Here is a 115,343-nt window from a genome sequence, read left to right as displayed (position 1 = left end):
ACGCGCCGAGCTGGAACTGGGCGCTGCGGTTCGCGGCGATCAGCCCGCCGTCGGGGCCGAACGCGACGAGCCCCGCGAACAGCGAATCGACGCAATCCTCGTGTGCGTGAAAGCGCAGCCGCAGCGCTTCGCCGCACTGGTTCGCGAACAGGTGGTTCTCGATCAGTTGCGCGGACATCCGCACGAGCGCGAGCGTATGCGGGCTGGCGCCGCGCGGGTCGCCGCTGACGTCGAGCGTGCCGAGCGTGCGGCCGAACGGATCGGCGATCGGCGCGCACGCGCAGGTGAGGATGTGGTTCGCGCGCAGGAAATGTTCGGACCCGTGCACGACGACGGCCTGGCCCGACGCGAGCGCGGTGCCGATCGCGTTGGTGCCGCGCGCGCCTTCGGCCCACGACACGCCGTTGCACAGCGCGACGCGGTTGGCTTTCTCGATGAAGTCCGCGTCGCCGATGCTGTGCAGGATCACGCCGTCGGCGTCGGTCAGCAGCACCAGGCTTTGTGTCTCGGCGATCTGCGCGTGGAGATCCTCCATCACCGGGCGGGCATGCGAGAACAGCGTGTGGTTCGTGTCGAGCAGTTCGCGCAGCGCGACGCGCGACAGCGGCGAGAAATCGGGGCGTTCGTGCGCGCGCAGGCCGACCGCGGTCGAACGCGCATGCGCCTGCGCGAGCAGGTCGGTACGCCCCGCGGCGGCGGGCAGCACGAAGGGTTGCGGCATGGTTTGTCTCCTGTTCCCGGGGCCGTCGGGGCCGATCGGATCGGAATCGGCGGCGGAGTGCGGCTCCGCTCGCGGTGCACCATTCGGCGCGACAGTCGTCCGTCCGGGCACGCATCATCATACAAGCGCCACGTGCGATGTGCGACCGCGAACAAAATCCCCTTGCTTTTAAGCGCCCGCCTGCAATGATGGAAATGGAGCACGCACGCGCCGTGTTCTGCACTGCAACAAGCATGCGACGCGACATGCATCCGTTCGGGAGACGCATCATGGTTCGGGCGGAACTGAGAGTCGTGCTGGCGGCCATCGCCACCTTCATCATGCTGGGCGGCATTGCCGTGGCGATCCACGGATTGCTGTTCGACCTGACCGACGCGGTGAGATACGGAGCCGCCGCGATTGCGGTGGGCGTCACGACCGCCGCGATCGCGCTCAACGTCTGGCCGACCGATCCGCACTGACGGTCGGTTTGCGAAACGGTGCCGGATGCCGCGCAGATCAGACGAAATGCGCGTCGGAACGACGCACACCGAAATTTTTGTCTCCCGCGCGAAACCGTCTAAAGTGGAATTCAACCGGCATGCATCGACCGCGCCACACCCCGCGGTCGGGGCCTCCGCCGGCGAGCCCGTGTCCATTTCGTCCGGCCGGTGGCGGACGACGGACGCGGTCATTCGTTTTCTACCGGTCGAGGCGGCTTCCATGCAGATCCATTTCACGAACGAGAAGCCTGAGTATTCGGGGCGTGACCTGATGCTGGCGTTCACGGCTCTGGTCAATGGCGAGCGCGTCCAATGTCAGATCACCGCCGAAGCGCTGGAAGACCACTTCGGCGCGGCATCGCCGCGCTTCGAGGACATGGTCGGCGCATTCGACCAGCACCGCGAGCGCATCGAGGCGGCCGCGCGGCGCCTGCTGTCGGAAACGCGCGCGCAATGCGTGACGCTGCGCAGCGGCTACGTGCGTTTCTACGAGGCCAACTGGCGCTGACGACACGACGCACGTCCGGCGGCGCGCGCCTCCGGGCGGCGCACGCGAAGACGTTGCGTTCACGTGATGCCGTTCGGCGGGGCCGGGCGGCATTTTCGTATGCGGGCCGTGCGGGATGATGGAGCGTCGATAGGAGCGTGCGCGCGGGTTCGTCAGGATCGCAGACGAATCGTGCGAAAACGAAAAACGCCACCCGAAGGTGGCGTTCTTTCATTTCATCGCGCAGTGCAGCGATGCGCTTCGCTTACTCGCTGCCGAGATAGAAGAAGCGAAACAGGAACACGGCCGCGATGATCCACACGATCGGCTTGACCGTGCGGCCCTGGCCCGTCAGCAGCTTGAGGCCGCCGTACGCGATGAAGCCGAACGCGACACCGTTCGCGATCGAGTACGTGAACGGCATCAGCAGCGCGGTCAGCGCGGCCGGCACGGCTTCCGTCGCGTCGTCCCACGGCACCTCGACCATCTCGCGCAGCATCAGGCACGACACGTACAGCAGCGCGGGCGCGGTCGCGTAGGCCGGCACGACGCCGGCGAGCGGCGCGATGAACAGGCACGCGAGGAACAGCACCGCGACGGTGATGGCCGTCACGCCGGTGCGGCCGCCGGCCTGCACGCCCGACGCGCTTTCGATATACGCGGTGGTCGACGACGTGCCGAGCACCGAGCCCGCGACGATCGCCGTGCTGTCGGCGAGCAGCGCCTTGTTCAGGCGGTGCATCTTGCCTTCGACGAGCAGGCCCGCGCGATTCGCGACGCCCATCAGCGTGCCCGTCGCGTCGAACAGCTCGACGAGGAAGAACACGAGGATCACGTTGATGATGCCGGTCGACAGCGCGGCGCGGATGTCGAGCTTGAACAGCGTCGCATCGATCGACGGCGGCGCGGAGAACACGCCGTGGAACTGGTTGCCGCCGAAGAAGAACGACAGGACCGTCACGCCGATGATGCCGATCAGGATCGCGCCGCGCACGCGCAGGTGGTCGAGCGTGACGATCGTGAAGAAGCCGACGATCGCGAGGATCGTCGTGGGCTTGTGCAGATCGCCGAGCGTGACGAGCGTGGCCGGGTTGCCGACGATCACGCCCGACGTCTTCAGCGAGATGATGCCGAGGAACAGGCCGATGCCGGCGGTAATGGAAATCCGCAGCGATTTCGGAATGCCGTTGACGATCGCCTCGCGCACGCGGAACAGCGTGACGAGCAGGAACAGGCAGCCGGAAATGAACACGGCGCCGAGCGCGGCCTGCCACGTGAAGCCCATTCCCTTGACGACCGTGTACGCGAAATACGCGTTCAGGCCCATGCCGGGCGCGCAGGCGATCGGGTAGTTCGCGTACAGCCCCATGATGATCGACGCCAGCGCCGCGACGAGGCAGGTCGCGACGAACACGGATTCCTTCGGCATGCCGGCGTCGCCGAGGATCGCGGGGTTGACGAAGATGATGTAGGCCATCGTCAGGAACGTGGTGACGCCCGCGAGTATTTCGGTGCGGAAGTCGGTGCCGGCTTCAGCGAAGCCGAAATACCGCTTGATGGATTCCATGAAGGCGTTTCTCCGGTCGGGTTGTCGTGTTGATTGTTGTGCCGATTTGTTGTACAGGCAGCGCGGCCGGCTCACTGTAACCAGCCACTATTGTCCGGCTATCGGCGGATTGTAATAGCGCGGATAGCTCGGACGATATAGTTGGAGGGCACGATCGATTGCCTGCGCGCGAACGGTCGGGCAGCCCGCCCGCGCGACGAAGGCGCGCATTTTACCGGTTCGCGGGCCACGGGCCGGCAGAAATGGCTGAAACGGGGGAACGGGGGAAACGAGTGGAAGGGGCACGGGCCGGCGCACGACGCCAGCCGATGCGTGCGCAACGGCACGCCGGCAGCGCCGCACGCGGCCGGCGCGATGACATGCGACTGAAACGGGGCGCTCGCATGCTGCACGAACGCGGTGCATGCGGCGCGTGCACGCAAACGTGCGTGCGCGGCCGGTGCGTTCGCGCGGCGGCCGCGTGCGGCGGCCATTCGTCAGTCCAGGCGATTGAAGGTATCGGGCAATCGTGCGCCGAAGCCGTCCCGTCCGCAACTGTCATTTCGCGATGCGGGGGCGACTGTGGTTTCTGTGTAAAAGATTGCAAGACCCCATCGCGTAAACCGGCAAGTCTTTCTAGGATAGACACACCGCGCATGCACACGCGGCCGGTCATTGCCGACGCGGGGGAGTCGCAGTCCGTGCAGGCCAGGCGGTGAATGGCGGTCAAGGCCGTTGCGCGTTTGGGCAGGCACGGCCGGTTAGGCACGGCCGGTTGCGATTGCCCGATGCGGGTTCGTCCGTAATCACGGAGGTCAGCATGTTGAACTGGATCAGCCGCTGGGCGATGCGACACGCCCCCACGCCGGAAAAAACCGCCGCGTCGATGCTCGTGACGGCGCGCATGGAACTGTTCGCAGCCGAACAGCGCGTCATCGATGCGAAATTACAGGCGGATTACTGGCGCACACGTGTGTCATTCCTCGAAGAGGTGCAGAAGCAGGGCATCGATCCGTGGGTGACCTCGCAGGCCGCGCAACGTCCCGACGTCGATTCCACGCCCCGAAGCACGGGCCCGCGTCTCGCCGCCAGCACCTGATGCACCCGCTGCATCCCCTCGCTGCGCACGGCGCGCGATCGCGCGCGGCACGCACCGGCGTGCCGCGTCCTTCGATGCGCACCTGCGGCGCGTTGCGCCGCGGGTGCGTCCGTTTCCGGATACCGTGATTCCGCACGCCACGGTTTGCCGTTGCGCGCGCGCTCACGTCGTCAATCCCTTCTTCGCCATCGTCCGACGAGCAAACGTTGTAGTGGCGCGAGCGCGCGTCTCAGCCGCTCGCCGCGCCGCACGTAGGCCGTCGTGATCGACGCTTCGGCCGCCGCGTCATCGTCGGTGCCGAGCCAGATGCGATCGCCGCGTGCGATGCGCAGCACGTCGCCGGGGCGTACCCAGTAGTCGTCGATGCTCGGTGGGCGCGTGATCCACAGCGGCGCGCCGTGCGCACGAATTTCCGCATCGCTGGGCGCGCGCCAGGTCAGTGTCGTGCGCGGCGCGACCGCGAAGCGGATCACGACGGTCGGTAACGCGATCGTGCCGGCGTGGCGCCGATCGCGGCGTTCGAACAGCGGGCTTGCCTGGTCCATCGTCTTCTCCATTCAGTGAGCCGGACGGATGACGTGCACCAGAACAAAAAGGCCTCATCCGTTTCCGGTGAGGCCTTGTGTGACATGCGGTACTGCTCGATTGCTAACGCACAAGCGCCTCCCGTGATCCATTCTTTCGAATGTTCACCGGGCAATGATTCGCGATGGCGATGAGCTTGAACGTAGGCATGCGAACGATTCTGTTGTCGGCGCGCGGCGTTGTCAACGACTATTTTCGAGATGGGCGGCGATCACGCGTCGCGTTGCGCGAGCCCGTTCACGAGCAGTTCGGACAGCAGGCCCGTCATCCCGTTCGGGTGGTCGGCGGCGCGCGCCTTCAGCTGCTCGACGAGCTCGGCGTTGAGCTTGCACGCGAACGGCACGAGGCCCTGTTCCTGGTCGAGCTTGCGCTGTGCGCGGCGGTCCAGCTTCGCCGCTTCTTCGGCGCCCTTGCCGAAACGCGCGGAGCTCGACTGCTTCATCGCGTGCGTCAGCTTGAGCGCCTTGTTCTTTTCTAGATCGGTTTTCTTCATGGCCATCGCGGCACCTCCGGGAATTGAAGCCGCGATTGTACGCATTTCGGCGGACGCCGCCCGGCGGCGCCATCGCGCCCCCGCTTGCGACGCCGCCCGCGCATCCGCTCACGCGCCTTTCGTCGTGCCCCAGTTGCCGCCATGCGCGGCCGCCTGCGCGGCAGGGGAGCGCGCGAGGTAGGCGAGCGCCTGCTCGGTCGAGCCTTCGTGGTGCGGCGTATAGCCCGGCTTGAAATAGCGCAGCGCCGCGCCGATCACCTTCCAGAACGACGGCAGGTGCCCGCGCCGCGAACCCTGCCGCCACGCGAGCACGAAGCCCGGATAGCGGCCGGCGTCCGGATCGCGCCGGTACATGAACTTCGCGCCGGTCGTGATGTAGTAGAGCAGCAGCACGATCACGAACGCCATGTGCACGCAGCGCTCCGGATAGGTGCCGCCCATGTGCCGGTAGATGTCGAACGCGACGGTGCGGTGCTCGACTTCCTCGGCGCCGTGCCAGCGCAGCAGGTCGACCATCGTGGGGTCGGCGCGGCCTTCGTCGAGGCCGTGCGCGTTGAGCACCCAGTTGCCGAGATAGCCGAAGAAATGCTCGAGCGACGCGATCACGGCCAGTTGCTGCCGCAGCCAGAAGCGCGTATGGCCGATCTTCAGCCCCAGCGGCTGCTCGCCGAGCACGCGCGTGAACAACCGGTTGAGCCTCTGCGTGAACGGCTTCGTGTCGATGCCGTGGCGCTCGTAGTAGTGCTTCAGCACGCCGCCGTGCGAACGCGAATGCACGGCCTCCTGCCGCAGGAAGCCTTCGGCTTCGTCGCGCAGGCGTGCATCGGCGATCAGCGGCAGCGCCTTGTTGTACACGCGGCAGAACCACAGTTCGCCTTCCGGGAACAGCAGGTTCAGCGTGTTGATGATGTGCGTGCTGCCCGGATCGTTCGGCACCCAGGTGATCGGCGTATCGCTGAAGTCGAACTTCACGTGCCGGGCCTTGATCTTGTGGTAGTCGGCGGTATCGGTCATGTCGTCTCCCTGTCTCGGTGCGGCGTCGTGCGCCGTCAATGCGATGCCATGCTGACGCGGGCGATCATCCGGCCCAGCCACGGCATGAAGCGGCCGACGAAACGCATCGCGTGCGCTTCGCCGCCGACCGCCACGACGGGGCGGTTGCGCAGCACGCCGTCGACCATCGCCCGCGCGACGGTTTCGGGTTTCAGGCCGCGCATCTGGTACAGCCTGGTCGCGCGCTTGCGCAGCCGCGCTTCGTCCTGTGCGCTGGCGCCTGCGTAGTGCGTCGACGCCATGATCCCGGTCTCCGCGAAGCCGGGGCACACGGCCGTCACGCCGATGCCTTGCTCCGCGAGTTCCGCGCGCATGCATTCGCTGAGCATCAGCACCGCGGCCTTCGTCGTCGCATAGGCGGGCAGGTCGCGCGACGGGCCGAACGCGGCGGCCGACGCGGTATTGACGATGTGCCCGCCGGTGCCGCGCGCGGCCATCTGCCGAGCGAACAGCCGCGAGCCGTGGATCACGCCCCACAGGTTCACGTGCAGGATGCGCTCCCAGTCCCGCGTGCCCGTGTCGAGGATGCCGCCGGCCATGCCGATGCCCGCGTTGTTGATCACGATGTCCGCGCCGCCGAGTTCGCCGCCGACCCAGGTCGCGAGCGCTTCCATTTCGTCGGCGGACCCGACGTCGACACGTTTCGCCTGCGCGTGCGCGCCGGTCAGCCCGATGAGCAGCGCGGTGCGCTCGGCGCTCGCGAGATCGATGTCGCATGCGACGACGGTCGCGCCTTCGCGAGCGAAGGCCAGCGCCGCGCAGCGGCCGATCCCGCTGCCCGCGCCGGTGACGACCGCAACCTTGCCGTCGAAGCGCCCGCTGGTTGCGCGGCGGCGCGCGTTCGCGAGCGCTGGCGGCTCGTTGCCGGATTCGACCGCGTCGATCAATTGCCCGGCGAGATCCGCGAAGCGCGCGGGATCGGCGAGCGGCAGCCAGTGGCCGGCCGCGACTTCGCGGCGGTAGTACTGCGGCACCCAGCGCGACAGGTTTTCGGACAGCGCGGGGCTCACGTATTTGTCGCCGAGCGGCACGATCGTCTGCACCGGCGCGTGCGCATGGCGCTCGCGCGGCGCGAACAGGCAGCGGATGAAGTTCGCGCGATAGAGGCGTACGCCGCGCGCGCCGTCGTCGGCCTGGGTCGGGCGCGGCGCGGCGGGCGTTTTCTCGAGCCGGCGCAGCAGGCCCGGCCACGCGCGGCCGAGCCACAGCCGCCAGCCGAGCTCGGGGATGAACGGCAGGTGGAACAGATACACGTACCACGAGCGCACGAGCTGGCCGCCGAGCGTGGCCAGCGACGCGGGCGTCGGGCGCAGCACGCGTTCGCGCAGCCAATAGCCCACGTGGTCGAGGCATGGCCCCGAGCACGACGTGTACGATGCGATGCGGCCATCGAGGCGCGGATCGGTGACGAATTCCCAGCCCTGGATCGAGCCCCAGTCGTGGGCGACGAGGTGCACGGCGCGGCCCGGGCAGAGCGCATCGATCACCGCGACGAAATCGTCGGTCAGCTTCGCGAGATGGTAGTCGGCCGTGCGCCTCGGTGCGCCGGACAGGCCCGCGCCGCGCACGTCGTACGCGATCACGTAGTGCCGGCGCGCGAGCAGCGGCGCGACGTGCTGCCAGACGCTGCTGTCGTCGGGATAGCCGTGCACGAGCACGACCGGCGAGCGGGCCGGGTCGCCCCAGGTCCTGACCGCGAGCGTCAGGTCGCCGGAGGCGACCGCCGTTTCGCCGTGAACCGATTCGAACAGGGCCAGCGGCGCTTCGTCGGAAAGAGGTTGCATCGTGAGTCCGTCGTTCAGGGAGTCGGGAGGAGGGGCGGGTGGGTCAGGCGGCGGCCGGCACGTTCGCCGCGGCCTGCGCGCGCTCGGCCTGGCGGCGGCGCCAGCGGCGCACGTGCGGCAGATCGTCGTCGAGCCAGTACGCGTCGTCGTCGGTGATCACCAGCAGCTCCTCGAATTTCGCGCCGACGCCGGCGAAGCCGAGATGCGGCTCGACGGCCCACAGGCCCGGCACGGGCGCATGCTCGGAGCGGCGGTCGATCGACCACAGCGGCGACCAACCTTGCTGCTTCGCCGCGCGGCCCTGGTCGAGCAGCAGGTTGCGCGTCGCGTTCAGCCCGAAGCGGGCGACGAAGCGCGGCTTCGACAGCTTGTGGATCTTCGCGACACGATGCGCGAGCACCTTGAACGGGTAGGCCTTGTGGCGCGGCTCGACGCCCTGGCGGCGGCACAGCGCGTCGACTTCCTGCGCGACTTCCGCCATCGACCGGCGCGCCTTCACGAGCCGCACGATCATGTCGCGATGGTCCATCAGGTCGTCCTGCAACTGCTCGAGGATCGGGTTGCGGCCTAGGCAGTGCGCGTAGCCGACATCGGCGACGATGCCGTCGAGCACCGGCGCGACGTCGAGGATCACCGGCATGTCGGTTTCGAGCTGGCGGCTGCTCGGGAAGAACGCGAGATTGAAGCCGCCCATGTGCTTGAGGCCGGAGAAGCCCTCGAACGCGGTGCGGTCGCCGAACCACGCGAACGGCTTGTGCAGCCAGTCGTGCACGCCGTTGTCCTGCAGCCATTCGGTCAGGAGGCGCGCGGCTTCCTTCTCGGTGATGCCGGGGTACAGCATCGCGCCGACGGTTTCGACGCAGCGGTACGCCAGCTGCTGGACCGCGCGGAATTGCGGCAGTTCGTCGAGATGGACTTCCGGCAGCGGGTGGTGGGCGGTCATGATGCGTCTCCATGGGTCGACCGGAGTTGGCGCATCGGCGCTTACTCGAGTCCTGTTCTTCGCGGGGTGCCGATCCGGAATGCGCGCGCCGGCATCCGCCGTCACGCGTTATTCAGTCAGCATTTAATGTGCCATTGAGCAATGTAATTATCATAGACGGTTCCGGAAAACGCGCCAGCCCCGTGGGGTGAGGATTTGTCCTAATGGAGGGGGGAAATGGAGGAGAAGCTCTAGGTATTCAGGAAGATCGGGGCATGACTCGCGGAGTGAGGATCCGTTTCCGTCACTCGTCGGGTAATTCTGACCCCAATTCTGCTTCGATCTGATCGATCGATGGCAGACCGGATTCGAGCGATGCCGGCACATGCCGCAGGAGTTCATATTCAGCGACCCCCATCGGGTTGGTCATGCCGCGTAGCGCATACTCGGCGACGAGTCGGTTTTTCTCGCGACACAACAGCAAGCCGATCGTCGGTTGATCGTCCGGCGCTTTCAGTTCGGCGTCGACCGCAGATAAATAGAAATTGAGTTGCCCCGCGTATTCCGGGCGAAATGGCGTCGCTTTCAACTCGACCACGACGTAGCTGCGTAGTTTCAAGTGATAGAAGAGCAGATCGATGAAGAACTCGTCACCACCGACTACCAGCCGATACTGACGGCCGACAAATGCGAAACCCGCCCCGAGCTCCAGTAAAAAGCGCGTGATGTGGCGTGTGAGTGCCTGCTCGATGTCGCGTTCCTGCGCATCGTCGGTCAGCCCCAGAAAGTCGAATACGTAAGGATCCTTCAGCGCCTCGCGCGCTAGATCCGACTGAGGCGGTGGTAGCCGGACGTCGAAATTTGTTACTGCAGCTCCGGCGCGGAGATGCGCGTGCGTATCGATCTGCATTGCAAGCACGTTGCGCGACCACCCGTTTTCAAGTGACTTGCCTGCATACCAGTCGCGTGCCGCTGACTCCTTGACCTTGTCGAGAAGTGTCACGACATGGGACCAAGGCAATTGTGCAACGGCCTGTTGCACAATTGCCGGTGTCGGCCACGCCTGCGCCAATGCCCGCATATATTTGAGGTTTCGTGGAGAGAAGCCCTGCATGTCGGGGAACGCTGCTTTCAGATCCCGCGCGAGCCGGTCGATCACCTTTGCTCCCCACCCTTGGCGCTGTTGGCGCTCGAGGATGTCGTGGCCAATCTGCCAGTACAGCGAGACAAGTTCCCGATTCGCGCTGGCAACTGCTTGCTGGCGTGCGTGCGTCACCCGCTGCTTGAGCACCGCCAGCCAGTGTCGGTAGTCGTCGTCGCTCCAAGGGCCCGTTGGCAGGGAATCGATCATGCAATGATTGGCGTAGGTACGCGTTCCGGGGACATGGCCTCATTATCCCGGGCGAGCAGGGCCAAGAGCAATGCCTGCCGATCGGCAGGCTTCGATCGAGAAGCTTCCTTGTCGTCAGGACTGTTTTTTCTCTCTTACCCCTCCCGCTTCCCTCCCAACCGCTCCAGCAACGCCCCCAGCAGATCGATCGGCAGCGGGAACACGATCGTCGAATTCTTGTCCGCGGCGATCGTCGTCAACGTCTGCAGATAGCGCAACTGCATCGCCTGCGGCTGCTGCGCGAGCCGCTGCGCGGCCTGCAGCAGCTTCTCCGACGCCTGCAATTCGCCTTCCGCGTGAATCACTTTCGCGCGCCGCTCGCGCTCGGCTTCGGCCTGCCGCGCGATCGCGCGGATCATCGTCTCGTTCAGGTCGACGTGCTTGATCTCGACCGTCGACACCTTGATCCCCCACGCGTCCGTCTGCGCGTCGAGCGTCTTCTGGATGTCGGCGTTCAGTTGCTCGCGCTCGGCCAGCAGTGCGTCGAGGTCGTGCTTGCCGAGTACCGAACGCAACGTCGTCTGCGAGAGCTGGCTCGTCGCGTCGAAGAAGCGCGCGACCTGGATCACGGCCTTCTCCGGATCGACGACACGGAAATACACGACCGCGTTGACCTTCACCGACACGTTGTCGCGCGTGATCACGTCCTGCGGCGGCACGTCGAACACGACGGTGCGCAGGTCGATCCGCACGACCTGCTGGACGATCGGGATGATCAGCACGAGCCCCGGCCCCTTCACTTTCCAGAACCGGCCGAGCATGAACACGACGCCGCGCTCGTATTCGCGAAAGATGCGGATCGACGACGCGACGAGCACCACGACGAAGACGATCAGGACGCTGCTGAAGCCGAACGTGTAACCGATCATGAAGGTTCTCCCTGGGGATGGGCGGGGGCGGGCACGTCGTAGAGCGGCGCGACCGTCAGCGTCAGCCCGTGGCGGCCGGTGACGCGCACGCGGCAGCCGGCGGCCAGCGGCGTGCGGCTGGCCACGCGCCAGCGCTCGCCGTGCACGAGCGCCCAGCCGGCGGCCGACGGCGGGGCGCCGGCCGCGTCGTTCGGCTGGTCCGGATGCAGGCCGTCGTCGAGCACTTCGCCGATGCTGCCGAGCATGGCCTCGGCGCCCGTCACGACCGGGCGGCGCCGCGCGCGCAGCGCGACGCTCGACACGCCCGCGACGAGCAGCCCGCCGCCGAGCGCGAGGCTCGCGATCACGGGCCACGGAATTCCGTAGCCGGGCACGTCGGTGTCGATCAGCATCAGCGCGCCGATCGTGAACGCGACGATTCCGCCGAACCCGAGCACGCCGAAGGTCGGCAGGAATGCCTCGGCGACGAGGCAGCCGAGCCCGAGCAGCACGAGGCCGAGGCCCGCATAGCTGACCGGCAGCAACTGCATCGCGAACAGCCCGACCAGCAGGCAGATCGTGCCGGCGACGCCCGGCAGCACGAAGCCGGGGTTCGCGAATTCGAAGAAGAGGCCGTAGATGCCGATGGTCAGCAGGATCAGCGCGACGTTCGGATCGGCGATGATCGCCAGGAAGCGGCTGCGCCAGTCCGGCGCGAGCACGACGAGCGGGGCGTGCGCGGTCGCGAGATGCGGCGTGCCGGCGGTGGTCGTCGCGGCGCGGCCGTCGAGCTGGCGCGCGAGATCGGCCGGATCCTGCGCGATCAGGTCGACGACGTGCTGCATGCGCGCCTCGTTCGCCGACAGGCTCACGGCCTCGCGCACCGCGCGCTCGGCCCATTGCGCATTGCGCCCGCGCAACTGCGCGAGGCCGCGGATGTACGCGGACGCGTCCTGCATCGCCTTGCGGATCTCGGTCGATTGCGTGTCGGTCGGCAGCGCGGCGGCGGTGGCGGATGCGCCCGATGCGCCCGATGCACCGGGTGGCGCACCCGGCGGCGCGGCGCCGCCGATGCCGAACTGCACGGGCGACGCCGCGCCGAGATTGGTGCCGGGCGCCATCGCCGCGAAGTGGCTCGCATAGACGATGTAGGTGCCCGCGCTCGCCGCCCGCGCGCCGCCCGGCGCGACGAACGCGGCGACCGGCACCGGCGAGCCGAGGATGGCCTTGATGATCTGCCGCATCGACGTATCGAGGCCGCCGGGCGTGTCGAGCTGCAGGATCGCGAGCGGCGCGTGCTCGCGGGCCGCGCGCTCGAGCGAACGCACGATGAAATCGGCACTGGCCGGGCCGATCGCGCCATTGACGGGAATCACGACGACCGGACGCGCGGCCGGCGCGTCGGCCGATGGCGGTGCGGCGAGCGCGGCGCATACGACGAGCAGCGCCGCGAACAGCGCGGCGCGCGCGACCCGCGCGGACAGCGGGTGACGGGGGCGGCCGTCGGGCGCGGCAGAGGCCGGCGGCGGCCCATGACGGTGAAAGCGCATCGGGACGTCCGGGCGGCGCACGACCGCGTGCCGTCCGGCTTGCGGAAAGGGCGTGGGCCCGATACCTGAAGATTAGGCGGTTTCGGCGGAAAGCGCGAAGGTGCGGCCGCGCCGGCCGGATTCAGCTGGCGCCGCCGCCGCGCGCGAGCACTTCGTCGCGATAGTCGGCCGGACTGCGTCCGCTCCATTTGCGGAACGCGCGGTAGAACGCGCTCGGCTCCGCGAATCCGGTCGCGGCCGCGACGTCGGCGATCGTGCGTGCGGGGTCGGCCAGCGCCTCGAACGCGAGATCGCGCCGCAGCGTGTCCTTGATCGACTGGTACGCGTGGCCTTCCTGGTGCAGCTTGCGGCGCAGCGTGGCCTCGGCCACGTGCAGCCGCGCGGCCATCCCGCCCGCGCCCGGCCACGCGGCGGGCGGCATCCCGCGCAGCACCGCGCGCACGCGCTGCGCGAGCGCGTTCGGGTTGCGGTACTTGACGATGAAGCTGGCCGGCGCGTTGCGCAGAAACGTTTTCAGCGTCTTCGCGTTCTGCACGACCGGCAGCGTCGCGAATTCGGGATCGAAATCGACATACGAATCGGGCTCGTTGAAACGCATGTCGTCGCAGAACATCGACGGATATTCGTGATCGGCGGGCGGCGTGTCGCAACGGAAGCTCGCATGCAGCAGCGGAATGCGCCGGCCGATCAGCCAGCAGGTGAGGCCGTAGACGATGATGAAATAGGTCGCGTACGTGAACATCGCGGGCGTCGCGCCGTTGTTGCGGTGCACGAAACGCAGCCGCACGCGTTGCGGGTTTGCGTCGAGCTCCGCGTGCAAGTCGTCGAGCACGCAGTGCATGAAGTTCACCGCGCGCGCCATCGCGTGCAGCCCGTCGCGCGCGGACAGCGCGGCCTGGCTCATCGCGATGAAGCTGCCGCTGCGCATCGGGTGACGATCCTGCCCGAAAAACTCGTCGTCGAGCGTGCGCGCGATCGCGTTCCACAACGCGCCATATTGCTGCGCGGACACGCGTGCGCGCGGCTGCCCGAGCAGCGCGGGCGCGATGCCGGCCTGCGCGAGCAACGGCTCGGCCGCGACGCCGCGGCGCGTGGCCAGCGCGACGCTGTACGCGACGAGGCCGATCGCGACGGTTCCCTTGTCTTCCTGCTTCATCGGTGTCGCCGGTATGGCAAAAACGCTCAGTGTAAATGAGCGACGCGAGCATCGAACAGTCGCGCGTGCTTGCCTACACTTGTTGCATCGAAACGCAAGGACGGTCGCGCCCGGCGGCCGCGGGAGACTGCAGCACCATGGACGAGCTTTACACCGAAGACCAGCGGATGATCCGCGATGCCGCGCGCGCTTTTGCCACCGAGGTGCTGGCGCCGAACGCCGCGCAGTGGGACCGCGACGCGCACCTGCCCGACGCGATCGTCGCGCAGCTCGGCGAACTGGGCCTGCTCGGGATGATCGTGCCGCAGGAACTGGGCGGCTCGTATACGGATTACGTGGCCTATGCGCTGGCGATGGAGGAAGTGGCGGCCGGCGACGCCGCGTGCGCGACGATGATGAGCGTGCACAACTCGGTCGGCTGCGGGCCGATCCTCGGCTTCGGCACGCCCGCGCAGAAGGATCGCTGGCTGGCCGACATGGCGGCCGGCCGCGTGATCGGCGCATTCTGCCTGACCGAGCCGCATGCCGGCTCCGAGGCGAACAACCTGCGTACGCGCGCCGAGTTGCGCGACGGCAAGTGGGTGCTGAACGGCGCGAAGCAGTTCGTGACCAATGGCCAGCGCGCGGGCGTCGCGATCGTTTTTGCCATGACCGATCCGGAAGCCGGCAAGCGCGGCATTTCCGCGTTCCTGGTGCCGACCGACATGCCGGGTTTCATCGTGGGCAAGCCCGAGAGGAAAATGGGCATCCGCGCGTCCGACACCTGCCCGATCACGTTCGAGAACTGCGCGATTCCCGAGGAGAACCTGCTCGGCAATCGCGGCGAAGGGCTGAAGATCGCGTTGTCGAACCTCGAAGGCGGGCGCATCGGCATCGCCGCGCAGGCGCTCGGCATCGCGCGCGCCGCATTCGACAAGGCGCGCCGCTATGCGGGCGAGCGCGTGCAGTTCGGCAAGCCGATCGCCGAGCATCAGGCGATCCAGCAGAAGCTCGCCGACATGGCCGTGCAGATCAACGCCGCGCGCCTGCTCGTGCATCACGCGGCGAAGCTGCGCACGGCCGGGCTGCCGTGCCTGTCGGAAGCGTCGCAGGCGAAGCTGTTCGCGTCCGAGATGGCGGAGCGCGTGTGCTCGGACGCGATCCAGATTCACGGCGGCTACGGCTATCTGGTCGATTACGAAGTCGAGCGTCATTATCGCGACGCGCGCATCACGCAGATTTACGAAGGCACCAGCGAAGTGCAGCGGATGGTGATCGCGCGACAGCTTTGAGTCGCGGCGCGCGCTCATCCGGGGTGTCACGCAGTCGAACAAACGGTCGAACAAGCAGGCATACAACGCAAGCACGAGGGCAGCGCGGCGAACACGGCACGCAACGACGTGACCGTGCGCCGTGCAATACGGAGCCGGGCAGGTGCTGCAGCACGTGCGCCGGTTGACCGCTGGGCATGGAGACTGGACGGAGACGACACATGACGGTACAGGCATTCCTGGACGCACGCGATTTTCTGCTGCGCCATCGCACCGACTACGACACCGCGTACCGCGAGTTCGAATGGCCGGTGCTCGACGCGTTCAACTGGGCGCTCGATTACTTCGACCCGATGGCGCGCGGCAACGACGAGCCCGCGCTGTGGATCGTCGATGCGGCGACCGGCACGGGCGATCCGTATTCGTTCGCGCAGATGTCCGAGCGTTCGTCGCGGATCGCGAACTGGCTGCGCTCGATCGGCGTCGTGCGCGGCGACCGCATCCTGCTGATGCTGCCCAACCGCGTCGAGCTGTGGGACGCGATGCTGGCCGCGATGAAGCTCGGCGCGATCGTGCTGCCCGCCACCACACAACTGTCGCCCGACGACGTGCGCGACCGCGTGCGCATCGGCGGCGCGAAATACGCGATCGTCGACGAGAACGAAACCGCGAAGTTCGAGCAGCCCGATCTCGGCCTCGCGCAAAAGATCGTCGCCGGCGCGCCGCGCGCGGGCTGGCTCGCGATGAACGACGGCTATGCGGCGAGCGCCGCGTTCGAGCCGGACGCCGTCACGCACGCGAACGATCCGATGCTGCTGTACTTCACGTCGGGCACGACGTCCAAGCCGAAGCTCGTCGAGCATACGCACCGCACCTATCCGGTCGGCCATCTGTCGACGATGTACTGGGTCGGCCTGCAGCCGGGCGACATCCACTGGAACATCAGCTCGCCCGGCTGGGCGAAACACGCATGGAGCTGCTTCTTCGCGCCGTGGAATGCGCAGGCGTGCGTGTTCGCGTTCAACTATGCGCGCTTCGAGCCGAAGGTCGTGCTCGATGCGCTCGTCAAATACCGGGTGACCACGCTGTGCGCGCCGCCGACCGTGTGGCGCATGCTCGTGCAGCAGCCGCTCGCGTCGTTCGACGTGAAGCTGCGCGAGATCGTCGGCGCGGGCGAGCCGCTGAATCCCGAGATCATCGAGCGCGTGAAGAAGGCGTGGAACATCTCGATCCGCGACGGCTACGGCCAGACCGAGACGACCTGCCTGATCGGCAACTCGCCGGGTCAGCCGGTGGTCGCGGGCTCGATGGGCCGGCCGCTGCCCGGCTACCGGATCGCGCTGCTCGATCCGGACGGCGCGCCCGTCAGCGAAGGCGAGGTCGCGCTGCCGCTCGGCGATGGCGCCGCGCGCCCGGTCGGGCTGATGAACGGCTATGCGAACAATCCCGACGCGACGGCCCATGCGATGCGCGACGGCCACTACCGCACGTCGGACATCGCGATGCGTCGCGACGACGGCTACTACGTGTACGTCGGCCGCGCGGACGACGTGTTCAAGTCGTCCGACTACCGGCTGAGCCCGTTCGAACTGGAAAGCGTGCTGATCGAGCATCCGGCGATCGCGGAAGCGGCCGTCGTGCCGAGCCCGGACCCGGTGCGGCTGTCGGTGCCGAAGACGTTCGTCACGCTGCGCCAGGGCTACGAGGAAAGCCCCGCGCTCGCGCTGGAGATCTTCCGTTTCTCGCGCGAGAAGCTCGCGCCGTACAAGCGCATCCGCCGCCTGCAATTCGCGGAGCTGCCGAAGACGATCTCGGGGAAGATCCGCCGCGTCGAGCTGCGCCGCCGCGAGATCGAGCGCGGCGACGACGCGACCGCGCGCATGCCCGGCGAATACTGGGAAGAGGATTTCGCCGCCGAACTGGAATGACCGATCGCGGGCCGTGCGCGCCGCATGCCGCGGCCGCCGCCCGCACCGAATCGAACCGGTCGCGCGGCGGCATGCCGCCACGCCGCGACCCACTGCAAGGAGAAAACGCTGATGAACGCGAATCCGACGCCCCGTACGGGGCAAGACGTGCCGACGGTCAAGCTGCTGATCGACGGCGCTTTCGTCGAGTCCGCCACCGACGAGTGGCGCGACGTCGTCAACCCGGCGACGCAGCAGGTGCTCGCGCGCGTGCCGTTCGCGACCGTCGCGGAAGTCGACGCGGCCGTGCAGGCCGCGCACGCCGCGTATGCGACGTGGAAGAACACGCCGATCGCCGCGCGCATGCGCATCATGCTGAAGTTCCAGGATCTGGTGCGCGCGAACCAACAGCGCATCGCGAAGACGCTGACGGCCGAGCAGGGCAAGACGATTCCCGACGCCGAAGGCGACATCTTCCGCGGCCTCGAAGTGGTCGAGCACGCATGCTCGATCGGCACGCTGCAACTGGGCGAATTCGCGGAGAACGTCGCGGGCGGCGTCGACACCTACACGCTGCGCCAGCCGCTCGGCGTGTGCGCGGGCATCACGCCGTTCAATTTCCCCGCGATGATTCCGCTGTGGATGTTCCCGATGGCGATCGTGTGCGGCAACACGTTCGTGCTGAAGCCGTCGGAGCAGGACCCGATGTCGACGATGGAACTCGTCGAACTCGCGCTCGAGGCCGGCATACCGAAAGGCGTGCTGAACGTCGTGCACGGCGGCAAGGAAGTCGTCGACGCGATCTGCACGCATCCGCTCGTGAAGGCGATCTCGTTCGTCGGTTCGACGGCGGTCGGCACGCACGTCTACAACCTCGGCGGCCAGCACGGCAAGCGCGTGCAGTCGATGATGGGCGCGAAGAACCACGCGATCGTGCTGCCCGACGCGAACCGCGAGCAGGCGATCAACGCGCTCGTCGGCGCGGGCTTCGGCGCGGCCGGCCAGCGCTGCATGGCGACCTCCGTCGCGGTGCTGGTGGGCAAGGCGCGCGAGTGGCTGCCCGACATCGTCGCGAAGGCGAAGGCGCTGAAGGTCAATGCAGGTGCCGAAGCGGGCACCGACGTCGGCCCGGTCGTGTCGCGCGGCGCGAAGGCGCGGATCCTGACGCTGATCGACGCGGGCATCAAGGAAGGCGCGAAGCTCGAACTCGACGGTCGCGACGTGAAGGTGCCCGGCTACGAGGACGGCAACTTCATCGGCCCGACGATCTTCTCCGGCGTGACGACCGACATGTCGATCTACACGCATGAAATCTTCGGGCCGGTGCTGGTCGTGATGGCGGTCGACACGCTCGACGACGCGATCGCGCTCGTCAACGCGAACCCGATGGGCAACGGCGTGGGCATCTTCACGCAGAGCGGCGCGGCGGCGCGCAAGTTCCAGAGCGAGATCGACGTCGGCCAGGTCGGCATCAACATCCCGATTCCGGTGCCGGTGCCGTTCTTCAGCTTCACCGGTTCGCGCGGCTCGAAGCTCGGCGATCTCGGCCCGTACGGCAAGCAGGTCGTGCAGTTCTACACGCAGACCAAGACGGTCACCGCGCGCTGGTTCGACGACGACACGACGGCCGGCCCGGTGAATACGACGATCCGGCTGCATTGAGCGGTGGAGGAAACGAACATGAAAATCGGATTCATCGGCCTCGGCCACATGGGTGCGCCGATGGCGCTGAACCTGCTGAAAGCCGGCCATGACGTGCACGCGTTCGACCTGAGCGCCGACGCGTTGCGCGCGCTGCAGGACGCCGGCGCGCAGGCGGCCGCGTCGCCGCGCGATGCGGCGTCGGGCGCGACGTTCGTGATCACGATGCTGCCGGCCGCGCCGCACGTGCGCTCGGTGCTGTCCGGCGAGAACGGCGTGCTGGCCGGCCTCGGCGCGGGCGCGACGGTGATCGATTCGAGCACGATCGACCCGGCGAGCGCGCAGGCGTTCGGCGCACTGGTGCGCGAGCACGGCGGCGCGTTCGTCGATGCGCCGGTGTCGGGCGGCACCGGCGGCGCGGCGGCCGGCACGCTGACCTTCATGGTCGGCGGCAGCGATGCGGATTTCGAGCGCGTGAAGCCCGTGCTCGCCGGCATGGGCAAGAACATCGTCCACTGCGGCGCGACGGGCATGGGGCAGGTCGCGAAGGTCTGCAACAACCTCGTGCTCGGCATCTCGATGGCGGCGGTGTCGGAGGCGATGTCGCTCGGCGTCGCGCTCGGCATCGACCCGAAGGTGTTGGCCGGCATCGTCAACACGTCGACGGGCCGCTGCTGGAGTTCGGACACCTACAACCCGTATCCGGGCGTGATCGAGACCGCGCCGGCGTCGCGCGGCTACTCCGGCGGCTTCGGCACCGACCTGATGCTGAAGGATCTCGGCCTCGCGAACGATGCGGCGAAGCAGGCGCGCCAGCCCGTCTATCTCGGCGCGCTCGCGCAGCAGCTGTACCAGACGATGAGCAGCCGCGGCGACGGCCAGCTCGATTTCTCGGCGGTGATCCGCCTGTACCAACCGGCCACGAAGAAGGACGCGTGATGATCGAACTCGACTACGTCGACGACGGCGCGATCGCGTGCGCGACGCTCAAGCGTCCGCCCGCGAACGCCTTTACCGCCGACGGGCTGCAGCAGTTGCAGGCCACCGTCGCCGAACTGAATGCGAACCCGCGCGTGCGCGCGCTGGTGATTACCGGCGACGGCCCGAAGTTCTTCAGCGCGGGCGCCGATCTCAACACGTTCGCCGACGGCGACCGCGCGGTCGCGCGCGCGATGGCGTCGCGCTTCGGCGCGGCGTTCGAGGCGCTGCACGATGCGCGCGTCGTGACGATCGCGGCGATCAACGGCTATGCGATGGGCGGCGGCCTCGAATGCGCGCTCGCGTGCGACCTGCGGATCGCGGAGGCGCATGCGCAGATGGCGCTGCCCGAACCGTCGGTCGGCCTGCTGCCGTGCGGGCTCGGCACGCAGACGCTGCCCTGGCTCGTCGGCGAAGGCTGGGCGAAGAAGATCATCCTGACCGGCGCGCGCGTCGATGCGGCCACCGCGCTGCGGATCGGCCTCGTCGAGGACGTGGTGGAAAGCGGCGCCGCGCGCGACGCGGCGCTCGCGCTGGCGCGCAACGTCGCACGGCAAAGCCCGCATGCGGTCGGCTACAGCAAGGAGCTGATCGGCCTCGCCCGTCGCGGCGTGCCGCGCGGCGCGGCGCTCGCGGTCGAGCGCGAGCGCTTCGTCGACCTGTTCGACACGGCCGATCCGCGCGAAGGCGTGGCGGCGTTCCTCGGCAAGCGCGCGCCGCAGTGGCGCACCGATGGGGAGTCGCAACGATGAGCACGCCGGTGACGAATCACGACGCATTCGCGGAGCATGCGCCCGAGGTGCTGTTTCGCGTGGTGAACCGCGTAGCGCTGATCACGCTGAACCGGCCGGCCGCGCTCAACGCGCTGTCGTACGCAATGATCGGCGAGCTGAGCGCGCTGTTCGAGCGCTGCCGCCACGACGACCAGATCGTCGCGGTCGTGCTGCGCGGCGCGGGCGAGAAGGGCTTCTGCGCGGGCGGCGACGTGCGCGCGCTGTACAGGATGGTCGCGCAGCGCGAGACCTGGCTGCCGTTCTTCGTCGACGAATACCGGCTCGACTACGCGATCCACACGTTCCCGAAGCCGGTGGTCGCGCTGATGGACGGCGTGACGATGGGCGGCGGCATGGGGCTCGCGCAGGGCGCGGCGCTGCGTGTCGCGACCGAGCGCAGCAAGATCGCGATGCCGGAAACGCGCATCGGCCTCGTGCCCGACGTGGGGGCGACGCATTTCCTGTCGCGCATGCCGGCCGAACTCGAACTGTACGTGGGGCTGACCGGCGCGATGCTGTCGGGCGCCGACGCGCTGAGCGCGAAGCTCGCGGACCTGTGCGTGCCGTCCGCGTGGCTCGACACGTTCGAGACGCGCATCGAAAGCGTGAAATGGGATGGCGACGCGCTGCCGTTGTTGCGCAAGGTGTTCGAGCCGCCGTGCAACGTGGTGCCGCATGCGGCGCTCGACGGCCAGATGCCGTGGATCGTCCGCCACTTCGACAAGCGCTCGACCGTCGAGCGGATCGTCGCGACGCTCACGCAGGACCTGGCGCGCGACGAGCTGGCGCGCGAGCACCGTCAATGGTTGCAGGCGACGCTCGATGCGCTCGCGAGCCATTCGCCGACGATGCTCGCCGTGACGCGAGAGGCGCTGCTGCGCGGCCGGCAGATGACGCTCGCGGAATCGTTCCGGATGGAGCTCGGCATCGTGGCGCGCGCGATCGAGGAAGGCGACTTCTGCGAAGGCGTGCGCGCGCATCTCGTCGACAAGGATCGCAAGCCGCGCTGGGCGCCCGCGTCGCTCGTCGAGTTGCGCGCCGAGCGCGTGCGGCATTTCCTGACGTCGCCGTGGAAGCTGTTCGCGCATCCGCTCGCCGATCTCGGCGCGGCGTGATGCGCATGCGCCGACGCGCCGTGCGGCGCGTCGGCTTTCACGCGTCTCGTCGCGCTTCGTCCGCGCGCTCGATCATCGGCGGAATCGCCTGCGCGAGCGCATCGATCACGCAGCGCGTCTTGCGCGGCAGGTAGCGCGTCTTCGGCCAGATCGCGTGAATGTCCCCTTCGCAGACGAAGCAGCGATCCAGCACGACCGCCATCTCCCCGCGCTTCACGTAATGGTCGAGCAGCCAGCTCGGCAGCCACGCGATCCCGAACCCCGACGCACCGGCCGCAGCGATCGCCTGCACGTCGTCGAAACTCAGTTGATGCGGCATGTCGATCCGCACCGTCGAGCCGTCCGGCACGCGCAAGTCCCACGGCTGCACCACGCCCGACCGCGAATAGGCGATCGTCCGGTGGTGCTTCAGGCCGTCGAGCGTCTTCGGCGTCCCGTAGCGCGCGAGATACGACGGCGCCGCGCCGAGGCTGCCGTATTGCGTGCCGAGCCGCCGCACCGCGAGGCTCGTGCTGTCCGCGAGCGTACCGATCCGCACCGCGAGGTCGATCCCTTCCTCGACGAGATCGACGAAGCGGTCGGTGATCGACACGTCGATCCGCAGGTGCGGGTAAGTGCGCGCGAGGTCGAGCACGATCGGCGTCACGCAGTGGTGCCCGAACGCGAGCGGCACGCTCAGCCGCAGCTTGCCGCGCGCCTCGTGGCGGCCGCAGTCGAGATCGGCTTCCGCCGCTTCGAGTTCGGCCAGCGCGCGCACGCAGCGGTCGTAGTACGCCTGGCCGTCGTCGGTCAGGCTCTGGCTGCGCGTCGTGCGCTGCAGCAGCCGTGCGCCGAGCCGCTTCTCGAGCCGCGCGATCGCCTTGCCGACCGCGGAACGCGTCATGTCGAGCCGCTCCGCGGCCAGCGCGAAGCTGCCCGATTCCACGACCTGGACGAAGGTCGTTACGCCGTCGAGTCTGTCGGTCATGGCGGGTGTGAGTCGATTGGGTCCTGAGATTCCCCAGTGCATGGAAATGGACGCTTCAATGGGGAGGTGAATTCTCACTATAGTACCGATTCCCGTTCAGCGTGCGTCGCCGGCCGCACGCGGCGAATCCTACTGACCTGGAGGCGCGCGGCCCGTCGTCGGGCCGCCGCGCAATACGCATGACGCTATCCGACTCTCGCAGGAATGCGGTCGCGCTCGCGGCCGTCTGTCTCACGTCGCTGATGTTCGGCCTCGAAATCTCGAGCGTGCCGGTGATCCTGCCGACGCTCGAACACGTGCTGCATGGCGATTTCAACGGCATGCAGTGGATCATGAACGCGTACACGATCGCGTGTACGACGGTGCTGATGGCGGCCGGTACGCTCGCGGACCGGTTCGGCCGCAAGCGCGTGTACGTGGTCGGCACCGTGCTGTTCGGCGCGACGTCGTTGCTGTGCGGGCTCGCGCCGAACGTGCCGGTGCTCGTCGCGGGCCGGCTGCTGCAGGGCGCGAGCGGCGGCGCGATGCTGATCTGCCAGATCGCCGTGCTGTCGCACCAGTTCCGCGAAGGGCGTGAGCGCGGCCGCGCGTTCGGGATCTGGGGCATCGTGTTCGGCATCGGGCTCGGGTTCGGGCCGATCGTCGGCGGCGCGATCGTCGCGCTGGCGAGCTGGCCGTGGGTGTTCCTCGTGCATGCGCCGCTCGCGGCCGTCGCGCTCGTGCTGATCGGCGGCGCGGTGCGCGAATCGCGCGATCCGCATGCGGGCTCGCTCGACGTCGCGGGCATCGTCACGTTGTCGCTCGCGGTGCTCGGTCTCGCGTTCTACATCACCCAAAGCGCCGAACTCGGATTGACGAGCAGGGCCGGCCTCGGCGTGCTCGGCGCGACCGTGCTCGCGCTGGCCGGCTTCGTCGCCGCGGAGCGCGCCAGCGCGCGGCCGATGTTCGACTTCTCGGTGTTCCGGATTCGCGCGTTCACCGGCGCGATCTTCGGCTCGATGGGGATGAACTTCAGCTTCTGGCCGTTCATGATCTACCTGCCGATCTGGTTCCAGGTCGCGCTCGGCTACGACAGCGTGACGGCCGGCCTCGCGTTGCTCGCGTACACGCTGCCGACGCTGATCGCACCGCCGTTCGGCGAACGGCTCGCCCTGCGCTACGGCCCGGGCGTCGTGATTCCGGGCGGCCTGTTCACGATCGCGGCCGGTTTCGTGCTGATGCGGCTGGGCAGCGCGGCCGATCATGCGAGCTGGCTGACGATGCTGCCGGGCTGCGCGATCGCCGGCATCGGGCTCGGGCTGACCAATACGCCCGTCACCAACACGACGACGGGCGCGGTGCCGAGTGCGCGGGCCGGGATGGCGTCGGGCATCGACATGAGCGCGCGGATGATCTCGCTCGCGCTGAACATCGCGGCGATGGGCTTCGTGCTGGTGGCGGGGATCGTCGCGAGCCTGAAGCGCGGGCCCGCCGGCGCGATCGGCGATGCGGCGCTGCGCCGGCTCGCGCAGGAAATCGCGTCGGGTCGCACCGACGGGCTGCAGGCCGTCGCGCCGGCGCTCGCGCAGGCCGACCCGACCGGCGCGGCGCTGCACGCTGCGCTCGTGCATGGGTTCGGCTGGGTGATGGTGTACGGCGCGGCGGGCGTGGCCGTGCTCGCGACCGCGAGCATGGTGGCGTTCGCGCCGGCGCGGCGCGGGGCGGCCGTGTGCGAATGACGCGGCCGGCGGTCGGCACAGGACGGCCGGTCAGGACGTCCCGCCGCCGAGCGCGCGGTAGAGCTTCATCTGGTTGTTGAGCCGGTTCAGGCGCGTCAGTTCGTCGGCGCTCTGCGCGTTCCTCAGGACCTGCTGCTGGTCGAGCCACGGTTGCACGGCGGTCGCGCCGGCCGCGAAGCGCGCGGCGGCCAGCCGCTCGGCGCGCTGCGCCTGGGCGAGCGACAGCGCACGCTGTTCGGCCTCGCGTTCGAGCTGCACGCGTGCGGACAGCGCGTTCTCGACTTCCGCGAGCGCCGTATGGAGCCGCTGGCGGAACCTGACCACCGCTTCCTCGTACTGCGACTTCGACACCTTGATCTGCAACTGCATCGTGTTCCACTGGATGAACGGCAGCGCGAGGCCGAGCCCGAGCGTGCCGACCGGGTTCGTCAGCACGCGCTCGAGGCTCGTGCTCGTCGTGCCGGCGCTGCCGGTCAGCGTGAAGGTCGGGTAGAAGCTCGTGCGCGTCGCGTCGACCTGCGCGAGCGACTCGCGCAGCCGGAATTCCGCCGCACGCAGGTCGGGACGCCGGCCGAGCAGGCTCGCGGGCAGGCCGGCCGCCACGTCGGGCGGCGGGGCGTCGGGCAGCGCGGCCGGCTCGGCGGCGAGTTGCTGCGGCGGCCGGTCGAACAGGATCGCGAGCGCGTGCCGGTTCTCGGTGCGCTGCTGGATCAGTTGCGTTTGCGCCGCGCGTTGCGCGGCGAGGCTCTGCTCGGCCTGCGCGAGATCGAGCCCCGACACGGCGCCGGCCGTGTGCCGCGACCGGACGAGCGCGAGCGTGCGCACCGCATACGCGATGTTCGCGTCGCCGAGCGCGATCTGCCGGTTCAGATAGCCGATCTGCCAGTACAGCGCCGCGGTCGTGCCGATCAGCGACAGTCGCGCGGCTTCGAGATCGGCGGCCGTCGCGTCGGCTTCCCAGCGCGCGGCATCGCGCAGCGCGGCCAGCCGGCCCCACAGGTCGATTTCGTAGCTGAGCGAACCGGCGAGGCCGCTCGACCGGCTCGTTCGGTGGGTATCGAGCGTGCGCGACACGGCGCCGTTCGCGCCGAGCGTCACGTTGGGCGTCAGGTTCGTATCGACGAGCCCTGCCTGCAACCGTGCGCGATACACGCGGATCGCCGCGATCGCGAGATCGCCGTTGGCGCGCAGCGCGTCGTCGATCAGCGCATCGAGTTGCGGATCGCCGAAGCTGCGCCACCAGTCGCGCGTGGCGGCCGGCGCGTCGGCCGCGACCGGGGCGGCCCAGTTCGCGGGCATCGCGACGGCCGGCAGCGGATCGTGGCGCACGCCCGCGCAGCCGGCGAGCAGCGCGGCCGCGCACGCGAATGCGCCGAGACGGTGAAGCGGGGAGGAATGCGTGATGGCCATGTTGCGTCAGTCGCGCGCGAGCGCATCGATCGGATCGAGCCGCGACGCGTTGCGCGCGGGCATGAACCCGAAAATCACACCGGTGAGCGTCGAGCACACGAACGCGGTCGCGATCGCGCCGGCCGAGAACACCATCTTCCACTGCGCGACGAACATCGAGAACAGCGCGCCGAGCCCGAACGACAGCGCGATGCCGATCGTGCCGCCGAGCAGGCACACGAGCACGGCCTCGACCAGGAACTGCTGCAGGATGTCGGACTGGCGCGCGCCGACCGCCATCCGGATGCCGATCTCGCGCGTCCGCTCGGTGACCGACACCAGCATGATGTTCATCACGCCGATCCCGCCGACGACGAGCGAGATCACCGCGATCAGCGAGAGCAGCAGCGTCAGCGACTGGCCGGTCTTCTCGACGGTCTTGACCACGCTGTCCATGTTGTACGTGAAGAAGTCCTTGCGGCCGTGGCGCTGGATCATCAGTTTCTCGAGGCTTTTCTCGGCGGCGGCGCTCGGCTGCCCGTCGCGCACGCGCACGGTGATGCTGTCGAGATAGCGCTGGCCGAACAGGCGCCCGCTCGCGGTCGTGTACGGCACCCACACGTTCAGGCTCTTCACGCTGCCGAACGCGCTTTTCTTGTCGGCGGTCACGCCGATCACGACGCACGGCACGTTGTCGACGAGGATCACTTCGCCGACCGGATTGCGCGCCGCGCCGAACAGCTTGCGGCGCGTGTTCTGGTCGATCACGACCACCTGCGCCTGGCGGCGCACCGCGTCGTCGTCGAACGCGACGCCGAGCGCGAAGCGCATCCCGCGCGCCTGGAAGTAGCGCTCGCCGACGCCGCTGACGAGCGCATTCACGTTGATGTTGCGATAACGCAGCAGCAGCGTGCGCGACGTCTCGGGTGTCGCGCTGTCGACGTACGGCTGCTCCGCGAGCGCGGTGACGTCGTCGGGCACGAGCGTCTGGATCGCGTCCGCGCGGCTGTCGCCCCAGTCGGTGCCCGGATAAAGACTGATCGTATTGGTGCCGATGCTGCCGATCTCGTCGAGCATGTAACGCTTCGCGCCTTCGCCGACCGCGACGATCGACACGACCGACGTGATGCCGATGATGATGCCGAGCATCGTCAGCAGCGTGCGCAGCCGGTGCGACACGAGCGCGATCCAGGCCATCCGGCACGCCTCGCCGAAGCGGCCGGTGCCGGCGGCGAAGCGTCGGGTGCGCGGGGCGGGAGCGGCGTCGGTGTTGGTGCTGGCGGCCGGCGGGGCATCCGCGGAAGCCGGTGCGGACCGCCCGTCGGGTGCCGCTTCGGCCGTTGCGGCTGCTCCGACGCCGGATTCCGCGAGCGCTTCCGCGTAGTGGCGGTTCGGCCGGTCGGCGACGATCTCGCCGTCGCTGATTTCGATGATGCGCCGCGCATGGCGCGCCACGGCCTTGTCGTGCGTGACGATCACGATCGTATGACCGAGCGCGTTCAGTTCGTGCAGGATGCGGATCACGTCCTGGCCGCTTTTCGTGTCGAGCGCGCCGGTCGGTTCGTCCGCGAGGATCACCTGGCCGCCGTTCATCAGCGCGCGTGCAATGCTCACGCGCTGCTGCTGGCCGCCGGACAGTTGCCCGGGCCGGTGATGCGCGCGATCGGCGAGCCCGAGGCGCGCGAGCAACGCGCGGGCGCGGGCGTGCCGCTCGGCGCGCGGGGTGCCCGCGTAGATCGCCGGCATTTCGAGGTTCGCGACCGCGTCGACGTGCGGCAGCAGGTGATAGCGCTGAAACACGAAGCCGAAGTGCTCGCGGCGCAACTGCGCGAGCTCGTCGCTGTCGAGCATGTGCGTGTCGCGTCCGCCGACCATGTACGTGCCTTCGCTCGGATGATCGAGGCAGCCGAGGATGTTCATCAGCGTCGACTTGCCGGACCCCGACGCGCCGACGATCGCGACGATCTCGCCCGCGTCGATCGACAGGCTGACGTTGTTCAGGACGACGACGTCCTTGTCGCCGGCCGGAAAGCGTCGCGTGACGGCGGCGAGTTTCAGCAGAGGCTGGCTCATCGTTACACCACGTCCGACAATGGCGCGCGCTCGTCCGCCGACGCTTCGCCGATCACGACCCGCTCGCCGTCCTTCAGGCCGGCCAGCACCTCGACGCGCACGTTGTTGTTGATGCCGATGCGGACATGGCGCGTTTCCGTGCTGCCGTCGGCGCGCAGCACGCGTACCGCGACGGTGCCGTCCTTGCGCTTCTCGCCGAGCGCGGCGGCCGGAATGATCAGCGCGTTGCGGGCGTTGCCGAGCACGATGTTGACCTGCGCGGTCATCGCGATGCGCAGCCGGTGCTCGGGATTCGGCACGTCGAACAGCGCGTTGTAGAACACCGCGCTGTTCGGCTTCGCGCCGCCGCCCGCGCCGCCGCCGAGCGCGCTTTGCGCGTCGGCGTAGTTCTGCGGCGCCGGTTCGATCGCGCGCAGCTTGCCGTAGTGACGCTTGTCCGGTTCGCCGAGGATCGTGAAATAGGCGGTCTGGCCGGCGCTCACGCGAATCACGTCGGCTTCCGATACCTGCGCCTTCACGGTCATCGTGTCGAGATTCGCGAGCTTCAGGATCACCGGCGCCTGCTGTTGCGCGATCACGGTCTGGCCTTCCTGCGTGACGATCGCGACGACCTCGCCGTCGATCGGCGCGACGATGCGCGTGTAGCCGAGGTTGGCCTGCGCGGTCTCGATCTGGATGCGGGCCGAACGGATCTGCGCGGCGAGCGATGCGAGGGTGGCGCGCTGCACGTCGAGCGCCGCGCGCGCGGCCTCGAACGATTCGCGCGACGTCGCATCGTCGGGCAGCATCGCCTGCTGGCGACGGAACGCGAGCTCGGCCTGTGTCAGTTGCGCGGCGGTCGATTGCTGCTGCGCCCGCAGGCTTTCTTCGCTGGCGCGCGCCTGGCGCAGCGCGTTTTCCGAGATCACGGGATCGATTTCGGCGAGCCACTGGCCCTTCGTGACCTTGTCGCCGAGCTTGACCTTCAGCGTCTTCAACTGCCCCGACACCTGCGCGCCGACGTCCACCTGCTTGAACGCCTGCAGCGCGCCGGTCGCGAGCACCGCGTTCTCGAGATCGCCGCGCGTGACGGGCGCGGACAGGTACTGCGGATGTTTGTCGGGCGTGGCGATCGTTATTGCTACGACGGCAGTGGCAATGGCTGCACCGCTGATGACCAGTATGGTGAGCCGGCGGCGGATCTTCTTATTCATGAGAATACGGCGTTGATGAGTCGGGCGTCGGCGGCGTGGATGGCTAATCGGGATGGTCCTGCAATCGTGGCATGCAGTGCAGATCGATAGAGGAGTCGGATGGATACGGCGCGGCGATGCCTGGTTCGAGTCAGGCGGCCATGATAATCGAGGTAGTTTCGTGAATCCGTGTAGGAATTGTGCTGAATTGTGCCGGAAGTTCTGCGGCGTATCTGTCGACTTTGTCTGTGTTTCAATTCATGGAGTGACAGGTCAATACAAGGATGCGGAGAGGATCGTCACCCGGATTCGATCCGTGCTACCGTGATCGCGGAATGCCCCTTCAAACTTCAGGGGCGGGGTGGGGTTCTAAGCTCCACGCGGTTATTGCGATCAATCTTGTCAGCCAAATCTTTCCCGGAAATAAATCCCGCGACTCTTTCTCCGGAAGGCAGGAACGTGGTGGGCGTTCCCCTGATATTGAGCTTCTTTCCCAGCGAAAGGAGTTCTTTCGTGATGGTGAGCTGGCAACGCTTGCGGGGGGCGGTGGTTTTCCCTCTTTCGATCCATTGCTTCCATGCTTGGAGTCGATTGTCGGCGCACAGAATGATTTCAGATTTGGTGACGGAGTCGGTAGAAAGAACTGGGTACAGGAAAATGTATACGGTCACGTTGGGGATCTTGCCTAGCTCGGGACTCATTTTCTTGCAAAACGAGCAGTTCGGATCGAAGAATGTAGCGATCACGCGCTCTCCGGTTCCATTTTTATGTTTGATGGCATATTGGAATGGAAGGTCATTGATGTTTATGCTGTTAATCTTATTGAGTTGTGTTTCTGTTATGTTTTCCTGACTATTGGTGTCGAACAGGTTGCCGATGATAACGTGCGATGCCGATGAATTGCTGTAGAAAATTCGTGAATTTGCGGTGACCTCATATAGTCCGTCGATTTTTGACGGGATAACTTGCTCTATCTTCAGTTCGGGCAGTTTGGCTTGCAATTCCCGTTGCAAGTTCGCTTCTACATCGGCGGAAGCTGCTTCGGTGTGCGCTGTGGCGAGCGCAAGTGTAAAGAGTGATGTTGGAAGGAGCTTTATATTATTCGGCATGGCGTATGGAGTCTGAAATTTGCATGGCTGATGAACGGAGATGCCAGGAACTCGCAATCCGTATCTGTGTTTGTGTGATGCTGACTTCGGCTTGCTTCTCGATGATGCCACTCAAGAAGAATTTCTCGAGTCGATGATAGAGGAAAATGTCTCCCGGAAAATCATGTCTTTCCGATTGGATTGTTTCTATTATGCGCAATACTACTATCGGTGTGGGCTCCCACTTCCTGGCTATGGAGTTGATGATGTATGCGTCGAAATCCGTTGATCGGAATGATTGAATTTTTCCAATTCCGTTGACCATTCTGAAATCGGCGTTTTCCTCGACGAGGGAGCTCCATTCTGTGATATAGGGATTGACGTCGATCGATTTTATTTCAACTGCATTGTCGAGAAGCTTGGTGAGATCGAGGAAGTTCTCCGCAGCAGGGTGGACACTCTCTTTCGGGATCGAAATCAACAGGAAATCCCGTGGAGGATCATGGCTTATCCAGTGCATGAAATTCGCATATTCGATTGATGATAATGGATTTACCCATGCACACACTTTGATCAACTCGTTGGTGGGGATGATAGGGGTGTCGATGGTCAAGTCGCTTGGGATATATCCGAAATTATCGTAAAACCACGCCGACAGGGTCGAGACGTCGCGTTCTTTGAGAGGGCCGAGGTGCCAGTTTCCGCCAATAAGAACATGTGACCCCATCAACCTCCCTTCCGAAATTGCAGATGCGATGACATTGGACGTGATGTCCGAGAATGATGCATGGATCATATTTTGGTGATCTTTGTTTCGGAGCATTGGTACGCCTTGATCTTGGGTAGAAATTTCAACCTCGTCGCGAGCGAACGACGGATTTTTGTGCGGTTGAGCGCTATCGACACAACTCTCGCGACGAAGCACGTCACTGTCGTTATACGGCGCAACCGCTGATCATCGGCCACCATCCATTCGAGCGATTGCAGTTATTCAAGCAATCTGCGCATCGTGTCATGCCAGCCGTGCTGCCGGGTCTGCTACCGTATCGCTGAATGCACATTGTGTAGAAAACGGAGCAACTTGTGAATGCTCGTTGATTGGAAGTGTTCGGACCTTCGAGGATTTTGCTCGCAAGGCCGTCGGCTGCAGCACTGCCAGGATGAAGCAAGGCAATGACGATGCAAAAGGTGACTGCAGCCAATCTGGTGGCCTTCCGAGTGGAGAAACTTTGTTTGGAATGCATCGAAACCTCCTTTGTGACGGGTTGAGGAAAGATGGCGATTGTTTGATGTCGAGGATATAGCTTTGATATTTATTAACAAATTTCAATTTAGTATTCCTGTGTTTTTATAGGTTAATTTTTATGGTGTTGGTTTTTCAAGGATTTATTTTTTGGAGATAATCAAATTGTTGCCGATTGTCATTTTTGTTAAATTTGTCAAATCGGACTGGTCGACGTTTTCCGATTGCAATGAGGGTTGATTCGGAATCCTCGCGAGCGGCAGGGCCAAGGGTTTCGCTTACCCGGGCAGGAAATTGGAGCGCCGCTGGAGAATGGCGTGGATGGTGTGTCCAGTCCGGCAAAAGCAGCGGGCGGACTGCCCGGATGGAGGCGAAGGCATTGAACAGATGGCCTTCGCGTGGGGCGCACGGTAGAGAAGGCGGGCAGATATGTAGCCCGTCCGTGCCGGTACCGAATGCGACGCGCGGCGGCTTTGCCCGTCGTGTCAGTCGGAAATGGCTTCTGGGTGGAGAGGTTCGCGCGCCGCTAGTGACCAGGGACGCACCGAACAGTCGGCGACGGGTACGGCAACAGGGTGTCTTGTGCTACCGCCGTGCCGCGCGCTTACGCGCGGCATCCACCCGCGTCGATCCTGCGCTGCGTGTCGGCATCGACGATCTCGCGGATCGCGCGGAATAACGGCGCGGCGTCGGTGTAGCGACGCCCGTAGCCGAGATTGAACGCATAGTCGAAATCGGGCGGATTGCTGCCCTGGTTGTGCTGCAGGATCGTTTCGAGCTTGTCGAGCGCCTTCGCCGCGCGGGCTTCCGGCGAGGCGGCTGCCTCGTATTCATCCCATAGCGCGACGATCTCGTCGCGCACCGCGCGATCGAGCGGCGCGGTCAGCGTCAGCAGGTCGTCGCGTTCGTGCGCGCTCTTGTCGGGGTGTGCGTCCTGCTCGACCGCGGGGATGTCGCCGTGCAGCGCCTCGCCGAGGTCGTGGACGACGCACAGTTTCAGCAGCTTCAGCGTGTCGACGCCCGGCAGCGCGTCGGCGAACACGAGCGCCATCAGGCACAGCCGCCAACTGTGCTCGGCCGTGCTTTCGGGGCGCCCGGCCGACGTGTAGCCGCTGCGCAGCACGTCCTTCAGGCGTTCGGCTTCGCGCAGGAAAGCGAGCCGCGCGTGGATCGTCTCGGGATTCATGGTCGGCGTCCTTGCGATGAGCCGTCAAGCGTACGCCGGCCGGTCGCGCTTCGTCCACGCATGAAATATGCGTGGGCGTCAGTGCGCGTCGAGCGTTTCCACGAGCCGCACGGCCGAGCCGTCCGACAACGTCATCCGTGTCCACCGGCACCGGCTGCCGCGAATCGGCACGACGCGCGACGCGTTCGCGCCGGTGTCGAACTCGACGCTCGGCGGCCCCGCGCGGTCGTGCCAGCCGAGCGGGGCGAGCGCGGCTTCCATGCGAACGATTTCCGGCGTCGCGTAGCGCCACAGCGACGTGTCGAGCAGCGTCGAAAGCGGCTGCGAGAACTCGGCCGCGCGCGCCGGCGAGCTGGCAAGCAGACGGTGCGTGAGATCGCACACGAGATGCATGCGGCCCGCGCTGCCGGCGATCAGCCGCGCGAGTGCGTGGTCGCCGGCGGAATCGAGGCGCGCGGCGAGCAGCCGTTCGGCCGTCGCGCGCTCGTCGGGCGACATCTGCTGGAGGCCGGCCTCCCAGCGCGAGATCGTCGATTGCGCGACGCCGAACAGCTCGGCCGCATGGTTTTGCTTCACGCGGTGCAGCGCGCGCCAGCGTTTGAGTTGCGGGCCGAGCGAGGACGGATGAAGCGGTGAGGCATTCATGACGATGCTCCTGTGGCAGCGTTGCCGGGCGCGCCCCGTCGGAATCGTTTTCGCGAGGCTTTCAACCGGTGTCACCATATCTTATTATTCGGCCAGAGCGGCGCGTGCCGGCTGCCATCGATCGTGTGGACGACACGACGCGCCGGCAACGGTGACCGCCTTCCGGCCGGTGCGTCGCCCGACGCGCGGCCGCAACGACAGGGAGCGCGAGGCCGCGCGTTTCCCGAAAAAGATACGAGGGCGCAATGGTACGACTGGTGTTGCTGCTGCTGGGCATCGAATATCTGCGAACCCGCTGGCGCGGGTTGACCGTGCTCGGCTGGCTGTGGGTCGTCGCGGGCGTCGGCATTTTCGTCGATGCGCTCGACGGCGCGCTGCATTTTCCGATCGAACTGTTCGCATGGCTGTTCCTGATCGAGGGACTCGCGACGCTCGCGGTGGCCGGCAGCGGGGTCGGCGGGCAGCGCATCCTGCGCTACGTGAAGGGCATCGCGGTCGTGGTGGCCGCGGGGCTCGTGTTTGCCGGCCATCATCACGGCCATTTCCTGCTGTCGATGATCTTCGGCACGCTGTTTCTCGTCGACGGGCTGTTGCAATGCACGTCCGCATGGATGGTGCGCTATCGCCGCTGGCACGTCGCGTTCGCGTGGGGCGTCGTCGAGATCCTGCTGGCGATCTTCTTCTTCCAGCCGTACCCGACGCACTACGCGGGCACCGTGCCGTACTGCCTCGGCCTGTTGCTGACGTTCGGCGGGATGCACATGCTGAGCCTTGCCGCACGCGTGCGGCGGCTGACACGCAACCCGGCGTTCGCGACGTCGCCCGCGCCGGCGCTGGCGCCGGATCTCGACGATGCGCCGGACCTGCCGCAGTTCGCGCAATCCGAATGGGACGGCCCGCCGGCCGACGGCGAGCGGGCGCTCACCGTGCACGTGTGGACGCCGACCGGCACGTCGAAGGCCGAAGCGCAGCGTTATCCGGTGATCGACCGCTACATCGCGGCGGTGGATGTCAACGGCGTGATCTCGACCGGCCATGCGGCGCTGGAGTCGCCGGAGGGCATCTATATCAGCCTGTATCCGGCCGTCGAAATCGATCGTTCTCCGGACGAATTCACGCGCATCCTGCGTGCGACGCGCGAGAACGACGTGCCGGGCCTGTTCCAGCCCGACTATGCGACCGAGTCGAAAGCGTGGTGTCCGTCGACGGTGCGCGTGCGCATCCGCAACTACGATCCGGCCAAGCTCGATGCGTTCTGGTCGTCGTACCGGCAGAACACGACGTACAACCTCACGCACCGCAACTGCTCGAGCTCCGTGTCGAATGCGCTCGAAGCCGCGCTCGACGGCGCGGTGTGGCGGCTGAAGGGCGCGCGGGCCGGGTGGGGCGCGTTCGTGCGGCTGCTGCTCACGCCCGAGCTGTGGGTGGCCGCGCAGATCCGCAAGCGTGCGGTGACGATGGCGTGGACGCCCGGGCTCACGCTCGACTATGCGCGCGCGCTCAGCATGCTCGCCGATCCGCGTCCGTTCGCGTGGTGGAAGGTGGCGCGCTCGGCCGTGAGCGCGATCATGGCGTCGCGCCGCGCGTGGCGCGAGCAGGACAGCGCGGCACTGTCGCCCGGCGGATCGGAGGCGGCGTCGATGAAGTGAAACGCGTGGCGCCGGACGCAGGCCCGGCGTCACGAGGCGCGCCTTCGCGCGGCGCGGCGATATTGCCTGCCATCAGCCCCCACGGACGACGACAATGAACAACACGAGAGCGTTCCGCATCCTGATTCCCGCCGCGCTGACGCTGGCGAGCGCCGGCCTCGCGCAGGCGGACACGGACGAAGTGCCGCGCATGAGCAACGACGTGTACCGGACGTCGGTGTCGTTCTGCTCGCACGTCGCGGCCGCCGAGAAGATCGCGTGCCAGGGCGACATGATCGCCGCGGGCAGCCGGATCGTCGCGGCGCTCGGCGGCTTGCCGCCGGCGTCCGCCACGACGGTCGACGAAGGCGCGCGCAACAAGCTGCCGCCGGAAGAGCGCAAGGGGCTCGCGCCCGTCGAGCCGGCCGCGATCGACACGGACGACGATCTGGCCGGCCTCGCCGGCATGGTGCGCCTCTGCGACGTGTACGAGCCTGAACCGGCGTCGCGTGCGCGGCACCACGCGGCGCTGAAGCAGAAGGCGCCCGACGCCGCGCCGCGTGTCGAGGCGTTGCTGGCCGATGCGTCGACGGCGGCGCGCCAGCGCGTCAGCATCGGCGTGTGGCAGATTCTCGCGCTCGAGGGCCCCGAAGCGTCGGCGCGCGCGTGCACGCAGCTCGGCACGTGAGCGATCGCGCATTCTTTCGTCCACCTTCACATTCGTGCCATGTTGCTTCGGCAACAATCGCGGGCAGACATTCGACAACCTTGCGGCGCATCCCGCGACCGCACGCCCTTTCCGAGGAAACACGCCATGCTCAAGACGCTCGCCCGCGCCGCTGCCGCACTCGCCGTCGCTTCCGTTTCACTGCACGCCGCCGCGCAGACCAGCTACGACTACCTGTTGCTCGCCGCGTCGTGGGAGCCGGGTTTCTGCGCGTCGCACGACACACCGGAATGCACGAACCTCGCCGGCTCGTATGCGGCGACGAGCCTGTCGCTGCACGGGCTGTGGCCGAACCGCTACGACGGCAATCAGCCGTTCTATTGCGGCGTGCCGCAGAGCGACATCGACCTCGACAACGCGCACCAGTGGTGCAGCATGGACGCATACCCGATCAGCAGCGCGACCCGCAACACGCTGTCGACGTACATGCCGGGCGTCGCATCGTGTCTCGACAAGCACGAATGGTTCAAGCACGGCACGTGTTCGAATTCGGCGACGCCCGATGCTTACTGGAATCAGGCGTCGGGCATGATCAGCCGGTTGGGCAACACGTCGTTCAACGCGTTCCTGCAAGCGAACGCGGGCAAGACGGTCACGCGTAACCAGTTGCTGTCGGCGTTCGAAGGCGCGTTCGGCAGCAACACGCGCAGCGCGGTGTCGCTGAAGTGCACGAAGACGAACGGCGTGAGCTACTTCACCGAAGCCTGGATCGCGGTGAAGACGAATGCGACCGCGCAGTTTCCGAGCGCGGCATCGCTCGTGACGGACGGCAATACGCAGGGCACGTGCCCGACGTCGGGTGTGTTCATCGCGAAGTGACGGGGCGCGGCTGACGTGTGCGATATCGCGCACGTCGCGAGCGGTCGGGGCTGCAGCAGGACGGTGGTATGGGCATTCCGGCATGTCGGCGTGCCGTTGACGACGCGCGTGCGGGTTTGTCGGTCGGCAAGACACCACCGCTGCCTGCGTCGACCGACCGCGCTCAACGCGCCGCGGACGGCACGCCGAACCACCGCGTCGCCGTCGGCACGTCCGTCAGCGCAGCCTCGAGCCCGCCGTCGGATGCATGGTGTCGAACGGCGGTGCGACGAGTCCGTCGTCACGCCAGCAGCCGCAGCGCATCCGCGAGCGACAGCACCGTCGTGCGCGATTCGAACGCGGTGGCGAACAGATGCTCGTGGACGATCGGGTCCGGGTCGTAGCAGCAATCCTTGACCGTGTAGAGGCCGAAATCGGCGTCGCTCGCGTGGGCGATCGACGACAGCATCACGCCGGTCGATGCGATGCCGACCATGATCAGCGAATCGACGCCCTGTGCGACGAGCCGCGCCTGCAGATCGGTGCCGAAGAATACGCTCGCGCGATGGGCGACGATCAGCGGTTCGTCGGGCTGCCTGGCCAGTTCGGGACACGGGGCGTCGTCGATGAAGAGGCCGAGCTGCTTGATACCCTGGCCGTTCTTGTTGCGCGGGCTGACTTCCGGATAGCCGGGGCTGAAGCGCAGATTCGCGAACCAGACGCCGACGCCGGCGGCTCGCGCCGCGTCGCAGAGACGGCGCGTGTTGGCGAGCAGCTCGGGCGCGACCGACGGGAAGAGCCCGAGGATATCGGTCTGGTAATGCATGACCAGCAGCGCGGTTTTGGATGGCACGATGGGCGGGATCGGCGCGGAGGAGCTGCTGCCGGCGTCCGCGCGGGCAGGGGTTGCGATTGCTGATGCGTTGTCCGGATTCATGCGTGGGGTTCTCCAGTAATCGCTTCGGAATGTCGGAAAATCGGTGGTGCGGTATATGTCGCGAGTCACGTCGGCGCCAGCGTGCCCCGTACCGGCGGAAATATAAGTTCTGGTGTGATTCCTTCGGAATGAACCGTGCAGGCGCCGCGCAGCCGCCAACGGCCGGGATCGGCAAAACGGCCACGCGCGACGGTCGCAGCCCAACATCCGAAATGCCGCGCCACGAACGCATTTTTGTCGTTTCCGCAAGCCGCTATCATGGACGTTCCTCTTAAAGGAGAACACCCGATGAGCCGGCCGGATTTCATCAAGCACTGGACTGAACTCGAAGAACCGGATGCGCATTCCTATCGCGGCGATACCGAGCCAATGGCGCTCGATGCGCCGCTTTCGGCCGCACTCGGCATCACGCGTATCGGGATCCATCATGTCAGACTTCTGCCCGGACGGCGGACATCATATCCGCACGCCGAAAGTACCGAGCAGGAGTTCGTGTACGTGCTCGAAGGCAAGCCCGATGTATGGATCGACGGCGTGCTTCACCCCATTGCCGAGGGCGATTCCGTCGCGTTTCCGGCAGGTACCGGAATTTGTCACACCTTCATCAACAATACGAAGGATGAAGTCAGATTGATGGTGATCGGCGAACGTCCTCGCGACGACAACCGTATCCGGTACCCGCTCAACGAAGCGTACGAACTGACCCGCGCGGACCGATGGGTGGACTGGCCCACCCGGCCGCTCGGAGACCATAACGGGATGCCGGACTGATGCTCACGCGTGAGCGTCAGCCGACGACCTGTCAGCCACGATATCCCGGCGAGCGACCGCCGTACTGTGCGGGTTCGGCCCGTCGATGCAACGAATGGATGAATCGCTCGGCCGATCCATCTCGGGTCACCGCGCTATTTCTTTGAAATCAATTCAGTCATATATTGATTCAGATCGCGAAAATCTTTAACCGTCCATGAATGTGGGGGCAGCTTTGTGCCATTTTCACGCAAGGTTTTCGGAATCAGATCTCCGTTTGGGCGAAGTATGATGGATGAAACGATAACGCCCGGATAATCACTAAGCCGTTTTTTGAAAGCGGGTGTCGTAAGATCGGGCGTAGGCGGACTGCTTTTATTGGCCAACGGTCCCGTTCCTCGGGCGTCTGCTCCATGGCACATGGCGCATCTCGCCAGGAAGATCTTTTTCCCGTTGTCACTATCCGCAAAGGCTGCGGGTGTTTGAGAAAACAACGAAATTCCTAGTGAAGCGATGAGCAATATTTTCATTTTCTTAATTTCTTGTATGAGCCTTCGGAAGGGTATGCCGATATTTACCTGCCGCCATTGCGCCAAATGAGACGCGCTCAATTTCGCCGCCTCAAAAATCGACCTTCCCGTATAAGTCGTCAACCACTCCAGCGCCAGCGTCCCCGCATACCGGCAATATGAGCCGACGTACGGGTACCGCTCGCCGTCTCCTCAATGTCTCCCAAAGAGCTCGAGACTGCCGTCCTGTTTCCTCGATACCATAACCTCTTCCCCACGGCGTAGTTCGTGTTCACCCACACGTTGGTTCACGGCCAGAATGCAGGTGAATCGATCGAAAGTGTCGAATTCAAATGGCCCTGCGTCGCATTCAATACCGAAAATTTTCCGCGGGCGGGGCAGCTCTCCCGAAATCGGCGCTGCGACAGCGCCGTCGACAGCGACCGCCTTGACATGGGTTCCGGCAGGGAGATCGAGCTCATGATCTTGAAGCCCAGAGGCCAGCGTGCAGTCCACGGTGTCCACAAGGTTGACGTATTCGGAGGGAGTGCGCTCCTGATTGTGCGTAAATAGGCCGGGTGCGCACTCGATCCCGGCGAACGATGCCGGCTTCGCAAGCGTTCCCGATGCAAGGTAGCGCGTCTTGTTGTCGACACGAAACACGGCGAAGTCTCCACTCACGGTGAGCCCGAGAAGCGGCGTGTTCGGCGGGACGGTCCCGCTTCGGACCGAGTGTGGCGCGTAGTCGTCCAGGACAACCGTCGAGCCTGGCGGGAACGTCATTCCGTCGAATACCGTTGCCCGTGTGAGGTGGTGGGTGTACCAGGCGCTTATTGCATGGTCATAGCCGTCGGCAATTGCACGATTGTTGAAAAGCGCGACAACCTGCACGAACACCAGGCAACCGAGAAAGACCGCGCCGCATCTCCAGGCCTTATGCTTGCGAACGCGACCGTTCAACCCGAAGGCCACGACGATTAGCGTGATCGGTACGGTGACTGCAAGCGTCAAAAAAGCAGGATCGCCAATGCCGATATCCCGTACAACGCCATTATCGAGTCTCCGTTTGATCAGCTTCTGCCGCGAACCATGTTGACGTGCTGCCGATATCGCCCATTGCGCCGGGTGAGGCGAGGCTAACTTCGCCGCCTCAAAAAATCGACCTGCCCGTATAAGTCGTCAACCATTCCAAAGCTAGCGTCCCCGCCAACGAATTCCCGTTCGCATCCAGCCCCGGCGCCCACACGCACACCGCCATCTCCCCGGGCAGCACCGCGACGATCCCGCCGCCGACGCCGCTCTTCGCCGGCAGCCCGACGCGATACACGAAATCGCCGGCCGCATCATAGGTACCGCAGGTCAGCATCAGCGCCGACAGCCGCTTCGCGGAACTCGAATCGACGATTCGCTCGCCGGTCGCCGGCGCGACGCCGCCGTTCGCAAGAAACAGCGCGGCGCTGGCGAGCTCGACGCAGTTCATCGTGATCGCGCACTGGCGGCAATACGCATCGATCACCGTGTCGGGCGGCATCTGCATGTTGCCGAAGCTCGCCATGAAATGCGCCATCGCGCGGTTGCGCTCCGCGTGCTGCAATTCCGATGTCGCGACGCGCGAGTCGTAGTCGATGTCGTTCGCGCCGATCAGCCGCCGCACGAATTCGACGAGCGCCGTCTCGGCCTTCACGAAGCGGCGGCACAGCACGTCGGTGACGACCAGTGCGCCCGCGTTGATGAACGGGTTGCGCGGTTTGCCGCGCTCGCTTTCGAGCTGGACCAGCGAATTGAACGCGGTACCGGACGGCTCGCGGCCGACCCGTTCCCACAGCGCGTCGCCCAGCAACTGGAACGCGAGCGTGCACGCGAACAGTTTCGAGATGCTCTGGATCGAGAAGCGCTCGTGCGCATCGCCGACGGTGTAAACGTTTCCGTCCAGCGTCACGACGGCCATCCCGAACTTGTCGGCGGGCACTTTCGCGAGTTCGGGAATGTAGTCGGCCACCCGTCCCTGGCCAATCCAGGGGGCGAGTTTGGCGTGGATGCGTTCGAGGATCGTCTGGTAATTCATCGCGTCAGGCAGGGTAGAGGCAGGCCGGATTCCGGCGAGCCCGTATGGAACCGTCCCGGCGCCGATTCGTCAAGCGCGGCCGAAATCGCGCCCTTATTTTCAAGACCGGCAAACAGGCGAGCGGCGGGCGCAGTATCATGCGGTACGTTTCGGCCGCTGGCCGGCGTCCGGCACCGGCCGGCGCCGCCGCCGCGGCTTCTCCGATGATCCGAACGCCGCCCATGTCTTTTCGCATCCTGCTCGTCGAAGACGACACCCGCCTGTCCACGCTGATCGCCGGCTACCTGCGCAAGAACGACTACGAAGTCGATACTGTGCTGCATGGTGACGCCGCGGTGCCGGCGATCCTGTCCATTCGTCCCGATCTCGTCATCCTCGACGTGAACCTGCCGGGCAAGGACGGCTTCGAAATCTGCCGCGAGGCGCGCAAGCAGTACGACGGCGTGATCATCATGGTGACGGCGCGCGACGAGCCGTTCGACGAGCTGCTCGGCCTCGAATTCGGCGCGGACGACTACGTGCACAAGCCGGTGGAGCCGCGCATCCTGCTCGCGCGGATCAAGGCGCAACTGCGCCGCGCGCCCGTGCGCGCGGCCGAGAGCGCCGCGCCGCAACCGGAGCGCTACGCGTTCGGCAAGTTCTCGATCGACCGCACCGACCGCACCGTCGTGCTGCCCGACGGCAGCACGCCCGACCTGACGTCGGCCGAATTCGACCTGCTGTGGGCGCTCGTGTGTCATGCGGGCGAAGTCGTCAGCCGCGACGATCTGATGCTGCAGCTGCGCGGCGTCGAATTCGACGGTCTCGACCGCACGATCGACGGGCGCATCTCGAAGCTGCGCCGCAAGCTGCGCGACGACGCGAGTAACCCGCAGCGGATCAAGACGATCCGCAGCAAGGGTTATCAATTCAGCAAGCACGCGTGGGAATGACGCCGCCGTCGCGCGACGCCGTCACGTTCCGCGCGGACATTCCGCCCGCCGGCCGGGAGCCGCGATGATCCGACGAACCCGTTCTCGCCCCGATGCGCCGCCGCTGCCGACGCTGCGCTACGTCAAATGGCGCTGGCTGCATTTCCGTCGCGCGTGGACCGACACGCGCGCCGACCGTATTCCGAGCTGGTCGCGCCTGTACGTGCGCACCTACGTGCATCTGCTCGGCCTCGTCTTGCTGACCGCGCTGGTGCCCGCGCTCGCGTTGTCCGTCGAATTGTCGCCGCAGGTCGTGTGGCATGCGTTCGACTCGCTGCCGGGCGACATCTGGATCGTGCTGGCGTTCGTGTTCACGGCGCCCGCGCTCGCCGCGTACCGGTGGATGCGGCCGGTGTGGTCGGATCTGGTGATGGTGCGCGAGCGTGCGATCGACTTCACCGGCGGGCGCTTCAACACGCGCGCGCGCGAATCGCACAGCGTGATCATCGGCCCGCTCGCGCGCACGCTGAATGCGCTCGCGATGCGCATGGAGCGGCTGATCGCCGCGCAGCGCGATCTGACGAACGGGATTTCGCATGAGCTGCGCACGCCGCTCGCGCGCGTGCGCTTCGCGCTCGAAATGCTGCGCGAACCGGGTTCGGCGGCCGAATACCAGGGCGCGCTCGAGAGCATCGCGCAGGACGTGACCGAGCTCGAGGAGCTGATCGACATGAGCCTCACGTATGCCCGGCTCGAGTACAGCTCGTTGCAGTCGAACCTCGAGATGACCGCGCCGGTCGCGTGGTTCGAGCACCAGGTGAACGACGCGCAACTGCTGTATCCGGATCGCACGATCGAGTCGCGCATCGCGATCGGGCCGGATCTGCGCGTGAAGATGGATCGGCGGCTGATGTCGTATGCGATGCGCAACCTGTTGCGCAACGCGAGCAAGTACGCGAAATCGCGGATCGTCGTCGGGATCTCGCTCTTGCACGGCAACATCGGGATCTTCGTCGAGGACGACGGTCCAGGGGTGCCCGAGAGCGAGCGCGAACGGATCTTCGACGCGTTCGTGCGCCTCGACCGTCGCACCGGCGGCTACGGGCTCGGCCTGTCGATCACGCGACAGGTGCTCCACGCGCACAACGGCCGGATCGCTGTCGTCGATCCGGTCGAGCTCGGCGGCGCGCGGTTCGAGATCAGCTGGCCGGTCTAGCGCCACGCTGCGCGCGGGCCGACCGACGGCAATCGCGAAGACGCAGGCTACCGGCGGGCGCACGCGCGCCACGGACGCCGCCGAAGCGGCATCCGCGCAGACTCAGTAGGTGCGGCCGAGCTGCAGGTAGAAGTTGCGTCGGCCGCCGGGCGCGAGCGCCACGCCGATGTAGACGGGCCCGAACGCGGTCGACAGGCTCGTGAAGAACGTGTAGCTCTGCTTGAGCGAGCCGCCGCCGATCTGCTGGCCGCTGGACCAGACGTTGCCGACTTCCGCGCTGGCGCCCACCGACAGCGCCTTGATCGGCGATGCATTGAACGTCATCAGCTGGTTCATGTACGTGATCTGCCCGTACGCCAGCTCGTTGCCGTTCAACTGATCGGCCGCATAGGCGGACAGATGCTGGAAGCCGCCGAGCGTGAAGTTGAACGCGTTGATCAGGTTGGTGCCGCCGATGCTTTTGCCGCCTTCGATCGTCGCGCTGACGCTGTGTCGGCCGAACTGCTGCGCAATCATCGCCTTGCCGTAGATCTCGGTATAGGGCGCGTTGTTGATCCCGTCGTCGAATTCCTGCGCCGAGCCGCCGTTGCGCGACACGAGCGAGCGGTCGACCCGCAGTTCGCCGAAATAGCCCTTGCGCGGGAACATCGGATCGTCGAGCTGATCGATCACGAGCCGCGCCCGCGCGACCAGCGCCTGGGACGTGAAGCTCGGCCACAGCAGCGTCTGGCCGCTGCCGTCGTCGAACGGCACGTTGTAGGTCGGCGAGCCGTGCCCGGTCACGTAACCGACGCCGATCCGGAAATCGCCGAGCCGCGCGATCGGCAGGCCCAGATCGATTCCCGCGCGTGCCGTCTGCATCAGGTACTGCGTGATCTTCACGTCGCCGGAGTTGTCGTACAGGTTCGCATAGCGACGCTGGTATTCGGCGTACGGCGACAGGTACACGCCGTACGCGGTCGACAGCGGCTGGCGCAATTCGACGCGTGCCGACTGCAGGTCGCTGCCGATCGTCGTGTCCGCGCGGAATTCGAGCCCCGATTCGGTGAGCCACGGCCGCCGGTAGCCGACGTGCAGGCGGAAGCCGCCTTCGTCGGTCGAACTGCTCGACATGCCGAGCCCGAACAGCAGGAAGTTGGGCCCCCAGTACTTCTCGCGCGCGTTGATCTCGAGCACGTTGTCGTCGCCGCGGCTCACGATCTGCTGCGTGACGCTCTCGAAGTTGCCGCCGGTCGTGAGTCCGAGCAGATCCTGGCTGACGGTCTTCGGATCGTAGATGTCGCCGGGTTTCACGTGCAGCGCGTTGCTGACGACGCGCTTCGGCACGCCGCCGCTCGTCTTGATGTCGATGCGCGTGATCCGGATCGGCGGCGGCAGCGGCTGCGCGTGCGCGGACTGGTAGGCCGCGTACTGTTCCGGCGTGAGCGCGAAACGCCGCAGTTTCGGCAGCGCCGCGGTCGCGGCGGCTTCGCCGGCGGCAATCGCCTGCTTCGCGTTCTGGAAATCGGTGAACGCGAGCGAGCCGAGGTCCGGCGTGAGCAGCACGTCTTGCGCGTCGAGCTGCTTGCGCTGCGCGGTCACGTTCTGGCGGATCAGGATGCCGACCATTTGCTGCATCACGTCGGCAGGCGACGCGAGCGCGTCGAGCGGGCGCAGTTGCGAGCCGATGTCGACGGCGATCACGACGTTCGCGCCCATCTGGCGCGCGGTGTCGACGGGCAGGTTGCTGACGAGCCCGCCGTCCACCAGCGCGCGCCCGTTGATCTCGGCCGGTGCGAACAGGCCCGGCATCGCCATGCTCGCGCGAATCGCGAGCGGCAGCGAGCCGTGGTCGAGCACGACCATCTGGCCCGTCTGCAGGTCGGTCGCGACCGCGCGGTACGGGATCGGCAGGTGGTCGAACGGCTGGTTGGTCGGCACGGCGGCCGTCCAGTCCGCGAGCAGTGCCTGCAGCCGGTTGCCCTGTACGAGGCCGACCGGCGCCTTGACGCCTTTCTTGCCGAAGCCGAGCGTCAGCCCATTGATGTACAGGCGTTCGTCTTCCCGGCTGGTTTGCGGCAGGTCGGCACGGTCCGTCACGTCGAACGCGATATCCGCCAGATTGACCTCCGACAGCCGCTTCTGCATCTCGTCGGCCGCCATCCCGCTCGCGTACAGGCCGCCGACCACGGCGCCCATGCTGGTGCCCGCGATGCAGTCGATCGGAATCCGGTTGTCCGCCAGCACTTTCAGGACACCGAGGTGTGCGTAGCCGCGCGCGCCGCCGCCGGACAGCACGAGGCCGATCGACGGCCGGCCGGCCGGGCCGCCGTCGGCCGTGCAGCTGTGCGCCGACGCGGCGGGTGCGGCAGGTGCGGCAGGTGCGGCGGCCGGCGCGTCGGCGGCAGCGGCAGCGGTCCGGGCAGCGGCGGCTTCGGTGGCCGGCAGCGGTTGCGCGGCGACCGTGCAGCACCAGAAGGCAACGAGCGTCGTGCAGAGCGGGCGCACCGGCGCCCAGCGGAAGAAAACGGTCGCTGTCATGGCGAACATACCTGGCGTGATCGTGCGTCTGAGGCCTGCCGGGAGCAGGCAAGACCGAGAGATTACCGTGTTTTACAGGCCCGACGCGAGAGGCCGTTGCGTAGCCGGACGTACCCGAAACGCCACATTCGGCAATTTCGTCGCGAAAAAATCATGGGAATTGCCTAAAGTATCGGAACGATTTGCCGCTAAGCTCGTGATGGGACGGCATGGACGCGCGGCAAAACGTGCGGCGCGGCTGTCCCGGCCCGTTCCCTCACAAAGGTTTGAAATATGTCGACTCCGCTGTTCGGAAAGTTGTTTGCGCAACCCGTTGCGATCGACCTGGGAACGGCAAGTACGCGGATCTATACGCACGAACGCGGCGTGGTGCTGAACCAGCCGTCGGTCGTCTGCTTCCGCAAGGGCGGCGCAACCGACGCGCGGCCGACGCTCGAGGCCGTCGGCGAGCTCGCGAAGGCATTGCTCGGCCGCGAACCGGGGCATCTCGAATCCGTGCGGCCCATGCGGCACGGCGTGATCGCGGACGCACACGCGGCCGAACAGATGATCCGCAGCTTCATCGACATGTCGCGCACGCGCTCGCGCTTCGGCCGCCGCGTCGAGGTCACGTTGTGCGTGCCGTCCGACGCGACGGCCGTCGAGCGCCGCGCGATCCGCGAGGCCGCGTTCGCGGCCGGCGTATCGGAGGTCGAACTGATCGAGGAATCGCTCGCGGCCGGGCTCGGTGCGGGTTTGCCGGTGACCGAGGCGGTCGGCTCGATGGTCATCGACATCGGCGGCGGGACGACCGAAGTCGCCGTCATCGCGCTCGGCGGCATCGTGTACCGCGAGGCGATTCGCGTCGGCGGCAACCAGTTCGACGCGGCGATCGTCAACCATATCCGCAACCTGTATGGCGTGCTGCTCGGCGAGCAGACGGCGGAGCACGTGAAGAAGACGATCGGCTCGGCCACCAGCGCGGTGCCGCGCACGTCGACCCGCGCCGTTGGCCGCGGCATCGGCGACGGCCTGCCGCGTTCGGTCGAGCTGTCCAATCACGACGTCGCGGACGCGCTGGCCGCGCCGCTCAAGCAGGTGATCGGCGCGGTGAAGTCGGTGCTGGAAAACGCGCCGGCCGAACTCGTGACCGATATCGCGAATCGAGGCGTGGTGCTCACCGGCGGCGGCGCGCTGCTCGCCGGGCTCGAACGCCTGCTGTACGACGAGACCGGGCTGGTCGCGCGGATCGCCGACGAGCCGGCCACCTGTGCGGTGCGCGGCGCCGGCGAGGCGATGGGGCGGCTCGCGATGTGCCCGGTCGATTGAGCCGAGGCGGTGCCGGTCGGGCGCCGCGGTGCAGGCTTCACATTCTTTCGATCTCCCTGTTGCCGGCCCGCGTGGCCGGCATCGCCCATTGCACGGACGGGCGCGGGTGCTGCGCGCCGGCGGCGAGACGACCCGCGTCGGCGTCTCGACGCGCCGGCTGCGCGCGGCGTCGCCGCTCGGCGCGATCGCGAGCGGCATGTTCACCGCGCGCGGCACCGTCGGTTGGCGGCATGCGTGCGGCAACGTGCGGCCGTCGTCGGCGTTCACGTTCGCGGACGGCGGCACGTCGTTCCGGCTGTCGGGCGTGCCGATTGCTCGCGACGGCGCGGTGCTCGAAGCCGACATCGACGCGAACGTCACGCAGCGCCTGACGCTCGGCCTCGCGTTACGGCGGCCGGTATGACACTGGCGTGCGCAACAACGCGATCCTCGGCAAGATCCTGCGGCCATTCCGACCGGCAACCGATGTGCCTGTACGCGACGCCATGCGCCGTTGCTTCGTCGCATCCCGTCGCGGCCGTTTCGGCGCTGCGCACGTGCGCCGTTCTGGCCTATCCTGTGCGAAACACGCGACGCGCGCCGCGCGTTGCGCCTCGACACAGGAGCATCGATGCCGAATCACGCCGAAGCCACGACGACGCAGGCGCCGCAAGTCGCGCCGATTGCCCCGACCGCCGCGTCGGGTCCCGCTTTCATCGCGCCCGAAGCCGATCCGCAGGCGATCGCGCGCAACAACCAGTACGTGCTGAAATCCGGCGACGCGTTCGTGGTCAGCGACGCGCTCGGCGACATCGGCGGGCATGACGACGGCCTGTTCGTCGACGACATGCGCGTGCTGTCGACCTGGCGCCTGACGTTCGGCGGCCGTGCGCCGTCGCTGCTGTCGGGCGCGACGAGCGCCGACAACGCGTCGTTCACCGCGCACCTGACGAACCGCCCGCTGCCGCCGCTCGGCGGCCACGAGACACCCGAGGGCGTGATCCACATCGAGCGGATGCGCGTGCTCGCGGGCGACGTGCTGTACGAAGCGCTGACGCTGACGAACTACGGCGCGAGCGAAGCCGAGGTGCCGCTGTCGCTGTCGTTCGCGGCCGATTTCAAGGACATGTTCGAAGTGCGCGGCACGCAGCGGCCGAAGCGCGGCACGGTGGGCGCGCCGCGCGTCGACGCGGGCGCGGTGCGGCTGCGCTACGACGGCCTCGACCGCGTGGAGCGCAACGTGACCGTGCATTTCTCGCCGGCGCCCGACGCGCTGTCGGTCGATCGCGCCGACTACACGCTGACGATCGCCGCGCAGGCGTGCGTGTCGATCTACCTGACCGTCGACGCGACGCTCGGGCCCGCGCAGGGCGAAGGGCCCGGATGCGGCCGCGTCGCGCTGCGCACGGCGCTCGTCGGCGTGCATCGCGAGATGCGGGCACGGCGCGAGTCGATGGCGCGCGTCAACACCGGCAATCCGCTGTTCGACGCATGGCTCGATCGTTCGCTCGCGGATCTCGGGCTGCTCACCACGCAGCTCGACACGGGGCCGTACCCGTATGCGGGCATCCCGTGGTTCTCGACGCCGTTCGGTCGCGACGCGATCATCACGTCGCTGCAGATGCTGTGGCTGCAGCCGTCGCTCGCGCGCGGCGTGCTGCGTTTTCTCGCCGAGCATCAGGCGCGCGAGACCTCCGCGTTCCGCGACGCGGAGCCCGGCAAGATCATGCACGAGTTCCGCCGCAGCGAGATGGCCGCGACGGGCGAGGTGCCGTTCGCGCTGTACTACGGCGGCGTCGATACGACCCCGCTGTTCATCGTGCTCGCGGGCGCCTATGTCGAGCGCACCGGCGACGATGCGCTGATCGACGAGCTGTGGCCCGCGCTCGAGCGCGCTGCGCAATGGGTGATCGACAAGTGCGACCGCAATCCGTACGGACTGCTCGATTATCAGCGCACGTCGGAGCGCGGCCTCGCGAACCAGGGCTGGAAGGACAGCCACGATTCGGTGTTCCACGCGGACGGCCGTTTCCCGGACGGGCCGATCGCGCTCGTCGAAGTGCAGGCCTATGCATGCGCGGCGCTGGACGCGATGTCGGCGTGTTCGCACCGGCGCGGCCATGCGGCCGACGCGACGCGCTACGCGTTGCGCGCGAAGACGCTGCGCGAGCAGGTCGACGCGCTGTTCTGGATGCCGGAAGGCAATTTCTACGGGATCGCGCTCGACGGCCATGGCGACCTGTGCCGCGTGTTCGCGTCGAACGCGGGCCATCTGCTTGCGTTCGGGCTGCCCGACGCCGAGCGCGGCGCGGCGGTCGCCGGCGTGCTCGGCTCGGCGCTGTTCCAGACGGGGTGGGGCATCCGCACGCTCGCGGCCGGACAGCCGCGTTTCAACCCGATGGCCTATCACAACGGCTCGGTGTGGCCGCACGACAATGCGCTCATCGCGCGCGGCCTCGCGCGCTACGGCGACAAGACGGCGGCGGTGAATCTGCTGCGCGCGCTGTTCGAGGCGGCGGTGAGCTTCGAGATGCGCTTGCCGGAGCTGTTCTGCGGATTCCCGCGCCGGCGCGGCGAACCGCCGACCGCGTATCCGGTGGCCTGCCTGCCGCAGGCGTGGGCGGCCGGCGCGCCGTTCATGATGCTGCAGGCGTGCCTCGGCGTGAGCATCGACGCGGCGCGCCACGAGGTGCGCGTCGAGCGTCCGGCATTGCCCGAAGGCGTCGACTGGCTGCGGATCGATGCGCTGCGCGTCGGCGACGAAACCGTGTCGCTGACGTTCCGCCGCGTCGACGGCCAGGTCGTCGCCGCAGCCGAGCAGCCAGGCCGCGTGAAGGTGGTCGCGGTGCTGTAGCGGCGTGCCGCGCGAACGTTGCGCGATGTCGCGCCACGTTCGCGCGCGGCGGCATAGAATCGTGACATGACCCCTGAACGATGGCGGAGGTAGACGATGACGACCGACAATCGGCCCGACGACGGCGAGCACAAGCTCGAGAATCTGGAAGCGGCGGTCGACCACCTGCACAAGTCGATCGAATCGCAGAGCATCGCGGTCGGCGCGGCGAAGGGCATTCTGTTCAGCCTGATCGAAACGCTCGGCGCACTGATCGGCGATCCCGACCTGCCCGAGCATGCGCGTTCGGGCTACGAAGCGCTGCGCGACAAGGCGAGCGAATTGCGCGGCGGCCTCGACCGCCATTGACGCACGGGCGGCGCGGGGGCAGGCGCTGCCCGATTCGGCAGACGCAGCACAAAACCCCGTGCGCTCAATCAGTTAGGTGCCCGATACGCAGGATATCCACAAGCTTGCCAACACAATCTGTGGAGAACCGCCCGGCCATCGGCCGGGTGCGCCACGCGTGCGCGGCGTGCGGTTCGACAATCGTTGCGGTGCCACACCATTGACCGGCCAAGGTCCGTGAACTGAATCCCCTTCTGTATCAAGATGTTACGCGCCCGATCTGGCGGATATCCACAGGCTTGCCAACAAAATCTGTGGACAACTCGCAATCGATTGCGTCGCAGGCGTTGAGGATCCGGCCGGAATGCGACGGGTGCGCGAAGCCCGTGCGCAAAGGCTGCTCGCGCCGCGCATCGGCGCACGAATGCGTGCGCGATCAAAGGCTTAGGCCCCGGATACCCAGGATATCCACATCCTTGCCAACACATTCTGTGGACAAGCGCGGCCGCGTTATTCGATGGGTGCCGCGCCGGCCGCTTCCGCCACGATCCAGTCGCGAAAGAGCGTCATCGCGGGCGTCAGCGGTTTCGACTTCAGCGACGTGAGCCAGTAGCCGCCCGCGCGCACGTCGATGTCGAACGGCCGCGCGAGCTGGCCGAGTTGCAGTTCGCGCGCGAACATGCAGGCGGGCGCGAGCGCGACGCCCGCACCTCGTATCGCGGCCTCGACCATCAGCCGTGACGAGTCGAACACCGGCCCGTTGACGGCCCACGGCTCGAGCTGCGCGGCGTCGAACCAGCCGAGCCATTCGTCGGTGCGGTACGAGCGCAGCAGCGTTTCGTTCGCGAGGTCGGCCGGCTGCGCGAGACGCCGCGCAATGTCCGGCGTGCACAGCGCGGTGAGCGGCGCATCGAGCAGTTGCTCGTTGCGCGTCGCCGGCCAATTGCCGACGCCGAAGCGGATCGCGAAATCGAGGCCCTCGGCGGCGAGGTCGACGACGTTGTTGTTGGTCCGCAGCCGCAGCTCGACGAACGGGTGCGTGTCGCCGAACTGCTTCAGTCGCGGCATTAGCCAGCCTAGGGCAAAGGTGCCGACGACGCCGAGCGTCAGCACCTCGTGGAAGCGCCCGCCGTCGAACTGCTTGAGCACCGTCTCGATGCGGCTGAACGCGTCGCTCAGCACCGGCAGCAATGCGCGCCCTTCGTCGGTCAGCCCGAGACCGCGCGGCAGCCGCGTGAACAACGTGCAGCCGAGCCGCTCCTCCAGCGAGCGCACCTGCTGGCTGACCGCGGCCTGGGTCACGCTCAGCTCGAGGCCGGCGCGCGTGAAGTTCAGGTGGCGCGCCGACGATTCGAACGCGCGCAACGCATTGAGCGGGAGATGAGGGCGGAGTTTTGTCATAAGTATTTCTTTTGTCAGCGCTCAATTATCGTTGCTTGTCAGGCAACCGTAAAGTCTCGATAGTGCTGTCTCGGCGGCCGGCCGTTTTCGACACGCAACATCGTTTTGCCGCCATTCCACCACGAGACAACCGACATGACCTACTCAACGAAACGTCGAACCCTGTTGCTGGCCGCCGCGACGGCGCCGCTCGTTCTCACCGTCACCGCGTGCGCGTCGCGGCAGGCTGCGGCGCCGGACCCTGCCGCGGCGGCAGCGGCGGCGGCTGCGGACGCCATCGCGCCCGTCGCGGCGGCGACGACGCTCGCCGATCTCGAGCGCGACGCGGGCGGCCGTCTCGGCGTGTGTGCGATCGACACGGCGAGCGGCCGCGTCATCGAGCATCGCGCGGGCGAGCGCTTCCCGTTCTGCAGTACGTTCAAGGCGATGCTGAGTGCGGCGGTGCTCGCGCAGAGCGTCGAGCGGCCGGGCCTGCTGCAACAGCGCGTGACGTATACCAAGGCCGACCTCGTCAATTATTCGCCGGTGTCGGAGAAGCATGTCGGCGCGGGCATGACGGTCGCCGCGCTGTGCGAGGCCGCGATCCAGTACAGCGACAATTCGGCCGCGAACCTGCTGATGAAGCTGATCGGCGGCCCGTCGGCGGTCACGGCTTACGCGCGTTCGATCGGCGACGACATGTTCCGTCTCGATCGATGGGAGACCGAACTGAATACCGCGCTGCCGGGCGACCCGCGCGACACGACGACGCCCGCCGCGATGGCCGCCAGCATGCGCGTGCTGACGCTCGGCGACGCACTGCCGGCGGCGCAGCGTGCGCAGCTCGTCGCGTGGCTGCGCGGCAACAAGGTCGGCGACAAGCGAATTCGCGCGGGCGTGCCGGCCGGATGGACGGTCGGCGACAAGACCGGTACCGGCGATTACGGGACGACCAACGATGCGGGCGTCATCTGGCCGACGTCGCGCGCGCCGATCGTGCTGGCCGTGTACTACACGCAGACGCGAGCCGATGCACGGGCGAAGGACGACGTGATCGCGTCGGTCGCGCGCATCGTCGCGCGGACGTTCGGTTGAGCGGCGTGGCACGGCGCGCGTGGCGAGGGCCGCGGGCGCGCCGTGCCGCAGTCGTGACCCGCACGATCAAACGTTGTGCGATCAACGACTTAGGTCGCGCATGCTCAGGATATCCACATGCTTGCCAACAAAAATTGTGGACAAGCCCGCGCGCCGCGGCGCCCGGCGCGACGCGCGCCGTCGTGCCGCATTTGAAGCGACGCGAACAAAGTCTTTCGGATCAAGCGCTTGGTCGCGGTATGCGCAGGCTATCCACACGCTTGCCAACACAATCTGTGGACAAGCACGGCAGCCGGCGCGTCACGTGCCGGCGCGGCCTGCAACGAGCGATCGGGTGTCGTCGTGCCGTTTTCGAGGCGGCGCGGACAAAGTCTTTCGGATCAAGTGCTTGATCGCGGTATGCGCAGGCTATCCACATGCTTGCCAACACAATCTGTGGACAAGCTCGCGCGCGGCCGCGACCGCAACGCTCAGGGCTGCCGATCGTCGACGGCGGGCCAGCGCGCGAACGCGAACACCCACAACATGATGAAGTTCAGCACCGGGACGAACATCGTCAGGATCCACCAGCCCGAATGCCCGGTGCGTCGCACGATGCGGACGTACGGATAGACGACGATGGCGACGAGCACGAGCGAGACGAGCAATTGCCACGCGGTGAAGTGTTCCATGGTCTTCCTCGGAGTGAGGTGTCGCGATACGGTGCCGGCGGCACGACCGGCCCGGGGCGGCCACGCGCATGGCCGACGATGCGCGGCCTGCGTGCGGCTTGCGTGATCTTGATGCGCGGCGGGCACGGGCGTCAAGGCATCGGCAGGGCGCTGCGCGGGCGCCCGATCGTCCTTGTTCGCGCATGCCGATGCCGCGCGTTGCCGAAACCGTGACGCGCGGCACGAATCGCAGGCCGATCAACGGGTTAGCGCAGGCTTGCGCAGGATATCCACAAGCTTGCCAACAAAATTTGTGGGTAAGTGGCGCAGCGCCGGTCCGGTATGCGTGCGGGGGTGTCGACGCCCATCTGATGACGTACATTGGGACGGACATCGTCGTGGCATCGTGATGCGATGTGCGGCGAAGCGGTGAAGGCGATGGCCATTGTCCGGGCCTTGTCTGCATCACGCGTGCCAAAGTCCATCGGATCAAGGGTTTAGCGCCGCGGTGCGCAGGATATCCACAAGCTTGCCAACATTTTCTGTGGAGAAGTCCGCATTCGCGATTCGGCCGATGCCACGCGCTGCCACGCTTCGCACGCCGGCTCACGCCGTGCAGATACCGGCCACGCCGACCTTCTGGAACAGGTGCGGGCTGGCGACGGCGGACGACGGACAGGCCGACGGCTTCGCGTCGAATCCCGGACCGCGTAGTTCAGGTAGGTCGGGCTTTCGCCGAGCGCGCGATGAAGCTGCGTCGAGATGACGCTTCATGAATTCCGCGTCGGCTTGCCAGACGGCGACGACAACCAACGCGGGCGCGCGCTTGCCCCGGTCCGGCGCATTTGCCGCGCACGCACGACAAACCCTTACCGATCAAGGGCTTGTTGCCGTTGCTGAAAGGTTGTCCACACGCTTGCCAACATAATCTGTGGACAAGCCGCCCGCCGCCCGCACATCAGCTCGGCTGCGGGAAGCGCACCGTGACGGTCAGCCCGCGCCCGCCGTGCGTAGTCCCGAGCGCGACGGTCGCGCGATGCTGTTCGGCGATCCGCTTGACGATCGACAACCCGAGCCCGCTGCCCGACGACGTGGCGGCTTGCGCGCCTTCGCCGCGATAGAAGCGTTCCCACACGTCCGCGCGTTCGGCCTCCGGGATGCCGGGGCCGTCGTCGGCGACTTCGAGTATGGGCGTCGCGCCGTCCATGCGCGCCGACACGTCGACGCGCGCGCCTTCGCCCGCATAGCGGATCGCGTTGTCGACGAGATTGTTCAGCAGCACGCGCAACGTGTCGGCATTGCCCGCCGTCGTCACGGGTGCACCGACGATCGCACCGAGATCGATCCGGTGCGCGTCGGCGACGCGCGCGCGGTCCGACACCACCGAACGGCACAGCGCGGCGAGATCGACCGGCGCCGACGCGCCGGCGGCCGCCTGCGCATCGGGCTCGAGGCGTGCGAGCGTCAGCAACTGTTCGGCGAGGTGGCCGAGGCGCGTCGTGCCCGCATGGATCTGCGCGAGGATGTGCTCGCGTTCCTCGGCAGTCGCCGCACGTTGCAGCAATTGCGACTGGATCGACAGCCCCATGATCGGCGTGCGCAGCTCGTGCGCGGCATCGGCGATGAAGTGCCGCTGCAACGTGAACGAGCGGTCGAGACGGGCGAGCAGGTCGTTGATGGCCTCGGCAAGCGGGCGGACCTCGTTCGGCATCGATGCGACGTCGACCGGCTCGAGGTTGTTCGCATTCCTGCGTTTCAGGCCGGACGCGATTGCCCGCAACGGCCGCAACCCCGCGCCGATGCCGAACCACAGGCCGAGCGCGAGCAGCGGCAGCATCGAGAACACGGGCCACAGCAGGTGGACGGCGATGCCCGCGATCGCCTCCCAGCGCGCATGCCGCGCCTGCGCGAGCCGGATCGTCGTGCCGCCGCGCTCGGTCACATAGGTGCGCCACGGCTGGCCGCCGACGTCGACGCTCGCGATGCCTTGCTGCGCGGGCGGCGGCAGCTTCGAGTCGCGGTCGGTCGAATACACGAGCGCGCCGTTGCGCCATACCTGCAACAGCACCGCATCGGGGTCGCTCGCTTCGAAGCCGTGCTTGCCGGTGGCGTGGTTGCTGAACGACAGCTCGCCGTTCGGGCCGACGACGATCTGTTTCGACATGCTGCGCATCTGGTCGTCGAGCAGATCGTCGAGTTCGCGCAGCGCGCCCCAGTAAGTGCCGGCGCTCGCGACCAGGCCGATCACGCACGCGGCCGGCAGCAGCCACGTCAGCAGGCGCCGCCGCAACGACGCGTTGCGCCAGCGCGCGACCGCGCGTTGCATGCGTGTCACGTGCCGTCACCGATCCGGTAGCCGACGCCGCGCACCGTGCGGATCATGTCGTGGCCGAGTTTCTTGCGCAGGTTGTGGATATGCACCTGCACCGCGTTGCTCTCGATTTCCTCGCCCCAGCTGTACAGCCGTTCCTCGAACTGTTCGCGCGAAATCACCGCGCCCGGTTCGCGCATCAGCTCGTGCAGCAGCACGAATTCCTTCGGCGACAGCGGCACTTCGTCGTCGTCGAGCCAGACGAGGTGCTTGACGGGATCGAGCCGCAGCGGGCCGATCGCGAGCGTCGTCTGCGCGCGGCCTGCATGGCGGCGGCTGACCGCGCGAATGCGGGCGAGCAGCTCGTCGAGCGCGAACGGCTTGACGAGATAGTCGTCCGCGCCGCTGTCGAGGCCCGCGATGCGGTCGGGCACGCCGTCGCGCGCGGTGATGATGATCGCGGGCAGGTTTTCGTCGCGGCGGCGCAGCGCGGCGAGCACCGACAGGCCGTCGCGGTTCGGCAGCCCGAGATCGAGCAGCAGCAGCCCGTAGCCGGTCGCACGCAGCGCGAGCGACGCGGCGTCGCCGTCCTTCACCCAGTCGACCGCGAAGCCTTCCTGTTTGAGGCCCTGTTCGAGCCCGCTGCCGATCAGCGGATCGTCCTCGACGAGCAGTACGCGCATGGATTCGTGTCTCTCCAACGGGGGCGCCGCGGCGCCCGGGGTTCTCATGATAAGCGCACGCGTCTTAGGCCGAGCTTAAATGCGCGCGGTGCGCGGCCCGCGTTCGTACTGGTCCAAATGCGGCACCGTGTCGCTCCGGCATGCCCTTCAGGTTTGCTTAATCTTACGATCCGTAAGCTGGCGCCGTCGCGTTCAACGGAGCGCGGCGCCACATCGAAGAAGAGGACCGAGATCATGAAACACCTGGCCAGAATCCTGGCGGTCGCGCTCGTCGCGCTGCCTGCCGCCGTCTACGCGCAATACACGGGGCCGTCCGCGCTGACCACGACGACCGTGAAGGCGCTGCTCGCCAACGGCCGAGACGACCAGCACGTGCAGTTGCAGGGGCGCATCGTCAAGCACGTCGGCGGCGAGGATTACGAGTTCGCCGACGCGACCGGCACGATCCGCGTCGAGATCGACCCCAAGCTGTGGGCCGCGGGCCAGCCCGTCAGCGACAAGAACGAAGTGAAGCTGACCGGCGAATTCGAGCGCAAATGGTCGGGCCGCGTGAAGGTCGACGCCGATCACGTCGAAGTGCTGCGCTGACGGTGGGCGCGGGGCCGGTGATACCATGGGCGACCGGTTTCCGTTCCCACCAAGATGGCCGCCAATTTCGACGAACTCGCGTCCCGGATCCGGGCGCAATTTTCCGAGCTGAGCCCGCAATTCCAGGCGGGCGCCGCCTTCCTGCTCGATCATCCCGACGAAGTCGCCACGTCGTCGATGCGCAAGGTCGCGCAGCGCGCGCAGGTGCAGCCTGCGTCGCTCGTGCGGCTCGCGCAGCAATTCGGCTTTCCCGGCTGGAACGAGCTGCGCGACCTGTGCGTCGCGCGCGTGCGCACGCGTCCCGAACCGCTCACGCAGCGTGCGCGCTCGCTCGTGCGGCCCGACGCGAAGGCGTCGCTCGCGCACGATCTGCTCGCCGCGCAGCAGCACAACCTGTCGGCGACCGCCGCGCAGAACGAGCACGCGCTCGCGGATGCGGCGAGGCTGATCCGCAAGGCGTCGCACGTGCACGTGGCGGGTTTTCGCTCGTGCTACCCGGTCGCGTTCGGTTTCGTCTATGGCTACCGGCTGTTTCGTCCGACCGTGTCGTTGCTCAACGGCGTCGCCGGTTCCCTCGAAATGGAGTTGCGCACGATCGCGAAGCAGAACGTGACCGTGATCGTCAGCTTCGCACCGTATTCGGCCGAAGCGACGCGCGTCGCGCAGGCCGCGAAGGCGCAGGGCAGCCGGATCGTCGCGATCACCGACAGCGCGGTGTCGCCGATCGCGCTGCACGCGGACGCGCAACTGATCTTCACGCACGACAGCCCGTCGTTCTTTCCGTCGCTGGTGGCCGCGCATGCGATGGCCGAGGCGCTGGTCGCGCAGTTGCTGGCGCTCGAAGGCAGCGATGCGATCGCGGCGCTCGAGCGGACCGAAGCGGAACTGCACGCGAAGGGCGCATACGTCGTTTGACGGGCGCGGCATGCACGGTTTCCGCCCACTTTCATCCACGACCCCACGCAACCGATGACGTTGACCTATGCCGTGACCGATGCGGGCGACCCGGAGGTGCGCAAGCAGATCGTCGCGCCGCTCATCCGCTTCAACGAAAGCCAGGCCGGCCCGGTCGACTCCCGGCCGCTGGCCGTGATCGTGACCGACGAGACCGGCGCGGTGGTCGGCGGCCTGTGGGGCGGCACGGCGTTCGGCCGGCTGCATGTCGACCTGCTCGTGGTGCCCGAGGCCGCGCGCGGCCAAGGCGCCGGCACGCGCATCATGGATCTGGCCGAACAGGAGGCCGTCGCGCGCGGTTGCCACGGTGCGTGGCTCGACACGTTCGACTTTCAGGCGCGGCCGTTCTACGAGAAGCGCGGCTATGTCCGCTTCGGCGAGCTCCACGATTACCCGGTCGGGCACACCCGCATCTTTCTGACGAAGAAACTCGCGGGCTGAGCGGCGCCGCGCCGCACGATTGACGACGCCGGCGGCCGTCGCCTACGATACCGGCCAGCGATGCAGGTCGCTTCCGGGTCCGCGGAAAGGGTTCAACCCACCTGTCGCTGCAAATCCAGTCTTCCCCCATCCTTTGTGCTGGCGGTATTGCGGACCTTCGGCCATCCACGCACGAGGATCCGCATGAAAAAGCTGCCTTCCAACGCCCATCCCGATCATCTGAAAAAGCAGGCCAAGGCGTTGTTGCGCCTGTACCGGCAGAGCGACGCCGATGCCGTCGCGCGCTTCGTCCGGTCCCTGCCGGCGGCCGCGAATCGCACGCATGACCAAACGCTCGCGCTCGGGCTCCGCCTGCACGACGCGCAGTCCTGCATCGCGCGCGAGTACGGTTTTGCTTCATGGGCCGATCTCGGCGTGTTCGTCGAAACGCATGCGCTCGCGCGGCAACCGCGGTCGTCGTTGATTCGCCGCTGGCTCGACCTCGCGTACGGCGCCGACGTGACCGGCGGCTTCGACGCGGCCCGGCCGCGCGTCGCCGCGCAATTGCTGCGCGATCGTCCCGATCTCGTCTCGGCGGACCCGGCGATCGCGTGCGCGTCGGGCGATCTCGACGCGGTGAAGGCGGCGCTGGCCGCCGATCCCGGCTGGATCGCGCGCGCCGGCGGTGCGCTGAAGTTGCCGCCGCTCGTCGCCGTCACGCATTCGCGGCTCGGCCAGCTTCCCGAATTCGCGGCCCGGCTGCGTACGTGCGCGCGCTATCTGCTCGACGCGGGCGCCGATCCGAACCAGCGGATCGGCAACCGGACGGCGCCGGCCTCGCTCGCGGAGCCCGACGAGTCGGCGCCGCTGTCGGCGCTGTATGGCGCCGCCGGCGTCAATCGCGATCCGGCGCTCACCGCGATGCTGCTGGAAGCCGGCGCCGATCCGAACGACGGCGAATCGCTGTATCACTCGGTGGAGAACCCGGCATGCACGCGCCTGCTGCTCGAGCACGGCGCACAGGTGAGCGGGACGAATGCGTTGCGGCGGGCGCTCGACGTGCCGGACGCTGCCGCGCTCGAGTGCCTGCTCGCGCATGGCGGCGACCCGAACGAGCCGGCCGGCGACGGGCCGACGAAGATGTGGGGTGCGCCGTTGCTGCGCGCGATCGCCGTGCGTTGCACGGCGCGCCATGTCGCCGCGCTGCTGGCGGCCGGCGCCGATCCCCGCGCGCGGACTGCCGCGGGCGTGAGCGCGTACCGGCTCGCGATGCAGACCGGGTTGTCCGACGTCGCGGCGCTGTTGCGCGCGGCCGGCGCGGAGGAGGCGCTCGACGCACACGACGCGTTCGTGGCGGCCTGCGCGCGCGCCGATGCCGACGAAGCGCGGCGCATCCAGGCGCGTCATCGCGAGCTGCCCGGTGCGCTGTCCGAGGACCGGCTGCGGCTGCTGCCGGACGCCGCCGCGTGGGGTTCGCGCGATGCGGTGAAGGTGATGGTCGAACTGGGCTGGCCGATCGCCGCGCGCGGCGGCGACTGGGACGCGAGTGCGCTGAACCACGCGGTGTTCCGCGGCGATGCCGAACTGCTGGCGTTCCTGCTCGCGCACGGCGCAAGCTGGCGCGACCTGCACGGCTTCGGCAGCGATGCGCTCGGTACGTTGTCCTGGGCGTCCGTCAACGAGCCGGAGGGCGTCGGCGATCCCGACTGGGAAGCGTGCGCGCGCGTGCTGGTCGCGCACGGCGTGCCGCCGGCGGTGCGCGATCCGTCGAATCCGGATGGCGTGCTGATCGACGGTCGCGCGATGCGGTTCTCCGAGGCGGTCACCGACGTGTTGCTCGGCGTCGACGTCGGGCTGTCCGCATCGACGTGAACCGACGCGGGCGGCCGTGCGTGGCGGCCTGCATTCGGCATCGGCGCGTTTGTCCTGTTGCGCGACGACATTTCGGCGAACGCTGAAACGTCGCGTGCACGACCGGCGTATGCTCACTCGTCAATACCTTCCCCGGAGTTCGCGATGACCCGTTCCGACCTGCAAGCCCGCCACGCCGAAGCCTTCCGCGCGCTGCACACGCGCCCCGGCGCGTTCATCATCCCGAACCCGTGGGACGCCGGCACCGCGCGCCTGCTCGCGATGGCCGGTTTCGAGGCGCTCGCCACGACGAGCGCCGGCTACGCGTTTTCGAAAGGGCGACCCGACAACGCGATCGACCGCGACGCGATGCTCGCTCACATCGCCGATCTCGTCGCCGCGGGCGGCCTGCCCGTGAGCGCCGATCTCGAGAACGGCTTCGGCGACGCACCCGACACGGTGGCCGAAACGATCCGGCTGGCGGCCGAGGCAGGCGCGGTCGGCGGCTCGATCGAGGACGCGACCGGCCGCGCCGATACGCCGATCTACGCGCGCGACGCGTCGGTGGAGCGGATCGCGGCGGCCGTCGACGCGGCGCGTGCGCTGCCGTTTCCGTTCACGTTGACCGCGCGCTGCGAAAACTACCTGCACGGGCGGCGCGACCTCGACGACACGATCGCGCGGCTGGTCGCCTATCGCGACGCCGGCGCCGACGTGCTGTATGCGCCCGGCATCACCGACGCCGACGAGATCGCGGCGGTGACCCGGGCGGTCGGCGCGCCCGTCAATGTCGTCATGGGTCTGCAGGGCGGGTTGCTGAGCGTCGACGAGCTGGCGGCGCTCGGCGTGAAGCGCGTCAGCGTCGGCGGCGCGCTGGCGCGGGCCGCGCTCGGCGCATTCCTGCGCGCGGCGACGGAGATGAGGCGCGACGGCACGTTCACCTTTACCCGGACGGCCGTACCGGGGCGCGATATCAACCGCTGGTTTGCTGCACCGGATAATTCGCCGATTTCGTTCGACGAATGAGCCCCAATAAAAAATGGAATCGTTTACGGCGTGGCATTGATTGACAATAATCAACCGGTTTCGCGTCGGAATTAATCGTCGGTGACGGCGCAAAAATCGTCGTCTATTCTGCGCATTCCGCCCGATCGGTCGCAATCGGCGTGCAAGCCGCGCGGGCGCTGACGCTCGGCGGGTCGTCATGCGCGACGATCCCGCGCATTGTTGCAGGTTCCCGCTCAGCGCGTTGCCGTGCGCGGGAGTTGCCGGATGATTATTTGATTGATAATCTGCGGCACGTTCCAATGGCCGGTGAGTGGGCCGCCGGGAATATCAATATATTCAATATATAAAAAGCTGAGAGAGCGATGACGATCCGAGAAAATCACCGCGTCCGGTTTCGCGTGGGCGACGTCGTGACGCTGAAAACGGGCGGGCCGCGCATGACCGTCACGTATGCCGGGCCGGTCGTGTTCGACGACGGCGACTGGTTGATCTGCCAGTGGTTCGACGAAAGCGGCGAGTTCCGGCAGGAAATGTTCCATCACGACACGGTGGTGCCCGAGCCGCGTGCGATTTCGGCCGGGCGGGTACGACTGCGCATGCAGTCGCACCGCGACCGGTCGGCGGCCTGACGCCGGTCGGCCGCTGCGATGCCGCGGCGCGCGGCGTCCGTGCGACGACATTTCACGTCACCCCGAAACATGCGACGGCGCGCTGCGCCGATACTGGACGCATGAACCCGATCGATCCCATTGCAGCGGTCACGCACCGCGATCCCTATCCCTATTACGCAGCGCTCGTCGACGGCCCGCCGCTCGCGTTCGACGCCACGCTCGGCCTGTGGGTCGCGAGCCGCGCGGCGGCCGTGACGGCCGTGCTCGGCGATCCGGCCTGCCGGGTGCGCCCGCTGGACGCGCCGGTGCCGCCCGCGTTGCGCGGCACGACGGCCGGCGCGTTGTTCGGCGAGCTGGTGCGCATGAACGACGGCGCGTCGCGACACGATGTGCCGAAGCAGGCGTTGCGCGCGGCGTTCGCGCCGATCGACACGGATGCGCTGCGCGATCGCGCCGAGGCGCTTGCCGCGCGGCGACTGCCGGCGCCCGGCGATGCCGACGCGCTGAACGCATGGTGCATGACGGTGCCGGTGTGCGCGGTCGCCGATCTGCTCGGCTTCGACGAAACGCAGCTCGACGACATCGCGGCGCGGGTCGTCGAGTTCGTCGCCGCGCTGTCGCCGCTGTCGGATGCCGCGGCGCTGGCGCGCGCGAGCGACGCTGCGCGGCAACTGCTCGACCGGATGACGGAACGCGTCGCGCAGTCGCATGCGGAGGACGGCACGCTGGTCGCCGCCGTGCAGCAGGCGGCACGGGCGTCGGGCTGGCAGGCGAGCGGCGCGCGGGTCGCGAATCTCGTCGGATTGCTGTCGCAGACGTGCGAAGCGACCGCCGCATGGCTCGGCAATGCGCTCGTGGCATGGAACGGCGAAGCAGGCGCGATGCCGGACGCCGCCGCGCTCGACGCATTCGTCGCCGAGGTCGGGCGTTTCGATTCGCCGGTGCAGAACACGCGCCGCTTCGTCGCGGCACGCACGACGATCGAAGGCGTGAGCGTCGAGGCCGGCGATGCGATCCTCGTCGTGCTGGCGGCGGCGAACCGCGATCCAGCCGTGCATCGCGATCCGCACCGGCTGATGCCCGGCCGCACGACGGGGCCGAATTTCGGCTTCGGCACGGGGCCGCATGGGTGTCCGGGCGAGCGGATCGCACGGGCGGTGACGGCGGGGGCGTTCGCGGCGCGCTTGCGCGCGGGCGGCTGGCCGCCGCGCGATGCGCTGAAGTGGGATTACCGCGCGTCGACCAACGTCAGGATGCCGAAGTTCGACGCGATAACGTGAAGGGGAAAGAAGGGCTCAACGGCAACCTTGCTTTTCCGCCCATTGCTCCTGGGCGGCGACGCGGCGTTGCACGCGTTCGACGAGGCCGGTCGAGAAGGTCCGCATGCTGACGCCGCGGCGCTTCGCGAGGATCGTTTGCGCGACGTCGGTGCGCGGGTTCGGCTGGCACGCCCAGTACAGCGTCATCAGCCAGCCGATGCCCGTCCACCCGAACAGTGCGTTGAACATCGCGATCGTCAGCTTGTCGTGCCGGGCGCGCCGGTCCGCAATGACGGCCGGCAGGAAATAGAGCGCGATCGCTGCGACTGAACCGGCCACTTGAATCAGGACTGCATCATGCATGGTGCTGCTCCGTCCGAACTGCAATGAGGCTGATTGTCGCGCTTTTTCCGTTTATGTGCCGGCAATTGATTGTTGCGCTTTCGGTGACGATCAGGCGGCTTCGGCGTCCGCCGGCTGCACTTCGTTGCTCAGCGCGAAACCTTCGTCGAGCCAGCCCGTCACGCCGCCGATCATCAGCTTGACCGGGCGGCCGAGGCGCGCGAGCCGGATCGCCGCACGTGCGGCGCCGTTGCAGTGCGGCCCCGCGCAATAGACGACGAAAAGCGTGCCGGCCGGGTAACCGGCGAGCTTGCTTTCGACGATCTTGCGGTGCGGCAGGTTGCGCGCGCCGGGCACGTGGCCGGCGGCGAACTGCTCGGGGCCGCGCACGTCGAGCAGCACGAAATCGGGCGCGCCGGACGCCAGTGCGTCGTGCACGTCCCAGCAATCGGTCTCGAAGCGCAGCGATGCCTCGAAATGCGCGAGGGCGGCGACGCTGTCGGCGGCGGGGACGTCGGTGACGTAGGACATGGTGAGGCTCTCCTGGTTGAACGGGCACGGAATGCGCCGCAATGGAGGGCAGTATCGCGGTTCGGCGCACGTCGCGGCAGTGGCGCGATCGACAAGTTCCGGTAACATCGCGCCATGCACAATCATCTCGTCGTCGCACTCGCCTACGATCGCCTCTGCACGTTCGAATTCGGCTGCGTGGTCGAACTGTTCGCGCTCGAGCGCCCCGAGCTGGGCGTCGACTGGTATCGCTTCGCGGTATGCGCGAGCGAGCCGGGGCCCGTGCGCGCGGCGGGCGGCATTACCGTTGCCGCGCCTTACCGGCTCGCGACGCTCGATCGCGCGGATACGATCGTGATTCCGGGCTGGCGCGATCCGGACGAGCTGCCGCCCGAGCCGTTGCTGAAGAAGCTGCGGGCCGCGCACCGGCGCGGCGCCCGGCTCTGCTCGATCTGTTCGGGCGTATTCGTGCTGGCGGCGGCCGGCGTGCTCGACGGCCTCACCGTGACGACGCATTGGCGGTATGCGCAACGCCTGCAGGCGCGTTATCCGGCGCTGCGCGTGAATCCGGATGCGCTGTACGTCGACGAAGGGCAGATCGTCACGTCGGCCGGCTCGGCGGCGGGGCTCGACATGCTGCTGCATCTCGTGCGCCGCGATCATGGCGGTGCGATCGCGAACCGCGTCGCGCAGCGCCTTGTGCTGCCGCCGCATCGCGACGGCGGCCAGGCGCAGTTCGTGCCGCGTCCGGTCGCACCGGGCGGCACCGACCGGCTCGCGAAGCTGATCGACTGGATGCGCGCGCATGCGGCCGAGCCGCACACGCTGGCATCGCTCGCCGCGCAGGCCGCGATGAGCACGCGCACGTTGCAGCGTCGGTTCGCGGACGCGACGGGGATGTCGCCGCTCGCGTGGCTGATCCGCGAACGCGTGAACGTCGCGAAGGACATGCTCGAAGCGCAGCCCGCGTTGCCGCTTGCGCAGGTCGCGGCGCGCGCCGGGTTTGGATCCGAGGAATCGCTGCGCCGGCATTTCCGGCGCGTCGCGGCGACGAGCCCGGCCGCGTACCGGCGCGGGATGGACCGCGGCGGCACGTAGCAGGCGCCGGGCGGGCGCGCTTGCTGCGCGACGATGAAAAGCGCAACCGGTGGCGACGGACACGCATTCCGATAAAAGAGGCCGATGCCGCCTTCCCGTTCGTCGTCGATCCAGGCGCCGATGGTCGGCTCGCCGGGCCCGCTCGCGATTGCCGTGTGCGAAGCCGGCGGGCTCGGTTCGCTCGCCTGCGCGGCCGGCCTGCGCGACGCGTTTCCGAAGGCGGTCTGAACGGCGCGGAAGGGGGCGCCGGCAGGGGAGCATCGGCGTATGATCTGGATTTTCGTCAGCCCTATCCAGGCATCCCCACCATGACATCCGTCGACACCACCCCCGTCCTCGACCATGACAAGCTCGTGACCTTCATCGAGCGCAAGTGGAACGATGAAATCCTCCACGCCCTGACCGACTACATCGCGATTCCGGCGAAGAGCCCCGCATTCGACCCCGACTGGGCGAAGCGCGGTTATCTCGAGCGCGTCGTCACCGACGCCGCGCAGTGGGCCGAACGGCAGCCCGTGAAGGGCCTGAAGCTCGAGATCGTGCGCTTGCCCGGCCGCACGCCGGTGATTTTCTTCGAGACGCCCGCGACGCGTTCGGGCAGCACCGACACGATCCTGCTGTACGGCCACCTCGACAAGCAGCCCGAATTCGACGGCTGGCGCGCGGACCTCGGCCCGTGGACGCCGAAGTTCGAGAACGGCAAGCTGTACGGCCGCGGCGGCGCGGACGACGGCTATGCGATCTACGCGAGCCTCGCGGCGCTCGGCGCGCTCGACGAGCAGGGCATCGAGCGGCCGCGCTGCGTCGGTCTGATCGAGACCTGCGAGGAGTCGGGCAGCTACGACCTGCTGCCGTACGTCGACGCATTGCGCGACCGGCTCGGCCAGGTATCGCTCGTCGTGTGCCTCGATTCGGGCGCCGGCAACTACGACCAGATGTGGCTGACCACGTCGCTGCGCGGCCTCGTGTCCGGCGACCTGCAGGTCGAGGTGCTGGAAGAAGGCGTCCATTCGGGCGTCTACGGCGGCATCGCGCCGTCGAGCTTCCGCGTGATGCGCCAGTTGTTCGAACGTCTCGAAGACGCGAAGAACGGCAACCTGCTGCCGGGCGCGTTTCATTGCGAGATTCCGTCGAGCCGCGTGCGCGAAGCCGAAGCGGCCGCCGCGATTCTCGGCGATACGGTATGGAAGGGGCTGCCGTGGGCGTGCGGCGCGGACGGCAAACCCGTGCTGCCGACCACGACCGATCCGCGCGAGGCGCTGCTGAATTCGACGTGGCGCCCGTCGCTGTCGGTGACCGGGGCGGCCGGCATGCCGGCGCTCGCCGATGCGGGCAACGTGCTGCGCCCGCGCACCGCGTTCAAGCTGTCGCTGCGGCTGCCGCCGCTCGTCGACGCCGCGCAGGCCGTGCAGCAGCTGAAGGCATTGCTCGAACTCGATCCGCCGTACAACGCGAAGGTCACGTTCAAGCCGGACGCGGGCGCCGCGACCGGCTGGAGCGCGCCGGATCTCGCGCCGTGGCTCGCGTCGTCGCTCGACGCCGCGTCGCGCCGCCACTTCGGCGCCGACTGCGCGTACATGGGCCTGGGCGGCACGATCCCGCTGATGAACGTGCTGCAGGAGGGCTTCCCCGCAGCGCAATTCATGGTGTGCGGCGTGCTCGGCCCGAAGTCGAACGCGCACGGCCCGAACGAGTTCCTGCACGTGCCGTACGCGAAGAAGCTCACGGCGGCCGTGGCCGACGTGATCGCGACCGCGCGCTGATCGTCGCGATATCCGACGTGTCGATTGCCCGACCCGAACCGACTTGATGGAGTGTTGCCGATGACCGCACTGCCGACGCCCGATACCGAACCGCTGCGCATGCGCGCCGAACCGCTGCATGCGTTCGTCGCGGCACTCTGGGAACGGGCCGGCAGCCACCCGCGCGAGGCGACGCTCGTCGCCGATCACCTGGTCGGCGCGAATCTCGCGGGCCACGATTCGCACGGCGTCGGGATGATCCCGAACTACGTCGCGTCGTGGCGGGAAGGGCAGTTGCAACTGAACGGGCACGCGTCGATCGTCCGCGACGGCGGCGCGGTGCTGACGATCGACGGCGGCCGCGGCTTCGGCCAGGTGATCGCGTTCGAGGCGATGGTCGAAGGGATCGAGCGCGCACGGCGCATGGGCATATGCGCGATCGGGCTGCGCGACGTCCATCACCTCGGCCGCATCGGGCACTGGGCCGAGCAATGCGCGCGCTCGGGGCTCGTGTCGTTCCATTTCGTCAACGTGCCGGGCGACCTGCTGGTCGCGCCGCTGCACGGCACCGATCCGCGTTTCGGCACGAACCCGTTCTGCGCCGCGTATCCGCGGGCGGGCAAGCCGCCGCTGTTGCTCGATTTCGCGACGAGCGCGATCGCGTACGGCAAGACGCGCGTCGCTTACAACCAGGGTAAGCGCGTGCCGGCCGGCGCGCTGATCGACCATCGCGGCCAGCCGACCGACGACCCGGCCGTGATGCACGAGCAGCCGTTCGGCGCGTTGCTCCCGTTCGGGCTGCACAAGGGGTATGCGCTCGCGGCGATGTGCGAGATCTTCGGCGGCGCACTCGTGGGCGGGCATACGACGTACGGCGATACGCTGCAGAAGACGAGCGCGATCGTCAACGGGATGCTGTCGGTGCTGATCGATCCGCAAGCGTTCGACGCGGCCGACGCCGAACGCGAAGCCGATGCCTTCGTCGCATGGGCGAAGGCGTCACCGCGAGCCGGCGATGCACCGGTGCAGGTGCCCGGCGAGCCGGAAGAGGCGAGCCGCGCCGTACGCGGCACGGCCGGCATTCCGGTCGACCGCGCGACGTGGCGGCAGATTCGCGAGAGCGCGGCGGCCGTCGGTTTCGACGCGGCCGAGCTCGATGCATGGACGCAGCGCTGCGAGGCATCCGCATGAGCTGGCAGGCGGAGAAGGCGCACGGCGAGGAAATCGCGTATCAGCTTGCGCCGCTCGGTACGGTCGCCGTCGCACGCTTCTTCAGCGGTGCGGCCTTGCGGCTCGACGGCGTGATGTTCGGCTTCATGTCGCGCGGGTCGCTGTTCCTGCGCGTCGACGATGTGAACCGCCCGGCGTTCGTCGCGGCGGGGATGGGGCCGTTCTGGTATGCGCGGCCTACGCGCACCGTCTCGCTCGAGGGCTATTACGAAACGCCGGCCGACGTGCTCGAGGATGCGGGCGCGCTGTTCGACTGGTGCCGCAGCGCGTATCGCGCGGCGCTGCTGGCCGGGCCGCCGAAGCGCAAGGCGAGGGGGGCGTCGAAGACGGTATCCGCGGCAGGAGCGAAAGCCGCGCCGAAAGCTGCAGCGAAGCCCGCATCGAAACCGGCGTCGAAAAAGGTGTCCGGTCCAGCGGCGAAATCCGCATCGAAGCCGGCGTCGGCGCGGAAAGCGGAACCGGCCTTGAAATCGTCACGGGCGCAGGCCGCGAAGCCTGCGGCGAAGCGCAAGCAGACGTAGTACCGACCGCGCGGCGCGACAGCCTCGCGATTTTTCGTTTTCCTTTCTTTCAGGCATACCCGCACGACCCGGCGCACGCATGCATCGAGCTTGACGCACCGCACATCGTCCATGCTTCACAACGACGGCCCCGGCGTTTATGATCGGCGCGGGTTGCGCCCGTGCCTCGCGCGACCTGCGCCGGCCTCGCCGCCGGCCCCGCGAACGGCGCACCGGACGCCGCGCGGAACGCTTCCCCACTCATCATTCCAGACGGAGACAGCCGATGCTCGTCCTGATTCTCGGTTTAGCGATCTTCCTCGGTGTGCATTCGATCCGGATCGTCGCCGACGGCTGGCGGTCCGCGACGATCGAGCGGATCGGCGAGCGGGGCTGGAAGGGCGGTTACGCGATCGCGTCGATCGTCGGCTTCGCGTTGATCATCTGGGGGTACGGGATCGCCCGCACGAGCGCGACGTTGCTGTGGGTGTCGCCGCTCGGCGTGCGCCACCTGACGGGCATGCTGACCGCGGTCGCGTTCGTGCTCATCGCCGCGTCGTATGTGCCGCGCAACCGGATCAAAACGCTCGTCGGGCATCCGATGCTGGCAGGCGTGATGGTCTGGGCGGTGGCGCACCTGCTCGTGAACGGCACCGTGCACGCGGTCGTGCTGTTCGGTGCGTTCTTCGTGTGGTCGATCGTCGATTTTGTCGTGTCGCGTGCGCGGGATCGCCGCGACGGTGTCCGCTATCCGGCCGGCCGACTGGCCGGCGACGTCGCGGCCGTTGCTGCCGGGCTCGTCGCCTGGGCCGTGTTCGCGCTGTTCCTGCACGGCCCGCTGATCGGCGTGCGGCCGTTCGGCTGAACGGAACGCGCGCGCCGGTCGGCGTCCCGCTCGTCAGCGGCTCTTCGCGCCGGCTGCCTGCCCGAATGACGGCTGCTTGCGCCGCAAGAAGTACGCCGCGACGATCGCGAGCGCCGTCAGCACCGTGAACCAGAACTGGAAGCGCGAATCCGGATTGAACGCCTGCGACCCCAGCACGGCGACGAGCGCCAGCAGCGCGACCCAGTTCGACACCGGATAGAACCACGCGCGGAACGCCGTCGGGTCGCGTTGCTCGTGCCGCGTCTGCCGGCGCATCGCGAAGTGCGCGACGACAATGAAGATCCATACGATCATCACGAACGCGCCGCTGCTCTTCGCGAGCATCAGGAACAGATCGCCGCCGCTCACGAAGTGAATGCCGAGGATCGACACGCAGATGGCGAGGCACAGCACGAGCGCGTTCATCGGCACGCCCTTCGCGTTGGTGCGGCCGAACATCGCCGGCGCGTGGCCGCGCTGGCTCAGCGAGAACAGCATGCGCGAGTTCGAGAACAGGAACGAGTTCATCACGGACATGAACGACACGAACAGCACGATCTTCATCGCGACGGCCGCCGCCGTGAAGCCCGCCATGCCGAACAGCGACACGTACGGCGATTTCAGGTTGACCTTGTCGGTCCACGGCATGCACAGGATCAGGATCGACACCGAGCCGACGTAGAACACCATCACGCGCACGATCACGCTCTTGATCGCGCGGATCACGTTCCTGCGCGGGTTTTCCGATTCGCCCGCGGCTACGGCCGCGATCTCGCTGCCGCCGAGCGAGAAGATCACCACCATCACGCCGGCGAGCACGGGCGAGATGCCGTTCGGCATGAAGCCGCCGTGCTCGGTCAGGTTCACGAGCCCCGGTGCGGGAATGCGCGGCTGGAAGCCGAGCAGGATCGATGCGCCGAGCGCCATGAAGACGACGATCGTCGCGACCTTCGCGAACGACAGCCAGTATTCGGCTTCGCCGAACGAGCGCACCGAGTAGGCGTTGCTCGCGATCAGCGTGACGAGCATGAACAGCGCGCCGCCCCACACAGGCAGCCACGGCAGGAAATCGTGGAGGATCGCGCCGAGCAGGATCGCTTCGACGGTGATCGTCATCATCGATTTGAACCAGTACAGCCAGCCGACCGCGAAGCCGGCCCATTCGCCGAGATAGCTGCTCGCGTACGTGGAGAACGAGCCGCTGTCGGGATTGCGGGACGCCATTTCGCCGAGCATGAACATGACCAGCGTGACGATCACGCCGCCGATCAGGTACGACAGGATCGCCGCGGGGCCGGCCGTTGCGATGATCGCGCCGGAGCCGACGAACAGGCCCGCGCCGATCACGCCACCGAGCGCGATCATCGTGATGTGCCGTTGCTTGAGGCTTTGCCTCAACGAGTTGTGCTGCATCTCCTACCTCTAGTTATTGTTGGCCGGGAACGTATCGGACGGCGCGTCGGCAAGCGTTCTGCCGCACGGGCGCCGATGTCGAGGGAGCGTGGGGTGACGCGATGTGCCGGCCCGCCGGCGGTGAATCGAAATGGCGGCCGCGGTGTGCCGGTCGGCGCCCGCGAGAGGGCGACGATCGCGACAACCCGGATTGTGGTCGGGCACCGTCGCGACGGCAAACGAGATATGCGAAAGACGTCTTGCGGTTTGCTCATCAATTGCCGCGATCGCGGCAGGGACGAGCGTGGGCTCAGATCGGTTTGACGAACAACCCGACGGTCAGCAGCGCGCCGATGCAGACGATCGCGATCCGCAGCACGCGTTCGTTCACGCGATGCAGCGCCCACGCGCCGAGCAGGCCGCCGACGATCGCGCCGCCGCCGAGCGCGATCGCCGCGCGCCAGTGCAGGTGCGGCGAGGTGAGGAACAGCACGACCGCCGACGCGTTCATCACGCCCGCCAGCGCGTTCTTGGTCGACATCGCGCGGCGAGGCGGCAGGCCGGCCATCGTCAGCGCGGCCATCATCAGGAACCCGATGCCGCCGCCGAAGTAGCCGCCGTAGACCGCGATCAGGAACTGCGAGACCCCGGTCGCGACGGGGCCGAGATGTTGCGCGCCAGTGTCCGGTTTGCGGAAGAAACTGCCCCATGCGAACACGATCGTCGCGAACAGCACGAGCCACGGCACCAACTGCGAGAAGATCGACGACGGCGTTTTCAGCAGCAACAGGCCGCCGAGTGCGCCGCCGGCCACGCTGATCGCGAACAGTGCGCGAAACGGCAGCTTGCCCACGCCGCTCACCATGTTCCGGCTGGCCCAGCCCGTGGTGACCTGGCCGGGGAACAGTGCGACCGTCGACGTGATGTTGGCCGCGAGCGGCGACATTCCCGACACGATCAACGCGGGCAGCGTGACGAACGAACCGCCGCCCGCGAGCGCGTTCTGGAGGCCGGCCCACAGGCCGGCGACGATGACGAGAGCGAGCACGATCGATTGATCCGGGATATCGGGCTTGAACCGACGACGGCCAAGCCCGCCGCGTGAGGATGCACGATGGTAATTCAGGACCGCCGTCCACGCACGCGTGTCGGCGCGATGCCGGCGATGGCCGGTGCGCGGACCGCATGCGCGTCGATTATTTGCAGCGAGGATTCAATTCCGCCAAAACCTCGTTATTTATTTCCTTTTCGGATTCGCTGGGTTGGTTTGGGGAGGCTGGTTTTCGGTGTGAATGAATATCGTTACGGCGAAGGCTGAATTGGATGCCAGTGCTCGGCAGAAATAGGTGTCGGGTTCGGAGATGCCGGGGATGTCTCTGGGTTTTCCGGAAAATCCTTTTTGCCGACGAGGTTTATAGGTGGATGCGATGCGTCAGGATGCGCGATCTCAATACAGTTGCATACCGAAATCTGCTCTTGCTTTCCTTCCGCTGAAGTGGGCACGGGCCCAAGCGGGCCGGGCTTTTCGAGATAACCCTGTCGCGATGAATCATTGTCTTGGCAACGAATTCGTCGAATCAATCCTGCAAATTGTTCATCTTTTTATGATGAGAGAAAAATATATGCACGAAAGACTGAAAATATTTGTAAAAGCTCCAACGGAGTGCAATGATGTACGTGAAAGACCGGTGTAATCTAAATGCAGGCACGAGCAGTAACATAAAAGAGAGTAATGGTGCACCGCGACAATTCGCTCTGATCAAGCGAATCGTTGGTTATTCGCGATAAAAGGAAATAACTAATATGGCGAGGGCGGTAGAGATGCAGATCCAATATCAAACAAAAAATCGCCGTACGGAGAAAATCCGCGGCACGAGGGCCATCAGACACTTACGTCCGGCGGGGTGGCGCGCCGTGTCGGGCCATTGCCTGGCACGTAGGGCGAACGGCTGTTCCGGCCGTCTGGACTCGCCCCTGATTCCATAGCAGCCCCGGCTCCTTTCTTCCTTTTCCGTTATAGACCGCCTCGGGTGGGCTAGCGGCTCGTTGCGTCCCGCGCGAGCCGGATACCCGATTCGCAGCGGCGCGAAATCGCGTCGTGCCCCGTCGCGCCCGTTTGGTTGAACGTTTGCCCGTCGGCGACGGGCCAGGTTTGTCATCCCTATCTACAAGGAGTCGGGCAATGGTTTCCTCGTCGGTATTGAGCAATCACGTCGATGTTCCGGTCGCCAATGGTTCGCAGGTCGTCGCGTCGCCCGGTGGTCCAGCCAATTTCCTGCTGGCGGCTCACAAGGAGGACGTGGCCAACTACGCGCGTTCCGGGAACGACCTGATCGTCGAATTCAAGGACGGCCGAACGGTGCGCGTGCAGGCGTTCTTCGAAAACGGCGCGGATTATCACAATCTCGTCTTCGTCCAGGACGACGGGCGGTTTCTCGTGCAGTTCGGCCCCGGATTGCAGGCGACCGGCGACGGAATCGTCGATTCGGCGCTCGTCTATGCGCCGATCGGCGACGGGTTGTCGACCGGTGCCCTGCTCGGAATACTCGGCGGCGTCGCCGCGGCCGGCGGCATTGCGGCGGCCGCGGCCAGCGGCGGCGGCGGGGATGGTGGCAGTAGCGGTAGCGGCGGCGGAACGCCGACCGGACCGGCGCGACCGACGATCGACTCGATCGATGGGCAGTCGGTTGGCGGCAACGGCAATGTCGTCACGGGGCGCGCGTCGCCGACGATCGCGGGTTCGGGTGCTCAGCCGAACGCAACGGTGACGATCCAGATCGATGGTCAGACGGTCGGTACGGTGACCGCGGACGCGAACGGGCACTGGTCGTACACGCCCGGTACGTTGCCCGACGGCGCCCATCAGATCACCGTGACGCAGACCGACAGTAGCGGCAATACGAGCGAGCTGGGCACGGTCGGGATCGTGGTGGATACGGTCGTGCCGGAAGCGCCTGCGATTACGGCCGTCAACGACGATGCGCAACATCCGGTTGCGATCGGCGGTGCGACGAACGATACGACGCCGACGTTGAGCGGTACGGCGGAAGCGGGTAGCAGGGTGAGCGTCTATGACGGCACGACGCTGCTGGGGACGACGACGGCGGATTCGTCCGGGAAGTGGACGTTCACGCCGAGCACGGGTTTGGGAGAGGGCGCGCACTCGATCACGGTGACTGCAACGGATACGGCGGGCAACGTGAGCGCGCCGAGCGCGGCATTCGGCTTGACGATCGATACGACGGCGCCGGTGGCGCCGACGGTGAACGCGACGGACGGTACGTCGCTGTCGGGGACGGCGGAAGCGGGCGCGACGGTCAACATCGATACGAATGGCGACGGCACGCCGGATGCAACCGTGACGGCCGACCCGAGCGGCGCATGGACATATACGCCGTCGACCCCGCTGCCGGTCGGCACGGTGATCGGCGTGACGGTCACCGACGCAGCGGGCAATACGGGTCCGTCCGCATCGGTAACGGTGACGGGCGACACGACGGCGCCTGCGGCACCGATCATCGGTACCGTGACGGACGATGTGGGTTCCGTTCTTGGTGCGATCGTATCCGGCGCCAGTACTGATGACGCAACGCCTACGCTTGCTGGCACGGCGGAAGCGGGCAGCACGGTGAGTGTCTACGACGGCACGACGCTGCTGGGTACCACAACAGCGGACCCCTCCGGAAACTGGACCTTCACGCCGAGCACGGGTTTGGGAGAGGGTGCACATGCGATCACGGTGACTGCAACGGATACGGCAGGCAACGTGAGTGCTCCGAGCGCATCGTTCGCGATCACAGTCGATACGACAGCCCCGGCGATTCCGACGGTGAACGCAACGGACGGTACATCGCTGTCGGGCACGGCGGAAGCGGGCGCAACGGTCAACATCGACACGAACGGCGATGGCACACCGGATGCAACCGTGACGGCCGATCCGAGCGGTGCGTGGACGTACACCCCGTCGACCCCGCTGCCGGTTGGGACGGTGATTGGTGTGACGGTCACCGACGCAGCAGGCAATACGGGTCCGTCTGCATCGGTGACGGTGACGGGCGACACGACGGCGCCTGCGGCACCGGTCGTGGTTAGCATCACGGACGATGTGGGTTCCGTTGTTGGCGCGATCGTTTCAGGCGGTAGTACGGATGACGCAACGCCTACTCTTGCTGGCACGGCAGAAGCAGGTAGCACGGTGAGCGTCTATGACGGCACGACACTGCTAGGTACCACGACGGCAGACCCGTCGGGAAACTGGACGTTCACGCCGAGCTCGGGTTTGGGAGAGGGCGCACACTCGATCACGGTGACTGCAACGGACACTGCGGGCAACGTGAGCGCGCCGAGCACGGCATTCAACCTGACGATCGATACGACGGCGCCGGCGATTCCGACAGTGAACGCGACGGACGGTACGTCGCTGTCGGGCACTGCCGAGGCGGGCGCAACGGTCAACATCGACACGAACGGCGACGGTACACCGGATGCCACGGTGACGGCCGATCCGAGCGGCGCGTGGACGTATACGCCGTCGACCCCGCTGCCGGTCGGCACGGTGATTGGGGTGACGGTTACAGATGCGGCAGGCAACACGGGGCCGTCGGCTTCGGTAACGGTGTCGGGGGATACGACGGCGCCTGCGGCCCCGGTCATCGGCACTGTGACGGACGACGTAGGTTCCGTTGTTGGCGCGATCGCTTCTGGAAGCAGTACGGATGATGCGACACCGACATTGAGCGGTACCGCGGAAGCGGGTAGCACGATCAATGTGTATGACGGCACGACACTGCTGGGTACCACGACGGCAGATCCGTCCGGAAACTGGACGTTCACGCCGACCACTGGTTTGGGAGAGGGCGCACACGCAATCACGGTGACTGCAACGGACACGGCAGGCAACGTGAGCCCTCCGAGTGCGACCTTTGACCTGACGATCGATACGACGGCGCCGGCGATTCCGACGGTGAACGCGACGGACGGTACGTCGCTGTCGGGCACGGCGGAAGCGGGCGCAACGGTCAACATCGACACGAATGGCGACGGCACACCGGATGCCACCGTGACGGCCGATCCGAGCGGCGCATGGACGTACACGCCGTCGACCCCGCTGCCGGTCGGCACGGTGATTGGGGTGACGGCCACCGACGCGGCAGGCAATACGGGTCCGTCTGCATCGGTAACGGTGACGGGTGACGTGACGGCACCTGCGGCACCAGTCGTTGTTAGCGTCACGGACGACGTGGGTTCGGTTGCCGGCCTGCTGACGACTGGCGCAACGACGGACGACACGACGCCGACACTCGCTGGCACGGCAGAAGCGGGTAGCACGATCAATGTGTACGACGGCACGACATTGCTGGGCACCACGACGGCAGACCCATCCGGAAACTGGACGTTCACGCCGACCACGGCGCTGGGTGAAGGCGCGCACAGCCTGAGCGTCACCGCAACGGACACCGCAGGCAACGTCAGCGCGCCGAGCACGGCATTCAACCTGACGGTCGACACGACGGCGCCGGCGATTCCGACGGTGAACGCAACGGACGGTACGTCGCTGTCGGGCACGGCCGAGGCAGGCGCAACGGTCAACATCGACACGAATGGCGACGGCACGCCGGACGCGACGGTGACGGCCGATCCGAGCGGCGCGTGGACGTACACGCCGTCGACCCCGCTGCCGGTCGGCACGGTAATCGGCGTGACGGCCACCGACGCAGCAGGCAATACGGGTCCGTCTGCATCGGTGACGGTGACGGGCGACACGACGGCGCCTGCGGCACCGGTCGTCGTTAGTGTCACGGACGACGTGGGTTCCGTTGTTGGTGCGATTACTTCTGGTGGTGCTACTGATGATGCGACACCGACATTGAGCGGTACGGCAGAAGCCGGCAGCACGGTGAGCGTCTATGACGGCACGACGCTGCTGGGCACCACGACGGCAGACCCATCCGGAAACTGGACGTTCACGCCGACCACGGCGCTGGGTGAAGGCGCGCACAGCCTGAGCGTCACCGCAACGGACACCGCAGGCAACGTCAGCGCGCCGAGCACGGCATTCAACCTGACGGTCGACACGACGGCGCCGGCGATTCCGACGGTGAACGCAACAGATGGTACGTCGCTGTCGGGCACGGCCGAGGCAGGCGCAACGGTCAACATCGACACGAATGGCGACGGCACGCCGGACGCGACGGTGACGGCCGATCCGAGCGGCGCGTGGACGTACACGCCATCGACTCCGTTGCCGGTTGGCACGGTGATCGGCGTGACGGCCACTGACGCGGCAGGCAATACGGGTCCGTCTGCATCGGTGACGGTGACGGGCGACACGACGGCGCCTGCGGCACCGGTCGTTGTTAGCGTCACGGATGACGTGGGTTCCGTTGTTGGCGCGATCGTATCCGGCGCCAGTACTGATGACGCAACGCCTACTCTTGCTGGCACGGCGGAAGCAGGCAGCACGGTGAGCGTCTACGACGGCACGACGCTGCTGGGTACCACAACAGCGGACCCCTCCGGAAATTGGACCTTCACGCCGACGACGGCACTGGGTGAAGGCGTCCATAGCCTGACCGTCACCGCAACCGATACTGCAGGCAACGTCAGCGCGCCGAGCACGGCATTCACCCTGACGGTCGACACGACGGCTCCTGCACTGCCGACGGTGAACGCAACGGACGGTACGTCGCTGTCGGGCACGGCGGAAGCGGGCGCAACGGTCAACATCGATACGAATGGCGATGGCACTCCGGACGCCACTGTAACGGCTGACCCGAGCGGCGCATGGACGTATACGCCGTCGACCCCGCTGCCGGTCGGCACGGTGATCGGCGTGACGGCCACCGACGCAGCAGGCAATACGGGTCCGTCTGCATCAGTGACGGTGACGGGCGACACGACGGCGCCTGCGGCACCGATCATCGGTACCGTGACGGACGATGTGGGTTCCGTTCTTGGTGCGATCGTATCCGGCGCCAGTACTGATGACGCAACGCCTACGCTTGCTGGCACGGCGGAAGCGGGCAGCACGGTGAGTGTCTACGACGGCACGACGCTGCTGGGTACCACAACAGCGGACCCTTCCGGAAACTGGACCTTCACGCCGAGCACGGGTTTGGGAGAGGGTGCACACTCGATCACGGTGACTGCAACGGATACGGCAGGCAACGTGAGTGCTCCGAGCGCATCGTTCGCGATCACAGTCGATACGACAGCCCCGGCGATTCCGACGGTGAACGCGACGGACGGAACGTCGCTGTCGGGCACGGCCGAAGCAGGCGCAACGGTCAATATCGATACGAACGGCGACGGCACGCCGGATGCAACCGTGACGGCGGACCCGAGCGGCGCGTGGACGTACACCCCGTCAACCCCGCTGCCGGTCGGCACGGTGATTGGCGTGACGGCCACCGACGCGGCAGGCAATACGGGTCCGTCTGCATCGGTGACGGTGACGGGCGACACGACGGCGCCTGCGACACCGGTCGTGGTTAGCATCACGGACGATGTGGGTTCCGTTGTTGGCGCGATCGTTTCCGGCGGCAGTACGGATGACGCAACGCCTACTCTTGCTGGCACGGCAGAAGCGGGCAGCACGGTGAGCGTCTATGACGGCACGACGCTGCTGGGCACGACGACGGCGGATCCGTCTGGAAACTGGACGTTCACGCCGACCACGGCACTGGGTGAAGGTGCACACAGCCTGAGCGTCACCGCAACGGACACCGCAGGCAACGTCAGCGCACCGAGCACGGCATTCAACCTGACGGTGGACACGACGGCGCCGGCGATTCCGACGGTGAACGCGACGGACGGTACATCGCTGTCGGGCACGGCGGAAGCGGGCGCAACGGTCAACATCGACACGAACGGCGACGGCACGCCGGACGCCACCGTGACGGCCGATCCGAGCGGTGCATGGACGTACACGCCATCGACCCCGCTGCCGATTGGCACGGTGATCGGTGTGACGGCCACCGACGCGGCAGGCAACACCGGCCCGTCCGCATCGGTAACGGTTGCAGACCTGACGGCGCCGGCCGCACCGATCATCGCCACCGTCACGGACGACGTCGGTTCGATCACCGGCCTGCTGACGACTGGTGCTACGACGGACGACACGACCCCGACGCTTGCCGGCACGGCAGAAGCAGGCAGCACGGTGAACGTCTATGACGGCACGCTGCTGCTGGGCACGACGACGGCGGACCCGTCCGGAAACTGGACGTTCACGCCGACCACCGGCCTGGGTGAAGGCGCACACAGCCTGACCGTCACAGCAACGGACACGGCAGGCAACGTCAGCGCGCCGAGCGCGTCGTTCGCGGTCACGGTCGATACGACCGCCCCGACCGCGACGGCCACGCTCACGACCCTGACCGACAACACCGGCGTGCCCAACGACTGGATCACCGGCGACACGACCCCAACGTTGGGCGGCACGCTGAACGCGGCGCTCGGCGCGGGCGAAGTCGTCCAGGTCAGCCTCGACGGCGGCGCACACTGGACCAACGCGACCGTCAGCGGCACGAACTGGACCTGGTATACGCAGGGCGTGTTGTCCGCGGCCGACTACACGGCGACGGTGCGCGTCGTCGATGCGGCGGGCAACCTCGGCCCGACGACCTCGCAGCTCTTCACGATCGATCCGAACGTCGCACCGGTCGTATCGGCGCAGTCGTCGGGGAACCTGCTCGGGATCATCGGCGCGAATCTGCTCAACCTGATCGATTTCAGCACGCAGCAGGCGTTCTCCGCATCGGACTACAACAACAACCTCGATCACGTGACACTGCACTACGGCGGATTGATCGGCCTCGGCGCGCTGCAATTCAACGCGAACCAGGCGCTGGCGAACGAGTTGGGGCTGCACTTCAACGTCGTCAACAACCCCGGGATCCTCGGCTTGATCGGGCCGTCGTCCGACCTGACGATCACGGCGGCCGACGGCGGCACGATCGACAACCTGAAGCTCAACGAGTTTCTCGGTTCGATCACGCTGAACGGCGGGCTGATCAGTATCAGCGCGCTCGACAGCGTGACGATCTCCGCGACCGACAAGACGGGCCTGTCGGCGTCGGCCACGGCCGGTCAGTTGCTGAATGCGAACCTGCTCGGCTCGACGCAGTCGACGTCGATCATCGAGGGTACGTCGGGCAGCGACACCGTCACCGGCACGTCCGGCAACGACCGCCTGTACGGCTACGGCGGCGACGACGTGCTGAACGGCGGCGACGGCAACGACCTGCTGCGCGGCGGTGCCGGCAACGACACGCTCAACGGCGGCAACGGCAACGACATCCTGATCGGCGGCGCCGGTAACGACACGCTGACGGGCGGCGCCGGCACCGACGTGTTCCTGTGGGAAGTCGTCGGCGCGGACAACACCGGCGGCAACGGCCAGGACGTCATCACCGACTTCCAGCTGGCCAGCGGCCCGAACGATACGAGCGGCGACAAGATCGATCTGTCGAAGCTGCTGGTCGGTTACACGGCCGATGCGGACGGCCCCGCGCACTACGTGGACGGCGTGGCCACGATCGATGCGGGTGACACGATCGGGCAGTTCCTGTCGGTGACGAACGTCGGCGCCGATACGGTGATCAGTATCGACCGCGACGGCGCCGGGACGGCGTTCGGTTCCGAAACCCTCGTCACGCTGAACAACGTGACGACCAACCTGGAGACCCTGCTCGCGAACCAGCAGATCATCGTCTGACCGCAGCGCAACGGGGAGGCCGGCCTGCCTCTCCGACACGGCGAGCCCCGTCGCATCGCGACGCGGGCTTGCCCGACGCATATCCATCCCCGCGGCAAGCGGGGTCTGCTTTGCCGGACGGCTCGCCGCCGGCGTCCCGATGATGCTCAAGACAACCGCTCGTTTCAGCTACACCTTGCGTCGCGCCGTTTGCGCGGTGCGTGCCGTTTTCCATCCAGGCCATGTGTTGTTCGCGATCGCGTTGCTCGACACCGCAGCGGCGGCGTTCGCGTCGTCGTCGCCGCTGCCGAGCGGCCGGCTGACCGATTCGTTCGAGACCGCGGCGCGCGCACCGGCCGACACGGTCCATGCGGCCGCGGCGCCGTCAGCGCATTCATCGCCACCCGCGCCGCCCACTCCACCCAAGCCGGTCGCTGCGCCAGTGCAGACGGCGATGGCGACGGCGTCGTTCGTGCCGCTGCCGGCCGGCATGCCCGCTGCCGCACCGCGCCGGCACGTGGCGCCGCCGTTGCCGCCCGCGGACCCGGCGCGGCGCATCGTCCTCGCGAACCTGTCCCGCGCGATGGCGCCGATCGATCCGCAAGCGCCAGTTTCGCCGCTGCATGACGGGATGACGGCAGGGGTGACGACGATCACGCCGGACAGACCGGACGCGTTCGATGTCCCCGCTGCCGGCCGCGTCGAGGATGCCGAGGATGCCGCTGGCGCCTCGGACGAGACGCTGCGCATCGCGCTCGATCGTCTGACGCTGCGCGACGCGGTCGGCGTCGCGATCGCGCGCCATCCCGACATCGGCCGCGCGCATGCGGAAGTGGCGCAAAGCGTGTCGGAGGTCGAGGTCGCGAAGGCGGCCTGGTACCCGAAGATCGACTACGGCGTGCGTCCCGGCTATGGCGGCAGCTTCGGCAGCAACGGCAACCGTACCGGCACGCGCGCATCGATCGGCGTGTCGCAGTTGCTGTACGACTTCGGCCGCACGTCGGGCCGGATTTCCGCGGCGGACGCGACGCGCAGCCAGAAGCAGTATCAGCTGGCCGACACGATCGAGACGGTCGCGTACCAGACGGCGTCGACGTTCGTCGAACTGGCCGCCAGCCAGGACGTCGTCGCCGCCGCGCGGCGCCAGGTCGTCGCGCTGAGCGACACGCGCACGAAGATCCTCGATCGCGTGCGGGCCGGACTATCGGTTTCGTCGGACCGCAACCTGGTCGAACTGGCGATCCTGCATGCGCAGGCGGAAGTGCTGAAGGCCAACACGCGTTTCGACGTCGCCGCCGCGAAGCTCACCGAACTGATCGGCGCGCGCCCGCGGCGCGTGGCGAATCTCGGCGGCACGGTGGATTTCGTCGGCGATCTCGGCTATGCCGGCGGCGACATCGAGCGCACGCCGTCGGTGCTTGCCGCGGCGGCGGCCGTCGATGCGGCCGATGCGCGCGTGCGGGTCGCGCAGTCGGAGCGCTTCCCGTCGATCGGTATCGGCGCGAGCCGTTCGATATCGAGCGGCCGGCCGAACGCCACCAACGACACGTGGATCGGTTTCGCGGTGAGCGGCAATTACTCGCTGGGCGGCCTGGCGAAACACCAGATCGCGGCCGCCGAAGCCGAACTGCGCGCGAACCGCGAAAGCCTCGAGAACCGGCGGCTCGTCACGCGCAGCGCGCTCAAGTCGGCGGAGATCGAAGCGTCGGGCGCCGCGGCGCGCCTGAACAGCTACGAGAAGGTGACCGCGCTGTCGCGGGCGTCGCGCGACCTGTACTGGCAGGAATACATCCTGAACAAGCGTACGTTGACCGATGTCGTGAATCCGGAGCGCGACATCTTCGAATCGGAAGTCGAGTCGATCAACGCACTCGCCGACGGCGCGATTGCGCGCATCAAGGCATACGTGGCAGTCGGCAAGTTCGTCGAATTGCTGCGCGAACACGAGGGGAGTCGTCATGAATGATGCGTTTCGCGCCGGCCGCGATGCCGGCGCCGACGTCGCACGCTGGGCCGACCCGCTGATTTTCGCGGCGCGGCATCTCGGCCTGGCCGTTTCGCCGGAGCAGGTGCGCGGCGCGGCATCGTGGGCGAGCGTCGCGGACCCGGACGCGGCCGTCGTCGAAGTCGCCGCGTCCGCAGGCCTGGCCGCGCAGTTCGTCGCATTGCCGCCGGCACGGCTCACGCCGGCGATGCTGCCGGCGCTCGCCGTGTTCGACGATGCGCATGTCGGTGTGATCGTGTCGGTCGCGGCGGGGCGTGCGGTCGTTCAGTTCGTCTTCGACGGCAAGCCGCTCGAACGCGCGATCGAGCTGGACGCGCCGGCGCCGGCGTGGCCGGCCCGCGTGCTGATCGTCCATGAGCGGGTCGCGCGGCGCGACGAGCGCGTCGACGGCTATCTGTCCGTCAAACCCGACACCTGGCTGCACGATCTGTTCTCGGCGCAATGGAAGGTGTTGCTCGATCTCGGCGCCGGCTCGCTGTTCGGCAATCTGCTCGCGATCGCGACGTCGCTGTTCGCGATGCAGGTGTGGGACCGCGTGGTCCCGGCGCGGGCGACGCATACGCTGTGGGTGCTGGCGTCGGGTGTCGTGCTCGCGCTCGCGCTGGAACTGCTGCTGCGTACCGCGCGCGTGTCGATTGCCGATCATTTCGGCAAGCAGGCGGACCTCAAGCTGTCCGCGATGTTCTTCGCGCGCGTGCTCGACATCCGCAACGACGCGCGGCCGCGCTCGCCGGGCACGCTGGTCGCCCAGCTTCGGGACCTCGAACAGCTGCGCGAGCTGTTGACGTCGAGCACGATGGGCGTGCTGATCGACATCCCGTTCGTCGTCACGTTCCTGTTCATCATCTGGCTGCTCGGCGGGCCGCTCGCGTTCGTGCCGCTCGCGGCGATCCCGCTGCTGATCCTGCCGGGCGTGCTTGCACAGATCCCGCTGGCGAAGCTGTCGAACCGAGGGCTCGAGGAATCGGCGCTGCGCAACGCGATCCTGATGGAAGCGATCTATCGCGCCGAAGACATCAAGGCGTTGCAGGCGGAGCCGCGATTCCGGCAGCTGTGGGCGCATACGAATCGCGTGAATGCCGATATCGGCTTGCAGCAGCGCCGGCTGGCGGGCCTGCTGGTCAATCTCGCGCAGACGGTGCAGCAGCTCGCCTACGCCGGCGTGCTGGTCGCCGGCGTGTACGGCATCCTGGACTCGAGCCTGTCGTTCGGCGCCGTGCTCGCCTGTTCGATCCTGACGAGCCGTACGATCGCGCCGCTGGGGCAGATTCCTGCCGTGCTGTCGCGCATCCAGAACGTACGGGCGGGCAAGAAGGGGCTCGACAACCTGCTCGCGTTGCCGGTCGACCACGATCCGGCGGTCGATGCGTATCACAAGCCGGCGCTCGTCGGCCGATATCGCTTCGAGCAGGTCGGATACAGCTTCGATCCGCAGGAAAGACCCGTGCTCAGTATTCCGAATCTGTCGATCGAGCCCGGCGAGCGGGTCGCGATTCTCGGCCGGGTCGGCGCGGGAAAGTCGACGCTGCTGAGGCTGTTCGGCGGGCTCGCGACGCCGGTGCAGGGGCGCATCCTGTTCAACGACACGCCGATGCCCCTGATCGACGTCGCCGATGTCCGCCGCGACGTCGGGATGCTGCTGCAGGAATCGAGCCTCTTCTACGGCACGCTGCGAGAGAACCTGCTGATCGCGAATCCGCTCGCCAGCGACGACGCGATGCTCGCCGCGATGAAGGTCGCGTGCGCGGACCAGTTGCTGCTGCGGCAGCCGCACGGCCTCGACATGAAGCTGCGCGAAAGCGGCCTTGGCCTGTCCGGCGGCCAGAAGCAGGCGCTGATGCTGGCCCGCGTGATTCTGCGCTCGCCGAACGTGTTGCTGCTCGACGAGCCGACCGCCTCGCTCGACGAGGCGACCGAGCGGGCGATCGTCGAGCGCCTGCAGCAATGGCTGGGCAATCGCACGTTGATCGTGGCGACGCATCGTTATCCGGTGCTGTCGATCGTCGATCGCATCATCGTGCTCGATGGCGGACGCGTGGTGCGCGACGGTCCGAAAGACGAGGTGCTGGCCGCGCTGCGCGGCGCCGGCACGCCGGCGGCCGGCGGCTCGCGTCCGGTGGCGGCGCAGATGGCGGGAGAGGCGCAATGAGCGATTTTCCGTGGTCGGCGCACCGCGTGCGCGAAGCGGCACCCGCCCGGCGGATGCTGTGGCTGATCGTCGCCGCGCTGACGATCTTCCTCGTGTGGTCCGTGTTCGCGAACCTCGACGAAGTCGCGGTCGGCGAAGCCAAGGTCACGCCGGCATCGAAAGGGCAGGTCATCCAGAGTCTCGAAGGCGGCATCCTGCTGGAGCTGGCGGTGCGCGAGGGCGACGTCGTCGACGCGGGCCAGCGGCTCGCGACGCTCGATCCGGTGCTCGCGCGCGCGTCGATGGAGGAAACGCTCGAGCGGATCACCGCATTGCAGGGCCGCGCCGCGCGGCTGTATGCGGAGATGAACGACCTGCCCGGCATCGACTTCCCGGCGGAACTCGCGAACGAGAAGGCCGTGACCGCGCGCGAGCGTCAGTTGTTCGTCGCCAACCGGCGCGCGTTTCACGAAAACGTCGCCAACCTGCGCGAACAGTTGCGCCTCGCCGAGGACGAGCTCCGGATTGCGTTGCCGCTGCTGAAAACCGGCGCGACCAACGAGGTGGAAGTGCTCCGGCTGCGTCAGAAGGCCGCCGAATTCTCGACGAAGCTCGCGGCGGCGCAGAGCGAGTACTACGTCGCGCTGAAAGCCGACTACTCGAAGACGATGGCCGATCTCGAACCGTTGCTCAAGGTTCGCGAAGGCCGTGCCGATCAATTGCGACGAACCGTGATTCGCGCGCCGGCGCGCGGCATCGTGAAGGATATCCGCGTGTCGACGGTCGGCGGCGTGATTCCGCCGGGCGGCATGCTGATGGAAATCGTGCCGCTCGACGATCAGTTGCTGATCGAGGCGCGCCTCAGCCCTCGCGACATCGCGTTCGTTCATCCGGGGCAGGACGCGACCGTGAAGATCACGGCGTTCGAATCGTCGATCTACGGCTCGCTGCCAGCGAAGGTCGAGCGGATTTCGCCCGACACGATCGAAGACCAGGTCGACCGGCGTGTGTACTACTACCGCGTCTACGTGCTCACGCAGCATGCGTATCTGGAAACCCGCGACGGCAAGCGGCATCCAATCCTGCCGGGCATGGTCGCGACCGCCGAGATCCGCACCGGGCGCCGCACCGTGTTCGACTACCTCGTCAAGCCGCTGAACCGGGCCGCCGAGGCGTTGCGCGAACGCTAGTGCGCCGGGCGCGGCACGATCATGCGTGCGGCGCCGAATCGCTGCCAGCGGTGGGCGCAACCCGGGTCCCGTTAGCTTGCCCCAGCGCGTTGAACCCGAGCGATGCCACGCTGCCGCCGGTCAGTCATCGCGACCGGCGCCGTACCTGGGCGGTGTCGGCGCCGACACCGGCCGATTACCCAACCGGTCGAGCACCGCCTTCCAGTCGAACGGCAGCAGCGCGTGGTAGTCGAGGCCGCGGGCAGCCATCCTGTCGATGAATCCGTCCTGCACGCGAGCGCATGCCTCGCTCATCTCCGGCGCAACGCCGCCTTCGCGCAGCGTGTCGCACACTTCGCGCATCTCGGCCGCGCGCCGGCGGCCATGCTCGGCGACGCGGCCGATCAGGTAGCCGGGCAGGTCGGGCCGCGTCGCGAACGTGTCGAAGGTCTGCCGCAGCGACGCGAGCACCAGCGCGTCCGCACCATACGCGTGGGCCGCGCTCAGGCATTCGACGGTGAGCGCCTCGATTCCCTTGATCATCACGCTGCGGCACATTTTCGCGGCCGATGCGGCGCCCACGCGTGTCGACACGGCCTGTGCAGCGAAGCCGAGCGTGGTCAGCTCGCGTGCGACCGCATCGGCCGACGGACCGGCCAGCAGCATCGGCACTGCGAGGCCGTGCGGCGGCACGGGCGCCATCACCGCCGCTTCGACGTAATGGCCGCCGGCGGCTTCGATCAGCTGCTGGCCGTGCTGCTTCAGTGCCGGCGATACCGAGTTGAGGTCGATGAACGTCTGGTCCGCCCGGATGTGCGCGGCGACCGCGGCGGCGACTTCCGCGTCGGACGATGCCGTCACGGCCGACACGATCCATTGCGCGTCGCGGATCGCGGCGGCGACCGTCGACGCGGCTTCGACATGCACGCGCGTGGCCTTGTCGCGCATCGCGCTCGCCGTCCTTGCATCGTCGAGCTGCCGGTCGTACATCGTCACGCGGACGTTGCGCGCGGCGAGTGCGCCTCCGAGCAGGCTGCCCGCTTCGCCGAAACCGATGAACGCTATCGTCGGGTCGATCATGCGTGTCGCTCCTGATGAAGGTGAGGCGCGGGCTGGGCGTCCGGTATCGCGACGCGTGATGGCAGCGTCGCGCTTCGGCCGGCAGCCGCAGCGTATATCGACCGAATTGTGCGGCAACGCATGGGGTGGGTGCGATGCGAATCCGGCGCGGCAGCCATGCGCTTTCGTTATCGCGCAGCGGCCGTAGCGTGCGGCGTGCGCGCGACTTCGGTCGCGACCACACGGATCGCATCGATCAACGCGCGTGCCGCCGGCGACGGTGGGCTGCCGGTGCGTGTCATCAGGCCAATGTCGCGGGCCGTTTCGCGCATCGGCACGTCGAGCACGGCCAGCAACCCCGCGTCGCATTCGTAGCGCAGTTGCTGCGCGGACAGCACCGCGAGCATGTCGCTATGCAGCAGCAGGCCGCGAATCACCGCGAGATCGGCACTTTCGACCGTCGGCATCGGCGGCTTGAGTTTCATGCGCCGGAACAGCGATTCGAACAGCCCGCGCGCGGGCGAGTGGCTGCGCGGCAGGATCCATTGCGCGCCGGCGAGGCTCGCGAGCCCGAGGTTCCGGACGCCGGCGAGCGGATGATCGTGCCGCGCGAGCACGACGAGGTTCTCGGACATCAGCCGCTCGTTTTCGAGGTCGCTCGCCGGATCGCTCGTGCGCAACGCACCGAGGATGAAGTCGACGTCGCCCGCGCGCACGCCGGCAACGAGCGCCTCGTAGGCGCTTTCGTCGGTGATCACGCGCACCTTCGGAAACCGCGTGACGACGCGCGCGACCGCTTCGGGCAGTATCAGCGTGCGGCCGAGCGGCAGCGCACCGACGGTCACGATGCCCTGGATGCTGCCGTGCAGCGCGGCGACGTCGTCCGCGACGTGCCGCAGTTCGTTCAGCGCGCGCCGCACGTGCAGCAGGAACGTCTCGCCGTCGGCCGTCAGCAGCAGGCCGCGCGGATGTCGATGGAACAGCGCGAAACCCGCGCCGCTCTCGAGAATCCTGATCGCGCTGCTGACGGCCGGCTGCGTGACGCCGAGCGCACGCGCGGCGCTCGGCATGTGCCGGTGCCGTGCGAGCGTCGAGAACAGCTGGAGCCGCCGCGTGTTGAGCAGGTACGCGGGCAGGCCGCTGTCGGGTGACGCGCGGCGGCGCGACTGGCGCAGCGCACACCAGTTCGCGAGCGCGCCAAGTTCGGCGATCACGCGCTCGCCGCGCTTGAGCACCGCACGACCGACCGGCGTTGCGAGCATGCCGGACGGCTTGCGATCGAACAACGCCGCGCCGACGGCCGTTTCGAGTTCCTGCACCGCGCGCGTGACGGCCGACTGCGCGCGAAAGAGCGTCGCGGCGGCGCGGCTCACGCTGCCCGTCTCGGCAACGCGCCGCACCGCGTACAGGCAGGCAAGATTCGGAAGTTCGGTGTTGTCCATGGGCGTTCGGGCAGTGTGCGTCGCCGTACGGTCCGCGCAGGCGATGCAGCGGGTTGAACGACTTTACCGGAACGGTGGCCGCGCAGCTTGCGTCGTGCTTGTCGATCCATCTATTTTATTTATCGGCTGCGAATCGCCGGGCGACCGGTTGCGGCGCATGCGCCGCCGAACGCCGACGCGTGCGCGCCATATCCGGTGGGCTTCCGAGCCATCGGAGGCGCGATTCGCATGCAGGTTGAAAGCCTGCCGGATAGGCGGCCTCCCCAAAATATAAGGGTTTGCCCTGACTGTGTTGCATCGCCTGCGCCTGAGTAATTTCAATCCCGGGCGCCGCAAGCACGCGGTTGCCGGCACATCGGACCGCCATCTGATTCATTGTTCGTCCGATCACGAAAAGGGGCTGGCGTGCGGCGCGGCACCTGCAACTACGAGCGAGGCAGCGTAATGGGACGACAGCACATCATTGGAGCCGGCGCATCGGCGGGCGCATCGGCGCGCAGCACGCGGCTGTCGGACACGATCCGCGCGGGCATTCGCGGCGGCTTCGCGGGCGCGGTGCTGATCTGGGTTTACGAGGCGCTCGTGTGGGTCGGCGCGCAGCACCTGATGCCGCTCGCCGGCATCCCGCGCAACGCGACGGGGCTCGTGTTCGGCAAGGCCGCACAGGACGCGCTCGGCATCGGCGCATACTTCATCGGCACGGCGATCCATTTCGTGTTCGCGCTGTCGTGGGGCATCGTGTTCGCGGCGATCTGGCCGTGGTTCCGCCGGCGCGGCTTCGAGGCGACGTTCGTCGCGCTGTTCTTCGCGATCGTCGCATGGATCGTGATGCACGCGCTGATCATGATCGCGTCGAGCAATCATCCGGACTATTTCGACCCGAACGTGATCATCGGCGGGTTCATGTCGCATTTCGTATTCGCCGTTCCGCTCGCGCTGGTCGTCAAGCGCAGCCTTGCGCTGCAGCCGGACGGCCGCGCGTAGCGAGCGAACGCGCACGCATTCAATCGGCAACGGCCGGCACGGCCGGACCGCATCAGAGCATCACGAAGGAGCATTGGCATGGCACGGATTATCGGAGGCGTCGCGGCCTCCCACACGCCCACGATCGGGTTCGCGTTCGACAAGAACAAGCGCGACGATCCGGTCTGGGCGCCGATCTTCGAAAACTTCGCGCCGCTGGCCGCGTGGCTCGCCGACAAGCGTCCCGACGTGCTGCTGTTCATCTACAACGACCACGTGACGTCGTTCTTCTTCGATCACTACTCGGCGTTCTCGCTCGGCGTCGGGCCGCAGTGGCATCCGGCGGATGAAGGCGGCGGCGCGCGCGACCTGCCGCCGGTCGCCGGCCATCCTGCACTCGCCGCGCATATCGGCCAGTCGCTGATGGCCGACGAGTTCGACATGTCGTTCTTCCAGAACAAGCCGCTCGACCATGGCTGCTTTTCGCCGCTGTCGGTGCTGTGTCCGCACCGCCCCGACTGGCCGGTACAACTCGTGCCGCTGCAGATGGGCGTGCTGCAGTTGCCGGTGCCGTCCGCGCGCCGCTTCTACCGGCTCGGCCAGGCGCTGCGCCGTGCGATCGAAAGCTTTCCGGAGGACCTGCGCGTCGCGATCGTCGCGACCGGAGGACTGTCGCATCAGGTGCATGGCGAGCGTTCGGGCTTCAACAATCCCGAATGGGACGCGCGTTTCCTCGATCTGCTCGAGCGCGACCCCGAGCGCCTGGCTGGCATGCCGCTCGGCGAATACGCGGCGCTCGGCGGCTTCGAAGGCGCCGAGGTCGTGATGTGGCTCACGATGCGCGGCGCGTTGCCGGCGGGCGTCGTGTGCCGGCACCGCGGCTACTACCTGCCCTCGATGACGGGGATTGCGACGGCCGTCTACGAGCCGGCGGACACCGACGTCGACGAGGCAGCGGCCGAGCGCCACCGGCAGCGGATCGCGGCCGAACTCGCCGGCGTCGAGCAACTGCCCGGCACCTATCCGTTCACGATCGAGCGGGCCGTGCGTGCGTACCGGATCAACGACTATCTGCACCGGATGATCGAGCCCGCGCATCGCGCGCAGTTCGTGAGCGACCCCGAAGCGAGCTTTGCCGCGGCGGACCTCAGCACGGAGGAGCGCGACCTGATCCGCCGGCGCGACTGGCTCGGCCTGCTGCGCTACGGCGTGATCTTCTTCCTGCTCGAAAAGCTCGGCGCGGTGACGGGCGTATCGAACCTGCATATCTACGCGGCGATGCGCGGCGAATCGCTGGAGGATTTCCAGCGCACGCGCAACGCGCCGGGCGCGCTGTACTCGGTGGCTGGCAAGAGCGCCGGGCCGCTCGGCTGGGACGGCGCGGACACGCCGGGCAACACGTAACGCAGGACGAAGGCGCCCGGGATCGCGGCGCCTGCGGGACCGGGAGGCCGACACGCCGGAAGCGTGCCAAACCCTATAAATAGGATGACGAATCGATAGGTCGATCGTCGCCAAGGAGACAGGAGAGTCATGATGGCAAGTGGAAAGACAATCGACATCAAGTCGTTCATCGACGAGCGGCCGGTGTCGCGTTACCAGTGGCTGCTGGTCGTGCTGTGCTGCCTCGTCGTGATCGCCGACGGGATGGACGTCGCGATCATGGGATTCGTTGCGCCGTCGGTGATTCGCGACTGGGCGATCTCGCGGCCGGAGTTCGGCCTCGTGATGAGCGCGGCGCCGATCGGACTCGTGATCGGCGCGCTGCTGGCCGGCCCGAGCGCCGACCGGTTCGGGCGCAAGCGCGTGCTGATCGCGTCGGTGTTCCTGTTCGGCGTGTTCACGATCTTGACCGCGCACGCGCACTCGCCGTTCGAGATGGCGATGCTGCGGCTGCTGACCGGCATCGGTCTTGGCGCGGCGATGCCGAACACGACGACGCTGTTGTCGGAGTACGCCCCGCAGCGGATGCGCGCGCTGATGATCACCGTGATGTTTACCGGCTTCAACCTCGGCTCGGCGCTGATCGGTTTCGTTGCCGGCTGGCTGATTCCGCTGCACGGCTGGCGCGCCGTGCTGCTGTTCGGCGGCGCGCTGCCGCTGCTGCTGATTCCGCTTCAGCTTTGGCTGCTGCCCGAATCGGCGCGGCTGCTGGCCGTGCACGGCGCGCCGTCGCAGCGCATCGGCGCGCTGCTGAACCGCGTGTGTGGCGGTCGATTCAGCGGCGACGAGACGTTCGTGTCGAACGAGCCGCCGCTGCCGACGCGCAAGCCGATCGGCGTGCTGTTCTCGCAAGGCTATGGCCGCGTGACGCTGTCATTGTGGATCACCTATTTCATGGGGCTGCTGGTGATCTATCTGCTGACCGGCTGGCTGCCGACGCTGATCAAGGACGCGGGCCTGTCCGTCAGCACGGCCGCGAACGTGACGGCGATGTTCCAGATTGGCGGCACGATCGGCGCGATCGGGGTGGGCTGGCTGATGGATCGCGTACGGCCGGCGCCGGTGATCGGTATCGCGTATCTCGGCGGCGGGCTGTGCGTGGCCTTGCTCGCATGGGCCGGTGCGTTGTCGTCGTCGCTCGCGCTGCTCGTGTTCGCGGCCGGCTTCTGCATGAGCGGCGCGCAGACCGGGCTGAACGCGTATGCGCCCGGTCGCTATCCGACGGTTGCACGCGCAACTGGCGTGAGCTGGATGCTCGGAATGGGCCGCTTCGGCAGCATCTTCGGCTCGGCGATCGGCGGCGCGCTGCTCGGTTTCGGCTGGAAGTTCGACGCGATCCTGTCGATGCTCGCGGTGCCGGCGGTGCTGGCGGCCATCGCGATCATGACGACGCAGCGTGCGGCCGCACCCGAACCGCAGGAACTCGAAAACCCGGCGCACTGACGCACGTCGCACACCGCCGTCCGGCGCGGTCGTCGGCAGGGTGCCGGACACCTCATCAAACGCAGGAGCATCAATGATCATCGACATCCACGGCCACTACACCACCGCGCCGAAGGCGCTGGAAGCGTGGCGCAATCGCCAGATCGCGGCGCTCGGCAGTCCGTCGGAGCAACCGAAGGTGGCCGAGCTGAACATCGGCGACGACGAACTGCGCGAATCGATCGAGCACAACCAACTGCGGCTGATGCGCGAGCGCGGCCTCGACCTGACGATCTTCAGCCCGCGCGCGAGCTTCATGGCGCATCACATCGGCGACTTCGCGGTGTCGAGCACGTGGGCGGCCGTGTGCAACGAGCTGTGCCATCGCGTCCATCGCCTGTTTCCCGATCACTTCGTGCCGGCCGCGATGCTGCCGCAAAGCCCGGGCGTCGATATCGCGACCTGCATTCCGGAGCTCGTGCGCTGCGTCGAGGAATACGGCAACGTCGCGATCAACCTGAATCCGGATCCGTCCGGCGGCCACTGGACGAGCCCGCCGCTGTCGGATCGCTACTGGTATCCGATCTACGAGAAGATGGTCGAGTACGACATTCCCGCGATGATCCACGTGAGCACGAGCTGCAACGCGTGCTTCCACACGACCGGCGCGCACTACCTGAACGCCGACACTACCGCGTTCATGCAGTGCCTGACCTCCGACCTGTTCCGCGATTTCCCGACGCTGCGCTTCGTGATCCCGCATGGCGGCGGCGCGGTGCCGTATCACTGGGGACGGTTCCGCGGGCTCGCTCAGGAACTGAAGAAGCCGCTGCTGAAAGACCATCTGCTGAACAACGTGTTCTTCGATACGTGCGTGTATCACCAGCCCGGCATCGATCTGCTGACCGGCGTGATTCCGGTCGACAACATCCTGTTCGCGAGCGAGATGATCGGCGCGGTGCGCGGCATCGATCCGGAAACCGGTCACTACTACGACGACACGAAGCGCTACATCGACGCGTCGTCGCTCGATGCGCAAGCGCGTCACAAGATCTACGAAGGCAATGCGCGGCGCGTGTATCCGCGTCTCGATGCGCAACTGAAGGCGAAGGGGCTTTGATCATGACTGAACTAGGCGTGGTGTACCGCACGATCCAGCGTGCGGACCAGGATGCGGCGGCGCGGCTCGGCGCGTTCGGCTCGGCGACGGTGCACGAGGCGATGGGCCGCACGGGGCTGATGAAGCCCTACATGCGGCCGATCTATCCGCGTGCGCACGCGTCCGGTACGGCCGTCACGGTGCTGCTGCATCCGGGCGACAACTGGATGATGCACGTGGCAGCCGAACAGATCCGGCCCGGCGACGTGGTCGTCGCGGCAATCACCGAGGATTGCACGGACGGCTATTTCGGCGACTTGCTCGCCACGAGCTTCAAGGCACGCGGCGCGCACGCGCTGATCATCGATGCCGGCGTGCGCGACGTCGCGGTGCTCGAGGCGATGCAGTTCCCGGTCTGGAGCAAGGCGATTTCGGCGAAAGGCACGATCAAGGCGACGCTCGGTTCGGTGAACGTGCCCGTCGTTTGTGCGGGTGCGCTCGTTCACCCCGGCGACGTGATCGTCGCCGACGACGACGGCGTGGCCGTGGTGCCGGCCGCACGCGCGGCGCAGGTGCTCGAGAAGGCGGCGGCCCGCGAAGCGAACGAAGCGGCGAAGCGCGCGAAGCTCGCGTCCGGCGTGCTCGGCCTCGACATGTACGACATGCGCGAGCCGCTGCGGCAGGCCGGCCTGCGCTACATCGACTGATGCGGGCGGACGCGATGATGCAGACACCGGAAGCGGCTGTGGCCGTCACGGGCATTTCGTCGATGGCGACGCGGCCGGTGCTCGCGCGGCTCGCCGCCGCTTACGAGCGCGACACGGGCACGCGCGTCGCGATCACGTCGGTGGGCGGCGTCGACGCTGCCCGGCGAGTGCGCGACGGCGAGCCGTTCGATGTCGTCGTGCTCGCGTCCGATGCGATCGAGCGGCTCGCAGCGGATGGCCACGTCGAGCCGGGCAGCCGCGTGGACGTCGCGCGATCGGGCATCGCGGTCGCGGTCGCGAGCGGCGCGCCGCGGCCGGACATCGGTACCGAAGCTGCGTTGCGCGATGCGATCCTGAGCGCTGGCCGGATCGGCTATTCGACCGGACCGAGCGGTACGCACCTGACACGCCTGTTCGCCCGCTGGGGCATCGCCGACGCGATCGCGCCGCGCATCGTACAGGTCTCGCCCGGCGTGCCGGTCGGCGCGTTGATCGCATCCGGCGACGTCGAAATCGGCTTTCAGCAGATGAGCGAGCTGATGCACGTGCCGGGTGTCGAAATTGTCGGCGCGCTGCCCGCCGCGGCGCAGGCGGTGACGGTGTTCGCCGCCGCAGTCTTGGCCGTCGCGCACGATCGCGCGGCCGCGGCGCGGTTCGTCGCGTATCTGGCGTCGCCGCAAGCCGCACACATCAAGCGGGAATACGGGATGGAGCCTGCATGACGCCGATACGACCGGATCGATAAGCGAATCGGATGGGATTCGCCGTTCTTCGCAACGGATTCCCGCGATGAGTTAGTTATGCTGATGAAGTGGTGAGTGACGATCCGGATCGCGCGATCCATCGAAGAATCAATACAGCTCGCCGTGCCGCCCGGCCCGGGCGAGCGGCATATCCAGCAAAAGACAGGAGACAAGCATGCAGACGAAATGCAGGGCAGGGTGGATGGGGCGCGCATGGCGTCGCGCGGCACGCGTAAGGTGCGATGCGCTGACCAGGGTGCTGGCAATCGGCATCGTATGGCTGTGTGCTGCGTTGACGGGCTGGCCGAGTGCGGCGAATGCAGCAAGCGCCGCAGGACTCGCGAATCTTCCCGCGGTGATGCCCGCGATGTCGTGCCAGTCGGTCGCGGCGCTCGACCTAAGCGGCGCGACCGACGGCACCGTCACGATCACGTCGGCGGTGCTGCTGCCGGCTGGCACGGTCGTCGGTAACACTACATTGCCGGCGCCGGTGTGCGACGTGAAGGGTACGATCGGCCCGGGCGCGTCGCTGTTCGAACTGCAGCTGCCGACGCAGGGCTGGACGCAGCGTTACCTGCAGACCGGTTGCGGTGGTCTGTGCGGCAACCTGTCCGTCAACGCGCCGATGGCATCGACGTGCGTGCCGGTGACGAACGGGACGATCGCAATGGCCGCGACCGACATAGGCCACGAAGGCGGCAACGACGGCTCCTGGGCGCTCGACCCGAAGGCGAAGCTCGACTTCGCATACCGCGCCGAACACGCAACGGCTCAGGTCGCGAAGGCGATCATCGGCAAGTTCTATGCACGGCCCGCGCGCTATGCGTACTTCGACGGCTGCTCGGACGGTGGCCGCGAGGCGCTGATGGAGGCGCAGCGCTTCCCCGACGATTTCGATGGCATCGCCGCCGGTGCGCCGGCGAACGACCTGATCGTGCAGAACACGTTCCACCATGCATGGCCGAACGCGGTCAACACCGACCCGAAGACGGGCAACGCGATCCTGCTCGCCGGCAAGCTGCCGATGCTGCACGCGGCCGTGCTGAAGGCATGCGACGGGCTGGATGGCGTGGTCGACGGCGTGATCGACAACCCGCGCGCGTGTCGGTTCGATCCCGCGACGATCGTCTGCGCGCAAGGCCAGTCCACCGCGACCTGCCTGACGCCGCAGGAAGCCGACGTCGTCCGCCGGATTCACGACGGCGCGACGACCGCGGACGGTACGCGGCTCGAGCCGCTCGTCTCGCGCGAATGGGGCTCCGAGCTGAACTGGACGCTGTTCGTGCCGGCGACTGCCACCGCACAGAGTGGCACGATCGGCTTCGTGCTGCCGTTCCTGCGCTATCTCGACTACTACAACGCATCGTATCCGTCCGCCGCGATCGGCGATTTGAAGTTCACGCTCGACGGATTCGCGAAGACGGTACCGGTGTCGAACTACCTGGCCGCGACCGATCCTGACCTGAGCCGGTTCGCCGGGCGCGGCGGCAAGCTGCTGATGTGGCACGGTCTGGAAGACCAGCATATCTCGCCGCGATCGAGCATCGAGTACTACGAAGCAATGAAGCGCTACATGGGCGACGCAAGAGTCGACCGCTTCGCGCGCTTCTACCTGTTCCCGGGCGTTGCGCACTGCGGCGGCGGGCAGGGGCCGAACGTGTTCGACATCCTGTCGCCGCTGATGGCGTGGACCGAGACGGGGGCGACGCCAGGCCGGATCGTGGCATCGATCGTCGACGGAAACGGTAATACGACGCGCACGCGTCCGGTGTTCCCGTATCCGGCTACCGCGCGCTACACGGGCACGGGCAGCACCGACGACGCGGCGAACTTCGTCGCCGATACGCCGAAGGCCGACCCGTTCGTCGATCTGCACTGGGCCGGCGAATGGCTGTACTCGCCGGGTTACGAAGCGCAATGTCAGGCCCAGGGTTCGCAACTCGTTTGCAAGGGCGGAAACGGCTGGCACGCGTATCGTCCGTGACCCGACGGCGGTACGCGCCGATCACGACAACTCATACATTCAACAAGGCAAGGAAGGAGACGGATCGATGAAGAAGCAGGCATCACGGGTCGCGCTGACCGCCATCGCGATGGCGGCGGCTGCACCAGCGTTCGCGCAGAGCAGCGTCACGCTGTACGGGATCGTCGACAACGGGATCGGCTACCAGAGCAACGCGACGGTGCTCGGCTCGACGAGCGGTGGGAAGTCGGTGGTCAGGATGAACCAGGGCGTGTGGGCCGGCAGCCGTTTCGGCTTGAAGGGTGCGGAGGATCTCGGCGGCGGCACGAAGGCGATCTTCACGCTCGAATCGGGTTTCAACTCGAGCACCGGCGCGACGCAGTACACCGATGCGATGTTCGGGCGGCAGGCGTGGGTCGGCCTGACCCATGCGACCTACGGTACGCTGAGCGCGGGACGGCAGTACGCGTCGTACTACCAGACGATGTCGGCGTTCAGCCCGACGACGTGGATCACCGGCTACTACGGCGCGCACCCGGGCGACGTCGACGGGCTCGACACGATTTACCGCGCGAACAACACGCTCGAATACACGTCGCCGAAATGGTACGGGCTGACGCTGAGCGGCTCGTATTCGTTCGGCGGCGTGGCCGGCAGCACCAATGCTGGTTCGACATGGGCAACCGGCATCCAGTACGCGGCCGGCCCGCTCGGTGTCGGCGTCGCGTTCGAGCGCGTGAACAATTCGAATACGGCCGGCGGCACGTGGGGGGCGAATTCGACGACGTCGAACGGCGGCGCGCAGGTGGGCGTGTCGGCGCTCACGAACGGCTACCAGACCGCGAAGGCGCAGCAGCGGTTCGCGGTGGGCCTGAGCTACCGGTTCAGCGACGCGTGGGATGCGACGGCCACGTATACCAACACCCAATACATCCCGGGCACGGCGTCGAAGTTCGTCGACACCGCGATTTTCAACACGGCCGGTGCGGTGCTGCACTGGAAGCCGTCGGCTGTATGGGATTTCGGCGCAGGTTATGCGTACACGCGTGCGACCGAGGCGAACGGCATCACGGACAGCGCGCAGTATCACCAGTTCAACCTGTCGCAGTACTACTCGCTGTCGAAGCGCACGGGGCTGTACCTGCTTGAGGCGTATCAGCACGCGAAGGGCAAGACGCTCGGCACGAGCGGCGCGGGCAGCATCGTCGACGCGACCGCGACGCTGGGTGACGGGTTCAACTCCGCGCCGTCGTCGACCGGGAACCAGTTCGCGTTCGGTGCGGGCATCATTCACCGGTTTTAACCGCGCCGCGCGCGTTCCGGCGCCGGACAACGGCGGCGATACGTACGCGCGGCGTAGACACGCGCCTGGCCCTGCGAATTGTCGAATCGCGCCGAAACCGGATAAACAGCGCGCAACTGTAGTTCGTCGGACGATTTCCCTGACGACACGAACATCGGTCCCCCGCTTGCCCGCATGAAATTGTCATGCTAGTTTTTCATGAAATTTCAAGGCGAAATTTTCACGGGAGCCCGCATGTTCGTGCAGTCCGACCGTCACGTCGCAAGCTACTACGCCGGTACCTATCCGGCGCCGATCCCGCATCGGCCGGCGCTGGACGAACGCATCGACGCCGACGTGCTGGTCGTGGGCGCGGGCTTCAGCGGTCTGCATACGGCGCTGCGGCTCGCGCTTGCCGGCAAGCGCGTCGTCATGCTCGAAGCCAGCCGCGTCGCGTGGGCCGCATCGGGCCGCAACGGCGGACAGGCGCTGCTCGGCTGGTCGTGCGACATGCAGCCGCTCGAGGAGGCGCTCGGCCGCGACGGCGCGCGCCTGCTGTGGGACAGCATGCGGTGGGCGGCGGCCGAGGTGCGCGAACTGCCGGCGCGGCACGGTTTCGACATCGACTACCGGCCCGGTAGCCTGTGGGCCGCGGTGCGGCCGCGGCGCGTCGCGATGCTGGCGCAAGCGCGCGACGAGGCGGCCGAGCGGTGGGGCTACGACCGACTGCGCCTGATCGGGCGTGACGAGATACCTGAATGGATCGGCGGCACGCGCTATCTCGCCGCGCTCCACGATCCGGAGGCCGGCCACCTGAACCCGCTGAAGCTCGCGCTCGGCCTCGCGCGGACGATCGAGCGCGCGGGCGGCCGCATCTTCGAACGGAGCCGCGTGCTCGACTGTCGCGAGACGGCGGGCGGCCATGTCGCCCGCACGGCGTGCGGCGAAGTACGTGCGGACGTGCTGGTGCTCGCCTGCAATGCGTACGTCGACCGGCTCGACCGCGACCTCGCGCGCCGGCTGCTGCCGGTCGGCACGTACCAGGTCGCGACGGCGCCGCTCGCGACCGACGTCGCGCGTGCGCTGCTGCCGCGCAACAGCTGCGTGATCGACAACCAGTTCGTGCCCGACTATTTCCGCCTGAGCCCCGACAATCGGCTGCTGTTCGGCGGCGGCTGCACGTATCTCGGCGGCATCCCGGCCGATATCGCGGCGGCGACGCGCCCGCACCTCGAACGCGTGTTCCCGCAACTCGCCGGCGTGCCGCTCGACTACGCGTGGGGCGGTCACATCGACATCAGCATGCGCCGCACGCCGGACATCGGCCGCCACGGGCAGCGCTTCTGGCTGCAGGGTTTTTCGGGGCACGGCGTGCTGCCGACGCTCGCCGGTGCGCGCGCGGTGGCCGACGCCGTGCTCGGTGACGCCCGCCTGCTCGCGCAGTACCAGCGCATCCGCAACCCGCGCTTTCCGGGAGGCGACCGGCTGGCCGCACCGCTCGAAGCGATCGGCAAGGCCTGGTACCGTCTGCGCGATACCGTTTGATTGCACCGGAATCCATCATGAACGAACAGGAAGAGATAGAAAGTCTGGCGATCCTGATCCGCGACCTGCGCAAGCATCGCAAGGTCACGCTGAACGATCTCGCCGAACGGATCGGCCGCTCGGTCGGCTTTCTGTCGCAGGTCGAGCGCGGGCTGTCGCGTCCGACGGTCGCGGATCTCACCGCGATCGGCGAGGCGCTCGGTGTGCCGACCACGTATTTCTACAGCCTGAGCAAGCCGCGCAGCGTGCCGTGGGTCACGCGGCCCGACGAACGCCGCACCGTGTATTACGCGGCCGGCATTACCGACATCCTCGTGTCGCCGAACATGCGTTCGCGCTTCTCGATTCTCGAAAGCCATCTCGGGCCGGGCGCGAGCAGCGGCGAGCGGCCGGTCGACGACAGCGACGAGCAGGGCGGCTTCGTGCTCGAAGGAGAACTGACGATCTGGATCGACGGCGACGACACGCCGGTTACGCTCGGCCCGAACGATGCATTTCAGCTTCCCGCGCACAAGCGCTTCCGGTATGCGAACCTGACCGACGCGCCGACCCGCGTGATCTGGGTGTTCACCTGAGTGGCCAGCGCGGCCGGCAGTATCGGAGGCCGCTGCGCCACGCAGCCTGTTTGCAGTACTGATCGACATGCAGTGTGCGTTGCGCGCGCCGCATGAATCCGGTTCGCCGCGCTGCGGCGCCGCCATACGAGACATGGAAAGGATGAGACATGGCTGACGTCGTTCCCGCGCTGGTCGGTGAAGTCCGCGCATTCCGGCAGGCGCACCCCGAGATCCGTTATGTCGACCTGATTTGCCTCGATCTCCCCGGGCATTTCTACGGCAAGCGCTATCCGATCGATGCGCTCGAGAAAATCGCGGCGGGCGCGCTGCTGAAGCTGCCGCAGAACTGCGTGCTGCTCGGCACGCAGGGCGGCCTCTACAAGATCGGCGATTACTGCTTCAACGACGGCGATCCCGATGCGCCGCGCCGCCTGATTCCCGGCACGCTGAAGCCGGTGCGCTGGGAGCGGCAGCCGCTCGCGCAGATGCTGATCAGCTCCGACGGCACCGACTCCCCGATCGAATTCGAGCCGCGCGAGGTGCTCGCGCGCGTGCTGCGGCGGTTCGCGGCGCGCGGCATCCGGCCGGTCGTCGCATTCGAGCTCGAGTTCTACCTGTTCGCCGCGCAGCTCGAGCAAGGCATGCCGCAGTATCCGCGCGACCGCCTGAGCGACGATCGCGACGATCAGCCGAACATGCATATCGAACGCCTGTCGCGCTTTTCCGACGTGCTGCACGAGATGGTCGACGCCGCGCGCGAGCAGGGCGTCGATGCGACGGTGATCACCGCGGAGCTCGGCCCCGGTCAGTTCGAGATCAATTTCGGGCATACCGACGACGCGCTGCGCGCGGCCGACTGGTCGGCGCTGTTCTGCCGCAGCACGCGCGGCGTCGCGTTGCGTCATGGCTATCGCGCGAGCTTCATGGGCAAGCCGTACTTGCACGCGCCGGGCAGCGGGATGCACGTGCACGTGAGCCTGTACGACGAGGCGGGGCGCAACCTGCTTGCCGCGGACGGACAGCGGCCGTTGCGGCATGCGGTGGCCGGCTGCCTCGCGCTGCTGCCGCATTGCATGCCCGTGTTCGCGCCGAATCACAATGCGTTCCGGCGCTACGGGTCGATGGTGAACGCGGCGAGCCGCGCGAGCTGGGGTTTCGAGGATCGCGACGCGTGCATCCGGGTTCCCGAGTCGGATGCGGGCAATCTGCGGATCGAGCACCGGCTCGCGAGCGCGGATGCGAACCCGTACCTGGTGCTTGCGGCGATCCTCAGCGGGATGGAGTACGGGCTCGATGCGCGGCTCGAGCCGATCGCACCGCTCAACGAGGATCGCGGCAGCGGCATCGATTTTCCGAAGGAGATGCTGTCGTCGGTCGCCGCGATGCAGGATCATCCGGCCGTGAGCGACGGGCTCGGCAGCGAGTTCGTGATGGTGTACTGCGAGAACAAGCGGCAGGAGGAGCTGGATTTCCGCAACGAGATCGGGGCGCGGGAGTATCGGTGGTTTCTGTGAGTGCCGCGCATGGCGACGAAGCCGGTCAAGGCAGTGCGCGCCAGTAGCGCACTTCTTCGATCGGCGTACCGTCGATCTCGAAGGTCTTGATGTCGTCTTCGGAGACGAAGCCCTCGCGTTCATAGAATGCTCTCGCTCGACGGTTTTCGACGAGTACCCAGAGCGAGACCCATGCGTGGCCCACGGCGTGCAGCGATCGGCATGCGTGCTCGACGAGCGCGGCGCCGATGCCTCGCCCGCAATGCGCCGGATGCAGATAGATCGCTTCGATTTCACCCCACGCACGATCCTTGTCGGCGTCGCGCGTCGGACCATAGGCGATCCAGCCTGCCGCGTCGTCGCCTGTGAACGCGAGCGCGACACGCGGGCGACCGGCGTCGAGCGCGCCGCGCCACAAGGTCGTGCGTTTTTCGACCGAGAGACCGGCGAGGAACGGGGCCGGCATGATGCCCGTGTAGGTGGCCTGCCACGACGCGACGTGGATGTCGGCGATGGTCGGTGCGTCGGCGGATGTGGCCGCGCGGATGTCGATCGTCGTCGTGTTCGGTGTCATGCGTGCCCCGTGCGATCGGTTGCGGTATACCGTGTGATTGCCCAGCCTTACTCGCCGAGCTTCGACGTCACGCACCCGGTGCTCGAGCATTCGCGCTCACGCTCGCGCAGGAACGACAGCCGCGACTGCGTCATGTCGTTCGCGCACTGGATATCGACGAGGTAGCTGCTGCCGCGCGTCTCGCTGCACTGCGCGTCGCGCTGTTTCAGCCACGCGAGCTGGCCGGCCTTCAGCGTCGCCTGTTGATCGCCGCTCAGTTGCTTGCGCAGGCGGCCGTACTCGTCGTTGAGATCGCGGTCGGACTGCGCGAACTGCGTGCTCGTGCAATACACCTGGTCGAACGCGCTGCGCGGCTTCCCGCAGCCGGCCGCGTGCGCGGCGAACGGAACGGCGAGTGCGAGCAATGCGGAGGAGGCGAGCAGATTCTTCTTCTTCATGGTGATGCTCCTGGCTGGGTGAAAACCGTCGAATCCGACGGGCGATGATGTCGTTTATTCGGGTGTCGTACATGCGTCGATGCCGCCGGCGATCGCGGCGGACAGGCGCTGGATCGTCTCGCGCCGCGCGAGCCGCGCTTCTTCGTCCGGATTGACGATCACGCCGGCTTCGACGAGCACGGCTGGAATCGGCGCGGTACGCAGCACGACGAGATCGTCGAAGCGATGGATGCCGAGCGACGGATCGATCAGCGGGCGGTTCTCGCCGCGGATCGGCTGTGCGTGATAGAGCGAAGGCCGTTCGCCGGCCGCGACCAGCCGCTCGGCGATCGCCTTCGCGCAACGCAGGCTCTGCGCATAGTGCGGATTGCGCGCCGACACGAACACCGAGAAGCCGCGGAATTCGCGTTGCCGGCCCGCGTCGATGAACTGCTGCTGCATCGAGTCGTGATGGATCGACACGAACAGGTTCGCATCGGGCGCCTGCGTCGAGCGCTGATCGAGCGCGATCTCGCGGCCGTCCGCCGACGTGCGCAGCACGCGGTCGCCATGCGCGGCGAGTGTGTCGGCGACCGCGCCGGACAGCTCGAGGTTGTACAGGTATTCGACGCGGCCGCTCGCACCGGTGGAGCCCGGATGCGCCGGCGTATGACCGGTGTCGACGACGATATGGCGCCCGGTCGCGGGCTCGGTCACGGGCGTGCCGGCGGTATCGGCAGCGTGCAGCGCCGGCGGTGCGCCGAGCAGCGGGGCGCACGCGAGCACGCGCGCGGCGGCGCGCACGAGCGGGCGAAGGCGTCGGAGGGTTCGATGCGTCATTGTTGTTGTCGAGGCGGGCGTACGGCGCGTCGATCGGCGCGCCACCGTCGGCCTGCTCAATGCAGTCGGAATGTCGCGCGATTATAGCGGGTGGTGGGGGCGCTGCAATGACGAAACGACCGTTGTCGCACCGGCCGAAAGCGGAGGCTCAGCCAGCCGCGCCGGGGCTGCGGGCATGGCGTCAAGGGCGTCGCGCGCATGCCGGGATGGCTCGCGCGCAGCGTGAGGCCGGCGGCGCGCGCCGCTCAGTGCGGCAGCGCTTCAGCCTCGGCCCAGCGCTTGAACGAATCGAGACGCCGGCGCGTCTGCACGAGATAGAACGCGCCGATCAGCGGTTCGAGCAGCCAGCGCAGCCAGGACGGCTGCGCACGGAAGTGGTACGTGAACTTCACCTCGGTCGATCCGGGCGTGTGCTCGGTGAAGTTCCAACTGCCGCTGAAGCGTTCGAGCACCTTCGGCCCTTCGACCATTTCGACGGCGGCGACCTGCGGCGGACGGTACGAGATGTAGCGCGACACCATCGTCGCGCCCGACTGGCTGCGGCAGAACGCGTCGACGCCGACATCGGCGGTCGTTCCGTCGAGCAGATACGCATCGACGAGGAAGTTGTCCCACACGAGCCGCCGTCCGTAATCCTGCGACCACGTGAACAGGCGCCTGCGATCGACCCCGACGGTCCGGCTGACTGAGATCCTCATGAGGGCGGGCGCCAGCGGCGCGGATTGGGATGCGATCGAGTGTACCGCGCCAAAAACACGTGTTTCGTCAGACTTCGTCAAGTCGAGCGTGTGCTCGAATACGCTCGATTGACGCATCTCGGGAATTACCCTAGGATTCATTTCAACCCTTCGGGACAGACCCGGAGCGTTTCAATCTCTTGAGGGAGCCTCATGAGTACGCAACAGAACCGGCGCTTCGACGCGCTCGTTTTCATCGGTCGTTTCCAGCCTCCGCATCGTGGTCACCTGAACGTGCTGAAGTCGGCACTGAGCCGGGCCGAGCGCGTGTGCGTGCTGATCGGGTCGACCGACAAGCCCCGCACCATCAAGGATCCATTCTCGTTCGACGAGCGCCGCCAGATGCTGGCTTCGCTGCTCGATACGTCCGAGCGCGACCGCGTGACGATCGCGCCGCTGCAGGATTCGACCTACAACGACGGCGACTGGGTGCGCTGGGTGCAGGAGGCCGTCGCGTCCGCGCTCGGCGATATCGCGCAGCGCAAGGTCGGGCTGATCGGCCACGAGAAGGACGCCACGTCGTATTACCTGCGGATGTTCCCGCAATGGGAACTCGTCGACGTCGACGCGACGGAAGACATTTCCGCCACCGAAATCCGCGACCAGTATTTCGCCGAACGAACCAACAGCTTCGTGCAGTGGGCCGTACCGGAGCCGGTGTTCGGCTGGCTCGAGCGTTTCCGTACGCAGCCGGAATTCGCGCAACTGAAGTCGGAAGCGGAATTCATCGCCGCGTACCGCAAGGCCTGGGCCGCCGCGCCATATCCCGTCACGTTCGTGACGGTCGACGCGGTGGTCGTGCACTCCGGGCACATCCTGCTCGTGCGCCGCCGCAGCGAACCGGGCCGCGGCCTGTGGGCGTTGCCGGGCGGATTCGTGAACCAGGACGAGCGGCTCGATGCCGCCTGCATCCGCGAGCTGCGCGAGGAAACCGGCCTCAAGCTGCCGGAGCCCGTGTTGCGTGGCTCGATCAAGGATCGCCAGGTATTCGATCACCCGACGCGTTCGCTGCGTGGCCGCACGATCACGCATGCGTGCCTGTTCAACTTTCCGACCGGCGAGCTGCCGCGCGTGAAAGGCAGCGACGATGCCGACAAGGCGCGCTGGGTTCCGCTCAACGAATTCGCGCAGATGCGCAACGTGATGTTCGAGGATCACTTCGACATCGCGTATCACTTCCTGGGGAAGCTGTGACGCGCTGATTCCCCGCATTCGGTCCGCCGCGACAGACGCGGCGGCACTTCAACGGCCTAGAGGAGCTCTAGCCATGCAAAACGATCCCGGCGGCTTTGCCGCGGTTCTCTCCAATCCGATTCTCAATACGGATTCGTACAAGGCTTCCCACTTCCTGCAATATCCGCCGGACGCATCGGCGATGTTCTCGTACGTGGAATCGCGCGGCGGCCGCTACGACCGCACGCTGTTCTTCGGCCTCCAGATGCTGCTGAAGGAATATCTGTGCAAGCCGGTCACGCACGCGATGATCGACGATGCGCGCGATTTCTTCGCCGTGCACGGCGAGCCGTTCGACGAAGCGGGATGGCGCCATCTCGTCGAGCACTATGACGGCTACCTGCCGGTAAAGATCCGCGCGGTGCCGGAGGGTTCGATCGTGCCGGTGCACAACGTGCTGATGACGGTCGAGTGCGAGGATCCGCAGGTGTTCTGGCTCGCGTCGTATCTCGAGACGATGCTGTTGCGCATCTGGTATCCGGTGACGGTGGCGACCCGCAGCTGGCATTTGCGCCAAACGATTCGCCGCTTCCTCGAAAGGACCGACGACGATCTCGCGCAACTGCCGTTCAAGCTGCACGACTTCGGCGCGCGCGGCGTGTCGAGCGCGGAATCGGCCGCGATCGGCGGCGCCGCGCACCTCGTGAGCTTCATGGGTTCGGACACGGTGCTCGGCGTGCTGGCCGCGAACCGCTTCTATCGCGAGCCGATGGCCGCCTATTCGGTGCCGGCGGCCGAGCACAGCACGATCACGTCGTGGGGGCGCGCAGGCGAGGTCGATGCGTACCGCAACATGATCGGCCGCTTCGGATTGCCGGGCGCGATCGTATCGGTCGTGTCGGACTCCTACGATCTGTTCGCCGCACTCGATCTGTGGGGCGGCGAACTTCGGCAGGCGGTGATCGATTCGGGCGCGACGCTCGTCGTGCGACCCGATTCCGGCGACCCGGTGACGATCGTGCTGCAGACGGTGCGGGCGCTCGATGCGTCGTTCGGGTCGACCGTGAACGGCAAGGGGCGGCGCGTGCTGAACCGCGTGCGCGTGATCCAGGGCGACGGCGTCGACGAGCGGTCGATCGAAGCGATTCTCGTCGCGCTCGACGAGGCGGGCTACGCGGCCGGCAACGTCGTATTCGGCATGGGCGGCGCGTTGTTGCAGCGCGTGAACCGCGATACGCAGCGCTTTGCGATGAAGTGTTCGGCCATCCGGCGCGGCGGCGTGTGGCACGACGTCCGCAAGGATCCGGTCACCGATCGGGGCAAGCGCTCGAAGCCGGGGCGGCTCACGCTGCTGCGCAATCGCCGCACCGGCGAGTATCGGACGGTGTCGCTGCCGGTGGCGTGGGACGATCGTGCGCTGGAAGGCGAATGGGCCGAGGCGCTCGAGACGGTGTTCGACACCGGGCGTTTGCTCGTCGATACGTCGTTCGCCGAGGTGCGGGCGAGGGCGCACGCGGGGGAGGCGTGATGCAGGCGGCGGGGCATCCCGCCGCGGCACGGCCGGTTCGCGTCACTTGCCGGCCAGCACCCGGCCGCCGGCATCCGCCGGCGCGCCGCCGCGTTCCACCCCACGCGCCGCGTCCATTGCCCGCGCAAGCGCATCGAACACGACGGGCCCCTTGCAGCGCGACACGTTGAAGCGCATGTACGACGTCGCGCTGCGCGACGCGCTGAACACGTCGCCGGGGGCGAGCACCACGTCGTGGTCCAGCGCGTGGCGTGCGACGCGCGCGGCGTCGAGCCCGTCCGGCAATTGCGCCCACACGAACAACCCGCCGCGCGGCTCCGTCCAGATCGCGAGGCCGGCTCGCGCGAGGCGCCGGATCGTTTCGCCCATCGCATCCGCGAGACGCGCGCGCAGGCTGTCGAGATGGCGCCGGTACGTGCCGTCGATCAGCAGTCGGTGCACGACGTTCGCGCCGATCTGCGCGTTGCCGAACGACGTCGCGAGCTTCAGGTCGACGAGCGCGTCGATCCATTCCGGGCGCGCGGCGACATAGCCGCAGCGGATCGCGGCCGACAGCGTCTTCGAGAAGCTGCCGATCGACACGACGCGCGACAGCCCGTCGAACGCCGCGAGGCGCGGCGCGGGCGTGCTCTCGAAATCCGCGAAGATGTCGTCCTCGACGATCAGCAACCCATGCTCGGCCGCGAGCGTCAGCAGCCGGTGCGCGACGGGCGGCGCGAGCGTCGCGCCGGTGGGGTTGTGCAGTGCCGCGTTGGTGATGTACAGGCGCGGCCGGTGCTCGGCGAGTACTTGCTCGAAGCGCACGAGATCGGGGCCGTTCGGCGTGAACGGCACGCTGACGATCCGTGCGCGGTGCGCGCGCAGCAGCGCCTGGAAGTTGAAGTAGCACGGATCGTCGAGCACGACGGTATCGCCGGGTTCCAGCAGCAGGCGGCACACGAGGTCGAGCGCATGCGTGCCGCCGTCGGTCAGCATGATCTGCGCGGGTTCCGCGTGGACGCCGTGCTGCGCGAGCCGCCATGCAAGCTGCTGGCGCAGCGCGGGCAGGCCGAGCGGCGTCGCATAGTCGGTCAGCGCATCGGATTCGTCGCGCGACACGGCGCGCAGCGCGCGACGCAGGCTTTCGTCGGGCAGCCACGACGACGGCAACCATCCGCAGCCGGGCTTCACCGACGTCGGCGCCGCTTCGAGCGACTGGCGCGACAGCCACAGCGGATCGAGCTCGCGATCGAGGCGCGGGCCCAGCTCGGCGAGCGCGAGCGGCGGGGCGTGGCCCGACACGTAGAAGCCCGAACCGCGCCGTGCGACGAGCACGCCTTCGCTCGCGAGCCGCTCGTACGCATCGACGACCGTCGATTTCGACACGCCGAGCGCGTCGGCCATCATCCGGATCGACGGCACGCGCGCACCGGGCATCAGCGCGCGGCTCGCGATCCGCGCGCGCAGGGTGTCCATGACGGTTTCCACACGCGTGCGCGACGGCGCGGGCGGAGCGGGAATCGGGGCGGAATGGCTCATGGCGAACGATGAACTGTACGGCCGGTTGTTCAGTACAGTTTGTCTAAATTGTATTGGGCTGTAGCTTACGCGGTTTTTGCCGGCGGCGGATCATCGGTCATCCATCTTCCATTCAGGGTTGACCGTGCAAAAGACGACCGACGGATGGCTCAGCGGCATGCTGGGCGTCATCATCTTCAGTGGCTCGCTGCCCGCGACGCGTGTCGCGGTGCAAGGGCTCGACCCGCTGTTCCTCACGTTCGCCCGCGCGACGATCGCCGGTGCGCTCGGCCTGCTGCTGCTCGTCGCGCTGAAGCAGAAGCGGCCGTCGCGTGCCGAGGCCGTGTCGCTGGCCGTCGTCGCGCTCGGTGTCGTGGTCGGGTTCCCGTTGCTGACGGCGCTTGCGCTGAAGCACGTGACGTCGGCGCATGCGATCGTGTTCGTCGGGCTGCTGCCGCTTGCGACCGCGCTGTTCGGCGTGTGGCGCGGCGGCGAACGGCCGCGGCTGCCGTTCTGGATCTTCTCGATCGTCGGCAGCGGCGCGGTGGCCGCGTTCGCGCTGCGCAACGGCGGGCAGGCGTCGGTGCTCGGCGATGCGCTGATGCTGGCCGCGATCGTCGCGTGCGGGCTCGGTTATGCGGAAGGCGCGCGGCTGTCGCGCCAGCTCGGCGGCTGGCAGGTGATCTCGTGGGCGCTCGTGCTGTCGCTGCCGCTGATGCTGCCGCTCGCGTGGCTGACTTGGCCCGCGTCGTTCGACGGCGTCGACGCCGCCGCGCTGTGGGGGCTCGCGTACGTGTCGCTGTTCAGCATGTTGATCGGCTTCGTGTTCTGGTATCGCGGGCTTGCGCTCGGCGGGATCGCGGGCGTCGGCCAGTTGCAGCTGCTGCAGCCGTTCTTCGGCCTGCTGCTCGCGGCGGGGCTGCTGCACGAGACGGTGCCGCCGTCGATGGTCGTCGTGACGGTCGTGGTGGTCGGCTGCGTGGCGGGCGCGAAGTACTTCTCGAAGATGGCGCCCGTGCAGCGCGCGGGGTAAGGCAGGCGCCGCGACGTGCCGTGCATCGGGCCGACGTGACCCGATGCGAGGCCGGCGGCAACGCGATGGCTGCCGATGCGCACGATCGCGAGCGTGAACTCGGCCCGAAGCAAAACGGCCAGGCTGCCGCTAGCGGCAAGCCTGGCCGTTGGCGTTCGTCACGCCGTACGCGTGTTACTCGAACGTCTCCAGCGCGAGCAATTCGCCGATCGTCTGCCGGCGGCGGATCAGTCGCGGCGTGCCGCGATCGACCAGCACTTCCGGCGCGAGCGGCCGGCTGTTGTAGTTCGAGGACATCGACGCGCCATACGCGCCCGCGTCGTGCAGGAACAGCAGGTCGCCGATCTGCGGCTGCGCGAGCTTGCGGTGCGTGACCACCCCGCCGGCATCCTGCGTGAACACGTCGCCCGATTCGCACAGCGGGCCGGCGATCGCGAGGTCGACGAGCGGCCGGCCGGCGGGCAGCGCGCCGTCGTGCGCGTGCACCGATACCGCGTGATAGCTGCCGTACATCGACGGGCGCATCAGGTCGTTGAAGCCCGCGTCGATCAGCACGAAATCGTGTTTCGGCCGACGGTTGACGGCCTGTACTTCGGTGACGAGCGTGCCGGCTTCGGCGACGAGAAAGCGGCCCGGTTCGATCTCGATGCGCACCGGATGGCCGAGATGCCGTTCGATCCGCTTGCGCGCGGCGTCCCACTGGCTGAAGTAGTGACCGACGTCGACACGCGGCTCGCCGTCGCGATACGGGATCGACAGGCCGCCGCCGGCCGAGATCGCGTCGATGTCGTGGCCGAGCGACGTGACGAGATCGACCATCGCGTCGCACACCTGCGACAGGTGGCCGTAGTCGACGCCCGAACCGATGTGCATGTGGATGCCGACCAGCTTCAGCCCGTACTGGCGCACGATCTCGATCGCGCGCGGCACGTCGTCGATCCAGATACCGTGCTTGCTCTGCGGGCCGCCGGTGTTGGTCTTGTTGCTGTGGCCGTGGCCGAAACCGGGATTGACGCGCAGCCACACGCGGTGGCCGGGCGCATGCTCGCCGATGCGCGCGAGCATGTCGAGCGAACCGGCGTTCACGGTCACGCCATGCTTGAGCACCGTCGCGAGCGTCGGGCGATCGATCAGGTCGGCCGTGAATACGACGCCTTCCGGCTCGCCGCCCGGGCTGAAACCGGCCGCGAGGCTGCGTTCGATCTCGCCGAGCGACACGGCGTCGACACACGCGCCTTCCTCGCGCATCAGCTTCAGGATATGGACGTTCGAATTCGCCTTCTGCGCATAGCGGATCACGTCGAACTGGCGCAGTTGGGCAATGCGGTCGCGGATGACGTCGGCGTCGTACACCCACAGCGGGGTGCCGTATTGCTGCGCGAGCGTCGCGAGCTGGCGGGAATCGAGGGACATGGCGGATGAATCGGATCGAATGAACGGATAACCGGATGATGCGCCTGATTGGCTATACGGTAAAATGCCTATCTATCGATATTCGATTCATTTTTGATATATACGATCATGCTGACGCACCGTCATATCGAGGTTTTTCGTGCGCTGATGGTCACCGGCAGCACGACGCGCGCGGCCGAGATGCTGTACACGTCGCAGCCGACCGTCAGCCGCGAGCTGGCGCGGATGGAGCAGGTCGTCGGCTTTGCGCTGTTCGAGCGCGCACACGGCCGCCTGCGCCCGACGATGGCCGCGCTCACGCTGTTCGACGACGTGCGGCTCGCGTATGTGGGGCTTGAACGCGTCGCGGCGACGGCCGCCCGCCTGCGCGAATTTCGCGACGGGCAACTGTCGGTGATCGCGTTGCCGGCGTTCGCGCACGCGATCCTGCCCGGTGCGTGCCGGCGCTTTCACGACGCGCATGCGGGCGTCAGCGTATCGGTCGCGACGCAGGAGTCGCCGGTGCTCGAGGAGTGGCTCACGGCCCAACGTTACGACCTCGGGTTGACCGAGCACGACGTCGCGCCGGCCGGCACCGTGCTCACGCCGCTGCTCGAAGTCGACGAGGTGTGCGTGTTGCCCGACGGCCATCCGCTGCTCGCGCAGGACGCGATCGACCTGCCGGATCTCGCCGATCGCCCGTTCGTGAGCCTGTCGCTGAACGATCCGTACCGCATCCTGATCGACGAGGCGTTCGCGCAGCTCGGCGTCGCGCCGCGTTCGGTGGTCGACACGCCGTCGGCGGTGTCGGTGTGTGCGTTCGTGCGGCAAGGGCTCGGGGCCGCGATCGTCAACCCGCTCACGGCGCTCGATTTCGTCGGCCGCGGCCTGCACGTGCGGCCGCTGACGCGCTCGTTTCCGTACCGGGTCAGCGTGATCGCGCCCGAGCACCGGCCGAAGAACCTGCTCGTCGACGCGTTCGTCGATGCGCTGCGCGGCGAAGCGAAGGCGATCCGCCGCCGGCTGGCCGCCCACCTCGGCTAGCGGCACCGCCGTATGATGGGCGTTTCGCCGCCATCGACCTCATTTTCCGGAATCCCGTCATGACCGACGCATCGTCTTTCCTCGAGCAACCGACCCTCACCGGCGAACGTGTCGTCCTCCGTCCGCTCGACGTATCCGACCGGCAGGCGCTGCTGGACGCCGCGGCCGACGGCGAGTTGTGGAACCTGACGGTCACGGTCGTGCCGGGCGCGCAGACGGTCGACGCCTACATCGACACGGCGTTGCAGGGGAGAGCGGCCGGCACCGTGATGCCGTTCGTGATCGTCGATCGCGCGTCGGGCCGTGCAATCGGCAGTACGCGCTTCTGGAAAATCGATCGCAAGAATCGCAAGCTCGAGATCGGTCACACGTGGCTGAGCGCATCGGCGCAACGTACGCGCGCGAATACCGAAGCGAAGTGGTTGCTGCTGGCTTATGCGTTCGACACGCTGCACTGCGTGCGCGTGCAGTTCACGACGGACGAGCTGAACGAGAAATCGCGCGCGGCGATCCTGCGGCTCGGTGCGAAACAGGAGGGCATCGTGCGCCACGAACGGATCATGCCGGATGGCCGCAAGCGCAACTCGGTGCGCTTCAGCATCATCGACGACGAATGGCCGGAAGTGCGTGCGCGACTCGAGGCGAGGCTGGCGACGTAACCGGTGACGCGGGACGCGCGACGATCGACGTGCGTCGCGCCGCCGGCAGGGGAGGCGGCAGCGCGACGGCGGGGGAAACGGTGCGCCGCGCACGATGCGCGGCGCTGCATCGCGTTACTGTGCCGATGCGAGGTGATGACGCTGCGCGAGCTTCTGCGCGTCCGCGTAGTGCGCCTGCAGGATCGGCAGCGACTGGCGGGCGACTTCCTTCAGCTTGGTGTCGCGACCCGACGCGATTTCGGCCTGGAACGCCGAGATCGCCTTCTGCTGGCCGGCGAGCGCGACCTGTTCGATATAGGCCTTGTCGAACTCGGCGCCGCGCAGGCTCTTGATGCTGTTCAGCACGGTCGTGTCCGGGTCGTTGGCCGGCACGTCGACGCCGCGCGGGCTCGCCGCGCGCATCGCCTGGATGATCTTTGCATCGTCGGTCGACACGCGTTGCGCGAACGCCTTGACCTGGCTGTCCGACGTGCGCGAATCGGCGATGCGTGCCGCGTCGTGTTGGGTCGACACGGTCTTCGTGCCGTCCGTGATGAAGGCCTGGTCGGCTTCGTGAATGCGCGTCGCGGTCGCGGCAGGCGCAGCGGACGCGGCGGGCGCCGGTTGCGCGGTTTGCGCGGTCGCCGTCACCGCGACGAGAAGCAGGCCAGCGGCAGACAAGGCGAGGCGCGAAATATGGGGAAAGCGGTTCATGGGACCTCCTTTCGATCGGGGCTCTGGTTGAAAAACGGATCGTGCGATCCGTCGCTGTGCGAGAGACCGGGCGCGCCCGGGCCGGATTCGACCGCCGCTCTGCCGCGGCGCCGGTCGAATCCGGCCCGACCGATTCTAGGAGAGCGGTCGGGTAGCAGGTGCAACCGTGCTGTGGCTTGTGTAACGGTTGGTAAGACGAATCGATGGGCACGCGTGCAGCCCGGTAGTGCGTACCTGATGCGCATGCGTCGGCGGCAATTTTTGCGTGCGCGTGGCGCATGCAATGCATGAGATGCACGTGCGTGTCATCTGCAATTCATCGGTGTGATGGCGTCGCGGCCGTGACCGTTGTGATGGCCGCGCATCGGGCGAGGGGGGCGCGAGTGCGTGGCGTGCGTGAAGCGTTACACGCGATCGAGCAGCGCATCGAGGCGCGGCAGCAACGGCGTCGCGCAATGTGCCTGCAACGCGTCGGGCGCCGTGTAGCCCCACGCGACACCCTGAAAGGCGATACGTGCGTGCCGTGCCGCGTCTGCGTCGCGGATTTCGTCGCCGACGTACAGCACTTCGTCGGCGCGCACGCCGGCCTCGCGAACGAGCGCGCGCAGACGGCGCGCCTTGCCGAACAGCGGAATGCCGCAGGCGAAATGGTCGACGCGCGCGCCGGCGCGCGGGCCGAGCCGGTCCCGCACGATCTCCTCGGTATTCGACGTGGCGATCGCGATGCGGATGCCGCGCGCGGCGAGCGCGTCGAACGTTTCGTCGACGCCGGGGAACAGCCGCACGTGCGCGAGGCGCGGCCGCATCAGGCGGCGCATGTCGATCGTCACGCGCGGCACTTTCCACATCGGCACGTCGAGCGCGCGGACGATGTCGCGCGCCGACATGCCGCGCAGCGCCGGGCGCAGTTCGGGCGTGGCGTCGCGAAAGCCGTGCAGGCGCGACGCTTCCGACAGTGCCGCGAGAAAACTGTCGAGCGAATCGGCGAGCGTGCCGTCGAAGTCGAAGGCGATGAGGCGGTAGGTCATGAGGCGGCGTCTCGGTTTATCGGCGGATGCATTGTCGCCGAATCGAGGATGGGCAGTGCGGCTGTTCATCTACGGCAGACCCTGGTGCCCCTTGTTACGCACCCCACGGCGCGGTATCGTCGACGCTCCGCCTTCCGCCCCCTCGAACCGGAGAACAGACGTGCCCGCAGCCACTCCCGCCACGCTGAGATTTTCCACCGACAAGCGCGAACTCGACGTCGACGCGATCTTCGACTTCCTGCATCGCGACGCCTATTGGTCGCAGGGCATTCCGCGCGACGTGGTCGAGCGGGCGATCGAGGGCTCGCTGTGTTTCGGCGCGTATGTCGGCGACCGGCTCGTCGGGTTTGCGCGGCTCGTCACCGATCACGCGACGTTCGCGTATCTGTGCGACGTGTTCGTGCTGCCGGCCGAACGCGGCAACGGCTACGGCCGCGCACTGATCGACCATATATTCGCGCAGGAGATGGTGCAGCGGCTGCGTCGCATCATGCTCGTCACGACCGATGCGCACGAACTCTATCGGCCGGTCGGTTTCGGTCCGTCCGCGAACCCCGAGCGGCTGATGGAGATCCGCCGGCCCGACCTCTACACGAAACGCTGACGCGCGGCGCAGCGCATACAATACGCGCTTTCCGTTTTTGCCGAAGAGAAGCACACCATGACCGAACAGGAAGCCGAACAGCTCGCGACGCACCGCCACTACAAGGGCGGCCTGTACCGCTACATCGGCGTTGCGCGCCACTCCGAAACCGAGGAATCGGTGGTCGTCTACGAGCATCTGTGGCCGCATGCGCGCGGGCTGTGGGTGCGGCCGGAAGCGATGTTCAACGGCAACCTCGAAGACGGCACGCCGCGTTTTCGCAAGCTGCGCGACTGATCCGCGGCCGGCGGCGCATGCGCCGCAAGGTGGGCCGGTTGCGTGAGCGAGCGTACGCGCGTTACGTATCGGCGAGTGCCTTCATCAGCTCCGGCGGTGCGTGCCTGACCGTCACCTCCGGCGTGCCGTGCCACGCCGCGAGTTTCTTCACGGCCTTCGCGACGTCGGCCGCGAGCCCGGTGCCGAACCGCACGCCCGGCTCGACGTGCACGGCCTTCAGTTCGAACGTGCCGAGCGCGCGATGCGCTTTCGCATCGACGCGGCCGACCAGCCGGCCGCGATGCAGCACGGGCAGGCAGAAATAGCCGTAGCGCCGCTTGTGCGCGGGCGTATAGCACTCGATCGTGTAGTCGAAACCGAACAGCGTCGACGCGCGCCGCCGGTCCCACACGACCGGGTCGAACGGCGACAGCAGCGTCGTGACCGTCGAGCGCAGCGTGTCGGCAGCGGCCGCCGGCAGCAGCGCGTCGAGCGAGCGATGCACGTAGGCCGGTTCCTTCCAGTCGTCGATCTGCACCGGAATCAGGTCGCCGGCGTCGGCGAGCCGCTCCAGCTCCGCGCGGTACGAACGGCGCGGCAGCCGATAGTAGTCGGCCACCCAGTCCGCGCGCACGACGCCGAGCGCGCGACACGTGTAGTCGAGCAGCGCGGGCAGCACGGCATCGCGCGGCGGCAGGTCGCGCGCATCGTCCCAGTCGGGCAGCACGCGTTCGCGCACGTCGTACACGCGCTGGAAATTGCGGCGCTCCGACACCATCAGCTCGCCCGTCGTGAACAGCACTTCCAGGTGACGCTTCTCGGGCTTGCGATCCCACCAGCCGTTGCCCTTCGCGCCGTCCTCGCGCGCGAAATC

Annotated in this window: 98 protein-coding genes and 3 pseudogenes (2 of these 101 running past the window's edge); 57 read left to right on the top strand and 44 right to left on the bottom strand. The window is 67.4% G+C overall.

The window, feature by feature from the left end:
- Positions 1 to 721: the 5' portion of a sigma-54-dependent Fis family transcriptional regulator gene (locus tag WS95_RS08460; RefSeq protein WP_059786083.1), read on the bottom strand. It extends 1,175 nt beyond the left edge of the window; only the first 721 of its 1,896 coding nucleotides appear in the window; its start codon is at positions 719 to 721; its stop codon lies off the left edge, out of view.
- A gap of 185 nt (positions 722 to 906) precedes the next feature.
- Here WS95_RS08460 and WS95_RS08455 point away from each other — a divergent pair, with 185 nt between their 5' ends.
- Both WS95_RS08455 and WS95_RS08450 read left to right on the top strand, forming a co-directional pair.
- Positions 907 to 1,182: a DUF2964 family protein gene (locus WS95_RS08455; RefSeq protein ID WP_306454101.1), complete on the top strand. Its 276-nt coding sequence runs from the start codon at positions 907 to 909 to the stop codon at positions 1,180 to 1,182.
- Between the two features lie 241 nt (positions 1,183 to 1,423).
- Positions 1,424 to 1,711 (top strand): DUF1488 domain-containing protein, encoded by a 288-nt coding sequence (locus WS95_RS08450; protein ID WP_006480750.1) that lies wholly within the window; start codon positions 1,424 to 1,426, stop codon positions 1,709 to 1,711.
- Between the two features lie 244 nt (positions 1,712 to 1,955).
- On the opposite strand, the gene WS95_RS08445 is transcribed toward WS95_RS08450, so the two are convergent.
- Entirely contained in the window at positions 1,956 to 3,257 is a 1,302-nt protein-coding gene (locus WS95_RS08445; RefSeq protein WP_059823281.1) for an NCS2 family permease, read from the bottom strand.
- A 799-nt stretch (positions 3,258 to 4,056) separates the two neighbouring features.
- On the opposite strand from WS95_RS08445, the gene WS95_RS08435 reads away from it, so the two are divergent.
- Positions 4,057 to 4,335, top strand: a complete 279-nt coding sequence (locus WS95_RS08435) for a hypothetical protein (protein ID WP_034186190.1) — start codon at positions 4,057 to 4,059, stop codon at positions 4,333 to 4,335.
- Between the two features lie 170 nt (positions 4,336 to 4,505).
- Here WS95_RS08435 and WS95_RS08430 read toward each other — a convergent pair whose 3' ends face one another.
- The 9 genes from WS95_RS08430 to WS95_RS08390 all read right to left on the bottom strand — a co-directional run bounded on the left by WS95_RS08430 (position 4,506) and on the right by WS95_RS08390 (position 14,116).
- Positions 4,506 to 4,880 (bottom strand): DUF2917 domain-containing protein, encoded by a 375-nt coding sequence (locus WS95_RS08430; RefSeq protein ID WP_034204333.1) that lies wholly within the window; start codon positions 4,878 to 4,880, stop codon positions 4,506 to 4,508.
- A gap of 251 nt (positions 4,881 to 5,131) precedes the next feature.
- Positions 5,132 to 5,419, bottom strand: a complete 288-nt coding sequence (locus WS95_RS08425; protein WP_059502430.1) for a hypothetical protein — start codon at positions 5,417 to 5,419, stop codon at positions 5,132 to 5,134.
- A 102-nt stretch (positions 5,420 to 5,521) separates the two neighbouring features.
- Complete coding sequence (locus WS95_RS08420) at positions 5,522 to 6,427, bottom strand: metal-dependent hydrolase (RefSeq protein ID WP_059823280.1); 906 nt, start codon at positions 6,425 to 6,427, stop codon at positions 5,522 to 5,524.
- A gap of 35 nt (positions 6,428 to 6,462) precedes the next feature.
- Positions 6,463 to 8,250, bottom strand: coding sequence for an SDR family oxidoreductase (locus WS95_RS08415; RefSeq protein ID WP_059823279.1), 1,788 nt, complete (start codon positions 8,248 to 8,250; stop codon positions 6,463 to 6,465).
- A gap of 43 nt (positions 8,251 to 8,293) precedes the next feature.
- On the bottom strand, positions 8,294 to 9,193 hold the full coding sequence (locus tag WS95_RS08410) for a M24 family metallopeptidase (protein ID WP_059823278.1): 900 nt from the start codon (positions 9,191 to 9,193) through the stop codon (positions 8,294 to 8,296).
- Positions 9,194 to 9,476: 283 nt separating this feature from the next.
- Positions 9,477 to 10,523: a PDDEXK nuclease domain-containing protein gene (locus WS95_RS08405; protein WP_059823277.1), complete on the bottom strand. Its 1,047-nt coding sequence runs from the start codon at positions 10,521 to 10,523 to the stop codon at positions 9,477 to 9,479.
- Positions 10,524 to 10,657: 134 nt separating this feature from the next.
- Positions 10,658 to 11,431, bottom strand: a complete 774-nt coding sequence (locus WS95_RS08400) for a slipin family protein (protein ID WP_059823276.1) — start codon at positions 11,429 to 11,431, stop codon at positions 10,658 to 10,660.
- Positions 11,428 to 12,960, bottom strand: a complete 1,533-nt coding sequence (locus WS95_RS08395; protein ID WP_059823274.1) for an NfeD family protein — start codon at positions 12,958 to 12,960, stop codon at positions 11,428 to 11,430. Before WS95_RS08395 ends, WS95_RS08400 begins: the two co-directional genes overlap by 4 nt.
- 121 nt (positions 12,961 to 13,081) lie before the next feature.
- Positions 13,082 to 14,116, bottom strand: coding sequence for an AraC family transcriptional regulator (locus WS95_RS08390; protein WP_059823273.1), 1,035 nt, complete (start codon positions 14,114 to 14,116; stop codon positions 13,082 to 13,084).
- A 137-nt stretch (positions 14,117 to 14,253) separates the two neighbouring features.
- Here WS95_RS08390 and WS95_RS08385 point away from each other — a divergent pair, with 137 nt between their 5' ends.
- The 6 genes from WS95_RS08385 to WS95_RS08360 all read left to right on the top strand — a co-directional run bounded on the left by WS95_RS08385 (position 14,254) and on the right by WS95_RS08360 (position 21,780).
- The gene (locus tag WS95_RS08385) at positions 14,254 to 15,387 is read left to right on the top strand and encodes an acyl-CoA dehydrogenase family protein (protein ID WP_059823272.1); all 1,134 of its coding nucleotides are present in this window, start codon (positions 14,254 to 14,256) and stop codon (positions 15,385 to 15,387) included.
- Positions 15,388 to 15,587: 200 nt separating this feature from the next.
- Entirely contained in the window at positions 15,588 to 17,294 is a 1,707-nt protein-coding gene (locus tag WS95_RS08380) for an AMP-binding protein (protein ID WP_059823270.1), read from the top strand.
- A gap of 111 nt (positions 17,295 to 17,405) precedes the next feature.
- The gene (locus tag WS95_RS08375; RefSeq protein WP_034204344.1) at positions 17,406 to 18,935 is read left to right on the top strand and encodes a CoA-acylating methylmalonate-semialdehyde dehydrogenase; all 1,530 of its coding nucleotides are present in this window, start codon (positions 17,406 to 17,408) and stop codon (positions 18,933 to 18,935) included.
- A gap of 18 nt (positions 18,936 to 18,953) precedes the next feature.
- Positions 18,954 to 19,853 (top strand): 3-hydroxyisobutyrate dehydrogenase, encoded by a 900-nt coding sequence (mmsB, locus tag WS95_RS08370; RefSeq protein ID WP_059786065.1) that lies wholly within the window; start codon positions 18,954 to 18,956, stop codon positions 19,851 to 19,853.
- The gene (locus WS95_RS08365; protein WP_034204346.1) at positions 19,853 to 20,644 is read left to right on the top strand and encodes an enoyl-CoA hydratase; all 792 of its coding nucleotides are present in this window, start codon (positions 19,853 to 19,855) and stop codon (positions 20,642 to 20,644) included. Before mmsB ends, WS95_RS08365 begins: the two co-directional genes overlap by 1 nt.
- Positions 20,641 to 21,780 (top strand): enoyl-CoA hydratase/isomerase family protein, encoded by a 1,140-nt coding sequence (locus tag WS95_RS08360; RefSeq protein WP_059823269.1) that lies wholly within the window; start codon positions 20,641 to 20,643, stop codon positions 21,778 to 21,780. The genes WS95_RS08365 and WS95_RS08360 overlap by 4 nt, the downstream gene beginning before the upstream one ends.
- Before the next feature lie 37 nt (positions 21,781 to 21,817).
- Here WS95_RS08360 and WS95_RS08355 read toward each other — a convergent pair whose 3' ends face one another.
- Positions 21,818 to 22,747, bottom strand: coding sequence for a LysR family transcriptional regulator (locus WS95_RS08355; RefSeq protein WP_059823267.1), 930 nt, complete (start codon positions 22,745 to 22,747; stop codon positions 21,818 to 21,820).
- Between the two features lie 179 nt (positions 22,748 to 22,926).
- On the opposite strand from WS95_RS08355, the gene WS95_RS08350 reads away from it, so the two are divergent.
- Positions 22,927 to 24,465 (top strand): MFS transporter, encoded by a 1,539-nt coding sequence (locus tag WS95_RS08350; RefSeq protein WP_059823266.1) that lies wholly within the window; start codon positions 22,927 to 22,929, stop codon positions 24,463 to 24,465.
- A gap of 30 nt (positions 24,466 to 24,495) precedes the next feature.
- Here the strand turns inward: WS95_RS08350 and WS95_RS08345 are convergent, their stop codons facing one another.
- The 7 genes from WS95_RS08345 to WS95_RS08320 form a co-directional block, all read right to left on the bottom strand.
- Positions 24,496 to 25,875 (bottom strand): efflux transporter outer membrane subunit, encoded by a 1,380-nt coding sequence (locus tag WS95_RS08345; RefSeq protein ID WP_059823264.1) that lies wholly within the window; start codon positions 25,873 to 25,875, stop codon positions 24,496 to 24,498.
- A 6-nt stretch (positions 25,876 to 25,881) separates the two neighbouring features.
- Positions 25,882 to 27,927, bottom strand: coding sequence for a MacB family efflux pump subunit (locus WS95_RS08340; RefSeq protein ID WP_059823262.1), 2,046 nt, complete (start codon positions 27,925 to 27,927; stop codon positions 25,882 to 25,884).
- Positions 27,928 to 27,929: 2 nt separating this feature from the next.
- Positions 27,930 to 29,120 (bottom strand): efflux RND transporter periplasmic adaptor subunit, encoded by a 1,191-nt coding sequence (locus WS95_RS08335; protein ID WP_059823261.1) that lies wholly within the window; start codon positions 29,118 to 29,120, stop codon positions 27,930 to 27,932.
- 329 nt (positions 29,121 to 29,449) lie between these two features.
- Entirely contained in the window at positions 29,450 to 30,208 is a 759-nt protein-coding gene (locus WS95_RS32905) for a DsbC family protein (protein ID WP_082746869.1), read from the bottom strand.
- On the bottom strand, positions 30,198 to 31,112 hold the full coding sequence (locus WS95_RS08330; protein WP_257139653.1) for a DUF3658 domain-containing protein: 915 nt from the start codon (positions 31,110 to 31,112) through the stop codon (positions 30,198 to 30,200). Before WS95_RS08330 ends, WS95_RS32905 begins: the two co-directional genes overlap by 11 nt.
- A 922-nt stretch (positions 31,113 to 32,034) precedes the next feature.
- Positions 32,035 to 32,616, bottom strand: a complete 582-nt coding sequence (locus WS95_RS08325; protein ID WP_059823257.1) for an HD domain-containing protein — start codon at positions 32,614 to 32,616, stop codon at positions 32,035 to 32,037.
- Positions 32,617 to 32,694: 78 nt separating this feature from the next.
- Positions 32,695 to 33,261 carry a helix-turn-helix domain-containing protein gene (locus tag WS95_RS08320; RefSeq protein ID WP_034204354.1) on the bottom strand — a complete coding sequence of 189 codons (567 nt, stop codon included), beginning with the start codon at positions 33,259 to 33,261 and terminating at the stop codon, positions 32,695 to 32,697.
- Between the two features lie 245 nt (positions 33,262 to 33,506).
- On the opposite strand from WS95_RS08320, the gene WS95_RS08315 reads away from it, so the two are divergent.
- From WS95_RS08315 to WS95_RS08305, 3 genes are all read left to right on the top strand, one after another.
- Positions 33,507 to 34,910, top strand: a complete 1,404-nt coding sequence (locus WS95_RS08315; RefSeq protein WP_034204355.1) for an HdeD family acid-resistance protein — start codon at positions 33,507 to 33,509, stop codon at positions 34,908 to 34,910.
- Positions 34,911 to 35,004: 94 nt separating this feature from the next.
- Entirely contained in the window at positions 35,005 to 35,577 is a 573-nt protein-coding gene (locus WS95_RS08310; protein ID WP_059823255.1) for a hypothetical protein, read from the top strand.
- A gap of 126 nt (positions 35,578 to 35,703) precedes the next feature.
- On the top strand, positions 35,704 to 36,435 hold the full coding sequence (locus tag WS95_RS08305) for a ribonuclease T2 (protein WP_034204357.1): 732 nt from the start codon (positions 35,704 to 35,706) through the stop codon (positions 36,433 to 36,435).
- A gap of 280 nt (positions 36,436 to 36,715) precedes the next feature.
- Here WS95_RS08305 and WS95_RS08300 read toward each other — a convergent pair whose 3' ends face one another.
- On the bottom strand, positions 36,716 to 37,351 hold the full coding sequence (locus tag WS95_RS08300) for an isochorismatase family cysteine hydrolase (protein WP_034204358.1): 636 nt from the start codon (positions 37,349 to 37,351) through the stop codon (positions 36,716 to 36,718).
- Between the two features lie 288 nt (positions 37,352 to 37,639).
- Here WS95_RS08300 and WS95_RS08295 point away from each other — a divergent pair, with 288 nt between their 5' ends.
- Positions 37,640 to 38,122, top strand: coding sequence for a cupin domain-containing protein (locus WS95_RS08295; protein WP_034204359.1), 483 nt, complete (start codon positions 37,640 to 37,642; stop codon positions 38,120 to 38,122).
- Between the two features lie 134 nt (positions 38,123 to 38,256).
- Here WS95_RS08295 and WS95_RS32900 read toward each other — a convergent pair whose 3' ends face one another.
- The 3 genes from WS95_RS32900 to WS95_RS08285 all read right to left on the bottom strand — a co-directional run bounded on the left by WS95_RS32900 (position 38,257) and on the right by WS95_RS08285 (position 40,675).
- Complete coding sequence (locus WS95_RS32900) at positions 38,257 to 38,631, bottom strand: cytochrome c (protein ID WP_082746878.1); 375 nt, start codon at positions 38,629 to 38,631, stop codon at positions 38,257 to 38,259.
- Between the two features lie 192 nt (positions 38,632 to 38,823).
- Entirely contained in the window at positions 38,824 to 39,621 is a 798-nt protein-coding gene (locus WS95_RS08290) for a hypothetical protein (RefSeq protein ID WP_156444457.1), read from the bottom strand.
- A 139-nt stretch (positions 39,622 to 39,760) separates the two neighbouring features.
- Complete coding sequence (locus tag WS95_RS08285) at positions 39,761 to 40,675, bottom strand: glutaminase (RefSeq protein ID WP_059823252.1); 915 nt, start codon at positions 40,673 to 40,675, stop codon at positions 39,761 to 39,763.
- A 221-nt stretch (positions 40,676 to 40,896) separates the two neighbouring features.
- On the opposite strand from WS95_RS08285, the gene WS95_RS08280 reads away from it, so the two are divergent.
- Positions 40,897 to 41,607, top strand: a complete 711-nt coding sequence (locus tag WS95_RS08280; protein WP_034204362.1) for a response regulator — start codon at positions 40,897 to 40,899, stop codon at positions 41,605 to 41,607.
- Between the two features lie 64 nt (positions 41,608 to 41,671).
- Positions 41,672 to 42,802, top strand: a complete 1,131-nt coding sequence (locus WS95_RS08275; RefSeq protein ID WP_034204363.1) for an ATP-binding protein — start codon at positions 41,672 to 41,674, stop codon at positions 42,800 to 42,802.
- A gap of 102 nt (positions 42,803 to 42,904) precedes the next feature.
- Here the strand turns inward: WS95_RS08275 and WS95_RS08270 are convergent, their stop codons facing one another.
- Positions 42,905 to 45,322, bottom strand: a complete 2,418-nt coding sequence (locus WS95_RS08270) for a patatin-like phospholipase family protein (protein WP_059823250.1) — start codon at positions 45,320 to 45,322, stop codon at positions 42,905 to 42,907.
- A gap of 273 nt (positions 45,323 to 45,595) precedes the next feature.
- Between WS95_RS08270 and WS95_RS08265 the strand changes: the two genes are divergently transcribed.
- From WS95_RS08265 to WS95_RS08250, 4 genes and pseudogenes are all read left to right on the top strand, one after another.
- Entirely contained in the window at positions 45,596 to 46,630 is a 1,035-nt protein-coding gene (locus WS95_RS08265) for a rod shape-determining protein (RefSeq protein ID WP_059786030.1), read from the top strand.
- Between the two features lie 94 nt (positions 46,631 to 46,724).
- A pseudogene (locus WS95_RS08260) lies at positions 46,725 to 47,082 on the top strand (autotransporter domain-containing protein); the annotation flags it as partial.
- Positions 47,083 to 47,240: 158 nt separating this feature from the next.
- Complete coding sequence (locus WS95_RS08255; RefSeq protein ID WP_059823246.1) at positions 47,241 to 49,463, top strand: amylo-alpha-1,6-glucosidase; 2,223 nt, start codon at positions 47,241 to 47,243, stop codon at positions 49,461 to 49,463.
- Positions 49,464 to 49,559: 96 nt separating this feature from the next.
- Positions 49,560 to 49,811, top strand: a complete 252-nt coding sequence (locus WS95_RS08250) for a hypothetical protein (protein WP_006482135.1) — start codon at positions 49,560 to 49,562, stop codon at positions 49,809 to 49,811.
- Positions 49,812 to 50,300: 489 nt separating this feature from the next.
- Here the strand turns inward: WS95_RS08250 and penR are convergent, their stop codons facing one another.
- Complete coding sequence (gene penR / locus WS95_RS08245; protein ID WP_059823245.1) at positions 50,301 to 51,191, bottom strand: beta-lactamase transcriptional regulator PenR; 891 nt, start codon at positions 51,189 to 51,191, stop codon at positions 50,301 to 50,303.
- Between the two features lie 135 nt (positions 51,192 to 51,326).
- Here penR and blaPEN-B point away from each other — a divergent pair, with 135 nt between their 5' ends.
- Positions 51,327 to 52,265: a PEN-B family class A beta-lactamase gene (gene blaPEN-B / locus WS95_RS08240; protein ID WP_059823243.1), complete on the top strand. Its 939-nt coding sequence runs from the start codon at positions 51,327 to 51,329 to the stop codon at positions 52,263 to 52,265.
- 470 nt (positions 52,266 to 52,735) lie between these two features.
- Here the strand turns inward: blaPEN-B and WS95_RS08235 are convergent, their stop codons facing one another.
- The 4 genes and pseudogenes from WS95_RS08235 to WS95_RS08225 form a co-directional block, all read right to left on the bottom strand.
- A complete protein-coding gene (locus tag WS95_RS08235; RefSeq protein WP_059502489.1) occupies positions 52,736 to 52,936 on the bottom strand; it encodes a hypothetical protein in 201 nt (66 codons plus the stop codon).
- A gap of 585 nt (positions 52,937 to 53,521) precedes the next feature.
- Positions 53,522 to 53,719 (bottom strand): annotated as a pseudogene (locus WS95_RS35645) (antibiotic biosynthesis monooxygenase); the annotation flags it as partial.
- 154 nt (positions 53,720 to 53,873) lie between these two features.
- Positions 53,874 to 55,241 carry an ATP-binding protein gene (locus WS95_RS08230; RefSeq protein ID WP_373557149.1) on the bottom strand — a complete coding sequence of 456 codons (1,368 nt, stop codon included), beginning with the start codon at positions 55,239 to 55,241 and terminating at the stop codon, positions 53,874 to 53,876.
- A 5-nt stretch (positions 55,242 to 55,246) separates the two neighbouring features.
- Positions 55,247 to 55,909, bottom strand: a complete 663-nt coding sequence (locus WS95_RS08225; RefSeq protein ID WP_034204371.1) for a response regulator — start codon at positions 55,907 to 55,909, stop codon at positions 55,247 to 55,249.
- A 234-nt stretch (positions 55,910 to 56,143) separates the two neighbouring features.
- On the opposite strand from WS95_RS08225, the gene WS95_RS08220 reads away from it, so the two are divergent.
- The 7 genes from WS95_RS08220 (at position 56,144) to WS95_RS08190 (ending at position 62,621) form a co-directional block, all read left to right on the top strand.
- Positions 56,144 to 56,497 carry a YgiW/YdeI family stress tolerance OB fold protein gene (locus WS95_RS08220; RefSeq protein ID WP_034204372.1) on the top strand — a complete coding sequence of 118 codons (354 nt, stop codon included), beginning with the start codon at positions 56,144 to 56,146 and terminating at the stop codon, positions 56,495 to 56,497.
- Between the two features lie 54 nt (positions 56,498 to 56,551).
- On the top strand, positions 56,552 to 57,412 hold the full coding sequence (locus tag WS95_RS08215) for a MurR/RpiR family transcriptional regulator (RefSeq protein ID WP_034204373.1): 861 nt from the start codon (positions 56,552 to 56,554) through the stop codon (positions 57,410 to 57,412).
- Between the two features lie 54 nt (positions 57,413 to 57,466).
- Positions 57,467 to 57,892: a GNAT family N-acetyltransferase gene (locus WS95_RS08210; RefSeq protein WP_059823239.1), complete on the top strand. Its 426-nt coding sequence runs from the start codon at positions 57,467 to 57,469 to the stop codon at positions 57,890 to 57,892.
- Positions 57,893 to 58,075: 183 nt separating this feature from the next.
- A complete protein-coding gene (locus WS95_RS08205) occupies positions 58,076 to 59,743 on the top strand; it encodes an ankyrin repeat domain-containing protein (protein WP_059823238.1) in 1,668 nt (555 codons plus the stop codon).
- A 144-nt stretch (positions 59,744 to 59,887) separates the two neighbouring features.
- Positions 59,888 to 60,748: an isocitrate lyase/PEP mutase family protein gene (locus WS95_RS08200; protein ID WP_059786010.1), complete on the top strand. Its 861-nt coding sequence runs from the start codon at positions 59,888 to 59,890 to the stop codon at positions 60,746 to 60,748.
- A gap of 344 nt (positions 60,749 to 61,092) precedes the next feature.
- The gene (locus tag WS95_RS08195) at positions 61,093 to 61,359 is read left to right on the top strand and encodes a YodC family protein (RefSeq protein ID WP_034204377.1); all 267 of its coding nucleotides are present in this window, start codon (positions 61,093 to 61,095) and stop codon (positions 61,357 to 61,359) included.
- A gap of 101 nt (positions 61,360 to 61,460) precedes the next feature.
- Positions 61,461 to 62,621 carry a cytochrome P450 gene (locus tag WS95_RS08190; protein ID WP_059786008.1) on the top strand — a complete coding sequence of 387 codons (1,161 nt, stop codon included), beginning with the start codon at positions 61,461 to 61,463 and terminating at the stop codon, positions 62,619 to 62,621.
- Positions 62,622 to 62,636: 15 nt separating this feature from the next.
- On the opposite strand, the gene WS95_RS08185 is transcribed toward WS95_RS08190, so the two are convergent.
- Both WS95_RS08185 and WS95_RS08180 read right to left on the bottom strand, forming a co-directional pair.
- A complete protein-coding gene (locus tag WS95_RS08185) occupies positions 62,637 to 62,963 on the bottom strand; it encodes a superinfection immunity protein (RefSeq protein WP_034204379.1) in 327 nt (108 codons plus the stop codon).
- A gap of 90 nt (positions 62,964 to 63,053) precedes the next feature.
- Positions 63,054 to 63,473 (bottom strand): rhodanese-like domain-containing protein, encoded by a 420-nt coding sequence (locus tag WS95_RS08180; RefSeq protein ID WP_059823236.1) that lies wholly within the window; start codon positions 63,471 to 63,473, stop codon positions 63,054 to 63,056.
- A gap of 114 nt (positions 63,474 to 63,587) precedes the next feature.
- On the opposite strand from WS95_RS08180, the gene ftrA reads away from it, so the two are divergent.
- The 6 genes and pseudogenes from ftrA to WS95_RS08155 all read left to right on the top strand — a co-directional run bounded on the left by ftrA (position 63,588) and on the right by WS95_RS08155 (position 68,887).
- Positions 63,588 to 64,550, top strand: a complete 963-nt coding sequence (ftrA, locus tag WS95_RS08175) for a transcriptional regulator FtrA (RefSeq protein ID WP_059823235.1) — start codon at positions 63,588 to 63,590, stop codon at positions 64,548 to 64,550.
- A gap of 84 nt (positions 64,551 to 64,634) precedes the next feature.
- Positions 64,635 to 64,745 (top strand): annotated as a pseudogene (locus tag WS95_RS34700) (2-nitropropane dioxygenase); the annotation flags it as partial.
- Between the two features lie 113 nt (positions 64,746 to 64,858).
- Positions 64,859 to 66,313, top strand: a complete 1,455-nt coding sequence (locus WS95_RS08170) for a M20 family metallopeptidase (RefSeq protein ID WP_034204382.1) — start codon at positions 64,859 to 64,861, stop codon at positions 66,311 to 66,313.
- Between the two features lie 60 nt (positions 66,314 to 66,373).
- Entirely contained in the window at positions 66,374 to 67,483 is a 1,110-nt protein-coding gene (locus tag WS95_RS08165; RefSeq protein ID WP_059786001.1) for a malate/lactate/ureidoglycolate dehydrogenase, read from the top strand.
- A complete protein-coding gene (locus WS95_RS08160; protein WP_059823547.1) occupies positions 67,480 to 68,043 on the top strand; it encodes a TfoX/Sxy family protein in 564 nt (187 codons plus the stop codon). The genes WS95_RS08165 and WS95_RS08160 overlap by 4 nt, the downstream gene beginning before the upstream one ends.
- Before the next feature lie 265 nt (positions 68,044 to 68,308).
- Entirely contained in the window at positions 68,309 to 68,887 is a 579-nt protein-coding gene (locus tag WS95_RS08155; protein ID WP_059823233.1) for an NnrU family protein, read from the top strand.
- Between the two features lie 33 nt (positions 68,888 to 68,920).
- Here WS95_RS08155 and WS95_RS08150 read toward each other — a convergent pair whose 3' ends face one another.
- A complete protein-coding gene (locus WS95_RS08150; protein ID WP_059823232.1) occupies positions 68,921 to 70,300 on the bottom strand; it encodes an amino acid permease in 1,380 nt (459 codons plus the stop codon).
- A 289-nt stretch (positions 70,301 to 70,589) separates the two neighbouring features.
- Positions 70,590 to 71,327, bottom strand: a complete 738-nt coding sequence (locus WS95_RS08145; protein WP_059823230.1) for a sulfite exporter TauE/SafE family protein — start codon at positions 71,325 to 71,327, stop codon at positions 70,590 to 70,592.
- A 66-nt stretch (positions 71,328 to 71,393) separates the two neighbouring features.
- Between WS95_RS08145 and WS95_RS34695 the strand changes: the two genes are divergently transcribed.
- From WS95_RS34695 to WS95_RS08120, 5 genes are all read left to right on the top strand, one after another.
- Positions 71,394 to 71,597, top strand: a complete 204-nt coding sequence (locus tag WS95_RS34695) for a hypothetical protein (protein WP_156444456.1) — start codon at positions 71,394 to 71,396, stop codon at positions 71,595 to 71,597.
- 864 nt (positions 71,598 to 72,461) lie between these two features.
- Entirely contained in the window at positions 72,462 to 79,997 is a 7,536-nt protein-coding gene (locus tag WS95_RS08140; protein WP_059823228.1) for an Ig-like domain-containing protein, read from the top strand.
- A gap of 433 nt (positions 79,998 to 80,430) precedes the next feature.
- Complete coding sequence (locus WS95_RS08130; protein ID WP_257139680.1) at positions 80,431 to 81,942, top strand: TolC family protein; 1,512 nt, start codon at positions 80,431 to 80,433, stop codon at positions 81,940 to 81,942.
- The gene (locus tag WS95_RS08125) at positions 81,935 to 84,130 is read left to right on the top strand and encodes a type I secretion system permease/ATPase (protein WP_059823226.1); all 2,196 of its coding nucleotides are present in this window, start codon (positions 81,935 to 81,937) and stop codon (positions 84,128 to 84,130) included. The genes WS95_RS08130 and WS95_RS08125 overlap by 8 nt, the downstream gene beginning before the upstream one ends.
- Positions 84,127 to 85,299 carry an HlyD family efflux transporter periplasmic adaptor subunit gene (locus WS95_RS08120; protein ID WP_059823224.1) on the top strand — a complete coding sequence of 391 codons (1,173 nt, stop codon included), beginning with the start codon at positions 84,127 to 84,129 and terminating at the stop codon, positions 85,297 to 85,299. The genes WS95_RS08125 and WS95_RS08120 overlap by 4 nt, the downstream gene beginning before the upstream one ends.
- 120 nt (positions 85,300 to 85,419) lie before the next feature.
- On the opposite strand, the gene WS95_RS08115 is transcribed toward WS95_RS08120, so the two are convergent.
- Together WS95_RS08115 and WS95_RS08110 are read right to left on the bottom strand one after the other, a co-directional pair.
- Complete coding sequence (locus WS95_RS08115; RefSeq protein ID WP_059823222.1) at positions 85,420 to 86,358, bottom strand: NAD(P)-dependent oxidoreductase; 939 nt, start codon at positions 86,356 to 86,358, stop codon at positions 85,420 to 85,422.
- Between the two features lie 167 nt (positions 86,359 to 86,525).
- Positions 86,526 to 87,779 (bottom strand): LysR family transcriptional regulator, encoded by a 1,254-nt coding sequence (locus WS95_RS08110; RefSeq protein WP_034204391.1) that lies wholly within the window; start codon positions 87,777 to 87,779, stop codon positions 86,526 to 86,528.
- Positions 87,780 to 88,223: 444 nt separating this feature from the next.
- Here WS95_RS08110 and WS95_RS08105 point away from each other — a divergent pair, with 444 nt between their 5' ends.
- From WS95_RS08105 to WS95_RS08055, 11 genes are all read left to right on the top strand, one after another.
- Positions 88,224 to 88,763 carry a hypothetical protein gene (locus tag WS95_RS08105; RefSeq protein WP_156444455.1) on the top strand — a complete coding sequence of 180 codons (540 nt, stop codon included), beginning with the start codon at positions 88,224 to 88,226 and terminating at the stop codon, positions 88,761 to 88,763.
- Positions 88,764 to 88,841: 78 nt separating this feature from the next.
- Entirely contained in the window at positions 88,842 to 90,146 is a 1,305-nt protein-coding gene (locus WS95_RS08100) for a gallate dioxygenase (protein WP_034204393.1), read from the top strand.
- 132 nt (positions 90,147 to 90,278) lie between these two features.
- On the top strand, positions 90,279 to 91,628 hold the full coding sequence (locus WS95_RS08095) for an MFS transporter (RefSeq protein WP_059823542.1): 1,350 nt from the start codon (positions 90,279 to 90,281) through the stop codon (positions 91,626 to 91,628).
- A gap of 73 nt (positions 91,629 to 91,701) precedes the next feature.
- Positions 91,702 to 92,727, top strand: a complete 1,026-nt coding sequence (locus tag WS95_RS08090) for an amidohydrolase family protein (RefSeq protein WP_059780657.1) — start codon at positions 91,702 to 91,704, stop codon at positions 92,725 to 92,727.
- Between the two features lie 2 nt (positions 92,728 to 92,729).
- A complete protein-coding gene (gene ligK / locus WS95_RS08085; RefSeq protein ID WP_059823221.1) occupies positions 92,730 to 93,413 on the top strand; it encodes a 4-carboxy-4-hydroxy-2-oxoadipate aldolase/oxaloacetate decarboxylase in 684 nt (227 codons plus the stop codon).
- Positions 93,414 to 93,427: 14 nt separating this feature from the next.
- Positions 93,428 to 94,135: a substrate-binding domain-containing protein gene (locus tag WS95_RS08080; RefSeq protein WP_059823541.1), complete on the top strand. Its 708-nt coding sequence runs from the start codon at positions 93,428 to 93,430 to the stop codon at positions 94,133 to 94,135.
- Positions 94,136 to 94,358: 223 nt separating this feature from the next.
- The gene (locus tag WS95_RS08075) at positions 94,359 to 96,140 is read left to right on the top strand and encodes a tannase/feruloyl esterase family alpha/beta hydrolase (protein WP_059823219.1); all 1,782 of its coding nucleotides are present in this window, start codon (positions 94,359 to 94,361) and stop codon (positions 96,138 to 96,140) included.
- A gap of 67 nt (positions 96,141 to 96,207) precedes the next feature.
- Positions 96,208 to 97,422 (top strand): porin, encoded by a 1,215-nt coding sequence (locus WS95_RS08070; RefSeq protein ID WP_059823217.1) that lies wholly within the window; start codon positions 96,208 to 96,210, stop codon positions 97,420 to 97,422.
- A 234-nt stretch (positions 97,423 to 97,656) separates the two neighbouring features.
- Positions 97,657 to 98,946 carry an NAD(P)/FAD-dependent oxidoreductase gene (locus tag WS95_RS08065; protein ID WP_059823215.1) on the top strand — a complete coding sequence of 430 codons (1,290 nt, stop codon included), beginning with the start codon at positions 97,657 to 97,659 and terminating at the stop codon, positions 98,944 to 98,946.
- Positions 98,947 to 98,963: 17 nt separating this feature from the next.
- Positions 98,964 to 99,521, top strand: a complete 558-nt coding sequence (locus tag WS95_RS08060; RefSeq protein WP_006490367.1) for a helix-turn-helix domain-containing protein — start codon at positions 98,964 to 98,966, stop codon at positions 99,519 to 99,521.
- Between the two features lie 149 nt (positions 99,522 to 99,670).
- Positions 99,671 to 101,017, top strand: a complete 1,347-nt coding sequence (locus WS95_RS08055) for a glutamine synthetase family protein (protein ID WP_059823213.1) — start codon at positions 99,671 to 99,673, stop codon at positions 101,015 to 101,017.
- 25 nt (positions 101,018 to 101,042) lie between these two features.
- Here WS95_RS08055 and WS95_RS08050 read toward each other — a convergent pair whose 3' ends face one another.
- The 4 genes from WS95_RS08050 to WS95_RS08035 form a co-directional block, all read right to left on the bottom strand.
- Complete coding sequence (locus WS95_RS08050) at positions 101,043 to 101,570, bottom strand: GNAT family N-acetyltransferase (RefSeq protein ID WP_059823211.1); 528 nt, start codon at positions 101,568 to 101,570, stop codon at positions 101,043 to 101,045.
- Between the two features lie 47 nt (positions 101,571 to 101,617).
- Positions 101,618 to 102,007: a lysozyme inhibitor LprI family protein gene (locus tag WS95_RS08045; protein WP_034204402.1), complete on the bottom strand. Its 390-nt coding sequence runs from the start codon at positions 102,005 to 102,007 to the stop codon at positions 101,618 to 101,620.
- Positions 102,008 to 102,061: 54 nt separating this feature from the next.
- Positions 102,062 to 102,826 carry an N-acetylmuramoyl-L-alanine amidase family protein gene (locus tag WS95_RS08040; RefSeq protein WP_059823210.1) on the bottom strand — a complete coding sequence of 255 codons (765 nt, stop codon included), beginning with the start codon at positions 102,824 to 102,826 and terminating at the stop codon, positions 102,062 to 102,064.
- 245 nt (positions 102,827 to 103,071) lie between these two features.
- Entirely contained in the window at positions 103,072 to 103,524 is a 453-nt protein-coding gene (locus WS95_RS08035) for a type II toxin-antitoxin system RatA family toxin (RefSeq protein ID WP_034204404.1), read from the bottom strand.
- A 192-nt stretch (positions 103,525 to 103,716) separates the two neighbouring features.
- Between WS95_RS08035 and WS95_RS08030 the strand changes: the two genes are divergently transcribed.
- Both WS95_RS08030 and WS95_RS08025 read left to right on the top strand, forming a co-directional pair.
- Positions 103,717 to 104,757, top strand: a complete 1,041-nt coding sequence (locus tag WS95_RS08030) for a bifunctional nicotinamide-nucleotide adenylyltransferase/Nudix hydroxylase (protein WP_034204405.1) — start codon at positions 103,717 to 103,719, stop codon at positions 104,755 to 104,757.
- A gap of 73 nt (positions 104,758 to 104,830) precedes the next feature.
- Positions 104,831 to 106,264 (top strand): nicotinate phosphoribosyltransferase, encoded by a 1,434-nt coding sequence (locus tag WS95_RS08025; protein ID WP_059823208.1) that lies wholly within the window; start codon positions 104,831 to 104,833, stop codon positions 106,262 to 106,264.
- A gap of 42 nt (positions 106,265 to 106,306) precedes the next feature.
- On the opposite strand, the gene WS95_RS08020 is transcribed toward WS95_RS08025, so the two are convergent.
- Positions 106,307 to 107,782 (bottom strand): aminotransferase-like domain-containing protein, encoded by a 1,476-nt coding sequence (locus tag WS95_RS08020; RefSeq protein WP_059823207.1) that lies wholly within the window; start codon positions 107,780 to 107,782, stop codon positions 106,307 to 106,309.
- A gap of 124 nt (positions 107,783 to 107,906) precedes the next feature.
- Between WS95_RS08020 and WS95_RS08015 the strand changes: the two genes are divergently transcribed.
- On the top strand, positions 107,907 to 108,794 hold the full coding sequence (locus WS95_RS08015; RefSeq protein ID WP_059823539.1) for a DMT family transporter: 888 nt from the start codon (positions 107,907 to 107,909) through the stop codon (positions 108,792 to 108,794).
- Positions 108,795 to 108,968: 174 nt separating this feature from the next.
- Here the strand turns inward: WS95_RS08015 and lysA are convergent, their stop codons facing one another.
- The gene (gene lysA / locus WS95_RS08010; RefSeq protein ID WP_059823205.1) at positions 108,969 to 110,207 is read right to left on the bottom strand and encodes a diaminopimelate decarboxylase; all 1,239 of its coding nucleotides are present in this window, start codon (positions 110,205 to 110,207) and stop codon (positions 108,969 to 108,971) included.
- Between the two features lie 108 nt (positions 110,208 to 110,315).
- Between lysA and WS95_RS08005 the strand changes: the two genes are divergently transcribed.
- Positions 110,316 to 111,230, top strand: coding sequence for a LysR family transcriptional regulator (locus tag WS95_RS08005; RefSeq protein WP_034204409.1), 915 nt, complete (start codon positions 110,316 to 110,318; stop codon positions 111,228 to 111,230).
- A gap of 59 nt (positions 111,231 to 111,289) precedes the next feature.
- Positions 111,290 to 111,889 carry a GNAT family N-acetyltransferase gene (locus tag WS95_RS08000; RefSeq protein WP_059823204.1) on the top strand — a complete coding sequence of 200 codons (600 nt, stop codon included), beginning with the start codon at positions 111,290 to 111,292 and terminating at the stop codon, positions 111,887 to 111,889.
- A gap of 114 nt (positions 111,890 to 112,003) precedes the next feature.
- On the opposite strand, the gene WS95_RS07995 is transcribed toward WS95_RS08000, so the two are convergent.
- Both WS95_RS07995 and WS95_RS07990 read right to left on the bottom strand, forming a co-directional pair.
- Positions 112,004 to 112,582 (bottom strand): DUF4142 domain-containing protein, encoded by a 579-nt coding sequence (locus WS95_RS07995; RefSeq protein ID WP_034204411.1) that lies wholly within the window; start codon positions 112,580 to 112,582, stop codon positions 112,004 to 112,006.
- 404 nt (positions 112,583 to 112,986) lie between these two features.
- Positions 112,987 to 113,610 (bottom strand): HAD hydrolase-like protein, encoded by a 624-nt coding sequence (locus tag WS95_RS07990; protein WP_059823202.1) that lies wholly within the window; start codon positions 113,608 to 113,610, stop codon positions 112,987 to 112,989.
- A 160-nt stretch (positions 113,611 to 113,770) separates the two neighbouring features.
- Between WS95_RS07990 and WS95_RS35640 the strand changes: the two genes are divergently transcribed.
- Both WS95_RS35640 and WS95_RS35635 read left to right on the top strand, forming a co-directional pair.
- Positions 113,771 to 114,214: a GNAT family N-acetyltransferase gene (locus WS95_RS35640; protein ID WP_059823201.1), complete on the top strand. Its 444-nt coding sequence runs from the start codon at positions 113,771 to 113,773 to the stop codon at positions 114,212 to 114,214.
- A 57-nt stretch (positions 114,215 to 114,271) separates the two neighbouring features.
- Entirely contained in the window at positions 114,272 to 114,490 is a 219-nt protein-coding gene (locus WS95_RS35635; RefSeq protein ID WP_006480837.1) for a DUF1653 domain-containing protein, read from the top strand.
- A gap of 61 nt (positions 114,491 to 114,551) precedes the next feature.
- Here WS95_RS35635 and WS95_RS07975 read toward each other — a convergent pair whose 3' ends face one another.
- Positions 114,552 to 115,343: the 3' portion of a winged helix-turn-helix domain-containing protein gene (locus WS95_RS07975; RefSeq protein ID WP_059823199.1), read on the bottom strand. The gene runs 420 nt beyond the window's last position; 792 of the gene's 1,212 nt are visible here — the last part of the coding sequence; its start codon lies off the right edge, out of view; it ends in the stop codon at positions 114,552 to 114,554.

Source organism: Burkholderia sp. MSMB1826 (assembly GCF_001526325.1).
Classification (GTDB): Bacteria; Pseudomonadota; Gammaproteobacteria; order Burkholderiales; family Burkholderiaceae; genus Burkholderia.
Note: the sequence above shows the minus strand (reverse complement) of the source record. Positions and strands in the feature narration are given on the sequence as shown.

Coding starts and splice junctions, on each gene's coding strand:
- WS95_RS08455 (WP_306454101.1), top strand. CDS start 907: ATGATGGAAATGGAGCACGCACGCGCCGTGTTCTGCACTGCAACAAGC.
- WS95_RS08450 (WP_006480750.1), top strand. CDS start 1,424: ATGCAGATCCATTTCACGAACGAGAAGCCTGAGTATTCGGGGCGTGAC.
- WS95_RS08445 (WP_059823281.1), bottom strand. CDS start 3,257: ATGGAATCCATCAAGCGGTATTTCGGCTTCGCTGAAGCCGGCACCGAC.
- WS95_RS08435 (WP_034186190.1), top strand. CDS start 4,057: ATGTTGAACTGGATCAGCCGCTGGGCGATGCGACACGCCCCCACGCCG.
- WS95_RS08430 (WP_034204333.1), bottom strand. CDS start 4,880: ATGGACCAGGCAAGCCCGCTGTTCGAACGCCGCGATCGGCGCCACGCC.
- WS95_RS08425 (WP_059502430.1), bottom strand. CDS start 5,419: ATGGCCATGAAGAAAACCGATCTAGAAAAGAACAAGGCGCTCAAGCTG.
- WS95_RS08420 (WP_059823280.1), bottom strand. CDS start 6,427: ATGACCGATACCGCCGACTACCACAAGATCAAGGCCCGGCACGTGAAG.
- WS95_RS08415 (WP_059823279.1), bottom strand. CDS start 8,250: ATGCAACCTCTTTCCGACGAAGCGCCGCTGGCCCTGTTCGAATCGGTT.
- WS95_RS08410 (WP_059823278.1), bottom strand. CDS start 9,193: ATGACCGCCCACCACCCGCTGCCGGAAGTCCATCTCGACGAACTGCCG.
- WS95_RS08405 (WP_059823277.1), bottom strand. CDS start 10,523: ATGATCGATTCCCTGCCAACGGGCCCTTGGAGCGACGACGACTACCGA.
- WS95_RS08400 (WP_059823276.1), bottom strand. CDS start 11,431: ATGATCGGTTACACGTTCGGCTTCAGCAGCGTCCTGATCGTCTTCGTC.
- WS95_RS08395 (WP_059823274.1), bottom strand. CDS start 12,960: ATGCGCTTTCACCGTCATGGGCCGCCGCCGGCCTCTGCCGCGCCCGAC.
- WS95_RS08390 (WP_059823273.1), bottom strand. CDS start 14,116: ATGAAGCAGGAAGACAAGGGAACCGTCGCGATCGGCCTCGTCGCGTAC.
- WS95_RS08385 (WP_059823272.1), top strand. CDS start 14,254: ATGGACGAGCTTTACACCGAAGACCAGCGGATGATCCGCGATGCCGCG.
- WS95_RS08380 (WP_059823270.1), top strand. CDS start 15,588: ATGACGGTACAGGCATTCCTGGACGCACGCGATTTTCTGCTGCGCCAT.
- WS95_RS08375 (WP_034204344.1), top strand. CDS start 17,406: ATGAACGCGAATCCGACGCCCCGTACGGGGCAAGACGTGCCGACGGTC.
- mmsB (WP_059786065.1), top strand. CDS start 18,954: ATGAAAATCGGATTCATCGGCCTCGGCCACATGGGTGCGCCGATGGCG.
- WS95_RS08365 (WP_034204346.1), top strand. CDS start 19,853: ATGATCGAACTCGACTACGTCGACGACGGCGCGATCGCGTGCGCGACG.
- WS95_RS08360 (WP_059823269.1), top strand. CDS start 20,641: ATGAGCACGCCGGTGACGAATCACGACGCATTCGCGGAGCATGCGCCC.
- WS95_RS08355 (WP_059823267.1), bottom strand. CDS start 22,747: ATGACCGACAGACTCGACGGCGTAACGACCTTCGTCCAGGTCGTGGAA.
- WS95_RS08350 (WP_059823266.1), top strand. CDS start 22,927: ATGACGCTATCCGACTCTCGCAGGAATGCGGTCGCGCTCGCGGCCGTC.
- WS95_RS08345 (WP_059823264.1), bottom strand. CDS start 25,875: ATGGCCATCACGCATTCCTCCCCGCTTCACCGTCTCGGCGCATTCGCG.
- WS95_RS08340 (WP_059823262.1), bottom strand. CDS start 27,927: ATGAGCCAGCCTCTGCTGAAACTCGCCGCCGTCACGCGACGCTTTCCG.
- WS95_RS08335 (WP_059823261.1), bottom strand. CDS start 29,120: ATGAATAAGAAGATCCGCCGCCGGCTCACCATACTGGTCATCAGCGGT.
- WS95_RS32905 (WP_082746869.1), bottom strand. CDS start 30,208: ATGCCGAATAATATAAAGCTCCTTCCAACATCACTCTTTACACTTGCG.
- WS95_RS08325 (WP_059823257.1), bottom strand. CDS start 32,616: ATGAATCCCGAGACGATCCACGCGCGGCTCGCTTTCCTGCGCGAAGCC.
- WS95_RS08320 (WP_034204354.1), bottom strand. CDS start 33,261: ATGAATGCCTCACCGCTTCATCCGTCCTCGCTCGGCCCGCAACTCAAA.
- WS95_RS08315 (WP_034204355.1), top strand. CDS start 33,507: ATGGTACGACTGGTGTTGCTGCTGCTGGGCATCGAATATCTGCGAACC.
- WS95_RS08310 (WP_059823255.1), top strand. CDS start 35,005: ATGAACAACACGAGAGCGTTCCGCATCCTGATTCCCGCCGCGCTGACG.
- WS95_RS08305 (WP_034204357.1), top strand. CDS start 35,704: ATGCTCAAGACGCTCGCCCGCGCCGCTGCCGCACTCGCCGTCGCTTCC.
- WS95_RS08300 (WP_034204358.1), bottom strand. CDS start 37,351: ATGAATCCGGACAACGCATCAGCAATCGCAACCCCTGCCCGCGCGGAC.
- WS95_RS08295 (WP_034204359.1), top strand. CDS start 37,640: ATGAGCCGGCCGGATTTCATCAAGCACTGGACTGAACTCGAAGAACCG.
- WS95_RS32900 (WP_082746878.1), bottom strand. CDS start 38,631: ATGAAAATATTGCTCATCGCTTCACTAGGAATTTCGTTGTTTTCTCAA.
- WS95_RS08285 (WP_059823252.1), bottom strand. CDS start 40,675: ATGAATTACCAGACGATCCTCGAACGCATCCACGCCAAACTCGCCCCC.
- WS95_RS08280 (WP_034204362.1), top strand. CDS start 40,897: ATGTCTTTTCGCATCCTGCTCGTCGAAGACGACACCCGCCTGTCCACG.
- WS95_RS08275 (WP_034204363.1), top strand. CDS start 41,672: ATGATCCGACGAACCCGTTCTCGCCCCGATGCGCCGCCGCTGCCGACG.
- WS95_RS08270 (WP_059823250.1), bottom strand. CDS start 45,322: ATGACAGCGACCGTTTTCTTCCGCTGGGCGCCGGTGCGCCCGCTCTGC.
- WS95_RS08265 (WP_059786030.1), top strand. CDS start 45,596: ATGTCGACTCCGCTGTTCGGAAAGTTGTTTGCGCAACCCGTTGCGATC.
- WS95_RS08255 (WP_059823246.1), top strand. CDS start 47,241: ATGCCGAATCACGCCGAAGCCACGACGACGCAGGCGCCGCAAGTCGCG.
- WS95_RS08250 (WP_006482135.1), top strand. CDS start 49,560: ATGACGACCGACAATCGGCCCGACGACGGCGAGCACAAGCTCGAGAAT.
- penR (WP_059823245.1), bottom strand. CDS start 51,191: ATGACAAAACTCCGCCCTCATCTCCCGCTCAATGCGTTGCGCGCGTTC.
- blaPEN-B (WP_059823243.1), top strand. CDS start 51,327: ATGACCTACTCAACGAAACGTCGAACCCTGTTGCTGGCCGCCGCGACG.
- WS95_RS08235 (WP_059502489.1), bottom strand. CDS start 52,936: ATGGAACACTTCACCGCGTGGCAATTGCTCGTCTCGCTCGTGCTCGTC.
- WS95_RS08230 (WP_373557149.1), bottom strand. CDS start 55,241: ATGCAACGCGCGGTCGCGCGCTGGCGCAACGCGTCGTTGCGGCGGCGC.
- WS95_RS08225 (WP_034204371.1), bottom strand. CDS start 55,909: ATGCGCGTACTGCTCGTCGAGGACGATCCGCTGATCGGCAGCGGGCTC.
- WS95_RS08220 (WP_034204372.1), top strand. CDS start 56,144: ATGAAACACCTGGCCAGAATCCTGGCGGTCGCGCTCGTCGCGCTGCCT.
- WS95_RS08215 (WP_034204373.1), top strand. CDS start 56,552: ATGGCCGCCAATTTCGACGAACTCGCGTCCCGGATCCGGGCGCAATTT.
- WS95_RS08210 (WP_059823239.1), top strand. CDS start 57,467: ATGACGTTGACCTATGCCGTGACCGATGCGGGCGACCCGGAGGTGCGC.
- WS95_RS08205 (WP_059823238.1), top strand. CDS start 58,076: ATGAAAAAGCTGCCTTCCAACGCCCATCCCGATCATCTGAAAAAGCAG.
- WS95_RS08200 (WP_059786010.1), top strand. CDS start 59,888: ATGACCCGTTCCGACCTGCAAGCCCGCCACGCCGAAGCCTTCCGCGCG.
- WS95_RS08195 (WP_034204377.1), top strand. CDS start 61,093: ATGACGATCCGAGAAAATCACCGCGTCCGGTTTCGCGTGGGCGACGTC.
- WS95_RS08190 (WP_059786008.1), top strand. CDS start 61,461: ATGAACCCGATCGATCCCATTGCAGCGGTCACGCACCGCGATCCCTAT.
- WS95_RS08185 (WP_034204379.1), bottom strand. CDS start 62,963: ATGCATGATGCAGTCCTGATTCAAGTGGCCGGTTCAGTCGCAGCGATC.
- WS95_RS08180 (WP_059823236.1), bottom strand. CDS start 63,473: ATGTCCTACGTCACCGACGTCCCCGCCGCCGACAGCGTCGCCGCCCTC.
- ftrA (WP_059823235.1), top strand. CDS start 63,588: ATGCACAATCATCTCGTCGTCGCACTCGCCTACGATCGCCTCTGCACG.
- WS95_RS08170 (WP_034204382.1), top strand. CDS start 64,859: ATGACATCCGTCGACACCACCCCCGTCCTCGACCATGACAAGCTCGTG.
- WS95_RS08165 (WP_059786001.1), top strand. CDS start 66,374: ATGACCGCACTGCCGACGCCCGATACCGAACCGCTGCGCATGCGCGCC.
- WS95_RS08160 (WP_059823547.1), top strand. CDS start 67,480: ATGAGCTGGCAGGCGGAGAAGGCGCACGGCGAGGAAATCGCGTATCAG.
- WS95_RS08155 (WP_059823233.1), top strand. CDS start 68,309: ATGCTCGTCCTGATTCTCGGTTTAGCGATCTTCCTCGGTGTGCATTCG.
- WS95_RS08150 (WP_059823232.1), bottom strand. CDS start 70,300: ATGCAGCACAACTCGTTGAGGCAAAGCCTCAAGCAACGGCACATCACG.
- WS95_RS34695 (WP_156444456.1), top strand. CDS start 71,394: ATGGTAATTCAGGACCGCCGTCCACGCACGCGTGTCGGCGCGATGCCG.
- WS95_RS08140 (WP_059823228.1), top strand. CDS start 72,462: ATGGTTTCCTCGTCGGTATTGAGCAATCACGTCGATGTTCCGGTCGCC.
- WS95_RS08130 (WP_257139680.1), top strand. CDS start 80,431: ATGGCGACGGCGTCGTTCGTGCCGCTGCCGGCCGGCATGCCCGCTGCC.
- WS95_RS08125 (WP_059823226.1), top strand. CDS start 81,935: ATGAATGATGCGTTTCGCGCCGGCCGCGATGCCGGCGCCGACGTCGCA.
- WS95_RS08120 (WP_059823224.1), top strand. CDS start 84,127: ATGAGCGATTTTCCGTGGTCGGCGCACCGCGTGCGCGAAGCGGCACCC.
- WS95_RS08115 (WP_059823222.1), bottom strand. CDS start 86,358: ATGATCGACCCGACGATAGCGTTCATCGGTTTCGGCGAAGCGGGCAGC.
- WS95_RS08110 (WP_034204391.1), bottom strand. CDS start 87,779: ATGGACAACACCGAACTTCCGAATCTTGCCTGCCTGTACGCGGTGCGG.
- WS95_RS08105 (WP_156444455.1), top strand. CDS start 88,224: ATGGGACGACAGCACATCATTGGAGCCGGCGCATCGGCGGGCGCATCG.
- WS95_RS08100 (WP_034204393.1), top strand. CDS start 88,842: ATGGCACGGATTATCGGAGGCGTCGCGGCCTCCCACACGCCCACGATC.
- WS95_RS08095 (WP_059823542.1), top strand. CDS start 90,279: ATGGCAAGTGGAAAGACAATCGACATCAAGTCGTTCATCGACGAGCGG.
- WS95_RS08090 (WP_059780657.1), top strand. CDS start 91,702: ATGATCATCGACATCCACGGCCACTACACCACCGCGCCGAAGGCGCTG.
- ligK (WP_059823221.1), top strand. CDS start 92,730: ATGACTGAACTAGGCGTGGTGTACCGCACGATCCAGCGTGCGGACCAG.
- WS95_RS08080 (WP_059823541.1), top strand. CDS start 93,428: ATGATGCAGACACCGGAAGCGGCTGTGGCCGTCACGGGCATTTCGTCG.
- WS95_RS08075 (WP_059823219.1), top strand. CDS start 94,359: ATGGGGCGCGCATGGCGTCGCGCGGCACGCGTAAGGTGCGATGCGCTG.
- WS95_RS08070 (WP_059823217.1), top strand. CDS start 96,208: ATGAAGAAGCAGGCATCACGGGTCGCGCTGACCGCCATCGCGATGGCG.
- WS95_RS08065 (WP_059823215.1), top strand. CDS start 97,657: ATGTTCGTGCAGTCCGACCGTCACGTCGCAAGCTACTACGCCGGTACC.
- WS95_RS08060 (WP_006490367.1), top strand. CDS start 98,964: ATGAACGAACAGGAAGAGATAGAAAGTCTGGCGATCCTGATCCGCGAC.
- WS95_RS08055 (WP_059823213.1), top strand. CDS start 99,671: ATGGCTGACGTCGTTCCCGCGCTGGTCGGTGAAGTCCGCGCATTCCGG.
- WS95_RS08050 (WP_059823211.1), bottom strand. CDS start 101,570: ATGACACCGAACACGACGACGATCGACATCCGCGCGGCCACATCCGCC.
- WS95_RS08045 (WP_034204402.1), bottom strand. CDS start 102,007: ATGAAGAAGAAGAATCTGCTCGCCTCCTCCGCATTGCTCGCACTCGCC.
- WS95_RS08040 (WP_059823210.1), bottom strand. CDS start 102,826: ATGACGCATCGAACCCTCCGACGCCTTCGCCCGCTCGTGCGCGCCGCC.
- WS95_RS08035 (WP_034204404.1), bottom strand. CDS start 103,524: ATGAGGATCTCAGTCAGCCGGACCGTCGGGGTCGATCGCAGGCGCCTG.
- WS95_RS08030 (WP_034204405.1), top strand. CDS start 103,717: ATGAGTACGCAACAGAACCGGCGCTTCGACGCGCTCGTTTTCATCGGT.
- WS95_RS08025 (WP_059823208.1), top strand. CDS start 104,831: ATGCAAAACGATCCCGGCGGCTTTGCCGCGGTTCTCTCCAATCCGATT.
- WS95_RS08020 (WP_059823207.1), bottom strand. CDS start 107,782: ATGAGCCATTCCGCCCCGATTCCCGCTCCGCCCGCGCCGTCGCGCACG.
- lysA (WP_059823205.1), bottom strand. CDS start 110,207: ATGTCCCTCGATTCCCGCCAGCTCGCGACGCTCGCGCAGCAATACGGC.
- WS95_RS08005 (WP_034204409.1), top strand. CDS start 110,316: ATGCTGACGCACCGTCATATCGAGGTTTTTCGTGCGCTGATGGTCACC.
- WS95_RS08000 (WP_059823204.1), top strand. CDS start 111,290: ATGACCGACGCATCGTCTTTCCTCGAGCAACCGACCCTCACCGGCGAA.
- WS95_RS07995 (WP_034204411.1), bottom strand. CDS start 112,582: ATGAACCGCTTTCCCCATATTTCGCGCCTCGCCTTGTCTGCCGCTGGC.
- WS95_RS07990 (WP_059823202.1), bottom strand. CDS start 113,610: ATGACCTACCGCCTCATCGCCTTCGACTTCGACGGCACGCTCGCCGAT.
- WS95_RS35635 (WP_006480837.1), top strand. CDS start 114,272: ATGACCGAACAGGAAGCCGAACAGCTCGCGACGCACCGCCACTACAAG.